Below are 114,373 nucleotides of genomic sequence, written 5' to 3'. Positions count from 1 at the left end.
CAAGCCGGTCTGGAATCCGGATCTTCCGGTGACCGAGCCGTTCCGTGATCAATGGCTGGAAGTGCCCGCGAACGCGGATCTGGACAACGGATTCAAATTGCAGTGGGAGGAGTTCCTCGCCGATGTGGTGCACGAACGGCCGCACCGCTACGGCCTGCTCTCCGCCGCACGCGGCGTGCAACTGGCCGAACTGGGACTGCGCAGCTCCGCCGAAGGCCGTCGGATCGAGATCCCGGTGGTGACGCTGTGACCGCGACGTCCACGGGCCTGTCGGTCGCGCTGCCCGTCGGCGACCGGCTCGAACCGTACGTCCTCGGTACGCCGGGCGCGTGGACGCGCCCGACGCGACCGATCACCTCGCGGGTGGCTTTCGCTGCCGCGCACGTGATTCCGCGGGTGACGGCGGACAACACGCCGGGTGCGCCCGCGGCGGTCGACTGGGACACGACGCTGGCCTACCGGCGCGAACTGTGGTCCTACGGGCTCGGCGTGGCCGATGCCATGGACACTGCACAGCGCGGAATGGGCCTCGACTGGCCGGCGACCGCGGAACTGATCCGGCGATCCGGCGCCGAGGCCGCATCGGTCGGCGGCAGGCTCGCCTGCGGGGCCGGAACCGATCAGCTCGACCTCGCCGGACTCCCCGCCGGATCGGCCGGACTCGACCGGATCGTCGACGCCTATCGCGCGCAGATCGACGTGGTGACCGACGCCGGAGCACAGGTGATTCTGATGGCCTCGCGGGCACTGGTACAGGTCGCGCAGTCGGCCGCCGACTACCTGTACGTCTACGAGAAATTGCTGGCCGGGGTGGATCGGCCGGTGATCCTGCACTGGCTCGGCACCATGTTCGATCCCGCACTGCACGGATATTGGGGCAGCACCGCCATCGATACCGCCACCGAGACCTTCCGCGCGCTCATCGAGGACAACAGGTCGAAGATCGACGGAGTCAAGGTCTCACTGCTCGACGCAGCGCACGAGATCGCACTGCGACGCGCGCTGCCCGACGGGGTACGGCTGTACACCGGCGACGATTTCAACTACCCCGAGCTGATCATCGGTGACGCGCAAGGGCATTCGGACGCACTGCTGGGCATCTTCGCGGCGATCTACCCGGCCGCCTCCACCGCGCTACAGGAACTCGACAACGGCAATACGACGCGCGCATCGGAGATCCTCAGCGCCACACAGGCTCTCGGACGCCACATCTTCGCCGCGCCGACGTATTACTACAAGACGGGCATCGCGTTCTTGTCGTGGCTCAACGGTAGACAACCGGGCTTCTCGATGGTGGCGGGGCTGTCCACCGGCCGATCCGTACCCCATCTGGCCGAATTGTTCCGGCTCGCGGACAAGGCCGGACTACTGTCGGACCCGGACCTGGCCGCACACCGCATGCGGGTCTACCTCGAACTGAACGGATCGGCATCATGACATCGGTTGCGGCACAGCATATTCCATTCGACCTGACCGATCCGTACCGATCCCTGTCGCTGAATACCGCGACGACGAAGCGGTGGACTCTCGCCGAGGCGGTGGACGGCGCTGCCCGCGCGGGGCTCGGCGCGATCGGACTGTGGCGGGATCGGGTCGACGAGATCGGCGCCGCTGCCGCGGCGAAGATCGTCGCCGATGCGGGGTTGCGTGTCTCCAGTCTGTGCCGGGGCGGCTTCCTGACCGAGCCGGGCGACGGGCAGCCGGCACTCGACGACAACCGCCGTGCCATCGACGACGCGGCGACACTGGGCACGCGAGAACTGGTGATGGTGGTCGGCGGCATGCCGGACCCGAATCTCGTCGCCGCGCGGGCGCGAGTGGAGGAGCGGCTGGCACTGCTGGTCCCGTATGCGGCCGAGCGGGGTATCCGCCTCGCTCTGGAACCGCTGCATCCGATGTTCTGCGCCGACCGCGCGGTGATCTCCACACTGGCACAGGCGTTGTCGATGGCGCAGCCGCATCCGGCGGAGACCGTGGGCGTCGTGGTCGACACGTTCCATATCTGGTGGGATCCGACCCTGGCGGAACAGATCGCCCGGGCCGGTGCCTCCGGACGGATCAGCTCGTATCAAGTGTGCGATTGGTTGAACCCGATGACCGCCGATCCACTGCTGTCCCGCGGCATGATGGGCGACGGCGTCATCGACTTCGCGACTATCGGCCGGTGGGTTCGCAACGCCGGTTACCGCGGCGACGTCGAGGTCGAGATTTTCAATGCCGCGGTATGGGCCGGCGACGGCCGGGAAGTGATCGAGACGATGAAACAGCGCTACCGAGATCTGGTCCTTCCGTCCCTCGTGGGCTGAACCCGGACACGCGGCAGCCCGGATGGCCCGCGTCGGTGCCGCACCAGCGGCGCGACGCGGGCCATAGTGGTCGGATGGGTAACAAGGCCACGATCGCTGCCGCGTTCGGACCTCTGCTGCACGCCGCCTTCGGCCCGCACCCTGCGGTGGGGTTCGAATTCTGGGACGGCAGCGCGATCCACCCCGACGGCGAAAGCCCCGGCACGATGCGCGTGCGATCCGAGGATGCGCTGCGCCACCTGGTCTGGGCGCCCGGCGAACTCGGCATGGCGCGGGCATTCGTCTCCGGCACAGTGGATCTCGACGGCGACATCTTCACGATGCTTCGAGCACTCCAGTCGACCGCGCCGGACGACACCCGCCTCGGTCTCGGGGCAGCCTGGCAGGCCGTCGCCACGGCGCGGCGACTCGGGGCGCTCGGCCGTCGCCCGCGGCGCCCGCCGGAGGAGGCACGCCCGCGTCGCGGACCATTGCACACCAAACGTCGCGATGCGGCGGCGATCAGTCACCACTACGACGTCGGCAACGACTTCTACCGGCTGATCCTCGGACCGAGCATGACCTACTCCTGCGCGCGGTTCGTGCCCGACGACGACGGCTCACTGGAGAACGCCCAGCGCGCCAAGCACGACCTGATCTGCCGCAAATTGGGCGCGGCCGAACAGTCGGGTATGCGCCTGCTCGACGTGGGTTGCGGCTGGGGGTCCATGGCGATGCACGCGGCGTCGACCTATGGGGCGCAGGTCGTCGGCGTCACCATCAGCAGCGCTCAGGTCGAGCTCGCCCGGCGGCGAGTCGCCGACGCGGGACTGTCGGGCAGTGTAGAGATCAGGCTCGCCGATTATCGGGACCTGCGCGGCGAAGAGTTCGACGCCATCTCCTCGATCGGGATGTTCGAACATGTCGGCTCCAAGCGCGCTGACGAATACTTCGGCACCCTGCGCGCACTGCTGCGCCCGCGCGGCCGGCTGCTCAACCACGCCATCTCTTCGCCGGGCGGCTCCGTCATGCAGAGTCGATCCTTCGTCGGGCGCTATGTCTTCCCGGACGGCGAACTCGTGGACGTGGGCGAAGTCGTCCTGGCCATGGAACGCGCCGGATTCGAGGTTCGCGATGTCGAGGCCCTGCGCGAGCATTACGCGCGCACTCTTCGCAATTGGGTCGCGAATCTGGAAAACGCCTGGGAACAGGCGGCCGCACTCGTCGGCGAAGGGCGAGCACGAATCTGGCGACTCTATATGGCGGCCTCCGCGCTGGGCTTCGAGGACTGCGGCCTCGGGATCCACCAGGTACTCGGTGTGGTTCCGGAGGCAACGGGGCATGCCGATATGCCCGCGACGCGACGAGTCTGGGGATAGACCGCGCGGATCAGCGCACGGTTGTCTCCGGACACCTGTTCCGGTGTCGCTCGGTGCCTTGTCGACTTCAGCCGGTGAGTACCGCGCGCGCGGATTCGGCCAGGCGGGCGGGTCGCTCCGACAGCTCCGTCACGTCGATGTCCTGTTCCCCCATTACTCCGGCGCGGAAACGCGCCGCCACCCCCTCCGCAATGGCGGCCAGCCGCCACAGCGCGAATGCCTGGTAGTAGGACAGATCGTCGAGGGCCCGGCCGGTGGCGTCGGCGTAGCGTGCGAGCACCGTGTCGATATCGAGGTAACCCGCGGCGGGGTCGGGAGCCCAGCCGAACGGTTCGGCCGATGTCCAAGCGGCGGCGAGCCAGCCGATATCGGCCATGACATCGCCGACCGTCCACAGCTCCCAGTCCAGAACTGCCCGGACGGTTCCGTCGACCCCGATCAGCAGGTTGCCCGGGCGGAAGTCACCGTGGGTGATCCCGGTCCAGCGCTCGTCCGGCATCCGCCGGGTGAGGAGGTCATGGACCTCCCAGAGAGGTCCGGGTCCGAGACCGCCGAGGGTGAGCTGGCGGTGCCAGCGGCGCAGCTGGCGTTCCAGGTAGCTGCCGGATCTGCGCATCTCGGCCAGCGGCCCGGTGGTGGTGTCGACAGCGTGGACTGCCGCGAGCGTATCGACGATATTGCGCGAGGCGACGGCGCGGCTCGCCTCGGGGATCGCGGCGGCGGATGCGGCGTCGGCGGCGACGATCCCGTCCACGTACTCCATGACGTAGAAATCGGCGCCGGTCACGGCGTGGTCGGCGCAGCAACCCAGGACCGGGGGGACGGGAACCGGACCGCCGGCGAGCAGGTCGAGGATCCGGAACTCGCGGACGACATCGTGTGCGGAGGCCAGCACGTGTCCGGTGGGCGGTCGGCGCAGCACCCAGCGGGATCCGGACTCGTCCTGGACGCGGTAGGTGAGGTTGGACCGGCCGCCGGTGATCAGATCGAACCGCAGGGGTGGCGCGGCCGCGGGGATGTGTTCGGCGAACCAACCGGTGACCCGCTCGATATCGATACCGGCCGCGACGCGCCGGGGCGCCGGTAGGTCACTGTCGTCTCGGGTCATCGATTCGCCATCTCCTCGGGTTCTGCCACCGGTGCCGTACTGCTGGGCGCCGGTGTAACCCAGCCTGCTTCGTATGAGACGTTTTCCGCTAGTGCCCCATATTGACGCCCTGGTCAGCGTTGAAATCGAACACCGCCGATGCGCTCCGCCGGGTGGCATGGCCCGAGCTGCCGCGGGACCCGCGGGAGCGGATCGTGGCGGGCTGATACCCCACCTGACGGGTACGGCCCGGCCGCTGTCCGGATTATGGACTGCGCCGGGCCGTACAGGCCGGTTCATCAAGGCAGGTGATGCGCTCTGTGCCGCCACGGCGAGACGGTCTCGGCGCGGGACCCGATCCGGCCGCCACTGTCGTTCGGCATCGTGCCGGTCGGCGAGCCGGCGACCCCGCATGTCGAGTTGCGAGAACGTCGGCCGCTCAGCACTCGCTAGGCGCGGGTTCGCCGCGCAAGCGCGCATCTATCCAACCGCCGAGTTCGGGATAGCCGCTGACATAACCGAGCAGGTGCTCGCCGCCCACGATGCGGAAAACGGCCGGAACGCCACGGCTGCACTGTTGCTGGTACATGCGCTGGGCGTCGTCGAGCGGAATCCACGGATCGTGCAGGCCGTGGTAGATGTACAGCGGTACGGTCGACGTTCGCCCGGTCAGGTCCAACTGCTCGAACATCTTCGCGGCGAACGGAGTGTCCAGCGCGTTCGCGGTGTTCGCCGCGACGTCGATCGGAATGCCGACCACGCCGAGCGGCCCGGAGGCGTCGCCACAGATGTCACGCAGCGGCGAGCTCGCCACCCATTGACCGAGATGATTCATGTAGCGAAGGATCTCGGGGTGTTCGCGCGAGACCGCCAGCGCGACCGTCAACAGGATCCCGGAGGAGATGTTGCCGTTGAACTGGTGGGCCACACTCGAGTTGTCGGTGACCAGGCCGCCCGCTGCCGCGCCGATCAGCACACCCGCCAGGTCCGGTGCGTACTCGTCGAGCAGCATGGCCGCCGCATAGGAGGCGATCGCGCCACCGGAATAGCCGATGGCCACATATCGGCTGGCACCGAATTCACCCGGCACATGGGCGCGGACCGCACGGATGGCGTCGAGCATCACATGTGCCGCGACATTGGGTTCGGCGTACGCCATCAGCGGACCCTCATGGTCCGGCATGAGGACCGCGTGTCCCTTGCTCAGCGCCCACCAGACCGACGGCAGGAAGACCGGAAGATCGGTGTTGGGCCGATCCAAGAGGTCGTGCGAGAACTGATATCCGGGGGTGCAGTGCGACCCGAGTGAATTGATCGGCATCGCGTTCACCTCCACCGGCCGGGGTCCGGGTCCGGGCCACGCCGTCGCCGGGACGATCAGCGTCGCGGTCCCGAAGGACGGAGCGCCCGAGGCGGAGGTGGACCGGAACTTCAGCAGGGTCGCCCGCGAGATGGGCGTCGCCATTCTCGCCGCGGTCGTCGCCGTGATATCGCGCGTTTCGATGATCTGTCCCGGCGACAGGGTCGCGAGGTCGGCGGGCCAGGCGTCGAACATCGGGTCCTCTGTCGCCGACGGCAACACCCCGCGCCACAGCGACTGGTCGGGCTCACCACCCGCGAACTGCACGGGAGCGGGGATCGTGCCGTCGATCCATTGCTGCAGTGGTGACGGGTTCGCGGCCGCCGGCGCTGCCGGGCCCTCCGGTGCATCCGCGTACGCACGGGACGGGAAACCGCCCAACGACGTACAACCGACCAGAACAGTCACCACGATTGCCAGAAGCGGCTTCACGAACCTCACCCTCACTGCAAAAAATTTCCATCAGTATCGACAGTCGCTGAGCTCGATCCGCCGCCATTGATGATATTGAGGGCCACTCACAGCACACCGTCGTTTCCACTGTGGTTTCCGCCATACCGAGGGATGGTCGCGACACCGGCTGAGCAACGGCAGGTGACGCCTTAAGTCGCAGGGCCCGAAGGTATCCGGTGCCTTTGTGGCGAATTCACACGGCATCCCGGGACCGCGGTGAGAAGTACGGACCCGGCGCGACGATGAGCGGACAACCGCTCAGAACAATTACTGTTGCATCAGCCGACCAGCGCGCATCCCAACGCATTTCGCCGAGACCGAACGGCGGACGCGCGGTGGCTTCTATATGCCTTCGAAGAGTATCGGCCCGAAGGCATATTCACTGATCTCGAGAGGTAGCTCTATGAATTGGGTCCGTGCGCGAGCAGGCCTCGTGCGGGCGCTGACAGGTGTGATCACGGCATGTTGCCTGATCCTGGTGGGACTGCCGTCGGCGGTCGCCGAGGATGTCCCGGCTCCTCCGCCCCCTTCCGGCCTGCAGCGCGGTATCGATGATGCCCTCCCCCCGCCACCACTGCCTGCCGCACCCGCACCGCCCATCGGCGAGCTACCGCCGCAACTGGCCGCCCTGTGGCACGCGGTGCAGTCCCCGCCGACGGGTGACCCGATTTTCGACACCTGGCCGGCCGGAGTGGACCGGATGGCCCCCGGTGAGGTGATCGAACAGCGTGACATCACCGCGGTCGCCGCGCCGGGGATCGCCGCACCGCTCGGCCGTGCGGTGTTGCTGAAGTTTCGATCGACGGCCGCGGCGGGGGCGCCCTCCTTCGGCACGGCCACCCTGGTAGTTCCGGCGGCGGCCTGGACAGGTCCCGGCAGCCGGCCGGTCCTGGTGGACAATAAACCGATCAACTCCCTCGGGCTGCGTTGTACGCCCGGCTACGCGATGGCGCACGGACAGGACGGCACCAGCAGCAGTGCCATCGACGCGTTGACACCGACGACCGAGTCGGCGATGAACCGCGGGTACGCAGTGCTGATTCCCGATCACGAGGGCCCGTTCATGGCCTACGCGGAGCCGAACGTCGCCGCACACGTCATCCTCGACGGCATTCGCGCCGTGCGCTCGCTGCCCGGTTCCGAGTTCGGTGCCAGCCGCTTCGCGCTGACCGGATACTCCGGGGGCGCGATCGCCTCCTATGCGGCGGCCATGCTGCTCGGCGACTACGCGCCCGAACTGGCCGATGTGGTCGTGGGCGCTGCGATGGGCGGACTGGTCACCGACAACAGGGTCGTCGCGAACAGCTTCGACGGCAAATTCGCCTCCGGAGTACTGCTGGCGGTCGTGCTCGCCTACGCCCGCGAACACCCCGAAATCCTGGACAACATGAACCATCTGGCGCAGTGGGTGGCGACGTCGCCGATCAACAACGCGTGCGGCGAGGCGCTCGGCCCGCTGGGTGTGGTCGGCATACCGCTCGAAGTCGCCGCCGATATTCCCCACCCGCTCGACAGCGCTGTCGCCGACGAGATCTTCGCCCGCACCGATCTCAGTGACCGGACCTCGGCGGTGCCGCTGTACATCTACCACGCCGCCCACGATCTCTGGATTCCGCTCGCGGGGGCACAGCAGCTCTATCGCACGCAGTGTGCCCGCGGTGTCCCCGCGGTCTTCCGCAGCGAGCCGGGTGAACACGTGACCGGTCTGGGCACCGGATTCCCCGGTGCGTTCGCCTGGCTCGATGCGCGTCTGCAAGGCGAGTCCGCGCCGAACGAGTGCTCCTAGACCCTAGGTACCACAATGCCTTTCGCGCCGAGAGGCAGCCGGTCGGGACCTCGTTGCCGGCTCGCCGCCGGACGCCCTGCCGCAGCTGAGCGGGGTTCCGGTGTGGCGGCCACCCGCGCCTGATTGGTTCGTAGTCCGAACTATTGTCGGCTAGACTTCGCGTGGGAGGTGTGATGGTCACGACGGCGGACGGGTCTGCACAACTGGGGGTTGCCGCGTCTCTGGTGCGGTTGTCGCATGTCGTGCAGCATGTGTTCGCGGACGTCGGTCGTCGGCATGAGCTGACTCCGCAACAGCTACACGTGTTGTGCATGCTGCTCGATGGTCCGGTCGGAATGTCCGAGCTGAGTCGGATGATGCATCTGGAACGGTCGAGCATGACCGGCTCGGTGGACCGTGTCGTCAAGCGTGGCCTGGTTTCCCGGATGCCCGACGCCAACGATCGTCGTGCGTGCGTCGTCACGCTCAGCGACGAGGGCAGGCGGCTTGCCGTCGCGGCGCACGATGACGTGACCGCTCGACTGGAGGCTTTGACGGCGGACATCGATAGCGAGGACCGCGAGCGGTGGCCGCGGGTTGCCGAGCGGATACTGGCCGCGCACGACCCGGCATGGGTGTCGCGGCGCTGACGGGCTCTCGGGCCCGGTCAGGCCGTGCCGAGGCCGAAACGTGCGAGCGGCTCGACGAGCACGCTCTCCTCGTACGCCAAATGGTCGAGCAGGGTTGCGGCGAGAAGGTCGAACGCGGCGCGTACCGCGGTGATGTCGTCCGGGGTCGCGATGAACGCCAGCAGCGCGCGGTCGAGATGTTCGATGGTCTCGTGGACAGTCCGGTGCTCTGTCACGAGGCGGTCGATTTTCGGTGCCAACGTCGGATCGGCCCGCCGTAGATGCGGAAAGATCACCCTGTCCTCCCTGGTGTGATGGCCGGCGAGCATCCGGCAATAGGCCGCACAGTGAGCGCCGACCACTCGACTGGATTGCTGCCGGGTCAAAGTCGCGAGGCGTGAGCGGACGGCGCCGGCGTTCACCACGCTCATCTCGACCAATGCGATGAGTTCCCCCAACTCGGCGAGCTCGCGACGCAGGTAGTCGTGCGCCTTGACCAGCTGTCGGCCCGCGTCCAGTGGTGGGCCGCTGGACACGGGCTCGTCGTGATCGGCCTCAACCATGGGGCCGCGACCGGTTCGGGGACAGTGGGAGAGACTCCGCCCGAGGCATGCTGTCCGGTCCTGCCGTCGCCGGGCGCCCGAGCCCGCGCGGCTCGTGCTGGAGGTCGGCGAGTGCGGCCGCGCGGAAGATGTTCACGAGGCGACCCGGGCCACCGGCTGCTCGGCACGGGACGTCGCCGGTTCGTGCCGCGCCGTGAAGAGCGCGGCCACGACACCCGCGGCCGCCGCGCCTGCCGCGAGCCAGAACAAGGTGCTGAAGGTGGCGTCGGACGTCAGACCGCTGCCGATCACCGCGGCGGCGAGCGCGGTACCCACGGCGCTGCCCACGGTGCGGGCGATGTTGTTGATGCCGTTGGCAGTTCCGGTCCGTGCCAAGGGCACGTTCTCGGCGATCAGCTTGGGCAGCGAGCCCATGACCAAGCCGGCACCGGCGCCGACGATCGTGTAGAAGACCGCGTGCTGCCACATCCGGTCGTGAACGAGGACGAACAGCAGCGAACCCGACACGAACAACGCCCAGCCGCCGGCCAGCGGCCAGCGCGGCCCCAACATCGTGGCGATTCGGCCGACCGCCATGCTCGTCGGCACCACCGCGAGCATTCCGGGCAACATGAGCAGGCCGGCCACGGTGATCGTGGACCCGAAGCCGACACCTGTGGCATCCGGTTCGAGTTGCGCGTACAGCGGCAGGGCCAGATAGAAGAAGTACGAACCGGCCCCGAAGAGAAAAGCGGCGGCGTGTGTCAACAGCATCGGCCGGTCGCTGAGCTCACCGATATCGAGAAGGGCGTCGCTCCTGGGCCGTTCCACGGCGATCAGGGCGACACCCAGAATCACCCCGACCGCGAAAAGGCCGAGCACCGAAGCCGAGGACCATCCCCACGACGGCCCCTTTGCCAGACCCAGCAGGATCGCGACCAGGCTGCCTGCGAGCAGCACGGCCCCCGGCCAGTCGAGCCCGCCTCGCGCCGTGTGCTGGTCGGCGGGCACCCACAACGCCGCGAGCAGCAGACTCACCAGCGCGAGCACCGCACCGAGGACGAACAGGTACCGCCACGAGAAGTGGTCGGCCAGCAGACCTCCGACGATCAGACCCGCGCCGCCGCCGGCCCCCACCACGCCCGACACCAGGCCCATGGCGAAGGGCAACCGCCGCACCGGCAGCGCCTCCCGCAGGATTCCCATCGCCAACGGCACCAACGCCAGTGCGCACCCTTGGACAGCGCGTGCGGCGATGAGCTGGCCGATGTTCTGCGCAGCCGCGGCACCGGCCATTCCGATCGCGTAGACGGCGAGCACCGCGAGCGTGACCTTGCGCCTGCCGAACTGGTCGCCGAGCCGCCCGAGCAGCGGCGTCGCCACTGCACTGGACAGCAGGAACGCTGTGAGGATCCAGGCCGACGTCGTCGGGGTCGCGTGCAACCGGGTCTCGAGCAGCTTCAACGCCGGAACGACCACGGTCTGCATGAGCGCATACCCGAAAACCGCCACGACCAGCGCGATGAGGGCCTTGGTCCCGGAAGTGTCCGAACGCTGCTCCGCCGTATTCACACCACACCTACCCGGGCCGCGAGGAGAGCCATGATCGAATACCCTTCGTAGTACGAACTATTCGCAATACGAAGCACATTAAGGGAACCGGGTGTCAATGGTCAACCGGCACAAGCTTCACCGAGAGATGGAGCCGGTCCGGCTCTGCATCATTCAGTCGGGCCGCGGCAGGAAACCGTAGAGGAACGTGCGCACCCCGGTCCGCGCGATCTTGTCGATCTCCGATTCCATTGCCGCCGCACTGAACTCGGCCTTATTGGTGGCCGTATCGGTGATCAGCGCCATGAAGTGCTGAGCCGTCGTCTCCGGGTCGTCGGTTCGCAGCCGACATCGCCCGGCCAGTTCCGCCATCCTCGCGGCCAGGGCCCGGCGTGCCCGCAACGGCCCGGCCTCCCGCCACGCATCGCGCAACTCCCGGGGGAACTGCTCGGACTCGACCTTGAGTTGCCGAACCATGTTGAAGTGGTCGGTGAACTCCGGCGCCGGCCGAAGCCACTCCGTGGCCAGACCGATCAGCGCCTCCTCCAGATCGGTGACGTCGGTGAGCCATCGGTCGATGAGCGCCTCACGCGCAGAAGCGACCTGAGTGGAGCTCTCCATCAACACCGTCGAGAACAGCTGCTCCTTGTTGTCGAAGTGGTTGTAGATAGTGCGCGTGGAAACTCCTGCCTCCGCGGCAATCGCGTCGATGCTCGCACCCAGGTAACCCACCCGGCCGAAGACCCGCCGCGCGGCCCGCAGGATTGCCTCGCGTTTTTCGGTCGAGCCGCGCGGCCGATCTTCCGTTGTCGCCTGTCCAGCCATTACAGCTCCCATTCCGCGAGAAGTACAGTGATCGTTTTACACATTGCCATACACGTTGTACTGTACCTCTCGGAGGGTCTGCAGCGATGCCCGCCGGGCCGCTCCCTCACTCCTCGTTTGCTTCCCGCCGACGGAAGGCTTTCCCGATGTCCCCAGCCAGAGTCAGGTTGCCGAGACGGATCCTGCTCGCCACCGCGCTGATGGCCGTAGCCGCCGCGTGCGCGCCCGGTCCGACCACCACGTCCGGCGCCGGCGGCCCGCTACGGATCGCACTTCCCGCCGATCCCACCTGTCTGGACCCACAGCAGACCGGCCAGCTCGCGGCGATGGACATCTCCCGCTCGATCGTGGACACCCTCACAGATCAGGACCCGGAGACCGGCCGGATCGTGCCGTGGCTGGCGGAGTCCTGGACGATCTCACCGGACGCCCGCTCGTTCACCTTCGTCCTGCGCCCCGGCGTCACCTTCAGTGACGGCACCACGGTCGACTCCACCGCTGTGAAGTCCACTTTCGACAGCCTGAGCAGATTGCCCGCCAACGGCGCCCCGGCCTACATCCGCGGATACACCGGCACGACCGTGGTCGACCCGCGCACGTTCACCGTGTCCTTCGCCATGGCCAACGCCCAGTTCCTGCAGGCGACCTCCGGCGCCGGTCTCGGCATCCTGTCGGCAGCCACCGCTGCCACCCCGCTGGAGCAGCGCTGCCGGGGACAGTTCGTCGGCTCGGGTCCGTATGTGCTGGACCACTACACGGCCAATCAGGAGGTCGTGCTGCGGAAGCGGTCCGATTACACCTGGCCGTCCTCGATCGCCACGAACAAGGGCGCGGCCCATATCGACGAAGTCCGATTCGTGTTCGTGCCCGAGGCCGGAGCCCGCACCGGTGCACTCAGTTCGGGCCAGGTGCAGATCGCCGAGAACATCCAGGCAACCGACCAGAACCTGTTCGACGGCAACGGGTTCCGACTACTCGTGACGTCCGCGCCCGGCGTGGCGCCACCGTTGTCGCTCAACCACGCCGGAATTCTGTCCGACCAGCGTGTGCGGCAGGCCCTCTCGCTGGCCATCGACCGTCGAGACCTGGTGGACTCGGTGGTCGGCACACGCGCCGAACCCGCGACGAGCGTGCTGTCCTCGACGACGCCGTTCTACACGCCGACCGACAACCTCCGCTACGACCCCGTCGAGGCCGGGCGACTGCTGGACGAGGCAGCGTGGGTGCCCGGACCCGACGGCATCCGGGTCAAGGACGGCCGAAGACTCACGCTGAACTGGCTCATCCCAGCCCCGATGCCGGCCCACAACGAATACGTGCAGCAGCGGTTGCGCCGCATCGGCGTGGACGTGCAATTGAACGTGGCCCCACCGGCCAAGTACACCGAACAGCAGGCGGCGGGCAACTTCGACATCACCGCCGTCGCGGTGACGCGCGCCGATCCGGACGTGCTGCGCAACCTCTTCTACAGCAAGGGGCAGAACCTCTGGCACCTGCCGCCGACCGAGCTCGATACCTACTTGGAGCAGCAGGCGGCCGCGGTCGACGACGCGACGCGGCAGGAGGCCGTCACCAAGGCCGTGAGCTGGATCCTCGCCCACGCGGACACCGTCCCGCTGTACGAGAACGCCCAGGTACACGGGGTGGCCCAGCAGGTCGGCGATCTGGAGACCGACGCCTCGACGCGGCTCGACCTGCACGACGCACACCTGGGAGAGAGCCGTCCGTGATCCGCTACCTCGCGGGCCGCGCTGCCCAGGCGGTGTTCGTGATCTGGGCGGCGTTCACGATCACCTTCGTCGCGCTGAGCCTGCTGCCCGGTGATCCGGTGGCGCTCATGTTGAACGGCCGGGGCGGCGGCGAGACCGCTACGCCCGCGGAGATCGCCGCGGCCAGAACGGAGTTGGGATTCGACCGCCCGGTGTGGGAGCAGTACGTTTCCGCGCTGGGCGGCGCCGTCCACGGCGACTTCGGCCGGTCCATCCAGACCGGGCAGCCGGTCTCGGAGATGATCGCGGCATCGCTGCCGGCGACACTGCAGCTCGGCGCGACGGCGCTCACCTTAGCGCTGCTCGCCGGGACCACGCTGGGCGTGCTGGGCGTGCTGGCCGGGTCGTCGTTCGGCCGCCAGGTGGCGCGGTCGGTGCCGGCATTCGGGATCTCACTGCCCTCGTTTTGGGTCGGGTTCGTGCTGATCCAGCTCTTCTCGTTGCGGTGGCACCTGTTCCCGTCATTGGCCGGCACCGGGTTCACCGGGCTGGTGCTGCCTGCCTGCACGCTGGCGATTCCCGGCGGCGCGCTGGTGGGGCAAGTACTCGGCAAGAGCCTGCACACCACGCTGCAAGAGCCCTATGTGGAGACGATCCGCGCCACGGGAGCGAGCCGGCTGCGGGTGCTGCTCGGGCACGGACTGCGCAACGCAGCCATTCCGACCGTCACGGTGACAGGGCTGCTGGTCGGCAACCTTCTCGGTGGCGCCGTGGTCGTGGAGACGGTCTTCTCCCGGCCCGGCATGGGCCGCGATATCTACTTCGCGGTGTCCACCCAGGACCTCCCGGTGGTGCAGGGTGTCGTGGTGCTCGCCTCTGCCGCGTTTGTGCTGGTGAACCTGGCGATCGACCTGCTGTACCCGGTCCTGGACCCGCGTATCCGCTCGACGGGAAGACTACCGGTGGCGGCATGAGATCACTACGTTTCGCGGTCACCCGGCCCGGGCTGGTCCTGTCCGTCCTGGTGCTGACAGTCGTCCTCGGCTGGGCGGTGTCGCCCGGGCTGTTCACCGATCGGAGCCCCACCGAGGGCACCTCCGCCGACCGGTTCCGGGCACCCGGCTGGGCGCATCCGTTCGGCACCGACCAGCTGGGGCGGGACGTGTACGCCCGCGTCGTACACGGCACGGAGCTGTCGCTGCGCGCAGCGGTCGCGGCGATCGTCATCGCGTTCCTGGCCGGCGCGGCAATCGGGCTGGTGGCCGGATTCTTCGGCGGCTGGTTCGACGCGACGGTCATGCGGATCGTCGAGGTGGCGCTGTCGATCCCGCCGGTGCTGCTCTCCCTGGTGGTGATCAGCGCGCTCGGGTTCGGCACACTCAATGTCGGTATCGCCGTGGGTATCACCAGTATCGCCGGGTTCGCCCGGCTCATGCGCGGCGAGGTGCTGCGCGTCCGCACCGCCGCGTACGTCGAGGCCGCCGTCCTGACCGGATCGCGATGGTGGCGCCTGCTGCCCCGCTATATCCTGCCTGCGGCCATCGGGCCGGTGCTGGCGCTGGCCGCACTCGATTTCGGCCTGGTCGTGCTGGCCGTATCGTCACTGAGCTTTCTCGGTTACGGCCAGCCGCCACCCGCGCCGGAGTGGGGCTCGCTGGTCGCCGACGGCCGGAACTATCTGGCCATCGCGTGGTGGCTGACCACCTTGCCCGGACTCACCGTCACGGCTGTCGTGCTCGCCGCGAACCGCTTGTCCCGGGTCCTGGAACGAGAACGGAGCCTGTCGTGACGACAGTGGCGACCGAGACCGAGACCGTACTGCGCGTCGAGGGACTCCGGGTGAGTTACCGGACCGAAGCGGGACGGCACCTCGCGGTCGACGGTGTGGACCTGGCGGTACCGGCCGGGCAGATCACCGCGGTGGTCGGCGAGTCCGGGTCCGGCAAGAGCACCACTGCCCACGCGATCCTCGGCCTGCTGCCGGGCACCGGACGTATCGAAGCCGGGCAGATCGCGTTCGCCGACCGCGACCTGACCAGCCTGTCCGAAAAGGACTGGCGAGCGGTACGCGGCAGGCAGATCGGGCTCATCCCACAGGACCCGGCCGTCGCACTCGACCCGGTGAAACCGGCCGGACAGCAGGTCGCCGAGGTGCTGCGCGTGCACGGCCTGGCCCGCGGCGCGCCGGCCCGGGCGCGCGCGGTCGAACTGCTCACCGAGGCAGGCCTACCCGAGGCCGCCGCACGAGCCCGGCAGTACCCCCACGAACTGTCCGGCGGGATGCGGCAGCGGGTGCTGATCGCCATGGCCATGGCCGCCCGACCACGGTTGCTCGTCGCCGATGAGCCGACCTCTGCCCTGGATGTCACGGTGCAACGGCAGATCCTCGACCATCTCGAGGAACTCGTGGCACGCACGGGCACCGCGATCCTGTTGGTGACGCACGACCTGTCGATGGCCGCCGACCGCGCTCAGCAGGTCGTGGTGATGCGGCAGGGTACGGTGGCCGAGGCTGGGCCGGTGTCCGAGATTCTGCGCTCGCCCCGGCACGCCTATACGCGGCAGTTGCTCGCGGACGCACCGGCGTTGGGTGCGCGGGCGCGGGCGCGGCCGGCGCCGGCACAGACCGGCGAGGCGCTGCTGAGCGTGGTCGCCCTCGGCAAGTCGTTCCCCGTCCGCGGCACCGGAACACTGCGCCGGCAGCGGCGCACAGCCGTCGACGACGTGAGTTTCGACATCCCGCGCGGTACGACGCTGGGGCTGGTCGGTGAGTCCGGCTCCGGCAAGACGACCACAGCACGGATGGTGTTGGGTCTGGAGCGACCGACCACCGGCACGGTGCGACTCGGCGAGCAGGACATCACCGGCGTCCGCGGCGCGGCCCTGCGGCAGGTCCACCGGCGCGTGCAGCTGATCTACCAGAACCCCTATGCCTCGCTGAACCCCCGGTTCACCGTCGCGGAGATCCTTACCGAACCGTTGCGCAACTTCGGAATCGGCGATCGCGCCGGGCGGGTGGCCCGACTGCTCGATGACGTGGCCTTGCCGGCAGACGTCGGCGGCCGCAAGGCCACCGAGTTGTCCGGCGGGCAGCGGCAGCGTGTCGCGATCGCCCGCGCGCTGGCATTGGAACCCGAGCTGCTGGTGTGCGACGAGCCGGTGTCCGCCCTCGACGTCACCGTGCAATCCCAGATCCTCGACCTCCTCGTCGCGCTGCAGGCGGAGCGAGGACTGTCGTACTTGTTCATCTCGCACGACCTCGCGGTAGTCCGCCGGATCAGCGACCGGGTCATGGTGATGCGCCGCGGTCGGGTGGTCGAGTCCGGGCCCTGCGAGGAGGTTTTCACCCGGCCCCGGCACCCGTACACCGAGGAACTGCTGGCCGCCGTTCCCGGCCTCGGACGCACTACCGTTACGAAAGGATCACCATGGACCTAGGGCTCATCACGTTCGGCAGCCTGCTGCCCGATCCACTCACCGGCACCACGCTGTCCCAGCAGCAGCGGCTGGCCGACGTGGTCCGCGCCGCCAAGGTGGCCGAGGACGCCGGCTATTCCTGGTACACCGTGGGCGAGCACCACTTCCGTGACCGGGACGTCATCCCGAACCCGGCGCTGGTGCTGGCCGCCATCGCGCAGGAGACCTCGACGATCCGGCTGGCCACCGGCACCACTCTGGTGGCCAACCGCGACCCGGTGCTGCTGGCCGAGGACTACGCGCTGCTCGACCTGCTCTCCGACGGTCGGCTCGAGCTCATCGCCGGCGCCTCGTTCTTTCCCGAACCGTACGAGGTTTTCGACCAGGCGCCGGACAGCAGGGCCGCACGCAAGCGGGAGAACGTCGAGTTGCTGATCCGGCTGTGGACCGAGGAACGGGTCACTTGGCACGGACAGTTCCGGCCGTCGCTGGAGGATGTGCTGGTGCAGCCGCGACTGCTGCAGAACGCCCCGCCGTTGTGGATCAGCGGTGGCGCCAACCTGGAGTCCGTCGCGCTCGCGGTGGAACACGGGCTGCCCATGGTGTTCGGCACGACTGCCCGCGAGCCGGCGAGTTTCGTGCCCGCGTTCGAGTCCTACCGGACCCAGTGGGGCGAGCGGCACGCGAGCCCCTCACCACGCCTCGGCGCCGCCAGCCATGTGTTCGCCGCCCCGACATCGCAGGAAGCCCGGTCGCAGTGGGCGGACTATATCGAGAGCTATCTCAGCGCGCGGCACACCGGGCCGCTGGACTTCGACGACTACATCGGCGAGAACGGTCCCGCGCTGTGCGGGAGCCCCGCCGAGATCGTGGACAAGCTGGGTCGGCTGCAGGAACTCTGGGGTCACGACCTGCATCTGCTGGCCATCGATATCGGCGGGATCCCGTGGGCCGCGGTCCAGGCCGCGAGCGAGTTGATCGCGTCGGAGGTGCTGCCGCACGTCCGCGAAAGCAGGGTGGTCACGGATGCTCGACGATGATGTCCGGGAGCTCGCCGCGGCACGCAGCCTGGGTATCTTCACCACCCTGATGCCGGGCGGCACGCCGCAGACCAGCGTCGTGTGGCCGCACGCCGACGACCACCACGTCCTGATCGGCACCAACACCTCCCGGCAGAAGTACCGCAATGTCGTCGTCGATCCGCGGGTGAACATCCTGCTGCTCGACCAGGCGAACCGGCGCCGCTACATCGAGGTGCGCGGCCGGGTGGTCGGCATCGAAGAAGGTGCGGCCGCGCTGGCGCTGGCGCGTACCACGTTCACGAAATGGACGGGCAAGCCGGAGATCCGGGCCGCGGAGGGCGAGCGCGTGCTGCTACGGGTCGAACCCGACCACATCCACCGGAAGGAGTGAACTATGGGCCTGACCATACCGCCGGTGGTCGATCTCGAATGGGTCCGCGAGCACCGGGACGGGCTGGTATTCGCCGACGTCCGCTGGTATCTCGACGGCCGCAGCGGGTACGACGCCTATCGCGCCGGGCACCTGCCCGGCGCGATCTGGGTCGACGTCGACACCGACCTGTCCGCCCCGTCGACCTTCGAGGGAGGCCGGCATCCACTGCTCGCGCCTGCCGAGTTCGCCGCCGCGCTCGGCGAACTCGGCATCGCGGAGACCGACACAGTCATCGCCTACGACGACAACTGTGGTGCTTACGCGGCCCGCCTGGTATGGCTGCTACGGCGCCTGGGCCAGGACGCGGCACTGCTCGACGGTGGTCTCGCCGGATGGCCGCACCCGCTGGAGACCGACCCGGTGACACGCACACCGGTGCACAGGCGGGTGGTTCCCTGGCCCGATGTGTTCCGGACGGCCGATGAGGTCGCCGTGGCCGCAGCCACCGGCAAGGCGGTCGTCCTCGACGCCCGGGCACCGCAGCGCTATTCCGGGGAGAGCGTTCTGCCGACCGACCGCGCGTCCGGTCACATTCCGGGTGCGGTCAATGCACCATGGGCGGAGAACCTGGACGAGAGCGGACGGTTCGCGCCGGACCTGCGCGCGCGGTACGCCGCTCGCGGGGTGACCGGGGGCCTGGACGTGATCGTCTACTGCGGCAGCGGCGTGACGGCCTGCCACGACCTGCTGGCACTGGAACTTTTCGGCGTCACCTCGGCGGCGTTGTATCCCGGGTCGTGGTCCGCCTGGTCGGCGGATCCGTCCCGGCCCATAGCAACTGGAGAGGGAACATGAGCAAGATCTGGGGCAAGCGGCTGGGTTTCGGGGCCGGCGGCGTGGTGCGTGACGTGAGCGTGAACCAGCTGCGGGATCTAGCACAGAGCGCCGACGAGCTCGGGTTCGACCTGTTCACCCTGAGCGACCACCTGCACAGCGAGCGGCCCACGGACGAGCCGTGGACGGTCCTGAGCTGGCTGGCCGGGCAGACCCAGTCGATCGAGCTGGGCACGAATGTGCTCGGCCTGCCGTACCGGGATCCGCCCGTTCTGGCGAAGATGGCCGAAACGCTCGACCGGGTGTCCGACGGGCGATTCGTACTGGGCCTGGGCGCGGGCGGGTACGACCACGAGTTCCACGCGTTCGGGCTGTCGGTACGCCGTCCCGGGGCGAAGATCACCGCCCAGCGCGAGGCGATCGCAATCCTGCGTGGGCTGTGGTCCCGCTCGCCGTTCTCGTTCCAGGGCACGGAGTTCTCGGTCGAGGAGGCGCGGATCGATCCGCTACCCGAGCGTCCCATCCCGATCTGGCTCGGTTCGTACGGCCCCCGCGCGCTGGAGCTCACCGGGCAGATCGCCGATGGCTGGCTGCCCTCGTTCGGCCGTATCGACCTCGCGCAGGCCGAAACCATGCGCGAGGTGGTACGAAACGCCGCCGAGGCGGCCGGGCGGGACCCGGACTCCATTACCTGCGCGTGCAACATCGTCACCCATGTGGACCCGGGGCAGGTCTCCCGGCCGGGACTGATCACGGGCGGGGTGGCGACCGTGGTCGAGCAGTTGGTGGCGGTGGTGGAGGCGGGTTTCACGTTCCTGCTCCTCGGCCCGGCAACGGTCGAACAGCAGGAGCTGCTGGCGCGCGAGGTGATTCCCGCCGTGCGCGCCGAAGTCGCCGAGCGCGGCCTGCTGCCTGCTGATCGGCAGCGGTCGGGATAGCGGCAACTCGCTCAGACCGAACTACGTGCGTCGACGACTTCGCCGATCCACGGCAGAACCGCGGCGCGGACATCGACTGTTCGCGGCAGCAGACCGTTGGTGTGCAGCAGATCTGCGGACCGCTGCTGTTCCTCGAGAAATTCCTCGGTGACCGAGCCGATCCCGAAGGGCCGGCCACGCAATGCCGCCTCCCAGCGATCGAGATCAGCGGTGCCGCCGCGGCGTTCGGCGTCGGCGACGAAGAAACGTGCTGCCGCACGCGGGTCGGCGACGATCCACGCATCCGATTCCTGCAGGGCCGTGACGATCGCTTCGAGCTCCGGGCGGTGATTCTCGGCGAAGTCGCGCCGGACGAACCACAACGACGGGTGGCTGAAGAGCCCGTCGGTGTCGACGAGCGTGTGTACCTGCGCGGTAGCCTCGACCTCGGCCAACCCCGGGTACGCACCGACCCACGCGTCGATATCGCCGCGCACCAGCGCGGCACCGCCGTCGTTCACGTCGATATCGACCGGCACGATATCGGACCAGCGCTGCCCCACCCGGTCGAGCGCGAGCAGGGCCAGCGTGGTCTGCCACGACCCGTGCGCGATCCCGACCCGCTTGCCGCGCAGGTCGGCGACGGTCCGGATACCGGAGTCCGCGAGGCTCACCAACCGCCCGTTCTCGACGCGAGGACCGGAGATCCCGACGTACACCAGGTCACGTCTCTGCCCCAGGCCGGTGATCGGCGGGGTGAACCCGGTGCCGATGAAGTCGTACCCGCCTTCCTCGAACAACCAGTCCGAGTGCAGTGTCGGCAGCCCGGTCCGGGGATCGGCCCGAGGCGGAGCGGGTAGCTCGCGCAGGTCCACCCACTCGACGTCACTGAGGTGGCGTTCGAGCAGGCCGTTGTGGCGCAGCACGAACAAGGAGTTGTTGTTCGGGAAGTAGCCGATACGGACGGTCATGGAAAAGCTCCTCTTCTGCTGTATATCAGACGAGACCGCGGCGGCGAGCCTCGTCGAGCAATCCGCTCCGACCCCACTGCGCCACCAGGTTCGTGGGGTCGAAGTCGACAGAGCCGCCGACGAGTTCACCGAGCGCCTGGTACTGGGCGCCCTCTTCGAGCAGGACCACGAATTTGGCGAGATCGAGCAGACCCGACCGGCCGATGACGTTGACGCCGCCGTTGGCCTCGAAGATCGCGACGAGGTCCGGGTCGTCGACGAGGCGGTCGAGGATGAAATCGCCGGGCGCCCGGCTGCGGTCGATATGGGCGGGGATGTCGCGGGAAAGGGTCAGCCGCTGCGAGGCCGCGTACTTGATGCGCAGTGTCCGGTGGGTCTGTGCCCATCCGCCCAGCCACGGCGTGTGCACGTGCACGATCGAGGTGATCTCGGGGTGCTTGCGGAACACCTTGGCATAACCGGTGACGAATCCGGCCGGACCGTCACCGGCCAGTACTTCTCCGTCGAAGGTCGCGAGGATCGGCTTCGCGCTCCGGTCCTGCGCCCACGGGCCGGGCTCGTTGAGCGCGACGGCCAGCTCTTCGCCGGGCACTCGCTCGACGAAGTTCACGGTGCCGTTGGCAGAAACGGTCCCGGTTTCCCGGAACACACGGAAAGCGGTGTCGGCGGCGCGGCGCGCGTCGTCGACGAAGGCCTCGACCGTGGGGGTGACGCGGGCTTCGGTGCTGGTCATGATTCTCCTATCGGGTGGAACGGGTGCGAACCCGGGTGGGCGTGGTGCGCCGGAGGAGCGGCAGCACTTCTTCGCCCACGCGGTAGGCCTCTTCGAGGTGGGGGTTGCCGGCGAGGATGAAGGCGTCCACGCCGAGGTCGATCAGTTGGTCGAGGCGTTCGGCGATCTGTTCGTAGCTGCCCACGAGCCCGAACGCCGGCCCGCCGCGGATGAGGCTGAATCCGCACCACACGTTGGGTTGAACTTCGAGGTCGCGGTAACCGGTGATGTGCTCCGGCACCCAGCCTTTGATCCGGGCGGCGCCGACGGAGTCGCCCTGGGCGGCCCGGTCGGCCGCCGCACGGTCGACGGACGCCCAGCCCTTCTCGAGCTCCGCCCACGCGGCCTCTTCGGTGTGCCTGGCGACGATGTCGATCCGGACCGCGAACTTCGGTGTGCGGCCCGACTTCTCGGAACGCGCCCGGACCCCGTCGAACTTCGCCCGCAGGTCGTCGAACGGTTCGAGCCAGGACAAGTAGTAGTCGGAGTGCCTGCCCGCGGCGTCCACGGCGGCACCGGACGAGCCGGAGAAGTACACCTCCGGGAAGGGCTGGCCCGTGAGCAACGGCGGCAGTGCCGCACCCTCGGCCTTGAAGAACCGCCCGTCGTAGTCGAACGGCCTGCCGTCCCATACTCCACGCAGCACATCGAGGAACTCCGAGGTGCGCGCATAGCGGTCGTCGTGGGCCACCTTGTCGCCCCACCACAACTGCGGTGCGCCACCGCCGCCACTGATGATGTTGTAGACCAGGCGTCCCCCGGTGGCACGCTGCAGGCTCGCCGACATCCGGGCAGCCTGCAGCGGGTGCAGGAACCCGGGCTGGAACGCCACCATGAAGCGGTAGGTGTCGCTCTCCCGGGCCAGCGCGGACGCGGTGGCCCACGGATCCTCGGTGACCGGGAAGGAGGGCAGGAGCCCACCGACGAATCCCGCGGACTCCGACGCCTTCACCACCGCGGCCATATGGTCGATGTAGCTGTATCCGTCCAACCTGCCGCCGCGAATCGCAGGGGCGATATTGCCCGGCCCGTGGCCGCCGGCGTGCCCGCGGTTGTAGCGACGGGGGGTGCGTAGCGACGCATGGTCGCCCTCCATACCGATGCGCCAGTAGAAGTCCGTGCTCACGCCTGGTTCTCCTGTCCGACGAGGGTGCGGCCGGCCGGGTCGACGAGATGCAGCAGGTGCTCTCCGGCCCGGTGCAATTCCTCGATGTGCGGATGCCCGGTCAGTTCGAATATCTCGATACCGCGCGTCCGGTAGTCCGACAGTGCGTGCGCCACCTGTTCATAACTGCCGACCAGGCCGATCGAACGGGTGTAACCGATGCGCCCGAAGCCCGACCATCGGGAGCCGTCGAGGGCGAGCGCCCGGACCTCGGCGTCGGCCGCCCCCGGATACACCTCGCGCCACTGGCGCAGGACGCGCGCCCACGCCTCGGCCTCGGTCTCCCGGGCGATGACCGGCAGGGCGAGTCCCGCGCGCACGGTGCGCCCGGACCTGCTCGCCGCATCCCGCAAGGACGCCACCGCGTCATCCGCGCCGTCGGCGGTCTCGTCGAACACGTGGACATCGCCGTGCCCGGCCGACAGCTCGATTGCCTCGCGCGAATTGCCCGCCAGGTGCACGATGGGAAACGGCAGACCCGACAGGATGCCACGGAATCCGCCGTCGACGACGTCGTAGTATTCGCCGGCGAACTCGAACCCGGTGCCCCCGAACCGTCCGGGCAGCACCTGCTCCTCGTTCCACACACCACGTGCGACGGTGAGGAATTCGGCGGCCCGCCGGTAACGATCGGCGCCGCTGACCCGGTCACCGCGAGCCGCGGCGTCGGCGGCGTCGGTCTCCACGCGCAACCGCCAGTCGAGGCGGCCGTTCGAGAGTCGTTGCAGGGTTGCCGACAGCTTGGCCGCGTATACGGGTGTCCCGAACGCCGGATGGAATTCGACGCCGACTCGCAGGTGCCGAGTCTGCCGCAGGGCCGAGCCGGCGACTACCCACGACTCCTCTCCCTCGGGATCGTAGGGGGCGACGACACCGTCGAGTCCGGACAGTTCGGCGGCGAGGACGACCTGATCGAGGAAATCGAATCCGTTGCGGTGGGCGGAGACCGAGCCGATATGGCGCCCGTCCCCGCGCACCGGAAGTTCCCAGCGGAACTCGGTCACGACGACGCCTTTCGTTCGGCGGCGAGTTGCGCACTCGCCTGTCGCAGCGGCTCCGGGGCGACCCACGAGGCGAGATCGAAGTCGGTGGCGAGGAATCCGTGGGTGTAGAGGAACCGCTTCTGCACGTCGAGCAGTTCGATCCGCTCTTCGGACAGCGTCGGGTGCAGGCCACGGTGGAACGTGCCGCCGTACGCGGCCTCGACTCCCGCCGCGCCGGAGAAGGTTTCCCGGGCCAGTACGGTGCGGACCTCGTCGAGGTTGCCGGCGGCCCAGTCCGCGGCCCGCAGCGTCTGGGTGAGGAACCCGACGACCAGATCGGGCCGGGACTCCAGCAGGTCCGCGTGCACGGTGATCGGGCGCGGGGTGCCGTTGTTGACCCGCGAGCGCTTCGATTCGGTGGCATCGAGATCCACCGCGGTACGCAGGCCGTGCTCGCGGGCGACCTCCTGAGCGCGGGCGCCCTTGACGTAGATCGCGTCGACGTCACCGGCGAGCAGTGCCTCCACACCCCAGGTGGTGATCCGGCGACCCGCAGTGTTCTCGCCCCGTACCTGAGGGTTGCGCTCGACCGCGACCTCGACGGGCCGGACATCGGCGAAGGTCAGCCCGCCGAGCGCGAGCGCCGCGGCGAACCCGTGCAGAGCCATCGCCCGGGGGAAGCTGCGGGCCCGGTCCTGCGCCCAGGCGGGGACCGCGATCCGCAGCCCGGCCAGGTCCCTCGGCCCGGAAACGGCTGAATCGGGCGCCACCAGGATCGCTTGCGCTTCATCGATCCAGGTCAGACCGATCAATCTGGTGGGTGAACCCTCGGCCCGTGCGGCGAGTGCGGGGACGTTGCCACCTTCGCGGATCAGCCCCAGCAGCTGATGGTCGAAGTGCCGCGGCGCCAGTTCGGGACCGGCATCCTGCAACACTCCGAGACCGACCCCGGCCGCGGCGGCGGTCTCGCCCAGCCAGCCGAGACTGTGCGCCAAACCGCTCGCGGTGGGTACGGGGCACCGTGTGTACCAGAGAGTGTCGAGGACAGTGTCGGATGCGGCGGTCATCGCGTGCTCCTTCAGATGGTCGTGGGGGAAGGTGTGCGGCCGACACCCAGCTCGGCCAGGAAATTCGCGCGGTAGCGCAGGGACTCCGGATCGGTGCGGTCCCGGGGGCGGGCGAGGTCGATATCGGTGTCGACGGCGAACCGGCCCTCGTTGAGGATCAGCACCCGGTCGGCCAGCCGGACCGCTTCGTCTACGTCGTGGGTCACCAGTAGCACCGCCGGCCGGTGCCGCGCGACGAGGTCGCCGACCAGATCCTGCATCTGCAGGCGGGTCAGCGCGTCGAGAGCCGCGAACGGCTCGTCGAGCAGCAGCAGTTCCGGTTCGCGGACCAGCGCCCGGGCCAGCGCCACCCGCTGCGCCTCGCCACCCGACAGCGTCGCGGGCCACTGGCGCGCCTTGCCCTCGAGGTTGACCTCGGCCAGGGCGCGGGTGGCGTGCTCCTTCGTCGCCGCGGTGCGGCGCTGCCCGATGGTGACATTGCCGAGGACCCGCTTCGACGGGATCAACCGCGGCTCCTGGTAGACGGTTGTCCGGCGGGACGGTACGAGAATCGTTCCCCCGTCCGGCTTCTCGAGACCCGTCAGCAGCCGCAGCAGGGTGGTCTTTCCGGTTCCGGACGGCCCGAGGAGGACGACGAACTCGCCACGGCGGATCTCCAGGTCGATCCCGTCGAGAACGGTCTTCTCACCGAACTTCTTGTGCAGGCCGGTGATCGACACCGCGATCGGTTCGCCTTCTCGGCGGGCGGTGGCCGACGCAGGGCTCTGGGTGCGCGAGGACAGCGGAGGTAGCGGAGCTTCGGGGCTCATCGGGCAGCCACCTGTGCGCGCCACGGCATCGCGAACCGTTCGATGATGCGGACCACTCCGTCGAAGATCAGGCCCAGTCCCGCGTACAGCACTACGCAGAGCACCATGTAATCGGTGCGGTTGTACTCCTGTGCGAGGGTCACCAGATATCCGATGCCTTCCCTGGTGCCCACCTGCTCTGCCGCGATCAGGCCGGTGATCGCGATGGAGAGGCATATCCGCAGTGCCATCAGCACTCCGGGAAGTGCCGAGGGAAGGATCACCTCGAACACCAGGCGCGGGCCCCGCGATCCGAAACTCCGCGCCGCCTCGACCATCTTGCGATCCACATTGCGGACGCCGAGATAGGTGTAGGCGTACATGGGCCCGACCGTGGCGAACGCGATCAGCAGCACCTTGAACGTCTCGTCGATACCGAACCAGGCGATGAAGAGGGGAACCAACGCGAGGAACGGAACGGCCCGGTTGATCTGCATCGTGGAGTCCACGAGTTCCTCACCGAGACTGGACAACCCGGAGACAACGCCGAGGACCAGCCCGGTCACGACCCCGAACAACACTCCGAGAGCGGCTCGATCGAACGAGGCGATCGAGAAGTCCACGAGCTGACCGGTCTGGTACAGCTCCGCGAAAGCTGTCCACACCTTCGGTGGTCCCGCGAGGATCTCCTCGGGAATCACACCCGTCGCCGAGCCGATCCACCACACCGCAACGAGCAGGGCGGGCACGAGAAAGCGCAGCGGAATCGACACCCACCGGGGCCGGCGACGGCCGGCCCGGTATCGCGGCGCCTCCAGGTCGGGTTCCCCGAGGCGCTGCCCGGGGCCGCCCTTCGCGCGCGGCGTCGTCACGGTGGCCATCTCATCTCCCCGTGGTCGGTGCGGGCGGCGGGTTTCCGGCGGCGGCGAGTTTTTGCTCGAGCGGATAGAAGACGTCCGCCGCGGTGAGGGCCCGGGTGATGACACCGTTCTTGTGGAACAGATCCGCCACTCCCTGCAGGTCGGCCGCGTCCTCGGCGGTCGGGTAGTGCGGTACCGACGCCCGGCGCCCGAGGTCGATCGCGCGCTGGAGCCGGTCACCGGACAGCGCTCGCGGCCCGGCCTTCTCGAACACGTTCTCGAAGTCCGCGGGGTCGACCCGCTGACGCTCGATCAGGTGCTGCAGCGTCTCCAGATACTTCGCGGCGACGTCGGGCCGCTCTTCGAGCACCTCGGTGCGGAACGCGACGATCGTGTTGTCCGTCGAGCCGACGGTGGCCTCGGTCGCGATCTCGACGGCCCCGCGGGACTTGGCTTCCGCGTACGGATCGTTGAACGATGCCCATGCGTCGACCTGCCCGGTGGAGAAGGCGGAGGCGGCGTCCGATATCTGCAGCGGAACCCGCTCGACCCGGTCGGCCGGAATCCCGGCCTGTTCCAGCGCCTTCAGCGTGATGTACTCGCCCTTACCGGCCGGATTGACGGCGATCCGCTTGCCGACGAGGTCCTTGACCTCCCGGATACCCGAGTCCGGCGAGGCGATGATGCCGGCCTGATCCTGATCCACCGGGTCGGCGACGGCGATGATCCGAACCCCGACATCCTTCGACAGCGCTCCGACCACCGGGCTGTAGGCGCCACCGGAGACGTCGAGTTCACCGGCGTTGAACAACTTGAGGTTTGCGCTGAACGAAGGCGGCGCATTGACCCACTCGACCTTCGCGCCCAGCGGAGCGAGCGCTTCGTCGAAAGTACCGTCTCGCTTGGCAACTGCGAGCGGGCCGGAGTTGCCTTCGTCGGTGACTTTGAGGACGAAGGTGGGCCCGCCGCCCGCTGCGGATTCGTCCGCGCCTTCTCCGCCGGAGCCGCACGCGGCGGCAACCAACGCAACGACGGGGAGGATCGCGAGGGCGGCGCGCACTCGAGGTAGTCGGCGGTGGGGACGCATCGGTGTCGGCTCCTGATCGAGGGATTACGGGTGATTAAGGAAGTTAGGCGGCATCCATGAAGGTGCCCACCCTTACCTTTCCTTTGACCGGAAAGCTTGACGCGAGAGCGGGATGTGTGTTTGTTCGCCACAGGAGGCAGAAGGAGCGAAATTCCCCAGATAGAGGTCGTAGCGGAAAGTCTCGGTAGGACACCCGAACGAACCCAGGCTTTCCATAATACGGAAAACCTGATGACCGAACCCACCACGTCCCGTGCTAGCGTCGGCACGTGGAGCCCACTTCCTCAGCCCATGGTCAACTCCAGTCCGTGACGCGCGCGCTGTCCGTTCTCGCCTGCTTCCGCAACGGCGAAGATCTCGGGGTCTCCGCGATCGCCCGGCAGCTGGACCTGCCGGTGAGCACTACTCACCGCCTGCTCTCCGCCCTCGTCGAGGCAGGCTTCCTGGACAAGGTGGACTCGCCCAGCCGGTACCGGCTGGGAACCGCGCTGGCCGAATACGGTCAGCTCGCCTATCGACAACACCGCATCCACCTCGCCGAACCACACCTCGAAGAGCTGGCGACGATCACGGGCGCAAAAGCTTCCATCGCGACACGGCACGGCAACGATGCCGTTCTCCTGGGAACCAGCAGCTGGCGCGAAGCGGATGGGCACGAACTGCAGGGCCTCCGGCTTCCCCTGCATGCGAGCGCACTCGGAAAAGCACTCTTGGCCTGGGCGCAGACCAGCGCGGCGGAATTGACCAGGTTGCCGTACGACAGTGGCACCGCGCGTTCGATTTCCGGGCCGGTGGAGCTCGGCAAGGAACTCGCCCATACCCGGGAACGTGGTTACGCGTTCAACGACGAAGAGCTCGTGCACGGATTCCGGACCATCGGCGTACCGATCGGTGACGAGTCGGGACAGGTCCGGTTCGCCCTCGGCCTGCGCGGACCTATCGAGCTGATGATCGATGAACGGGTTCCGTTCTTCGTCGACCTCGCGAAGGTCACCGCCCGCAAGATCGCGGACCTCCTCCGATGAGCACCTGATCTTCCCGACCTGCGGATATGACGGCTGTTCTCATCCCGGCTCGTCCACCGGCCGACCGACCTCGCCGAGCGGGCCCACCGGACCGTCGAACTCTGCCGTACCCATCGGGCGATCGATGGCGGTCAGATCAGATTCCAGTAGTACCCCGGGGTACTGAGCGGAGTTTCGGTGTTCTGCAGCACCAACGCTATGCCGTTGTCGCGCAGATACATCTGATGGTTGGAGCGTGGAGCGAACGCCCAGTTCGGCGGATCGATGGTACCGCCGGCGATCCAGTCGGCCCGAGGGTCGTCACAGGAGCCGACGACGACCACACCCGGGTTGGTGGACGTGTCGCCGATCAGGCATTTACCGAAATGATCGGTGAGTTCGAGACGCAGATAGCTCTCGTCGGTCAGAAGTCTGGTGAAGACGTGCGATTCATCGGAGCGACAGGTGGAGCCGTCTACGGCATCCCCGCGACCTGCGGCAACTTCGTTGTAGTAGATACATGCGGGACGTTCCGGGTCACCCCGCTGCATGAAGCTGAACTCTTGCGGCATCCCGGCGGCCCCGGCGTTCGGCGCGGCGGGATCGGCACCGGCTGGCGACGATGTCGCACACAACATCGCGAGCGCGGCGGCGACGAGCGCGGTCTTTTTCCTCTGCACAGCTGCTCCTCGAGCGAATTCGAGACAAAGCGAATGCAGCTCGGCGCTGCCGAGAATCGCACGGCCGCATCGGCATTGGGCCCCGCAACACTACCAATGAACTCTGTTCCGCGGGCTCGTCTACGACGACTCCGCGGCACGGCCGCAGATGTGCGGTGTCCTCACCGGTTGCGAGAATCCAGCAGCCCTTCGATTCCGAGCAGGAACGTCTCACAGATGGGGGCCGGGTCGGTGAGGCAACCGGCCGCCATCGCGCCGTCGCGCAGCATCACGAAGTGGCGGGCGGCAGGTCCCGGATCGATATCGTCGACATCAGCGAGGATCTCGGTGATCGTGGCCAGAAACCACTGCCGGTGCGCGAGCACGGTCCGATGGACCGGATGGTCGGGGTCGGGATACTCGGCCGCCGCATTGAGGAACGCGCATCCTCGAAAACCCGGACCCCGGATGCTGTCGGCGATGGCCCGCCCGACGGCTCGAACAACGTCGACGGCAGCAGCGCTCCCGCTGCGCGCGGTGTCGACCTGCGCGCGGATCGCCTCATCGGCCTGCACCAGGTAGGCGACCACAAGGTCGTCCTTGCCCGGAAAATGCCGGTACAGGGTCGCCCGTGTCACCTGGGCGGCGGCAAGGATGCGCTCGACGCCGACGGCATGAAGCCCTTCGGCGTAGAACAGTCCACTCGCCGTGTCGAGCAGTCGTGTGCGTGCTTCCGACACCCGGCTTCCTCCGATCTCTCGGGTTCCTGCTCCGAGGTTAGCAGAAAGAACGATCGGTCTTGACAAATGCGGTCGGCGCCCATCAGACTCCAGGTATACCGATCGTTCTTTCTCCCTGAGTCTCGTAACCCGACCGCCTCGATCATCGAAGGAGAGCATGATGTCCAGCTCGATCGACACCGGTGTAGCCGGCACCGTCGCGGATACCACCGGCAGCACCACGGAGCTGCGGAACCTGTACTACGCCCGCTTCGGATTCGCCGTCGTCTGGGCACTTCTGCTGATGCTGACCGGAGCGACGCTCACCCCGGTCAGCATTTCCCTACTGGTGATCTATCCATTGTTCGACGTGGCCGCGGCCGTGATCGACTTCCGCACCTCGGGCGCCGCACGTCCACGGGCGCCGCTGTATCTCAACATGGCATTGAGCCTGCTCACCGCAGTCGGGTTGGCGGTGGCCGTCAGTTCCGGCATTCCCGATGTCCTCCGGGTGTGGGGCGTCTGGGCGATCACCGCGGGCATTGTGCAGTTGATCGTCGCAATCCTGCGCTATCGGCTCGGTGGCCAGTGGGCGATGATTCTCAGCGGCGCGATCTCCACTTTCGCCGGCGCTGGGTTCATCGCGGGCGCCGGTGCACCGAACGCGGCGCTCACCACGGTGGCCGGCTACGCGACGCTGGGCGGCATCTTCTTCCTGATCTCGGCGATCCGTCTGCATCTCCGGGCGGCACAGACGCAGTGAGATTGCCACCGGCGTCATCCTCGACGAGAGCTGAATGATCGCCGTCCCGCACGCACCCAACCCCCGAAGGAGAACACCGTCATGTCCGATTCCGTCTACACCGCCATCGCGACCTCGACCGGGGACGGCCGCGCCGGAGGCCGAGCCGCCAGCAACGACGGCCTGATCGACGTCACCCTCGCCATCCCGCGTGAAATGGGCGGACCGGGTGGCGCGACGAACCCCGAGCAGCTCTTCGCCGCCGGCTGGGCCTCCTGCTTCCACTCGGCCCTGAAGGCAGTCGCGGCCGGCCAGAAGATCAGTTTCACCGAATCGGCCGTCGTCGCCGAGATCGGTGTGCACCGCACCGGGCAGGGCGGTTTCAGCCTCTCCGCCGCGCTGCACGTGGAATTGGGCGGCATCGACCAGGACAGCGCCGACTCGCTCGTCACGGCCGCACACGCGGTGTGCCCCTACTCCAACGCCACTCGCGGCAACATCCCCGTCTCCGTCGACGTCACCGTCGCCTGAACCGTTCCACCAGTGGAGGTCGACGCCCTCGGAATACCGTCGACATCCCGCCGGTCCGTCCCAGGACCCGCCTGATCGAGTCCACGGCCCGGCAGTCCGATAACCCACCGCACCATCAGGGTTGTCCGACTGCCGGGCCGAGCCTTCGACCTCGCGGTCTACTTCGCCATCAGGTCTCGAGAACGACAGGCAGCCCACGCAAGCCGTGCAGCGCGCGGGATGGCAGGAGGGCAGCCTTTCCCGCGATGTGGGCGTTCGGAAACCTTTCGAAGAAACGCTGGACGGCGATAGCGGCTTCCGCACGGGCCAGCGCAGCGCCGATACAGAAGTGGATCCCGGCACCGAAGGTGAGGTGGCGATGAGGTTCCCGGCGTCGGGGATCGAATACGTGTGGGTCGGTGAAGATTTCCGGGTCGCGGTTCGCGGCAGCGAGCAGCAGCACGATCGGCGTTCTCGCGGTGACGACCCGACCGGCCAGCCGAGTATCGGTCGCGGCGACCCGGACGACGTACTGAACGGGGGTGTCGTAGCGCAGGGATTCTTCGATCACCGCCGAGTAGTCGCCGTCGGCCGGCCGGAGGTGGGGCTGCCGCAGCAGCGTGTGCAGGGTGTTTCCGAGAAGGTGGGTGGTGGTACCGAAACCGCCGACCAGCAGCATGCTGCACGTGGCGATGGCCTCGCGCAGGGTCAACCGGGCCGGGCATTGCCGCGCCAAACCGGCTGTGAGCCCGGCGCCCTGCGGGTCGACGTCGTTCAGGCGATCTCGGAAATACGACGTCATCTCGGTGACGAGATCGCGGGAACGCTGTCGCTCCTGTGCTGTCCGGGCGCCGTCCAGCAATGAGGCGAGCACGTGTCCCCACGCGGCGAAGCGCGGGGAGTCCGACTGCGGCAGGCCCAGAATGTGCGAGATCATCGCCGTGGGTACAGCTTCGGCATAGCTCGTGATCAGGTCGATGACCTGGCCACGTGGGAGCTCGTTCAGGCGATCCTCGACGATCTTTTCGATCCGGGGCCCGAGGTCGGCGAGTTCGCGCCGGTGGAACGTGGGAGCGACGAGGGATCGCAGCTCCGTGTGCCGGGGTGGTTGCAGCTTCAGAAAGGAGTCGTCGACGGGATGGACGAGTGTGACGTCGCCGGTCTCGTTGCGGCGGCGGGCCGACGCCCCGATGGGCGCCGGACCGAAGTCGCTGCTGGTGAGCACCTGGTGGCTCAGGGTGTGGGAGGCAGTGAACAGCAGGCCGCGGCGGCTGGCTGCCAGCACCCCTCGAGCGCGGACCTTCTCGTACTGCCGATGCCGGTCGGCCCCGGGCGGCGCCCAGAGGATCCGCGCGCCCGGGTCGCCACGAAGGACATCAGAGAAGAGCCGCGCCTTCTCCAGAGACATCGCGGCCATGGCCGGGCGCCGACCGAGGCTAGGCACCGACCGCCGATTCGGCGGGCGCCTGCCGGGCGGGATGGTAGCTGGACCAGTAGTACTGGCGATAGAAGTTCTCGGCCAACGTCACCCAGGTGTCCAGCTGGTCGCGATCGCCCAGGAAACGATGCAGATTGACCAGCAACCAGCTCCATACCGCCTGACTGTCCCGGCAGTTGTCGCAGTCTCCGGTGGTAGCGCAGTACTGAACGCTGTGATCGGTCCGGTACGCGTTGAAGCGGCCGACGATCGGATGCCCTTCGGTCAGGCGCTGGGCATGCGCCGGGTGATCGTTGCTGATGCTGGGGCAGGTCTCCGCGCCGAAGGTACCCCAATGCGTGCGGCCGGTGACCAGCGTGCGGAAGTAATAGGGGTGCCCGATGACGGTATCGGGATAGTTCTCGCGCATACGGCTCATCTCCGCGATTGCCCGTTCTTCGTTGCGAAGTCGCGCAGTGGGATCGGTGCCGTTGTCGCTGTAGTAGCCGAAGTTGATCTGGTTGCCGTTGCCGGCGATGGCCTCGACGGTTCGTTCGAGGTACGGCATTCCGGCCTCGCTGAGCGTGTAGACCCAGGTGGCCCGCGGGTCGTCGGCATAGGTGCGCAGCGCCTTATCGAACAGACCGCCGATCCGCCGGCCGTTGGGTCCGTGACCACGCAACTCGTCGTCGACCGGTCCGCCTCCCCACAACGACACCGCAATGGCGAGATCTTCCAGCCCGTCATAGGGAATGGGCCGCGTCCCGTTGGTCACCACCGTGACATTGCGAATCGTCTCCGCGAACACGCGGACTCGATCCAGGACCAGCGCTGGTTCACCGCCGATCAGCAGTGTGCTGGTGATCTTCTTGGTATCGCGCAGGTCTTCGGCGAACGCCCGGATCGTGTCCAGATCACGAATCTCGACGCTCTGCTTGTCCATATCGTGCTCGAAGAACCAGCACCCCTTGCACCGCAGATTACACGCGTCGGTAACCCAGACCTCCACCGTTCGAATGCCCCGGGCTACTTCGTTCACCCGCATCAAACGTGCGGCCAGCGCCGGATCCTCTTGCGCGAGTTCTATTGCTCGGGTTAAAATGCGTTCCTTGCTTGGCCTGACGTCCAGAAAAACAGGTTGAGCCATGACATCCTCCTCGGTGCGATGCGACAGAGTTGCGCGCTGCTAGATGTCACCGGCGAATCGAGCATGCCGAGAACCGGACATGTCTACCGATGCGTTGCCGAATCAGCGGATCGGCGGGTGAGTGGTGAGAATGCGGATACGGAGCGGTCGTATGGTAATGGCCTCGTTAGCGCTACGAACAATTCTAGGATAGACCCGCCCACGGCGCGATCTTCCTGCGTCAGACCGGACGCATTTTCCGATCGATCCGGACCTTGCCGGATTTGTTCCGGCACAACGTCATTCGATGCGGATAATCTACACAGCCCTACGGTGGGCGCGGCGGCTCAGCGTGCTCGCGATATCCCGAATCACCCACGCTGCAGCCGCATCTGGCTACCTCACCGCGACATCGACATCAGAGACCGAGTGGCGGAGAGGGCGGGAACATCACCGGCATCGCCGAGAGTGCGCGATGGAAAGGCCCTGGCCGCCAATGCAGTTGCTCGATCGGACAGGCAAGCCGCATTTCGGGGAGCGCGTCGAGCAACTGATCGATCGCATTCTGGGCGACCATATAGGCAATCGACTTGGCGGGGCAGGCATGCGGGCCGGCACCCCAGGCCAGATGCGCGTTGTTGTCGGTGTACTGACCCGAGTGGATCGCCGGATCGTTGTTGCAGGCCGACATGCCAATGATCACCGGCTGGTCGGCGGGCAACCAGACGCCGTCGAGCATGATCGGCTGCCTCGGGTAGCTCAGGCAGTAGTTCGCCATCGGCGGATCGGTGTACAGCAGCTCGTTGAGCGCATCCCGCGTCGTCGGCGCCGCACCGGGTGACGATGTGCCGGTGAACCGGGGGTCGGTGATCATGAGCAGCAGGGTGTTCACCGTCAGATTCGTCAGCGGCTCGATCCCCGCCCCGTAGAGCACGGCCAACTGGTGCACCATCTCCGAGTCCTGGAGCTGCGCCGGATGGGCCAGCAGACGAGAGGTGATGTCGCGGCCGGGTTCGGCTCGTTTGAGCGCGACCAGCTCCAAGAGTGCTTCGTTGATCCTGGCGTCCGCGTCGGTGGCTGCCGCGCCGCCTTCGAACATGGCGGCCATGCCGGCAGCGATGTGCTGCCCGAGATCCGGGGGGCAACCCAGCATGGCGTTGAGCACCTGGAAGGTCAGCGGGAAGGCGTACTGGCCGATGATTTCGGCTTCACCGTCCAGGCAGAAGTCGTTGATCAGTGGGGCGGCAACCGTTTCCACAGTCTGGTGCATGGAGAACAGATCGACCCCGTCGAGGGCAGCCGTGATCGCCTGCCGGTACCGGGCATGTTCCCGTCCGGTACTGCGCATCACATTGGGTCGCCATCCCATCATCGGCATGAGCGGGTGGTCGGCCGGAACGGTCTTCTCCCACGAACGCGCATCGGCCGGAAAGTGTTCGGGGTCATTGAAGATCCGAATCGCGGTGTGATACCCGATCACCAAGGTGGCCGGAATCCCAGGGGCCAGCTCCACCGGCGCGAGAGCTGGGTGCCGACGACGCATCTGAGCGAAGACACGATGCGGATCGGCGGCATATTCCTCGGTGTACAGAGCATCACGAAGGGGAGCGCCGGTCCGGCCGGGCGCGGAGTACGGGCATCCGGCGGTATCGGTTTCGGACGACGGGAGGGACTTGGTCAATGCCGGGGACTCCAATGAAAGCAACAGCGATATTTCCGAGATGTTGTCCGATTTGGGACATCTTCTGTGCCGGAACAGTATTGGTGTAACGGACCGGCCGCAAGCGAGAGAGGAGTGCGATCGACCACTGTGGACCGCACCGCCGGGCGGCTGGTGGAAAAGACTCCCGCCAGAAGCGCAGGCCGGGGCCGGTGCGGAACAGTGCGATTCCAATTTCACTTTTCTGCAAGAGATTTCGTGATCCCGGGAACCGCGACGACGGAGAGGTACGCCGTCCCGCCGCCGGTACGAACGGTTTCACCGCGGTGGCCGAAATCGTAATCCCTTGATCACGTTTTTGTATGTCACATTTCCGCCAAAATAGCAGCGGGAGTTTCGGACCGCTTCCCTCGCGCGCCGACATGGCGAGCGGAAGTGCCTCAGGAGCGATCAACCTACTCCCCCACTTCGGGTAGCGATCACCGCCGCGGAACAATCCACCCATGACGTCGGCGACCGCCTCCTCCCTAGATCAGGGAACGCAGACCCGACGATGACCGACAGGGCGGCGACAGCCCCTGGAACGCACGGGTCCCGCGGCTGCTGACTGTCCGGTTCCGAAAGTCCAGAAATTCCCGCGCCGTGACTGTCGAGAACGTTCGGGCGGCTCCGTCCCAGGGATGTGAACGGCAGCTACGAAACGACCCCGGCAACACGTCGAGTGTCAGCGTGCCTGTACCGATCGACCCCGGCCAGAATGGGCCGTACCGAACCCAAGGAGCACATCATGACGATCCACCGGATGGATCACGCAGGCATTGTGGTCGAGGACCTCGCGGCCGCTGTCGCGTTCTTCGTCGAACTGGGCCTGGAACTGGAGGGCGAAGCAACAGTCGGTGGCCAATGGGCCGACGACCTCCTCGGACTGGACGGCGTCCGCGCGGATATCGCCGTCGTACGGACTCCGGACGGCCATGTCCGGGTCGAGCTCTCGACCTTCCACTCGCCGACGACCACCAACACTGCGCCGAAGGCGCCGGTGAATACCCCGGGCATCCTTCGCCTGACGTTCGTCGTCGACGACGTCGACGACGTCCTCGACCGCCTGCGCGCCCACGGCGCCGAACTCGTGGGCACGGTAGCCCGGTACGAAGACATCTACCGGTACTGCTACGTCCGCGGACCCGACGGCATCATCATCGGCCTGGTCGAGGAACTCCAGTGAACGACACTGCTCGCCGCAAAGCTCCCGATCGAGCAACGACAGCGACTCGACCAGCCCGAATATCAACTGGCCGAGCTGATTTCCGCCGTTGATCAGACGGGAACATACCGCTGATCGAGCGGCTTCTGCCGGTCACGATCGGTGGTGGCCGGGCTGGGTGTTCACTCGTCGAGCCGCACGAGGCCTTCGCGGTTCAGGTCGTCGCGTTTCCCGAGGGGCGTTGATGCCGCCGGCGGCGAACTACCCGGCCCGTTTCGCACCGGCATTGCGAACTTCGGCATCGGGGGACTGCCCCGAGTCCGGTCGACTCAGTACAGTCAACGGCCCTTCGCCGCCCGGTTGGTCGCCGCCCGGCGTTCGGCCTCCTTGGCCTGGACCCGTTCGTCCTCGGCGCGCACGGCGGCATAGTTTTCGCGTTCGCGGATGAGCCACTCCGGCGTATCCGCGAGGAAAGCGGCGACCTCGTCGACGGTGAGCGCGTCGGACACTCCGGCTCGGGCCAGGCCACTGTTGGAGACGCCGAGCTTGCGGGCCACGACGTCGCGCGGGAACGGTCCGGTGCGGTGCAGCTCGGTGAGCCACTGCGGCGGGTTCGTGCGGAGCTCGTCCAGCTCGGTTCGGGAAATCGGGTTGTTCCGGAACTCTTCGGGAGCCGCCGGCAGATAGATGCCGAGCTTGTTCGCCGCCGTCAGCGGCTTCATCATCTGCGGTTTCTTGTCCGGGCTCACTGGAACAGCGTAACGGGCCGCCGGGCCGGTCCGGACTCCGCGGTGCCATACGCTTGCTCGTATGAGCCGGTTCCCCTCGATCGATGTGCAGCGCCTGCGCTGGTTTGCCGCAGTCGCGGAGGAGCTGCACTTCGCACGCGCCGCGAAGGCATTGCACATCTCCCGCCAGAAGCTCAGCCACACGGTCATCGACCTGGAGACCGAGCTCGGCACGAAGCTGTTCGTGCCGGGAGCGCAGCCGACCCAGCTGACCGACGCGGGACAGGAGTTGCTGCGGGAGGCACGCGACATCATTGCGCGGACCGAGAACGAGGCAGGCACCGCGGCGGGCGCTGCCCCCGCCGCGCTGCGGGTCGGGTTCGTGCCCGGCGTCACCGTCACCAAGTGGGAGCGGATCTGGGGCCAGCGGTTCCCGGATATCCCGCTCGAGCTGGTCGCCGTCGCCCAAGCCGACCAGGAGTCGGCGCTGCGCGAGGGCCGGGTCGACATGTGTTTCGTCCGCCTGCCGATCGACCGCGACGGCATGAACGCGATCCCGCTCTACCGTGAGCTGCCCGTCGTGGTGGTACCCAAGGACCACGAGATCTCACTGTTCAACGAGGTCAGCTTGGCCGATCTCGCGGACGAGCGCCTTCAGGACACCGCCGATATCGACACCGTGGAAGCCGCCATCGAACTCGTCGCCGCCGGAGTCGGCGTCGCCATCGTGCCTCATTCGATCGCCCGCCTGCACCACCGGCGCGACCTCGTCTACCGCACGGTGACCGACACCGACGACACCGAAGTCGCCCTGGCCTGGCCGCCGACCCAGACCACCGCCTCGGCTGAGGAGTTCATCGGCGTAGTGCGCGGCCGCTCGGAGAACAGCTCCCGATCCCCCGCCGGAAAGGGCGCCGAACCGGAACCGCGAAAGCCGCACCCCGCAGAGAAGCGACCGCGCCCCGCGCGGAAACCGATCGCCGCCAAGAAGAAGCCGGCACGGGGCCGCAAACGCTAGAGGGTCCCCCGTGCCGAATCCGGATGCTCAGCGTGCGGTGGTGGGTCCGGCTGGTGTCTGCGCGCGGCGTAGCAGGGTCGGGTCGTGCGCGTTGACCAGGAGCAGGTGAGGCGATGCCCAGTGCACCGATCATGACCGCGGCCCGGAATCCGAGATGCGCGGACAGACGCGCGGCACTCAGGCTGCCGACACTGGAACCGACACAATCGCGGACAACAGCATTCCGGGGCAGGCCGTGACCTTTCAAGAAGTCAAGGCGCCGACGGCGCACGGCACAAGTCGCGCACCCAGAGGTGGTGACAGCCGCACTAGGGTCGGTCGGGGAGTTCGTCCAGTGCGACAGATCGACGTTTCGCGGCACGAATCACCAGTACGGCAGCGGCGACGGTGATCAGCGCCGGCACGGCGAACATACCGAGAGTCACGGCGTCGGGGTCGACCAGAGACTGTCCCCGACGGGCCTGCCAGGCAGTGGCGACCAGCAGTCCGGAATAGCCGAATGCTGCGATTGTCACCAGCTGCGCACGCGTACTCGTGTGCATCCACCGAAAACGAACAGCGAGCGCAACGAGGAGAGCGGCTATCAGCAGCAGCGCGTGGATGCCGTGCATGCCGATGAAATGGGGAACTCGGAGATCACCTCCAGTGGTGCTCCAGTTCGTGAACGGCATTCCGGTGCCGTCGGGGTCTCCGATCCCGTGTCCCCCGAGTAACCGGACTTCCGCGCCCGCGGCATTACGGGCTGTGCGCTCGGGGGCATCGACACCGATGCCCAACCACAGGGGAATCGTAGTGCCGATCGTGGATATCACGATTCCCGTGCGCATCGCCCTCGACAGCGCCTTATCGCAAGTGCGCTGTATCAGCACGACGATCGCGATAGCCAGATTCGAGAAGAAGATCGCCGGTACACCGTTCTGAAACAACGTGACGAGCACCCGGTTCAGCGGATCGGGATCACCGATATTGAAATGACTGAAAGAGCCACGTCCGGCGATGATCGCGATGAGCCCGACCTCGATTGCCGCGAAGAGCGCGAACACCGAGCCCATCCACCAGCCCACTCGCGCAGCCTTGACCAGATTCGTCAGCAACCATGCCAGGGTCACGGTGTAGAGACCGAAAGCGACACTGAATTTCAGCGGCTTCGTCCAGATCGATTCACCGAGCAGTACGCGGTCGTCGACGATCATGCCGATCCCCGACAAGATCATGAGCCCCGCCAGCATGATCGAACTCAGTACCAGCGGGCGGTGCCAATTACGCCAAATAGCTCGAGCCGTCCCGAGTCGCATGGCCGGCGCGCTCACGTCGCGGGCGAGCCGAGCGGCTCATTGATCACCATGAAGTACTGGATCGCCGCGGCTACCGCGATGGGGGCGGTGACGAACAACTGGCCGGCCACGGCGACCGGCAGGGCCCTCGGCTGATAGACAGCCTGTCGCGGGTCCAGGCGCGGGGTGAGCGTGGCGGTACGGTCGTGGATCATGGCTATCTTGTCGATCCTCATCGGCGATCAGCCGACCCTGGGAGTAGCGCGCATGCTGACATAGACACACGGGGTGCCGTCGGCCAGCGACCCGAAGACGACAGGTGTGTAATCCTCGCCGGAGGGGCCGCCCGTAGCAGCGAAAACCGACGGAGACACTGCGGTCAGATCTGTTTCGATGGGTGGCGAGAAATGCTTCATCCCATCGATGAACTCGTAACGGATTCGCGCATGGCCGTCCCGTTCGCTGACGGTGATCTCGACGCCACCACGGCGGTACGTACCCACCAGAGCCGCCATATCCACCGCAGGCGGGCTCGCGGGAGGCGCAAACGGCGGCGGCATCCGCACCCCGGCGGTCTCGGCCAGGAGTTCGCCCACCAGATCGGCGTACAGCTTGCCGAATTCACCACCGTTGCACAACAGTACAACCACCACACCGGCGCTCGGGACGACCCGCAAGTAGGAGTGCTGGGTGACGGCACTGCCGTCGTGACCGAAACCGGTAACGCCGTCCCAATCGTAAAGAGCCGGCCCCAGACCCCAGCTGTCGGCAGACATCGTCCATTTGTCCGGGCTTGCGACCTGCGGCCGTTGCATGGCGGCCACCGCTTCCTCCGACAACAGGCGGACACCATCGGGTCCGACACCACCGTCCAGCAGCATGGTCGCCAGCCTGGCTACATCTCCCGCAGAGGTGATGACGCGGCCGTAGGGCCCTGCCGAGCGGGGCATCACATCCCACACCGGCGCCGGTTCGGGATCACTACCGGCGGTATGGCCCATGGCGACTCGGAAGCGCAGGGCTTGTTCCGGCAGAGTCATGGAGTGCCCGAGCCCGAGCGGCTGAAAGACCATCTCGTCGAGAGCCTGGTCCCAGGTCATTCCGGTAAGCATTTCGACGATGCGCCCGAGAACGACGTAACCCAGGCTTCCGTAGGAATAGCAGGTGCCGGGCTTGCAGTCCAGCGGCACGCTGCGGGCGGCTTCGACATACCGGGCGAGACAATCGTCACCGCGACCCGAATCGTAGTTGAAATCGTTGGTGACGCCACCGGTATGACTGAGCAGGTGACGAACGGTGATCCGCCGAGTCGCTTCCGGGTCGGGGGTGGCGAATTCGGGTAGTACATCCACCACTGGGGCGTCGAGCCCCAGTTTTCCGGCATCGACCAGCTGCATGATCAGAACCGCCGTGTAGATCTTCGCAGTCGAACCGGAAAGAAATACCGAATCCGGCGTGACCTCCACACCTGTCGCCGTGTTCAGCACTCCGCTGGCCAGTTCGTGCAGGGTGCCGTCGGCCAGCACGGCCAGAGAGGCTCCGGGCACGTGATATTCGGCACGCAGTTCGTCGAGCCGACGCTTCCAGAACTCGGTGGGAAAACTCATGAGATTGATCCTCGATTCGGTGATTGATCTGAGCGACAGGCGACCGATTCCGGGCAGGAGTGATCGCGCACCCGCTGTACGGGCACGTTGGAAGCAATGAAGATATGGGTGGCCTGAGTCCGGCCGTTCCTACGTTGTCGACCTATTCGCCTGATGTCCCGAGTTCGGTACGGCGAGCGCGCCATTCAGCGGCGATGACAGGCATCCGCTCGGCGAGGAAATCGGCAAAGTCCGCGGCCTCGCTCAGACGAGACCGGCGGGTGTCCGGTGCATCTTCGAGTAGTTCGAGTCCGCGCTGGGCGAGCGTGCGCAGGGAGGTGTACTCCTCGGTTTTGTCCAGAAGCCGAACCCAGATCGCCGGATCGAGTTCTACTCGGTCGACTCGTTCCCCGGCTGCCCGGGTGCGCTGAATCCACCCCCAACCCTCGAGTTGCGCAACGGCACCGGCAATAGCACTACGGCTGGCGCGTAGCCCCTGACCGACCTCGGCGATGGTTTGCTGCGCCGGATCGCAGACCAGCAACCACCCGACTACCCGGCCGGTAACCGGCGGCAGGCCGTTCTGACGCGCGAAGTGCCGGCCTACCGCGTCGGCGAAGCCCTGTTCCACATCGTCTGAGCTCATAAGACGAACAATACACACAGATAGCTGAGATGTCAGATATTCCTGTCATTTGAGTCGGTGGGCGGTCCACTCGGGTCGGCAAGACGATCCACCAGCGCTTCGACCGCGGCCGGTCGGCACTCATCGCACAGGACAACATCCGCAGAACCATCCTGCGCGAACCGGACACCCCCGGCGCGTTCAACATCGAAATGATCGATGGACCCATGCCACAACAACGGCACGGATACTGCGCGAACTACGCATTCCTACGTCCGGACCCAACCCACCACACAAGAAGCTCGACCGAAATAAAGAACCTCATCGCCCGCCTCCTGTGCGGCCACAGAACGCCGCGCAAACCCGCCGACCGGATTCGAGCAAAAGCACACAAGATCACAGGCCACGTACCCGGGACCGCCCGTGCCCGATTGCGCCGGGATATCGGAGTGCGTCCGGATATCGTCGAGCAGTTTCAGCAGATCCGCCGCGGCCCGGGACAGACGACGGTTACCGCACGATGCTGGATTTGCGGCATTTGGCGTATTTGCGATGCTTTCTGAATACTGCGCGCTGCGAGGCCCTATTCCGTCAAGTGTGCAATGGGATACTTTTCCTTATGCTGTCTACCGGGTCCGGCGATGCAGGGCACGGGCCGGACTGCCGGCCCGCCACCTTCGCCGCAAAAGACGAATTGGAGGCCCGGTGGAAAACCGAGCGGAAACCGTGACGCGCCGTCTGCGCCGGCGAGTGCGAGAAACACTGGATCGGGTGGGACCGCAGCACTCCGAGCAGCAGGTGATTGCGGAGGCGGCAGCATACTGGGGTGATCCGGACCAGCGAGCCTGGGAGAACAATTCCCATTGGTCCGATGGGATTCCCGGCCAGTGGGAAGAGGTCGGCGCCGCACACTTGGCGTTGTTCGACAAGCTGGCGCGCGTCCTCGACCGGACTCCGTCGATGTCGACCGTGGTGGAGTGGGGCTCGGGCGGCGGCGCGAACGCCGTGGCCTTCGCACCACGGGCCGACCGATTCGTCGCCGTGGATGTCGTGGCTGCCAGCCTGGACGAATGTGCACGTCACACCAAAGCTGTGTGCGAGACGGCCTTCGAGCAGGTGCTGATAGAAGTCGAGAACCCCGAGGCGGCGGTCGAGCGTATCGGGGCCGGATCGTGCGAGCTCTTCCTGTGCCTCTACGTGATGGAAGTGCTCCCCTCGCAGGATTACACGAGGCGTCTCCTGGCCATCGCGCGCGAGCTGCTCGCGCCGTCGGGTGTGATGTTCGTGCAGATCAAGTATCGCGACAGCGATGACCGCACACCCCACAAGCGAAACTACGCGCGGAACCTCGCCTCGCAGAACATCCTTCCGATCGACCAGTTCTGGTGCATTGCCGTCGAATCGGGTTTCGAACCGCAAGTGGTCTCGCTGGTGCCGGAGAACGACCTCGATCGAAACTACGCCTACTTCCTGCTGACGCCCTCGGCGTCCTGAACTTGCGGCGGCCCGGCTATCTGTACGCCGACCCCGACCCCGACCCCGGCCACGAGCACGATTGCCGGCCGCCGACGATCGGAGCCGGCGATCACCGATCGCGCCGAGGAGACAAGCGGCTGCGCAAGCAGGTCGCCGAGTCGGAGCGGTTCAAAATACGTGGTCCGGTTCAACTGGTTGCGGGTCGAAGGCATGGGCGACGGCGAGACTGTCCTCGTAGACGTGGTGGCGGATGATCAGGCCGTTCTCGACAGTGAGATGCAACGCGAAACGGGAACGGTAGGCACGTCGGGTAGCCCGGGCCGTTTGGCGAATCTCACCCAGAACCACTGCATCCGGGCCATCGACCACTATTCGCTCGATCACGGTGCCGACGGCTTCGGGCACGTGGTGACGGCCGATCTCCCGGAAATGCTCGGCCGCGTCGGACCGCGAGGCGCGGCGCCGAATCCACGGAGTCATGGGGCGTCCGTGCTCATACTCCGGCCAATTCAGTTTCCAGTCGCTGACCGGGGCATACAGTTCAGCGATGGAGTCAGGAGCGCCCGCAGCGATTCGGTGAAGCAACTCCTCGACTACAGCGCGTGTATTCGTCCCGAAACCGTTCATGCAGTAGATCCTGGCCCCGACAATCCGTCTGGTCCATTACCTCCGAGGTAATTCGCGCTGTGCTCGCCTGACACCGGTAGACCCCGCTGCCCTCGTCGCCGCTGAGGTCGAAGCCGTCGGCCTGACCTGACCATAGTCCTGACCGATATCGGCCGCGGTGACAGCCAGTCCCCTCTCCCACCTCGTCGGCCGGGCATCGCGGCCGTCTCCGACGACTCCTGTTCCGGCCCCCGAGTGCCGGTCCGTGCGTCCCTGACAACCACTTCACAACAGCGGCACCGGCGAGGCTGCGCCGGAACCGGAACCAGCCGTCGACCTGGTCCGGATCCGGCAGCCCGACATCGGAGTCCGCGCCGAACCCGTCGACCGGAGCGCCCAGCGCGATGCCGTAGTCGCGGCGGGTGCTGGAGGGCCGCGTAACGGGTCAGCGGAGACTGTTGCGGTCCAGCCAGTCGGAGATGGCGGCGGCGAGCAGGTCGGGCTGGTCCTCGGGCGTGTGGTGGCCGGCGACCTCGTCGTATTGTCGAATGTCGAGGGCGGAGATCGTTTTCGCGCACCAGTCGATGACGGCGGGCTCGGTCATCGTGCCGTACGCCGGCGCGAAGTTCACCATGAGTTTCGGTACGTCCGAGCTGGACGCCAGCCACTGGTCGTACTCTTCGGCGCGCGCGACGACGTCACTCGGTGTCGCGTCCAGCGGCATCGAACGCGCCCAGCGCAGCAGCGGAAGCCGACTCTCCCGCGTCGGGTACGGCCGCCGGTAGACCTCCAGGTCGGCGGGGCCGAGTCGGTCCGAGATCGTGCGCAGGCCGTCCTGGACGAACGAGTCGTCCAGGAACATGGACTCGCCGACTCCGATGGTCCGGATGGCCCGCCACAGGTCCCGGCCGGCCTCGGGGAACTCGTCCCAGCTCATCGGCTTGACGATGGTCTCGGTGAACGCGACCCCGCGTACTCGGCCGGGATGGCGGGCCGCGCAGTCGAACGCGAGCGCACCGCCCCAATCGTGTCCGACGAGCACGACCTCGCCGAGCCCGAGCGCGTCGAACCAGGCGTCCAGGTACCGCGCGTGGTCGGCGAACGTGTAGTCGATCGGCGGCTTGCCCGAATCACCCATGCCGATCAGGTCCGGGGCGAGTAGCCGGCCGGGGCCGACGATGGGCAGGATGTTGCGCCACAGGTACGACGAGGTCGGGTTGCCGTGCAGGAACACGATCGGTGCGCCGGTGCCGATTTCGCGGTGGTGCATGGTCGAGTCGAGTACGTGGGTGTCGGGCATGGTCCTTCAGAGGTTGAGGGTGAGGATGCGATCGACCGCGATCTCGATGACGACGCGACCGGCGGGGTCGGGCGGGGCAGCGCGATAGCGTCGGTGGTACCGGCGGGCGGCGCCCGCCACCCGGTCCGGATCGGCGGACAGGGTGGCAGTGCCTTCGAGCGTCACCCAGCGGAAGCCATCCGGCTGGCAGATCGCAACGCGCCCGCCGGTCACCACGTTCCGTGCCTTGCGGGATGTGGCGACTGTCAGAACGCGGGCCGTGCTCGCCGTGTCGTCCCAGGTGAACCGGACCGGTGCGACGTGCGGCGTGCCGTCCGAACGGATCGTGGTGAGGGTCGCGATCCGCGGCTCGGTGAGGAACGCCCGGACCGTGGGTTTCATCGGAAGGCGGCGGCGGTGCGGGTGGCCCAATCGGCGAAGGTGCGCGGGGCGCGACCGAGGACGTGTGCCACGTCGGGGCTGATGCGCTGTTCGGCGGGCAGCGGGTCGCCGAGGATGGCGAGGGTGCCGTCGACGACCGGTTCGGGCATGAATGTGAGCATCTGGGCACGCGCCTCGTCGCGGGTCTGTTCGACGTAGCGCACCGGGGTGCCGAGCGCGGCGCCGATGGCGGCGGCCCTGTCACGTGGGGTGACCAGCTCCGGGCCGGTCAGCTCGTAGGTCCGGCCCGCATGTCCGTCCTCGCGCAGCGTCGCCGCGGCGACCGCGGCGACGTCGGCCGGGTCGACGGTCGGCAGCCCGACGCTGCCGAACGGTGCGGCGGCGGTGCGGTCGGCGCGGATGGACTCGGCCCACGCGAAGGCGTTGGAGTCGAGGCCGCCGGAGCGCAGGATCGTCCAGTCCAGCCCGGAGTCGCGCACCGCGGCTTCGAACGCCGCCGCATGGCCGTACGCCGCCGGCCGGGTGCCGACGCCCTGGGACGACACCAAAACGACTCGCCGGACACCCTTCTCCTTGGCGACACCGAGGATCGCCGCCGGATCATCGCCGGCGACGAGAAGGAACAAGGCGGTGGCCCCCTCGAACGCGGTCCGCAGACCGTCCGGGTCGCCCAGGTCGGCCGACCGGTGCGGTACACCGTCCGGCAGCGGCACGGGGCGGCGGGATACGCCGACTACGTCCTCGCCGGCAGCCGTGAGGATCCGGACCAGCTCGCCGCCGACATTCCCGGTCGCGCCCGTTACCACAATCATCGTTACTCCTCGCATGCAGTTAGTTAGTTGGCTGACTTACTGAGCGGAACGTTAGCCGACCCGCGGTGGTTTGTCTACACTTAGTCAGGTGACTCACTCAACAACGTGGAAGCCGGGCAAGCGGGAACGGCTCACCGCCGCAGCGGCCACTGTCCTGCACGAGCAGGGGGTCGAGAAGACGACGCTCGCCGATATCGCGCGCGCCGCCGACGTACCGATCGGGAACGTCTACTACTACTTCAAGACCAAGGACGAACTGGTCGAGGCCGCCATCGGCACCCACGGCGAGGCGCTGCGCGCACTGCTCGCCGAACTCGACACCCTGGCCACCCCCCGCGCCCGACTGAAGGCGCTCGTCGGCGGCTGGGTCGACCAGCGCGACCTCGCGGCACGGTACGGGTGCCCCACCGGCACGCTGGCCTCGGAGCTGGACAAGCGCGCCGACGGCCTGGACCGCAAACTGGCCGAGCACATGCGCAGCCTGGTCGACTGGGCCGAACGGCAGTTCCGCGAGATGGACCACGGACAGGACGCGCGCGAGCTGGCCGTCGCGCTGGTCGCGGCATACCAGGGGATCTCGTTGCTGACCAACACCTTCCGTGAGCCCGAGCTGATGGCCACCGAGGGCCGCCGCCTGCAACGCTGGATCGACTCCCTCTGACCCGCCCTTGTCGCCCCACACGCGGTACCCGCCCGGCACACCGCGTGCCACGCGTAGCGTCGTCGAGCCGTACCCGGATTCCAATGGCGCACCACAACCCTTGGAATCACTCCGCTAGGGCCGGTCTCTTCAGCCGGTCGAAGAAACCGACCCCGGCTCGGTCGCCAAGGGGTCGATGAGTGCGTCGAGGGCCTGCCGGGCTACCTGGAGCCGGGTGATCGTGTGATCGATCCGAGCATGTTCGCTGCGCAACTGGGCGATCATTCCCGGGCACGGCAAGGGCGCGGGTTTCTCATCGTCGCCGTGTACGCAATGCAGAATCTTGGCGATCACGGCGGTGGACAGGCCCGCAGCGAGTAACGACCGGATATGGGCCACCGTGGTGATGTCCGCCTCGGTGTAGTAGCGGTAGCCGTTGGCGCGACGGGTCGGCCGGAGCAGTCCTCGGTCCTCGTAGTACCGCAGCAGCCGCTCGTTCACTCCGGTCGCATGTGCCAGGGCGCCGATACGCACAGTGGGCCTCCCTCGTCAGGCTTGACCTTCGCACTGATGTGAGACTTTATCCTTCCTTCGTTCATTGCAGAAAACCGAAGGAGTAAGTGATGGCAGGAGTGGTAATCGTGGGCGCCGGGCCGGGAATCGGTCTGGCCGTCGCCCGGCGATTCGCGCGCGAGGGAATGCCGATCGCCGTGGTCGCTCGATCGGATTCCACGCTGAAGACCATCGCCGCCGAACCTCTCGGGGCGCCCACTGCTGCTTTCGCGGCGGACAGCACCGATGAAACGGCACTTCGCGACGCACTCAACTCCGCGAACGAGATGTTCGGGGTGCCGGATGTGGTGGTCTACAACGCGGCGGTCATCCAGCCCGACCTACCGGGGGAATTATCGGTACTCGCGCATCAGGAGGCGTGGGCGGTGAACGTGGTGGGGGCGATCAACACCGCGGCGCTCGTCGCGCCCGCAATGGTGCGACGCGGTAGTGGGTCGTTCATCGTCACCGGCGGCATGCCGGAGCCGAAACCGGAATACGTCAGTCTCTCCCTGGGCAAAGCCGGCCTGCGCGCGCTCGTGACCCTGCTCGACAAGCAGTACGGACCGTCGGGTATCCACGTCGCGACAGTCACCGTCGACGGCCCGGTCGCCCCGGGCACCGCATTCGATCCGGACGACATCGCCGAGCACTACTGGCGTCTGCACACCCAGGCGCCGTACCAGTGGGAGCGTGAAATCATCCACACGGGGCACGGCTTCGGCGGGGTGGCGGATTCCGGCGTCCAGGAGCGCGCGAGCGGGATCGTCGCCGAAGTACTCGGCGCTTGGCAGCAGGCGTTCAACGATCGTGGAACGACGGATATCGCTTCGTTGTTCACCGAGGACGCGCACTTCCAGGGGATCGACCCCGATCTGCGAGTCGGGCCCACCGAGATCTCCGCGTACTACGACAACGTCGCGGACGGTACGACGGTCACCGCGCGAGTAGAGCGTGCCATCCGGCTGGGCGAGGACACGGTGAGCGGTTTCGCGGCGGCCGAATTCACCTCGTCCACAGGCGAGCTCCGTCAGCTCCGCCTGTCTCTGGTCATCCAGCATGTCGAGGACGGCTGGCGAATCCGCCAGTATCATGCGGCACCCGCCCCGGAGCGGCTTCAGCCCTGACCCACTCTTCGGTGGAAGCGGAACGGCCACTGATGCACCGAGCGGGTGAGAAATATCCGGCGGTGGGTCGGGCAACCCGGCGCAGGGATGTCGGGCGGATCGGATGCGGTCGGCTCGGTCGATGTCATGGAAGCCGGATCCCTTCGTCGTCCGGCGGCCGCGGCCCCAACAGCTGCGGCTGACCAGTGGCGGGATGGTCGGTACTTCATCGCGTTGTCGATGTCTGCCTCGGTCAGCTCGAAGCTGTCGAGGTAGGCGTCGCGGCGGGAGGACCGGGCAGGCTCTGTGGTGCGCCAGGTGTAGAGGCAGCGGCCGCACTGAAGCACGACCCACACGCCGGGAACGGGCGAGGTGCAGAGCTTGCCGGATGTTTCGTGGGCACAACGAGGGCATTCACTGGGTGTAGCGGACAGCGGCGCGATCGGTTCGCAACGCATAGCCTTCAGGACATGAACCGTGGCAACTGGTTCCGTGTCCTGTTGTGCCTGACCGTGCTCAGCAGCACCAGCGGATGTATCGGCGCGGTGGACCGCGCGGACTTCGAGGACCGGATTCGTACCCGCGGCGGCGGCTTGGTGAGCGCCCTGCCGCAGGCCGCGATCGCCGCACTGGCCCAGCGCATCGGCGCCGACGACCCGGAGGTGAACGTCATCCTTCTCACGGCACCGAACTCCACCCAGTTCCGGCTCGTCGTGAACAACCAGCCCGCCCAGGTGACCGACTTCCTCGCCGGAAGTGATTTCACCGCCCGCGAACCGACTGTCCGCCTGCGCGTCCGGCCGCCCGGTCTGCCCCGCGTGCTGGACGACTACTCCTTCACCCTCGGCGACCTGAGTGCCCCACGCCCCGCGCGGGTTTCCTCCTTCGACGACCTGGACGGCGAGAACTTCACGATAAGCGAGGTGCCCGGCCTCTCGCGCATCGAAGACATAGCCGCTACCGCCCGCACGCGCAGCGAAATCGCCGACGGTCAGGTCACCGCCATCCTGGTGAGCCGCTTCGGCCGCGATATCCGCATCGTCGCCAACGTGGCCTCCGCCCGCTCCGAGGCGGTCGCCGAATTCGACCGCACCGGCGCCTTCCTCCGAGCCCAGCAGGTCTAGCCGATGCCCCGTGTAGTGACCAGCCTCTGGATCGGCCTCCTCGTCGGCGCGTTCAGCATCGTCGTGCCCGTCGCCATCTGGCCCGGTGAAGCGAAACTCACCGCGCCCCTGTTCTGTTCATCCCCGGCCACCGAACCCATGGTCGTCTCCGACACCTTCCACGACTCCGAAGGCACCTCCACCAACTACACCCTCTATTGCGTAGGAGACCACGGCATTCTCACGAACGAGGGCTTCGCCCTCCCCATGCTGGTGATGCTCACTGCACACATCGTGATCGCGACGACCCTGGCACTGCTCGCCACATCGTTCAACCCCAGAACAAGGCCTGCGCGCGACGGGCCCGATCGAGAGGCCCTTCGATCAGAACCGAATCAGCACGTGAACACCGAAGACCACTTCGAACACTGACCCTCCGGCCGCTGCTCGGCGGCGGGCATGCTTGCGCGGAAGGCTTCGACATCGACGCCGGGCACGGTGGGATCATCGCCGTGGTCGAGAACTTCCTCCTGAAGTCGAAGGCGAGCGGCAGACGGACCGAGCCGGCCCGGACGCTCACCGAGGTCCACTGGAACAGCACGCTGATCAGCGCGAACGCGGTCGAGGAGGTCCGCGGGCCCAAGGCCGGAGGCGATGGCGTCATCGAGGTCGGTGGCGTCGGCCTCGCGGCCTCGCTGATGCCCCACGGGCTCATCGACGAGTCCCAGCTCTTCCTCTCCCCCGTGATACTCGGCGGCGGCACACCGATGTTCCCAGCACTGGACACCCGCATCCGGCTCCGATTGGCCGAGACCAGACACTTCGACACCCTGGTGATGCTGCGCTACCTCGCCGACTGAGGCGAGGTAGCGATCTGCCGACGTTCGGTGACCGGTTTGCCGGGGGACAGCGTCGTTGCACGGAACGCGCCTGTGCAGCTTGCCGATTCGAGCGTGATTCCACGGAAACGAACTGGACTCTAGCAACGCTAGACACAGTAGCGGGCGAATGTTATCTTTGCTCTAGTTCCTAGCATCGCTAGCCCTCTTGATCGCCGGGGCAACCCTGACATCGAGTTCGCCGAGGAGAAATCGACATGACCTTCACCATCAATGAACAGCAGTTCCTCGCGGAGGCCGGGATCGGCCGGCTGGCCACGGTGTCGCCCGACGGCGTTGTGCAGAACAACCCGACCAGCTATCGAGTGAACTCCGACGGCACGATCGACATCGGGGGCATGCGGATGCGTACCAGCCGGAAATACCGCAATGTCGAGGCGGGCAGCCGAGTATCGTTCGTCGTCGACCAGCAGGTCTCGTTGGAGCCCTACGTGATTCGAGGCATCGAGGTACGGGGCACGGCCGAGGCGCTCGATGACGAGGAGCCCCCGTTCCAACCCCAGGAACGCGCGGTTGTCCGAATTCACCCCGAACGGATCATCTCCTGGGGCATCGACGGCGGATCGTTCGACTTCACCGGTCGCAGCGCCGAGTAGTCAGGAATCATGGCCGATCCGCAAGGTCGGCGGTGCCGCTCGCGACATCCGGGCCGGTGGGGTTCGGGCATATCGTATTCGTCCGTCCGCGATCACCACCGCACCGCCCCCGACCGTGCCGATAGCCGGATTTATGCGAGCGTGTACCCGGTGGACGTCGGTGTCCGGCCGAATACCTGCAGCGTAGCGTGACCCACGTGGCGGCAGAAAAGGAATTCGGGCAGGTACTGAGCTCGTCGGAACTCGCCGCGGCGTGCCGGAGCGCGATTCCCGAACTCACGCAGCGGTTGATGGCGGCCATCTTCACCGACAACCCCGAATGGACCGACTACTCAGCGGTGACCCGCACGGATCTGATCGACGGCTGCCAGCGGTTCCTGACGCGAGCCCTGGACTTGTTGGGCGCCGGGACGGAGTGCGCCGACCAAGACGATGTCGCCGCGACCATCGGCAGGCAGCGCGCCGAGCAGGGGGTGCCGCTGGAGGCCATGCTGCGCACGTTCAGGCTGGGTGGACGCATCGTCTGGGAGGCGCTGCTCGACAGGGCCGGTGAGGTGCCGCCGGCCGAATTCAGGGAGACCGGCACGGCGATGTGGGCGGTCATCGACGGGATGTCGTCGGCACTGGTCACCTCGTACCGCGGCACCGAGATGGACCGGGTACGGCGTGACGAACGCCGTCGGCACAGCCTGATCGAGGACATGCTCGCGGGGCAGGGACGAGACTCGCTGTTCGCCTCCCGTGCCGCCCGCGAATTGCACCTGCCCGTCCACGGCGACTACCTGGTGGTAGTAGCCCGGGGGGATTCGCATCCTTTGCATACGGGGTCGGAAACGGCGCTGCATTCGCTCGGAGTCCGCTCGGCCTGGCACGAACGAGCGGACTCCACAGTCGGCCTGGTAGCGCTCGACGGTCGCGCCGCCGAGCCCGTGCTGCAACAGCTTCGGCCGAAGGTGCGTGGCCGGGCGGCCGTCTCCCCCGCGGTCGCCGGAATGGCCGCGATCGGCACCGCTCACGGTTTGGCGGTGCTCGCACTCGACACCCTCCCTGATGACGCTGCGGGGGTATTGATTTCGCTCGACGATCGCTATCCCGAAGCCCTGTTGCTGCGTTCACCCGATCTGACCGAGTTGCTGATCGCTCGCACCCTCGGCCCGGTGCTCGAATTGCCTGCCAAGGAACGGGAGATTCTGTTGCGCACCCTATCCGTCTGGCTGGCCGAGAGCTGCTCCGCCGCCAATGCCGCGCCACGGTTGCACTGCCATCGCAACACGGTGATCAACCGCCTGCAGCGCATCGCCACGCTGCTCGGCCGCCCGCTGGATGGTCAGCGCGCCTACCTGGAGTTCTCCCTCGCGTTGACCGCGCTCGATCTCGGTGCGACGGCCCACGACACAGGACCGACCCGCTAATCGAATTGGGCGGCGCGCCCAATCTGAACCGCATATTCCTGGACATCGAGGTAATTGTCTGTGCATCTGGTGCCCACAAGACTCGAATATACGACCCGCACCCCAACCGGGACCGGTCGACTGTTCGAGGATGAGGAGCACCACAAGTGCCGGATTTCGATCTGCTCGTGGTCGGTGGCGGCCCCGGCGGGTACGTGGCGGCCATCCGCGCCGCCCAACGGGGCCTACGCGTCGGCCTGGTAGAGAAGGAACGCCCGGGTGGTGTGTGCCTGAACTGGGGGTGCATCCCCACCAAGGCCATGCTGCGGTCCGCCGAGGTCCTCCAGACGATTCGTGCCGCAGCCGATTTCGGTGTGCACACCGATGGCGTCCGCGTCGACTTCGCCGCCGTGCGCGCGCGCAAAGACGCCATCGTCGAGGAACTCACCGATGGGGTGGCAGGACTGCTGAAGGCGAACGGGGTCACCGTCATCGAGGGCCACGCGCGGCTCACCGGACCGACCACCGTCGAGTTGTTCGAGGTCGGCGGGTCACCGGTTTTCCCCGGCGGGCCCCGCTATGCCGCCGACGCGGCCGCCGCCCCGACAGGCACGATCAACGCGACCGATGTGCTCATCGCGACCGGCTCGGTCCCGGCGCGGCTACCCGTTCCCGGCGCGGATCTACCCGGCGTCATCACCTCCGACGGCGCATTCGGGTTGACCGAGATCCCCGATCGGCTGGTCGTCATCGGCGGCAGCGCGGTGGGTGCGGAATGGGCGAGCCTGTTCGCGACCTTCGGCAGCGAAGTCACCGTGGTGGAGATGCAAGATCGCCTGGTTCCCTTGGAGGACAAGGAGATCGGCGTCGCACTGGGCCGGTCGTTCAGCAAACGCGGCATCACCGTGCTGACCGGGTCGACCGTTGCGGCCGTCACGCAGGCCGGGGAACGGCTACAGGTGCGCGTCACCGGACCGAAGAAGCGTGACCTCGATGCCGACGTGGTGTTGGTAGGCGTGGGCCGTCGCCCGAACACCAGCCAACTCGGACTGGACGTCGCGGGCATCGAGACGGACGCGCGCGGTTTCATCCGAGTCGACGACCGGCTGCGAACGAACGTCGAGCATGTCTGGGCGATCGGGGATGTCACCGGTCAGGCGCTGCTCGCGCATGTAGCCTCCCATCAGGGCCTGGTCGCGGCCGATGTGATCGCCGGGCACGATGCGCACATCGACTACACCGTGATCCCGGCTGCGACCTTCACCCATCCCGAGATCGCCGGCGTCGGCCTCACCGAAGACGCCGCGCGCGCCGCCGGCCACGACGTGATCACCGCCAAGTTCCCGTTCGCGGCCCTGGGCCGGGCCAAAACCCTCGGCGAAACCGAGGGCTTCGTGAAGATCGTCGCCGGAGCACGGCACCAGGAAGTTCTCGGAGTACACATCATCGGCCCGTCGGCCGGCGATCTCATTGCCGAGGGCGCACTGGCGATTTCGCTGGAAGCGACCCTCGACGAGCTCGCCGACACCATCCACGCCCACCCCACCCTCGGCGAGATCGGCATGGAGGCAGCCCTCACCGGGCTCGGCCTGCCGGTACACGTCGCACCCACCCGGAAGCGTTGAGGAGACCAGGTGACGACCAGCACCACGCCGCACGACACCGGGTCGCCGGCCACCGAACCCGGAGCGATCGACGCCATCGCGACCCGGATCGCCGCAGCGGACCGGGATACCCTGCGCGGCCTGTTCCGAGAAATATTGTTCGTGCGCCGCTTCGAAGAGCGCACCGCGCAGAGCTACCAGCAGGCCAAGATCGGCGGGTACTGCCACCTCAATCTGGGTGAGGAAGCCACCGTTGTGGGCCTGGGCGCGGCGATGCGCCCCACCGACTACCTGTTCACCAATTACCGGGAGCACGGCTATGCCCTGGCCAAGGGCATCGAGCCGGGCCGCGTCATGGCCGAACTCTACGGCCGTTCCACCGGCACCTCGAAGGGCTGGGGCGGTTCGATGCACATGTACGACACCGCGACCCGCTTGCTCGGCGGTTATGCCATCGTCGGCGGCCAGATCCCGCTGGCCGTCGGCGCCGCGCTCGCCATCGACTACCGTGGCGACGACGACGTCGTCGTGTGCCAGATGGGCGAGGGCACCACGAATATCGGCGCCTTCCACGAGTCACTGAATATCGCCGCGCTGTGGCACCTGCCGATCGTTTTCCTGGTGGTCAACAACCAGACGGGCATGGGCACCACGGTCGAGAACTCCTCCGCCGAGCCCGATCTGTGGAAGCGCGCCGCGGCTTACCGGATGCGTGGCGAACGGGTCGACGGTACCGATGTGCTGGCCGTCCGAGACGTGGCGAGCGAATTGATCGAAACGGCTCGGCGCGAAGGTCGGCCGGCGCTGCTGGAGACGGTCAGCCACCGGCTCAAGGGACACTCCGTGGTCGATCCCGCGAAGTACCGCACCGACGAGGATGTCTCGATCGCGCGCGACCACGACCCCGTCACACTGTGGCGGACCCGGTTGCTCGACGCCGGCGTGCTCACCGAGCAGTCGGTCTCCGATATCGAAGACGAGGTGACCGAACGGGTCGCCGCCGCCGTGGAATTCGCGGATTCCAGTCCACATCCGGAGCCGTCGAGCCTCTTCGACTACACCTATGCGACGCCGGTGGCCGGAGACTCCCGCCGGCTGCCGGCCGACCCACTCTTCGCTGGATAAGGACGTCCCTGTGGCCCTCATGACCTACCGTGAAGCGCTGCGCGAAACCCTCCGTGAGGAGATGCGGCGCGACGAAGACGTCTTCCTCATCGGCGAGGAGATCGGCGTCTTCGAAGGCTCTTACAAGATCACTGCCGGCCTGTTGGCCGAGTTCGGCGCGAAACGGGTTCGCGATACTCCGATCGCCGAGGAGGGGTTCGTCGGCGCGGCCATCGGGGCGGCGATGCTCGGCCTGCGCCCGGTGGTGGAGATCATGACGATCAACTTCTCACTGCTGGCGCTGGACCAGATCGTCAATCACGCCGCCAAGATCTATGGCATGTTCGGCGGGCAGACCAGCGTACCCATGGTCATCCGCACCCCGGGCGGGGGCGGCCAGCAGCTGGGCGCGACACACTCGCAGAACATCGAGCTGTACTACGCGTTCGTCCCGGGCCTGAAGGTCGTCGCGCCGAGCACGCCGGCCGACGCGCGGGCACTGCTCAAGGCCGCCATCGACGACGACGATCCCGTGCTCTTCCTGGAGAACCTCTCGCTGTACAACACCAAGGGCGAAGTACCGGAGAACCTTCCAGCAGCTGAGATCGGCAAGGCCGCCATCACACGTCCGGGCAGCGATATCACACTGATCGGCTACTCGAGGATGGCGACGGTCTGCACCCAGGTCGCCGAACGGCTGGCCGGCGAGGGAATTTCGGCCGAAGTGATCGACCTGCGCAGCCTCCGCCCACTGGACCGCGCCACCCTGATCACCTCTGTGCGCAAGACCGGCTGCGCCGTGATCGGCGAAGACGACTGGCTCACCTACGGTATCGGCGCCGAGGTGGCGGCCTCCCTCTCCGACGGCGCCTTCGACTACCTCGACGCGCCCGTACGCCGCGTGGCCATGGCCGAGGTTCCGCTGCCGTACGCCAAGCCACTGGAACGGCTCGCCCTGCCGTCCGCCGATTCGCTGTACACCGCCGCGCTGGAAACTCTCGCGGCCGTCGGCACCCGACGCTGAAACCGGAGGAACAACGTTGCCCGAAATCACCATGCCGCGGCTCTCGGACACCATGGAGGACGGCGTCATCTCCGCTTGGCTCAAGAAGGTCGGCGACCAGGTGACGCGCGGCGAGGTGCTCGCCGAGATCGAGACCGACAAAGCCCTCATGGAACTCGAAGCCTATGACGACGGCGTGCTCGAACAGATCATCGCCGAGGCAGGCGCACGCGTGCCCATCGGAGAGCCGATCGCCGTTGTCGGCGACGGAAGCTCACCGACGGCGACCACACCGACCCCACCTCGAGCCGCCGCCTCCGTCGCTTCCCCACCGCAGCCCGTGGCTCGGGACGCGCGGCCCGCCGAGTGGCGTACGAACTCCGATGTCGACGCATCCTCCAGCGAATCCGGGGCACGGACGAAGTCCTCGCCGCTGGCCCGCAAGGTCGCTCGTGAGCTCGGCGTCGACCTCACCGCTGTGGCCGGGACCGGACCCGCCGGACGCGTGACCCGCCGAGACGTCGAAGCCGCGCACCGGACCGGTCATTCCGCGGCCGCCGTCGTACCCGCCGCATCTGCCGAGCCGGGGGTTGCCGCCACGCCGGCGGCCGCGACTGCCGCCGACTACGAGGAGGTGCCGCTCACCACCATCCAGCGGATCTCGGCCCAGCGCCTCACCGAAAGCAAGCAGCAGGCGCCACATATCTACCTGACCAGCGCCATCGATGTGACCGGCCTGCTGGATTTCCGCGCGCGGATCAACACGACCCTCGCGGAAGCGGAAGCGGGAAAGATCAGCGTCAACGACCTGCTGGTCAAGGCTGTGGCCGTGACGCTACGGGCGAACCCGACCGTCAACGTCTCCTTCGCCGGGGACAAGCTCTTGCGCCACCACGGCGTGCACCTCGGTGTCGCGGTGTCGACTCCAGCGGGCCTCGTGGTTCCGGTGATCCGGGATGCCGATCGCAAGGGCGTCTCCGAGATCGCCGCGGAGTGCCGCGACAAGGCGGCACGCGCGCGCGACCGCAAGCTGCGACCCGAAGAAATGGAGGGCTCTACCTTCACCGTCTCCAACCTGGGCATGTTCGGCATCGAACACTTCACCGCCGTGATCAACCCGCCCGAGGCCGCGATCCTCGCCATCGGCGGGGCCACCGACGAACTGCACTTGGACGGCGGACAGGTTGTCAGCCGGAAAACCCTGCGCATCACCATGTCCGCAGATCATCGCGCTATCGACGGGGCCGTCGCGGCAACCTTCCTCGCGGACCTGAAGTCGTTGCTCGAGCACCCTTTACGGATCGTGATCTAGCCTGGGGCACTCCACGGTCTTGATCGTCATGGTCACGAGATGCAGTGACCTGACGATCCTGTTCCGCCGTTCACGGGATCGGGTGTCTCGCGCTGTTCGGGCGGCGCGACGACACCCGCCCACACGAAACAGGCGACCATGATCGCCAGGGGCACCATCAAGGTCACGGTCAGCGGGATCAGCGCGGTGAGCCAGCCGATCATTGCGGGTCCGGCGAGCAGGCCGAGATAGCCGATTCCGACCACCCTGGAGATATCGGTGGCCGCGGTCCCGGAGCCGAGATTTCCGGCCGCAGTGAAGATTTGCGGGATGCCGCCGGACAGGCCCAGCCCGCACAGTGCCCAAGCGAACAGCGTCGCCGGCACCCACGGCGAGACCAGGATCAGCAGGAAACCGACGACTGCGAGCAGCGCACCGTAGCGGACCACCGCCACCCGGCCCAACGCGCCGGCCACCCTGTCGGCCGTGAATCGTCCAGCGGTCATGGTCACCGAGAACGCGCCGAATGCCAGCGCGGCGGTCGACTCGTCGGTATCCAGATGCTCGCGCAACTGCAGAGCGCTCCAGTCGCCGGCCACGCCCTCCGCCAGCAGCAGCCCGAAAGCGAGTGCGGCCAGCGCGAACACCCGTCGCGGGGCGCGTGCGGCCGGCCGGGCGGTTTCGTGTTCCGGCGCCGAGTGCGGCAACAGGCGCGGAACGCAGGCGGCTGTGATCGACAAGCCCGCGATCGTCGCCAGAGTAAGTGTCAGCCGCGGGTCCATACCGATGCGCAGCGTCAGCACACCCACCAGCGAACCCATCATTGCGCCGCCGGAGAACAGTGCGTGAAATGCCGACATGATCGGTCGCCGAAACTCCCGCTCCACGTGCACAGCCTGAGCGTTCATCGAGAGATCGAGCGCGCCGTTGCCGAAACCGAAAGCGACCAGAGCCGACGCCAGCGAGACCGGCCCGACGGCGAGGCCCGGCCCGAGCACACATACCGACGCCGCCACCGCCGCCGCGGCAACCAGCGCTCGACTACCGAAACGATCCGCCAGCGGCCCGGCCACCCGCATCCCGATGATCCCACCACCGGACATCAACAGGATGAACATGCCGAGCATGGAATGCGAGACACCGGTCCGATCGGTGACGGCCGGAATATGCACCACCCACATCGCAAACAAGAATCCGTTGAGCCCGAAGATCGCGAATACCGCCGCGCGAGCGATCCGGACGCTCGGCTCGATCATGGTGGTGGCCACCGATTCGACGGTACCGACGCCCGGACCGCCGCGGGCGAGATCGCAGATGAGGACCATCGCCATGGTCGGCAGGAAGCCATCGCCGGCGAGGCGAGCCGCTCGCAGCGCAGTAGGCCCCGCACAGACCGGCCTCGCCCAGTGGACGGCGCTACTCGCCCCCGACCACAGTCGCTGATGAAGAGGGAACCGCGGCCGAGGTCAGTGGCGCGCCTCCGGGGGCGTGCCGGTGGACACTGGTTCGGCCGGGCGGCGATGAGCGTTCGGTCCCTCGGCCGGACTTCACGCCCACCTCGGAGTCGTCGATCTAACTACAGTCGCCGACCGGGAGATTCTCCGCTGCCCAGGTGGTGAGCGCTTCGAGTGCTCGACGCGGACTTCTTCCCCGACCGACGCTGGAAGTCGATCCTCGTAGTCAACATCGGACACCCCGGGACCGATCCGTGGTTCGATCGACTCCCCCGGCTCGGCCACGACAACGCAGTGGAATGGATCTGATCATGTTCATCGCCACCCTCATCGTCACGCTCGTACTGGCCGGGATCCTGCTCGCCTCCGCGGCCGCCAAACTCACCCGCAACGCCGGAGTCCTGGCCTCCATGGAGAAGGTCGGAGTACCCGCCGAAAAGATCCCCTGGCTCGCCTACCTCGAGATCGCCGGCGCGGTCGGTCTCATCGCCGGCCTGTTCTGGTGGCCGATCGGCGTCGCCGCCGCAATCGGTGTCGTCCTGTATTTCGCCGGTGCGGTCGGAGCGCATATACGGGTAAAGGACAAAGAGCTGGCGCCGGCCGCGGGACTCGCGCTGGTAGCCGCCGCCGCCTTGGTGCTGCGCATACTGCCTGCGTAGTGACGCCGGCCGGGCCGTGCTACCGACGGGGCCGGACGATGATCGCGGCGCGAGTCGCCGGCCTGCGCTGCGAGGAGGTCGCGCTGCTGGCCGGGATGAGACGTTCGGTACGCACTCTCTGTTGACGTCGGTCGGGTTGGCGCAACATGGCGGGTGGAACAATTGTTACTGTTCTCTCACAACAGATTTCGACTTTCAGGGATGTGTCGAAGCCAATATTGGCGACGGCGAGTGACGTGGTTGAGATGTGTTCGGTGCGTCAGGCTATGCGTGCGGTGCTCGGCGAGTTCTTGAATCACCTGAGCAGTGTCGTGTTCCGTGGCAGGCGCAAGCCGCTGCCGCACATGCGGCGGGTTGGAAACCCCCTTCGCCACAGCGAACTCACGACTTGGCGTGAGTTCGCTGTCACCCGATCGTGCAGCAGTCCCTGGTGATCAGGCTCCCTGCCGGGGGAAGTAATGACCGTTGTCCAAATCGGCGAGCAGGCCGGGCTGAATGGGTTCCCAGCCGAGGGTTCGGCGGGTGATGTGGTTGGACGCCGGGTAGCTCTGCGTGACTATGTTCGCGAGGAACCCGAAGTATCCCGGCACCATCAGTACGTCCGCGGGAATGCTTACGACAGGCAGGCCCAGACGGCTGCCGATGGCCTCGGCGATCTTGCGGAGTGGGATGGCCCCGTCCCCTACCGCGTGCCAGTATTTGCCGGCCGGCCCCTTCTCGAGCGCCAAACGGAACACGGGGGCGATATCGCGGACGTGCACGGCGTTCCACAGGTTCGCGCCGTCTCCGGGGTAGCCGACGAAACCCTTCTCCTTCGCGAGCGCGATCAGCTGCACGAGGAACCCGCCACGAGCGGTCGTGCTGTGCGCGATGTTGGCAAACCGCACGACCGAAGACCGCACTCCCTGCTCGGCGAGGTCGACTACGGCGGTTTCCACGACGTTGCGAACCCGCAGGGTGCCCTTGTACTCATCACCGCTCGCTAGGGCCGGGTCCTCCTCGGTGGCCGGCCGTCCCAGGTTCCCGGCTGAGCCGATGCTCCCCGCCGCGACCAGCGGCTTTCCGGTTCCCGCGAGTGCCTCGCCGTAGGCGAGGATGATCGGGCGTTCCGCGGCGGCCACGGCGTCGAGCCCACCGGAGGGAAGCAGGTCTTGCCTGTGCGCGACGTGAATGACGCCATCGGAATCCGCGGCCGCGTCTTTGAGCCCGTCGAGATCCTCGAGGTCGCCGCGACGCACCTTCGCGCCGAGCGCGGACAAGGCCGCCGCGGCCGTGTCCGACCGGGCCAGGCCGGTGACCTCGTGCCCAGCGGTGACGAGTTCGGGGATGATGTACGAACCGGAATGGCCGGTCCCGCCAGTGACGAAGACGCGCATGTTACTGCTCCTTGTAGGTGACGCGACGGAAGAAATGGCGGTGCGAGCCCACTCAGTCGGCGATGTCGACGCTGAGGGCCACGTCGAAGCTCCCCACGCCGTGGCGGGCCAGGCCCATCAGCAGCGGACCGACCCCTTCCAGCCAACGCGCCATCTCGAGCCCGCCGACATCGAGGGGACGCAGACCCAGGCTCTCGACGAACGCCGACACACTGGCCTTGGCCCGCGCGTCATCTCCGGCGAAGAACACGTCCAACGGACGGCCCTGGGCGATGACGTGACCGAAGACGGTGTTGAACGCCTTCACGACGTGCGCGCTCGCGGGGGCGGCATTGGCGATCTCTTGCGCACCGGACGTACCGTCCGGGGTGACAAGCCCGGTGGCGTCGGCGTCGAACGTATTGGTGATGTCGATGATGACCTTGCCGGCCAGTGCGTCCCCGTACCGGGCGACGACCGACACCGCGCTGGTGTACGGCACGGCGAGGACGACGATGTCGCCGGCAGGGACGGTGCCGAATGTCCCGGCCGTGGCACCGCCGCCGAGCGCGGCAGCCAGGCCCTCGGCCTTGGCGGAATCGCGGCCGAGGACCTCCACAGTGTTGCCGCCGGCGACCGCGCGAGTGGCGATGGCGTGGACCATGGTTCCCAGACCGATGAAACTGATGCTGCTCATGGATGTGTCCGTCCTTCTCTGGTCTGAATCGAACTGCTCGGACCGGGGGCTCAGCCGGTGAATTCGTCGATGCCGAGGGCGAAGTCCCGGTGGCCGACCCCGTTGCCTGCGAGGCCCACCGTCTGAGCCGACGGCATCGCTGGTGTTCGGTTCAGATGGCGGTGGTGCCGCCATCTGAGACAAGTTCCAGACCGTTGACATAGCTGGAGTCGTCGGAGGCGAGAAACAGGGCGACGGTGGCGATTTCTTCTGGGCGGCCCATTTTTCCGCGGGGAATAAGGGACTCGAATTCTGCCCTGGTGGCCTCGTCGAACAATTCTTCTTGTTTGGCGGTGGCGACCTGGCCGTGCGCCCCTTCCTCGACGAACAATTTGGCGCCGGCCAGTGCCATGCCGGTGGATCCGCCGGTGATTACCGCTACCTTGCCATCGAGCTTTCCCACGATAACTCCCTTGATTGATGGGTATCCGAATACAGTTCGGCTTCTTTGTTGTGCTCGTCAATTCCGTCGAATGACGCGATGGATGGGCCCATTACTGACGTGCTAATACTGGTTCTATTCCGAATTCGCTTGCGCCCCATGAACGATGCCACTGGGTCGAGTCGGCGTCCAAGACCCATTTCAGCCGTGGTGATACCTTGGAGGCATCACCGGACCAGGAGGCTCCATGGATCTGGATCTGCGCAAGTTGCGCTACTTCGCGACTGTGGCCGACCGGCTGCACTTCGGCCGCGCCGCCGATGAGCTGCATATCGCGCAGCCGGCGCTCAGCCGGCAGATCCGCTCACTGGAGCACGATCTCGGCGCCGCGCTGTTCACCAGAGATCGCCACGGCGTAGCGCTGACCGACGCGGGCCGACAACTGCTGGCCGACGCCGGTCCGCTGCTCGCCTCCGCGCACGCGGTCCGGCGCCGGGTGGCCGTCGCCGCCCGCGGCAGCCAGCGGCTGGTGGTCGGCTTTCGGGCCGGCATCCCGGTCATCCCAGCGGCGCGGGCGTTCGAGGCTCAGCATCCGGACGTGGTCGTGGACGTGCAGCGAATGGAATGGGACGACCAGGCCCCGATGCTGCTCGACGGCCGCGTCGACGTCGGCTATGTGCGGCTGCCCATCGACGAGACCGGCCTACGCTTGACTCCGCTCTATACCGAGCCGCTCATGGTGGTGCTGCCCGCCGGTCACCGGTTGGCAGGCAAGGAGGAGGTCTCCGAGGCTGACCTGGCAGGTGAGCCGCTGATCTGGCATGCCGACGCGAGCACGCAGCCCACCACGCGCCCGCTCCCTGACGCCGGGCTCCGGGTGCGCGGCGTGGAGGAGAAGCTCGAGCACGTCGCGGCCGGCCGTGGAATCTCGTTCGTGGGGCGTTCGGAGACCGTGTTCTACTCACGTCCGGACATCAGCTACGTGACCGTCCCGGATCTGGCGCCCGACCAGGTGTTTCTCGCGATGGCGGCGTCGCGCACCTCGCCGCTGGCCGACGACTTCTTCACCGCAGCTCAGGCGACGGCTGAGATCACGGCGGAATGCGGGAACTATGAAATGTGGCAGCTTCAAAGCGATGCGGTTTCAAATTCGGCGACGATGGGGCGATGAGCGACGTGGTCGACACACGCTCGGTGCACACCGAGCGCCGAGCCCAACTCAGTGCATTCCTGAAATCGCGTCACGCCAAGATCACCCGGGTGATGTGGGCCTACCACCGGGCTCGCGTCGGCGCACGCCCGGTCTGCGCCGCGAAGAAGTGGCGCACCCGTCGGGGGTGAGGTGCCGGTTACACACTCCTCAAATGCCCGCATACGGGGAGGAAGATGAGGGTGGCACCTCTCCCTACTCTCTACAGCGGCACCAAGATTCGGCGCGGGAGAGCGCGGATCGTGGTTGATCGGTAAGGCAGCGGCGGAACCGCCACCACCGGTCCGCAGACCCGGGACACGGGTTCCGGCGCGGACGGATGCCCCCAGATCGGTCTTCGACCATACTGCTACCGCCAATTCGGCATAAGCATCCTGAAATGCCGATGATCGGTCCCGTGTGCAGGTCGGTCCGATATTCCCCCACGATCGTTACGGTGTTGTCGTGAACCCGCTTTCGTGCATCGATCGGTTCAACGAGCGGCATCCGCGGAGTCACAACGACTTCTACGGCGGGTGGGTTGTCCGTCAGGTGAGGTCCAGCGAAGCCGGGGACGTGCTCGATATAGGCTGTGGCACAGAGACTCTGGTCGATCGGCTACGGGGCACGTGTCGATCGGGTGACTGGGATCGAGCCCGACTCTGCGACCGCGCACGTTGCGGCCGCGCGTTTCACCGGGGCCGATTCTGTCGTGATCGAGCAGGTTCGGTTCGATCAGCTGCGGTCGCCTCTCGCCAATTCGGGATCCCGAACACCCGGCCTCGGGGATCTGCGAGCGGTCCGCCGGAACTGATCGTCTTCGGTATCGCCCTCGCCATCATCGTGATCACCGCTTACCTGGATTCGGGGGTGTGCTGATCGGCGGACCGCAACGGGTGCCGACGATGATCAGGCGGGGGCACCATCGTCAGCGGAACGTCGGGAATCGACGACTTCTACCGGCGAACCCTCGATACGGCGACCGTGACCAGCAGCCTCGCCGTGCGAGGGAGGAAGTCGGTGCGGCCGGAGACGCCGTCGACTCCTGGCTCCGCGAATACCACCTCGTCACCGGCTGAGCGCGGGCCGAACTGTCAGAGTCGCTGGTCAGCGCCCTCGGTCCCCCGGTCAGGCCGGCCGCGGTGCGTACATGACGACCGCGACACCGATCAGGCAGATGACAGCACCGGTGAGGTCCCACCGGTCGGGCCGGAAACCATCGAGAGCCATACCCCACAACAGCGATCCGGCAACGAACACGCCACCGTAAGCCGCCAGGATGCGCCCGAAGTTCGCGTCGGGCTGCAGAGTGGCGACGAAACCGTAGATCCCCAGCGCAACCACACCCGCACCGATCCACGCCCAGCCGCGGTGTTCACGCACCCCCTGCCACACCAGCCACGCCCCACCGATCTCCGCCACGGCGGCCAGAACGAACAGCAAGATCGAGCGCAGCACAGTCATGTGCAGAGCCTAAGCGCGGATCGAACGGCGGTCTCGCTGCCTCCCAACCCTCGTCGCGCGGCCGACCGCTACGGCTCAGACCGACCCCAGTGGGATGACGTGTGGTCGCCCCTGGGCCGGTTCGGTCACCACCTGCGCGGCGAGTCCGAAGACATCGCGCAGCACGTCCGGGCGCACCACCTGGTCGGGCGCGCCCTGAATCACGATGGCGCCGTTCTTCATGGCGACGAGGTGGTCGCTGTATCGGGCGGCCAGCGAGATGTCGTGGAGCACCATGACGATGGTCCGGTTGCTCTCGGAATTGAGTCGGACGATCAGTTCCAGCAGTTCCACTTGATGCGCCAGGTCCAGGTAGGTGGTCGGCTCGTCCAGCAGCATGATGTCGGTTTCCTGGGCGAGCGTCATGGATATCCAGGCGCGTTGGCGCTGTCCACCGGACAGTTCTTCGAGTCGGGCGCCGGCCAGGTCGAGTATGCCGGTGGCGCTCAGCGAATGCCGCAGCGAGGCTTCGTCGAGGACGGAGAACTGCTCATACCACCGTTGCCGGGGGTGGCGCCCGCGCGAGACCAGGTCGGCGACCGTGAGTCCGGGCGGAGCGACGGGCGATTGGGGCAGAATGCTGATGCGCCGGGCGACTTTCCGGGTGGGCTGAGCGCTGATGGGTACGCCGTCGAGCAGCACACGACCGGACTTGGGAGCGAGCAATCGGCCCAGGCCGCGCAGCAGTGTCGACTTCCCGCACCCATTGGGGCCGATGATGGAGGTCACCGATCCGCTGGGGACGTCGAAGGTCATATCGGTGACGACATCGGCCGAACCGTAGCCGAGGGTGAGATTCTCCGCGCGTAGCACGGACGCCGTGGCCGGTCGGTTCACGTGAGCCTCCTCTGGTTCCGCAGGACGAGAAAGATCAGATACGGCCCGCCCAGTACGGCGGTGGCCACACCGACCGGCAGCGATACCGGCAGCACATTCGCAGCGACGGTATCGGCGACCAAGACGAAAAACGCACCCACCAACCCCGAGATGAAGATCGGTGGCACCGCCGATCCGATGAGCAGCCTGGCGATTTGCGGGCTCGCCAGAGCGACGAAAACGAGCGGACCCGCGACGACGACGCCGGCGGAGGCCAGCAGTGTCGCCAGCGCCAGCGCGTACAGGCGGAGGCGGCCGATCCGTACACCGAGCCCGGTCGCCACATCGTCGTCCAGGGTGAACAGCACCAGTCGCTGCCCGAGCAGCAGCGCCCCCGCCGACAAGGCCAGGGCCAGCAGTCCCATCGGCGCGACCAGCTTCCAGTCTTTGCCGTTGAGCGAACCCGACATCCAGGTCAGCGCCTGGGCGGCATTGCTGACGTCACCGAGGGTCAGCATCCAGGTCGTCAAGCTGACCGCGAGCCCGTTGATGCCCAGGCCCACGAGCACCAGGCGATAACTGTCGAGGGTCCCGGACACGGCCAGGAGATACACCAGGATCCCGGCGGACACCCCTCCGGCGAACGCGGCCACCGGCAGGCCGACCTCGCCGGCGAAACCACTCAGACCGGCCGCGCCACCGCCTGCCAGCACGAGCACCGAGACGGCGCCGAGCGACGCTCCCGCCGTCACTCCCAGAATGTCGGGGCTGGCAAGGGGATTGCGTGCGACAGTCTGGGTGAACGCCCCCGCCATTGCCAGACAGGCTCCCGCGACCACGGCCCCGGCGGTGCGCGGTGCTCGGAACTCCGTCACCGCGAGATGCACACGGGCATTGGAATCATCACCGAACAGGGCACGCACGACGGCGTCGAGCGGTAGCGCGGAACCGCCGTTCGCCAGGTGGACCGCGGCGGCCGCCAGGGCCAACAGGAGCAGCACGAGCCCGACCGACAGCGCGCGAGGCGCGATGCGCACAGAGATCGGCCCGCACCGCACAATCCGGGTGGGGGCGAGCAGATTCGGCTCCGGGCCGTTCATACGGTCACCAGCCGGCGGCGGCGGGCGAGGAGCACGAAGAACGGCGCGCCGATGACCGCGAGCACCACCCCGACCGACAGCTCGCCGGGCCGGGCGACGACCCGTCCCACGGTATCGGCGACGAGCACCAGGCAGATACCGAACGCGGCGGACGCCGGTACCGTGCGACGATAATCGGCAGCGACCAGGGCCCTGGCGATATGGGGAACAAGTAGCCCGGCAAAAGCGATCGGACCGGCCATGGTCACAGCCGATCCGGCGAGCAGGGTGATCGCGGCGATACCCACACACCGCGCCACCGGTATCGAGGTGCCCAGCGATCGAGCCGTGTCCTCACCCAGCGCCAACGTATTGAGCGCGCCGATATTGAGCAGGGCGAGCAGCAGGCCGACGGCGACGAAGGGCCATATCGCCCCCAGTGTGTACGGCCGCGCTGCCAAGGAGCCGACTTGCCAGAATCGCAGGGTGTCCAAGGACGCGCTGTCGAGCAGCACCAGTCCGGTGACCAGGCCGCCGCAGAGCGCGGTGACCGCCGCGCCGGACAGCACCAGGGTCACCGGCGTCGCTCCGTTGCGGGCGGCGGTCCCGACCGCGAAAACCAGCACGCTGGCCGCCAGGGCACCGGCGAAAGCCAGACCTGCCTGGGTATGAACCGACAGGCCGCCGAAGAGAAACGTCGCGGTGACGATCGCGAGCGCGGCACCTTGGTTGATGCCGAGCAGACCCGGTTCGGCGACAGCGTTACGCGTATGGCCCTGGGTGAGAATTCCGGCCACACCCAGACACGCTCCGGCGGCGATGCCGACGAGGGTGCGGGGCCAGCGGAGCTCGCGGATCGTCACATCCATATCGGTCCCGGAAGGCGTGGAGATCGCATGCCACACCTCGGCCAAGGTCGAGGGACTGCTGCCGACGCAGATACTCACCAGGACCGCCGCCAGCACAGCGGCGACCGGCACGGCGGCCATGACCAATGGTGAGCGTCCCGCGCGAATCGTGGCATTTCGGGGCGTGGCCGGAGCGTCGATCGAGGAGGCCTGCGGATCGGGGGTGGTACCGCTGATCACCGATTCGCTCGCACTGGTGTCGCCATCTCGGTTCTCCTTGCTAAGGTCAGCCCCATGTTGGGCAGCCTATCCTTATCGTCCTGATGGTTCACGGCGGCCCGGCCCGGAGAAAGGCCACATGATGAGGGGAACGTCCACCCGATCGATCGCGCGCCGATCACTGATTCCGCTCATGGCATGCGGGCTGGCGTTCGTCAGCGCCTGTGGCGGTTCCGGTGAGGTGAGCCCGGACGCCGCCGCAGGCAGCGGTGGCTCCCCGATCACGATCGAGCACGCCATGGGCGTCACCACGATCGAGGCCCCACCGCAAAGCGTTGTCGCACTGGATCCCAGCTTCACCGACGCCGCGCTACTGCTCGGCGCCCACCTCGCCGGCTATATCCAGTACCGCGCCGACCCTGAGCACCCGTTCCCGGACTATCTCGGTGAAATCGACGACGCGGTCGCCGGTTCCGTCAACGTCGGCACAACGGCCGAGCCCGACCTGGAGAAGATCCTGGAGCTCGAGCCCGACCTGATCATCTCGGCCAAGGTGCGGCACGAACCGCTCTACGATCAGCTGTCCAAGATCGCGCCGACCGTGTTCTCGGAGACCACGGGACCGACCTGGAAGCAGAACATCGTTCTTCTGGGCGAAGCACTGGGCAAGAAGACCAGAGCCCAGGAGCTGATCACTTCCTACGAGGAACGCGCGGCCGCGGTGGGCGAGCAGATAAAGATCAAGAATCCCGGCCTGACGTACTCGCTGGTCCGCTTCGCCGGCGAGGACACCGCCCGGCTGTACTCCAGCCACTCCTTCATCGGCGACATCATGACCGATATGGGCATCCCCCGCCCCGCGAACGCCCCCGACAACAACGACGGCATCTTCACCCCGTTGTCCGTGGAACAGATCCTGCGAGCCGACGCGGGCCTCATCATGGTCTCGGCCTACACCCCGCCGGGCGCCGAAGGCGACTCCAGCCGCGATCAGAAGAAGTCTTTCGAAGCCAATCCGCTGTGGCAGCGCCTGGCCGGTGACGTGATCCAGGTCGACGACGAGCCCTTCGTCCTGTCGGTGAGCATCCAGGGCGCACATGCCTCGATCACCACGCTGGCCGAGCACTTCGGAGTCGACCCGAGGAAGGATCTGATTCCCGCATGAACCGGCACGGGTGCGTTCGTCGCGCCTCACTCGGTCGATAGTTAGGTTTTGCTACCCTAAGCCTCATGGCGACGCGCACCAAGCACCGCAAGCCGCAGGAGCGACGGGTCTGCACCGCTGAAACTCTCGCCACCGAGCGAATCGGTCCCAGCTTCATCCGGGTGACGATCGGCGGACCCGACCTGCACGATTTCGCTCCGATGGGCTACGACCAGTGGTTTCGCCTCTTCCTGCCCAGGGAGCGGCAGCCCGGCCTGCGCCTGCCGACCGCGGCTGAGGACGATCGCTGGTACGCCCAGTATTCGGAAATGAGCAGCGATACCCGGCCGTTCATCCGCAACTACACCGTCCGCGCTTTCCGACCGGCAGGCGACGGGAGATTCGGCGCGCACGCCGAAATCGACATCGATATCGTTGCGCACGCGGATAGCGGCCCCGCCTCCACCTGGGCAGACCGAGCGCTTCCCGGCACCCAGATCGGGTTACTCGACGAGGGAACCATGTATCAGGCTCCGCCGCATACGAATTGGTCGCTGCTGGCCGGAGACGAAAGCGCACTTCCCGCGATTGCCGGTGTACTCCGCTCCGCACCGAGAGATCTGCGGGGCGCGGCGTTCATCGAAGTGCCCCACAGCGAAGATATCCGGGAGCTGGGCGAACCGACCGGGGTCCGGGTGCACTGGTTACCCCGCAACACCCCCGCCCGCCGCATCGGCACACTGGCCGCCGAAGCGGTACGCGGCGCCCAGCTCCCCGGCGAGAACGTCTACGCCTTCGTCGCGGGCGAACAGCAACTCGCCGCCGGAATACGCCGGCATCTGGTGCGCGACCGGGGATTCAGCAAGTCCGATATCACGTTCACCGGCTACTGGCGGGTCGGCCGAGCCGCGTCGAGTTGAGCGGGCACCGACCGGTCGATCGCGGCACAACCCGGCGCCTGGCGAACAACAGCGGCTATCGTGAGCCTATGGCCGCTATCCCGCCTACGGGGAACCACGCAGTATCTGGAGCAGAACTTCCCTGGTGGGCACTGATCGGGCCCGGAATCGCCACGATCACAAGTTGTTTCACGGTAACCTCTGTTTACGAGGCCGGTCGGCTGTCCCGAATGATGATGAACACCGGTTTGCTGCCTCAAGAATTCCTGCTGGTGGGCGTCATCCCGTATCTGCTCGCCGCCGCGATCACGTTCGCGCTGGGTCTGCTGCTGGGCGGGCGTTTGCCGACGGCGCTGTTGATCCCCGCGCTCGCGATCATGATCATCGGTGTCCTCCTCACCTCATTTGCCAGTGGCAGCGCAATGCTGCTGGCGGGCCGCGCGATCAGCGGACTCGGCGCCGGCGTCGCGGTCGGAGTCGCCGTGGCGGTACTGCGACGGGTCAAGGCTCCGCGGTCTGTCGCGGCCACCGCGGTAGCCGCTCTCGGTGTCCTGGCCGCCGTGGCCGCACCGTTTGTCAATCGGGCGCTGTCGGAGGCGGCCGGTTTCCGGATCGTGTACCTGGCGACGGTCCTTTTCCTGTTCGTCGCACTGGTCGCCAGTGCGGTCAGCGGAATCGTTCGGGCTGCGACAGCCGGTCGTCCCGCCCAGCCGGGGCCGTACGGGATGCCCTACCCGGCACCGTATCCCGCTCCGCAGCACCCTGCACCGTATTACCCCGCGGCACCATATCCACCGCAGACCCCGGGTCGCTGAACTGCGACCGGACCTGACCGAGCCGTGTGATCGCCTCCGCCACCCGCCGCGGCAGCCGCGAACACCCACTCATGGCCGCCGGCCTGCACGCCGTCACCACGATCGCAGACGAACTGACACCCACCGGACCGCCGAGAATGCCGCGCGGAGCGGCCTGAAACGGCGACCGGCGCTTCGCGTCGAGCGCGCCGTGTCCTCGGCGGCGTGCCCTCGGCCGCACAACTCGTCAGGTCGGCAGAAACCGCTTGCTTGTTCGCGTGGAGTCGCTCACTGGTCCGGATCCGGCCGCAGGACCACCGGGCCGTACCAGTGGCACACCAGCAGGGCGAGCTCGACGTCGAGCCTGTCGGCTTCGATCGCCCGCCCCCGTCGCGCCACTGCACGGCCGACCCGGTATTTCACGGAGTTGAAATGCAGGTTCAGCTCGGCGGCGGCCGCTTTGTAGCTGGATCCGGTGCGTAGGAACACCCGCAGAGTGTCGCGTAGACGCTCGTCGTTCTCGTTGTCACCGGCCAGGTCGCCGAGCACCTCACTCACCCAGTCGTGCGCCTCCTCGACGATGCCGCCCAGCAGCGCGGCGGTCATCAGCCCCGGATCGTCGGCGGCCACGATGCTCGGTGCGGGCCATTCGTGCGCCGAGGCGACCGAATATGCACGGTGTGCGCTGCGGTGGGAGTAGCGAAAACCGTCGATACCCGCAGCGGGGGTCCCGATCGCGATATCCGGGGCCGCACGACGCGCGGACACGAACTTCCGTATCTCGGCCACCAGGTCCCCCGGCGCGGACCGGTAGGGCAGCCAAGCCCAGACGATGGCCCGGTCCGCGGCCAGGACCAGCGGGTTCGATGCGGCCCCGAGGCTATCGGCCAGGTCGCGGACAAAGCGCTGCAGGCTCGGTATCGCGTCGCTGTCGACCTCCTCGGCGGAGTACCACAGCACGAGCGCGACGTGGTGCCAGCGCAGCGGGTAACGGATCGCCTCGGTCGCCGCGTCGACGTCCACGGGCGCGCGGCTGCTCAGCACCTCATGTGCCCGCACCGCGCGGGCGTTGTTCTGGCTTTCCAGCCATTGTTCCCGCTCGTCGTCGTAGATCGCCAATACCTGTTCGGTGATGTGGTCGATGTAGTCGAACAGCGTGGGGGTGATGCGTTCGACCACGTCGATCCGCCCGGTCGGGGAAATCGCCATCGCGTGGAGCTCGGCGAACATCAACTCGGTCAAGCGTCGCTCCCCGAGTCGATAGGCGCGGGCCAAGGCGTTGGCCGGTACTCCCTGCTGAGCCAGGCGCCGGGCGTAGTCCACCACGGCAGGCGCGGCCTGGATATCGGCGACGGAGACGTTGTAGCGCAGCGCGTGCAGGATGGTGGCGACATTGGCTTCGACGCTGGCCGCGAGCAGATCGCCGGTATGCGGATCACGCCGCAGATCGGCGACATCGTCTTCGATGTAGGTGCGGATTGCCGCGCTCACCTCGCCCACCCGCTCGTTCATCCGGGCGGCTATCGCCGCTGTACAGCGGTTGGCATACGCATCGTCGTGACCCGCGATCACCACGTTCCGAACGTACCCTGCCGCCCACCGCTCGTCGAAGATCTCCGTTTGTTCTCCGGCGACAAAGTTCGGCACGCGATTCATCACCGCACGACGGCGACCCGGCGGCCGCACCTTCCTACGGTAGAGACACGACAGCCGCACCAGCGCTTCGAGAGGCCCGTCGACGACCATCGCCGCACCTGCCCGTCAGCCCATACGACCCGCGCTGACGGGCGACGACACCGACCGAACAACGTACGTTCTGCCCCTCCGGCCGCTGGGCTCGCCCAGCGACCTGGATCCCCGACACCCCTCCGCAGGACCGACCATGAACCTTGCGATACTCCCGGACTGCCGTGCCGAGACCGCTCCACACGCCGCAGCCGTCGCCGACGACAACATCGACCTGGACAACACCGGATTCCTGGCCGCCGTGCGACGGGCGACCACGTCGCTGCGTGCCGCGGGCGTCTCGACGGGCGATGTGGTCGCGATCATGCTGCCCAACACAGCCAGCTTCGTCGTAGCCGTTTTCGCCACGTGGCGCCTGGGTGCCACCGTCACCGCCATCGACCCGGCGCTGTCCGCTGAAGACGCCGGCTACCGGATGGCCCGCACGGACACCGAGGTGCTGATATCCCGGTACGAACCTCCCGGCGGCTTTCCGGTCCGATCCGTGGTAGCCGCGGACAGTCTGACCTCGGCCGAGCCCGATGCCGCCGCGCCGGCCCGGGCCGACGACGACACACCGGCGCTGGTCCTCCACACCGGCGGCGCGGCGGGCACATCGGAAGTCGTGACGCTCGACCACATGCACCTCAACGCCGTGTGCCGATTGGCGATCGAGATCTTCGACCTCACCGCCACCGACCACAGCCTGTCGATCCTGCCGCTGTTCCATGTCAACGGCATCGCGCTGGGCACGGTGTCACCGCTTCTCGCCGGTGGTCGTGCCACTCTCGGCCCCTTTGTTCCGGCCACGTTCTTCGACCGGGTCGAGCGCAGCCGCGCCACCTATTTCTCCGCGGTACCGGACATGTACACACAGCTGTCCGATCTCCCTGCCGAGGCACAGCCCAACACCTCATCGGTGCGAATCACCATCTGCGGCGCGGCGCAACCCAGCGTGCAACTGCGCACCGAATTCGAACGCCGATACGACATTCCGATCATCCACGACCACGGACTGACGGAGTTCCCAGCGCGCACCCGTTCGATCCGCCCGCCGGCGTCCCCGCGACAAGCACCCTCGAAGCACTCGCGCCCAGCCGCTGATTCGGGGCCGGCGTTTCGAAGGACGGCGCCGAACAAGCAGGTGTAGCAGCCCACAGACCGACCTGACCGGGCACCGCTCGAGCCACCTCGTCACACTCTCGCCGCCGAAGACTCCCGGGTTCCGGCCCGACCGACGGAAATCGGCGATCGCCGCGGGAGCCCCGGTGTCGGCGAGTGTCCGCAAAGCCGATGCAGTCGGGTTGCCGGATGACCAGACACCCCTATCCACCCGGCCCAGGAGCCACCCGGCGTCAGGTGGCCGGGCCCCGCCGCGATACAGCGGGCACGATGGTCGCGAGTTCACGCCACGCGGACAACGGCAGGCTCCCCGGGTCGGTGCCGACGACCTGGAGGCAGACATGATCGGCTCCGGCCTCGAGATGTCGACGCACGCGCTGCTCGATCGCGGGTAGATCACCGTAGGCCATGATGGCGTCGACCAGCCGACCGCTGGGACCGGCGAGGTCGTCGTCATCGAATCCCAGCCTGCGCAGGTTGGCGGCTTGATGCGGCGCGCCGGAGGCGTACGCCGAAACATAGGCGGTGGCCGCCTCGCGAGCACGGTCGACGTCGGTGTCGAGCACGACCGGCTGCTCCACTCCGAGAAATACCCCGGGCCCCAGAATTCTCCTGGCCTGTGCGGTATGCGCGACCGGGACGAAGTACGGGTGGGCGCCCCAGGTCCGCTGCGCGGCCAGCTCCAACATCCTCGGGCCCAGCGCGCCGATCACTCGCCGCGGCACAGGATCCGGAATCGGCCCGTGCAACGGCACCGCGTCCATCGCATCCAGATAACCGCTCATCAAAGCTCGAGGTTTTCCCCCGGCGGGAATCGTCTGCCCATCCGCGACTATCGGACGGCCACCGACCCGATGCCCCCCTAACCCCAGTAGATACCGTCCCGGGAAGGCTTCGCCGAGCGCACGCTCCGCGGTCACCATAGCGATGGGATCCCGCAACGCGACATTGGCGATACCGGCCGCCACGACGATCCGGTCGGTGGCTGTCAACAACAGCCAGGCCTGTCCGATGCTGTCCCGCCCGAACCCCTCGCCGAACCACAGTGCACCGAAACCCAGCTCTTCGATCTCGGCGGCAGCCTCCCGAACCAGGGACGCCGGCTGTCGATCGAAGGCCCACGTCCAGATTCCCACCGTGCCCAAGTCCTGTTGCGCCACTGGATACTCCACTCCCCGATCTCGAACCGGAGAGGCTCTCCGATTTTCTTCCGCTAGAATATGGAGAGCTTCTCCGGTTCCGCAAGGGGGTATGGATGAGATCGCATGCGGAACGCAACTACCGCCGGATACTCGCCGCGGCAACGGCCGCGTTCGCCGAGTCGGGCCCCGACGCATCGCTCAACGAGATCGCCAAACGAGCCGGCGTGGGCCCGGGCACGCTCTACCGCCATTTCGCCAATCGGCAGACACTGCAGCTCGCGGTGTTGCGGGAACGCGTCGAAGCCCTGTGCGAACGCGGCGAGGAACTACTCTCCGAGCCGGACGCGGACACAGCTCTCGAGCAATGGCTACGCGCACTCCTACAACACACTCACGCGGACAAAGGACTCGGCGCCGCCGCGCTCACCGGCCCACTCGGGCACGACTTCGAGTGCCGTGCGGCTATCGGCAGAACAGCCACGCAACTCTTGACCCGCGCACAAACGCAGGGCACCGCACGAGGCGACACATCAGCTGATGATCTGATTCAACTGGTCGCCGGAATAGGGTTGGCCGCCGCGGACAGCGCCGATTCCGACCGGTCCGGCCGGCTGCTCCGGATCGTCGTCGACGGACTCTTCGCCCGGTGAACGATGAAAGGCGGTTCAACTGCACGGCATACCGACACAACAGCATTTTCCGGATCGATCACGGACCCCACTCCGGGTCCGCTGATGTTCGCGGTACTGGTGTTGATCGTGACGGTGGTGTTCGGGTTGTCCACCGACTACAAGGTTTTCCTCCATATCGGAGCGAGTGTTGCAGGCGCAGCTGTTACGGGGCGCGCAGAACGTAGCACTTCAGGGCTCGGGGAGGTATCTTGCCTGCGCTCCGGGATATTGCGCACCTGATCTGGGGTACAGGCCGGTTTCGGGGTGGCCGGCCCGGAAATCCGATAGCGCCGCGGTGGTCACCCGGGTGCCGACGAGGTCGAGGCGGTCGAACCTGTAGCGCTCGAGATTCGGCAGGACAACATCGGTGACCGGCGTGCCACGCAGACTCAGTGAGGTGATCTCGGTGGGTCCGTCCAGCAGCGTCGCGATGTCCTCATCGGTGCCGTGGGCGAGGTGGACACCGAGATGGCCGATACGGTGCGGCAGTTGGACCGGGCCGATGATGTGAGCCGCGGTCAGGCTCAGCCGCTGTAACGACTGCGGTAAGCGGCCGTCCAACCAGAGGGCGTTGCTCGCCTCGAGGTCCAGACCGGTGAGGCAAGGAAGACTGTCGGGCCAGGCTCGGCGGCCCCATGGGCGGTTCGGCAGATTGCTTATCCGGAGATGTGTCAGCGCACCGAGACGGCTATCGGGGCCGATATCGAAAGTGCCGAATTCCGAGAGTCGCAGGCGCAAGATCCGCAATTTCGGAAAGCGGGCGAACGCCGCCAGGCCATCGGCGCTCTCGATGGAGCATGCATCATGCTCGATGATCTCCACATTCGGCAGATCCGGAACCGCGGCCAACGCTTGTCCGTCGAACTCACCGGTCATGATGTTCAGCGCCCATACCCGATCCGATGCGCCGGTCACTATGTCGAGATCGTCGCGATCCCAGCATTCGGCCCGGGTGTGAATACTGAATCGAGTGCCGTCGTACTGCACGGGCAGCGTCGGTCCGAGCACATGGAACGGCGGCCTGCCCTCATCGAGGTGATACAGCCGGTCCTCATCGGCGGTCGAGCGTCCGCAATACACGACTTCAACGATCGTCGACGAGCCGGTCCTGCCGACGACTGCCAGGTTCACCCATTCGGGTACGCGGCCGTCACACCACAATTCGCCGACAACGGTCTCGAAGTCACATCGCTGCAACGCTGCAGCGCGGCGGCGGGAGATGTCCTCGGAAATTCCGACCCCACCTGATCCCGCCGGATCCCCGTCGTAGGACTGGTCGAGCCGAACCCGGAACAGCAACGGTGCGGGTAGGTCCTCGACCACGTATCTCCGGGCGATTTCCCAGGAGGCCACGGCGGCCGTCACAAGTCGCTCGGCGAAAAGATCACGATCCACCTGCCGAGCCTATTGCTCATGAAGGAAGTTCACCCGGGACATCGTGTCGGCGCGCAGCCGAACGCCGCCGTTCAGCGCTTCCAGGCAGCTCAGGGAGCCCACCACAGCGGATCACGACACCGAGTCGGTCGGATCGAAATCGGCGAAATCGAAGCCCGGCGAGACGACACAGCTGACCAGGGCCTCGTCCGCGTCTCCCGACAGCGGTTCGGCGCTCTGCCACGAACCCGCGGGGACGAGCACTTGCGGCCACTCGCCGGCGAGCACATCACCGCCGAGAACGTGCCGCGCGCCGGGGTCCGGCCGAGGACCGTCACCGCCGAGAGTCAGGGCGAGCGGGAGACCGGTATGCCACAGCCACAGCTCGTCGGAGCGCACCCGATGCCACACGGACCGCTCGCCGCGACCCAGCACGTAGTAGATCGCCGTGCCCGCGGCCCGTGTCCCGGAATAGCCGGCGGGGGTGAACGAGTGTGCGCTGCGCCAGGTTTCGCGGAACCATCCGCCTTCGACATGCGGCAGCAGATCGAGAGATTCGACCAGCGGTGAACGGCGGTCGAGGCTGACATACGCGCCGGTGGCATCCCGACGCGCATAGCGTATTTCAGCGATCGCGGCGCGGTCGATAGGCCCGTAGACGTGCGGGAACAGCAGATTCTCGGTGTCGGGTGCCGCCGATCTCGCACTCTCGAAACGGACCGGTGCGCCGACCTTGGCCGGATCGAGCAGCAACGCCGCCATGGGTTCGCCCTCATCCCGATAGGATGTGTTCGCCATCCGCAGCATTGTCGCCTCGTCCACGGCGCACTGCACGAAACCTTCGGTTTCCAGCGACGCACCGGAAATCGCTCCGCCGGATGCCCGTAGGTCCGATAAGCGCAACATATGGACGATCAGATCGGTTGGCACCGCCCCAATCTACCGAACACGACTCCGGTGACCAGCTGCGCAACGTCGACAACGAGCACGACCTGCGTGTCCCGGATCCTGCTGGATATCGGCCCGAGGTTCCCGCTAATACTCCAGGCCGAAGTAGCCGTCGAACAGGATTTCACTGATCTCGGTTGTGGTCTCCATGCCGACCTTGTCACCGCCTTCGACCACCCCGGTGTTGTTCATGATCGCCACTGTGTACCGCTCGTCCGGGCCGACGAATCCCACTGAATTCATCAGCCAGGAACCGTCGTCGTTATCGTCGGACCAACCGTTCTTGTTCCCCGGCCGCGCCTTCGCACCCGCACCCCAGACCCCCCACTGCTGGTTGACATCGACCGATCGCATCTCCCCGACGATGTAGTTCCGATGCCGCGCCGGCAACTCCTCCAGCACGTAGCTCATCAGACGGTCGAGATCGTTCGAGGTGGACAGGATCCAACCCCAATGATGCTCGTGCTGGTCGGTGAACTTCATATCGGTCATCCCGTACGACGGAAACCGCTTCGCATACTCCGCCTCCCCGCCGTAGCGGTACCACAACGTCGTTGCCGCCGCGTCGTCGCTCGAGTTCAGCATCCGGTGGATCAACTCACGGTCTTGCGCGGTCAGCGTGAGCGCGCCCGAGTCGTTGCGGAGCAGCAGATCCACCACCATGGCCAACTTCGGCGTAGAACAAGCCCAGACGAGCGTGCCCGCGTCCGCGCTCCGCCATACCGCACCGGTCATCCGGTCGCGGACCACGATTCCGGCAAACCCGGGACGGGTTCTTACGTAGGCTTCGGCCCGCGCGATGCGGACCAGCAGCCCCGCATCGAAACCCCTGCCGTCCTGCGGCGACCGGGCGTCGTCGGTTGCGGTGCGTGCCCTGATCGTCATCGCGGTCACGGTCAGCAACACCGCCGCCAACACACCGGACAACACCATGAGGAAAAGCCGTCTCCCCCGGTGCTCGAAGATCGCAATGGTTCGCACGGGCTTCCTTCCGTCGTGAACTCGCTCAGCGGTTTGCCACCCATCCGGAGCGGGTCGCCCCGAGAAACGGGCGTCGAATCGCAAGGTCGGTTCAGCGGGCGGGTCGAGCCAGCGGGGTGGTGTGCAGGAACGGCTGCCGTGCGATCCGGTTCGATCAGACGGTCCGGACCGACGTCAAGCGGACCGAAGCGTTATCACCGTGATTTCACTGGGCGCGAAGATACGGAACGGCGGACCCCAGAAACCCGAGCCCCTGCTGGTGTACAGCTGTGTCCGTGCACCGTGGCGGCTCAACCCGTGCACGGTGGGTTGGTCGAGACGGACCAGGAAGTTGAACGGCCAGATCTGTCCACCGTGCGTATGGCCGGCGATCTGCAGGTCGACACCGGCCGCCGCGGACTCGACAACCTGCTTCGGTTGATGCGCGAGCATGAGCACCGGAAGCCCTGGATCGACCCCCGCCAGGGCATCGTCGAAGTTCGCGCCGTGACCACTCAGTTTCGCCGACTTCGCAGTGGCGTCGTCGACGCCCGCGAGTACGAGGCGGTCGCCGCCGCGCTCGACGACGATGTGTTCGTTGTGCAGAGTTTTCCAGCCGATCGAATCCATGTAGTCGAGCCAGCCCTGCGCCTCGCCGAGGTACTCGTGATTACCGGTGACATAGACCCTGGCGAGCCCGGCGTCCATGGTGGCGAGCGGAGCCGCCTGCACACGTCGTTGCGCCACGGAGCCATCAGCGATATCACCGACATGGGCCACGATGTCCGGACGTAGTTCGTTCACAGTCGCAGCGACTCCGAGCGACCACTTCGTCCGGTTGATCGGACCGAAATGGGTATCGGTCACAGCGACGACTCGGATGCCGTCCAGGCCCCGGCCGAGTCGCGGCAGGGTGACCTCCACATGCGCGACCCGAGGAATTCGCATGGCCTCCCGATTGCCCCAGATCAGGAGAACCGCGGTCACGAGAACGACGGCGGTGGCCACCGAACGTGAGCGAACCGGATCCTCCACGCCCACGAAGGCGAGTACGAGCCGCGCGATCGTGCCGATCACCGACCAGGCGAAGAGCACCCAGACGATCCCCAGGATGGAGTCGCCGATCACGCCCGCCCAGTCGAGATGGCGACGGCCGTGGCTCAATACCAGCGTCACGGGTAGAACCACGAGAGTGATCGCGAAGGCCGCTGTTCCCAATGCGACCACGGGTGCCGGCCACTGAGTTCCGGACATCACCAAGGTCCACCACGGGACGACGAAGAGGACCAGCAGCACGGAGACGATCGTCGTAGCGATCGCAAGTACCCGCAGAGGTCTGGGTAAGGGACGCGAATCCGATCGGATCGTCGTATCTGGCAACGGAGTGCTCACCACCTCGATCCTAATTCAGTGCTCGAGGCGCTCCGACGATCCCGGCAGATCATCGGCTGCGGGAACCCCGATAAGTACGCACACCCGCAGACGCCGCCGCAGCCTTATCGGCGGCATCCCCTCCCTGTTCGCGACCAACGCTATAGCTCCCCCGGGGCTACCACTCCGATGAGACCAGCGAGCCGGCCCGGTAGGTCTCGATGCCCCTGACCGCGCGGCTGCGGGCACCTCAGCGCGTCGGTCGTTCGTGGTGACGATGGCGCGGGTGATGGGGTATCCGGAGACTGGACCACACCGTTGGTCGTCGCCGGCCCGACCGGCGCAGCAGTCAGGACCCATCGAACGCGCATACTGCTACCCGAGCGACAAGCGACAGTGCTGGTTTCGCTGAAGATGTTGCACTGGAACCCTTTCCGGTAGGGTCCCGCGACGTGCCCACACAACGAGTACCAGGCCGTCCCGCAGTAGGCAGAAAGGGACACCACTCGTCACCGCGCGCGAGGGTGACGCGTTGAGCAATACAGATCCGGGTTTGCAGGGCGAATCCCCGATCGTGTCCGGGTCCCCGGTATCCGCCGATTCACATGTTCGGCTGGATGCCCCCTCGTTCGCGGCCGACCCGCACCGTGTCTACGAAGACATGCGACCGCACGGCCCGCTTGTACGGGTCGAGCTTTCGCCGGGCGTGCCGGCGACGCTCGTGATCGGCTATCAGGTGGCCGTGCAAATCCTCAACGACGAGGTCCATTTCCCCGCCGATTCCCGCCGATGGGAGGAGAACGCGTCCCCGGGCTGTCCGCTGGTGCCGATGTTGGGCTATCGCCCGAATGCGCTGCGCACCGCGGGCGCCGAACACGACCGGTACCGGCGCACCATCATCGCGGCGTTGCAGACCGTCGACCTGCACAAGGTGCACGACGCGGTCGCGCGGGCCGCCGAGGCACTGGTCAATGCCTTCTGCGGCCGCGGTACCGCCGACCTGCGGATGGACTACGCGTATCCGCTGACCTTCCGGGTCCTGAGTGAACTGCTGGGCTTTCCCGAAGACGCCGCGGCCGCGGCGTACGAGGGGATGGCCGCGATGCTGGAGGGAGTGGGCGCCGAGGAGGGGCAGCAGCGTTTCGTCGAGGCTCTGATCGGAGTCGTCCAGCAGAAGCAGGCCGCGCCGGGCGACGATCTGACCTCGGAGCTGCTGAAGCATCCGGACGGGCTCGATCTCATGGAGATGGTGAATCAGGCGGCGCTGCTGTTCTCGATGGGTACGGAGCCGACCTGCAATCTCATCCTCAACGCGTTGCTGCTGTTGATGACCGACGAGCAATACGGCGGCGGGGTCCTCAGCGGCGCCGTGGCTACCCGGGACGCCATCGATGCCGTGCTGTTCGAGGACCCGCCGCTGGCGAACTGGTGCGTGAGCTACCCCAGACAGCCACAGCTCATCGGCGATGCGTGGCTGCCTGCTGATCAACCGGTGGTCATCAGCTTGGCCGCATGCAATAACGATCCTGTCGTGGGCGGTGACCGCGGAGGCAACCGGTCGCACCTCGCGTGGGGGGCCGGTCCGCATGCCTGCCCGGCTCAGTCCCTCGCCCTGACGATCGCCGCGCAGGGCATCGACCTGCTGCTCGACGCACTGCCGGATATCCGTGCGCAAGCACCTGTGCAGCAACTGGATTGGCGGCCGGGGCAGTTCCACCGCGCGTTGGCGACACTACCGGTTCAGTTTCCAGCGTGCCCGCCGATGCGCCTGGCTTGATGGTCGAGGCGAAGGCGTCCGACCCGAACTCGGAAGGTGCGGTCCGATGGTGTCCGCCCACAGCTCCGTTGCAGCACCACGGTGTGAGCTGCGGCTCGCGGCGGGCTGCGAGGTTCATCCGACGACGCGGAACCACGAACGCGCGCAAGGGGTTTCCACTAATCTGCAGACTGTGCCGGTCTGGAGAACTGAAGCTCGGTGAGTCGATCCGCGCACCGATGAGCTCGTGACATGGACCGAGCAGCAACAACATGAGGGAGGGGCATGAACTTCTGCGGCGTCACCGTCTTCCACGTCCGACCAGCACAGCACGCCCAGCTCTTTCCTCGACCAGGTAACTGCCGGCTCGGCACGTAGTCGAACCGAACCGCTGTTGGACGTCCCACGGCGACTCATTTGAAAGGCAGGTCCCACGATGACAACGACCGCGGAGCACTCCGCTTTCTCGGCCGGGCAGCAAGCTCGCGAGATCGACGCAGTCGTCGTCGGAGCCGGATTCGCCGGCCTCCACATGTTGCACAAGTTGCGCGAACTCGGACTCTCGGTGCAGGTGTACGAAGCGGGTGACGGACTCGGCGGCACCTGGTTTTGGAACCGCTATCCGGGCGCACGCGTCGACGTGAAGAGCATGTACTACAACTACTCCTTCGACCCGGAGCTCGAGCAGGAGTGGGAGTGGACGGAGAAGTTGCCGCCGCAGCCGGAGTTGCTCCGTTACATCAACCACGTCGCGGATCGTTTCGATCTGCGTAAGGACGTGCGGTTGCGGACCCGGGTCACCGCAGCGGTCTTCGACGAGTCCGCCGCGCGGTGGCGGATCACGACCGATCAGGGCGAGGTCGTCTCGGCGCGGTTCGCGATCATGGCGACAGGCTGCCTATCGGCGCCGAAGCGGGTGGAGAGTCCGGGCATCGAGAAGTTCCAGGGGCGCAGCTTCCACACCGGCGACTGGCCCGAACAGGAGGTGGACTTCACCGGCCGGCGGGTCGCGGTGATCGGCACCGGTTCCTCCGGCGTACAGGTTATTCCGCTCGTCGCCGAAGCGGCCGACGAGCTCACCGTGTTCCAGCGGACCGCGAACTATGTTCTTCCCGCCGGCAATCACGCGATCGACCCCGAATTCCAGCGCGGAATCAAGTCGCGCTACCGCGAGGTACGCAAGGCCAACCGGGAATCGTCGTTCGGCATCGCACGGCCCGAAGCCACCAAGGGGGCGCTCGAGGTGAGCGAGGAAGAGCGAAATGCCTTCTATCGCAGCGTATGGGAGGACAAGGACAGCGAACTGGTCAGCATGCTGACCGGATTCACGGACACACTCTCCGACGGGGCCGCCAACGAGACCGCCGCCCAGTTCATCCGCGATCGCATCGCCGAGATCGTGACGGACCCGGCCGTCGCCCGGCTGCTTCAGCCCTCCGGCTACTTCGGCGTCAAGCGCCCGGTCCTGGGTACGGACTATTACGAGACCTTCAATCGCCCCGATGTCCGGCTCGTGGACGTCTCCGCAACTCCGCTCACCGAGGTCACCGAGTCCGGACTCGAGACGACGCAGGAGAGTTTCGAGTTCGACGACATCATCTACGCCACCGGGTACGACGCCATGACCGGTGCGCTGGACGCGGTCGACATTCGCGGCCGGGGTGGTGCGTCGCTGCGGGAGAAATGGGCCGACGGGCCCGTGACCTACCTCGGTCTCGCCGTGGCGGGCTTTCCGAACCTCTTCACGATCACGGGCCCGGGTAGCCCGTCGGTCCTGTCGAACATGACGGTGTCCATCGAGCAACACGTCGACTGGGTGGCGGACGCGATCGATGTGATGCGGTCCGAGGGCGTCACGACCATGGAGGCCGAGGGCGCCGCGGAGCGGGAATGGACTCGGCATGTAGGCGAAGTCGGCGATATGACGCTCTATCCGAAGGTGGACTCCTGGTACGTGGGATCGAATGTGCCCGGCAAGCCGCGGGTGATGTACGCCTACATCGGCGGCGTCGGGGCATACCGCGAAAAATGCGACCAGGTCGCCGCCGACGATTACGACGGTTTCACTCTGACGTAGTGACCGAGGCGCTGCCGGCGCCGGGGCGCCACACGACGTGCGCCCCGCCCGGGACCGAACTCCCTGTGCCCGTTGCCACCGCCACTACTCCGAGTCACCCTCGGAAGAAGTTCCAGATCACCTGTGAAGCGTCGAGTTCGGCACTTGTCCTACCCAGATATTCGTGGGAAGCGATAGCGCTCCTTGGGGACAACATGTCCGCCGCCTTCGATGGTGGCCCCGTGCGGAAACGGGCGGCGCACCGTGCCACTCGGCGATCACACGTAACCGCTCGACGCAGCGCCGAGGCCGCATCGTTCGGCGCGGACGATCAAGGCGGTGAGTGCGGCACGTTCCACCCGGAACGGACCCGCCGACACCGGGGCCGGACTGCGCCCCGCTACGGGGATCGACAGCAATAACAGCGATAGCAACCGAGCCCGGATCCCGCCACTGCGGCTGCTCCACTGGACCAGTTACCGGCCGAACTACCGCACCGCCCGAAACCGGGACAGGCGATCAGTGCGCCGTCGGGGCCGGCCACGAATCGGATCCCCGAGAGGCGCGATCCGCCCCGCGCCGACTGCAGCCTTGCCACCGCCGCGGCTATCGGTGCCGACCGGACGGATGCCGCACACGGCGGTCGGCCACACTGATTGCTGATCAGTAGCCATTCCGAAGGCGCAACTCGCCACCCGAGCCGCCCGAACGCCGCGCCCGGGGCCGATACCGATGGAGGGAACCACCGAGCCGCCGGCGACCGGGTCGGCGAATCTCGGACAACGGACCTGGTACAGCGGTTGACCAACTGAATATGCGACTGCCCGAGTATTCCATTGAACGGAACTAAAATCTGCTGACCGGAACCCACCCCTGTGCGCTGGGGCACATCGAGCTACCCATTGAGCCAGTCGGACACATTTGCGCTCCGCGTCACCCAGGATCTACACTCGCCAAAGATGGAATCGGATTCCGCTCATCGGAATTACCCATCCGGCGCGTTCACCGCGCCCCGACACTCCTCGCCCACATTGGAGGCAATCCGTGGCGTCACCGACGACGACCGACGTATCAGCAGCACCCCGCGCTAGATGGTGGCGAGTCGGTGTCCTGCTCTTCCTGATCTATCTGGTCTGTTATGCGGATCGCTCGAACATCAGCGTGGCCGTCCCGGATATGGTCGAGCACCTTCGGCTGTCGGGAACCATCACCGGCGTCGTACTGTCGGCGTTCTTCTGGGGATATGTGATCACCCAGGTCCCGGGCGGATTCATCGCCGCGAAGGTCGGCCCCAAACAGGTCATCATCGTGTCGCTGGTGGTCGTGGGGGTCGCTGCCTGTGTCACCGGGTTCGCGCCGAACCTGCCCGCGCTGCTGACGGTCCGGTTCGTGATGGGGCTGGCCGAGGGAGCGGTGTTCCCCTCGTTCGCCGTGATGTTCGTCCGCTGGTTCCCGGGCCGGGAACGCGGCCGGGCCGTCAGCCTCACCCAGTACGCCTTGCCGCTGTCGTCCGCGCTGATGGCGCCGATCGCCGGCTGGATGATCGACACCTGGCACTTCCAGACAATGTTCGTCCTGCAGGGCATCCCCGCACTGATCCTCGCCGTCGTGTTCTACCTGCTCGTCCCCAACGACCCCACCGAGGACCGGCGCCTGCACCCCGCCGAACTGCGGCTCATCCTCGCCGAACGCGACGCGGAGACCAAGCCCGAATCCGGTCTGCTCAAGGCCCTGGCCCGGCCGATCGTCGTAGGACTGTGCCTCACGTACTTCCTGTGGATCACCGGTATGTACGCGTTCGGGCTCTGGCTGCCGACCCTGATCAAGGAGATCTCCTCGAACGGGATCGAAGCAGTCGGCTGGCTCACCGCGATCCCGTACGCGTGCGCCACCGTGGCGATGTACTTCAACTCGCGACTGTCGGATAGGGCGTCGTTCTCCCGCGGCTGGATCATCGCGTCGTCGCTGACCATCGCCGGACTCGCCATCCTGGCCCAGCATTACATCAGCGGCGGGGTCCTGTGGCAGATGATCCTCCTGTGCGTCGCCGCGGTGGGTCTGTACTCCTCGTTCGGTACCTGGTGGACGTGGGTGCTGAGCCAGGTCCCCCGGAACCAGGCCGGACCGTCGGTCGGGCTGGTGAACTTCGTCGGGAACTTCGGCGGAATCGTCGGGCCGATCGTCGTGGGCTGGGCTGCGGGTGGAGCGTCGCTGGCCGGCGGGTTCTACGTTCTCGGATTCGCCCTGCTCGCCAGTGCCGCCGTCGCGGGCACCCTCGCCGCCCGCGGCTACGACCGGACTTCCGAACCAGCGGACTCCGCTGATCAGCAGTCGGTCGTCTCCAGGAACTAGCACTGTTGCCGGACGAAAGCAGGATGCCGATGAACTCTCCCGATACGGTCCGCGATACCGGCCCGGCGGACGGGGCCGCCGTGGTGATGCTCCATTCGCTGTTCTTCGACGGATCGATGTTCGACGATCTCATCGCCGAACTGCCGCCCGAGTACCGCTACCTCAGGCCGGACTTGCGGGGCCAGGGTTCGTTCACCGGCACCGGACGGCGGCCGACGATGGATGTCCTCTTCGCCGACGCCGTGGCACTCATCGAAGCGCGCTGCACCGGTCCGGTCCACCTGGTGGGTAGTTCCATGGGCGCTTATGTGGCGCTACGCGTGGCGGCCCGGCGCCCGGACCTGTTGCTTTCGTGCACGCTGCTCGGCGCCACCGCGGAGGCCGAGGTACGGCCCGAGGTGTTCCGAGCGCTCGAAGACGCTGTGCGCGGCAATGATCCGGAGATCGTGACCAGGATCGAGCGCACCATGTTCGGTGACGCGTTCCTGCGTGACGAGGCCCGGAACGCGACCCGCCGCCATTGGGCGCAGATGTTCGCCTCGCATGTTCCGCAGGTCGCGGATGCGCTGAACGGCGTCTACACCCGACCGGCCATGACCGAGGAGTTGGCGGCCGTACCTTTTCCCTTGCTCCTGGTCGCGGGGGAACTGGATCGCGCGAAGCGGCCCGCCGATATGGCGGCCATCGCGGACCGCGTACCGGGTAGCCGGCTGGTCGTCCTCGAGACCTCGGGCCACACCCCCGTCGTCGAGGAACCCGCCGCGATCGCGCGAGAACTCCTGTCGTGGTGGACCACCCAAGATTCACACTATCCAGACAACGGAGGCCGGAAGTCATGACCCTGCTCGAGCCGCTGCCCGATCTCGAGGAGATCCGGGCGCTCAACCCCGACGGTACCGAACTGCTGGGCAGCCGCTGCGACAGCTGTGGCTCCGGATTCTTTCCCCGGCGGCAGCTGTGCTTCGAATGTGGTGCCGACGCACTGCGCGACGTCGAACTCGGGCACCGCGGCGTCCTCTACTCCTATTCGCGAGTCGAGCTCTCCTCCGCGCGGCCGACGCCGTACACGCTCGGCTATGTCGACCTCGACAACGGGGTACGGGTGCTCGCGGATATCTCGGTACCCGAGGACCTGCTGGTCCCGGACCTACCGGTGGCGCTGACGACCGATCCGGCCGGCAAGTGGAGCTTCGCCCCGGCCGTGAACCCCGCAGAAGAAACGGATGAGAACTGATCATGGTCGACGCATTCGTGGTTTCGGCAGCGATGCTGCCTATGGGTAAACATCGGAGTTCCGGCTACGCGGGCCTGGCCGCACCGCCGGCGCGGCAGGCTCTGCTCGACGCCGGGGTGGAACGCGGCGATATCGACGCGGTGTTCTGCGGTCATTCCTTCGGCGGCATGCTGACCGGCCAGCGCATCGCCAAAGAACTCGGCCTCGGCGGCATCCCGATCGTCAACACCGACAACGCCTGCTCCGGTGGCGCCACCGCATTGCATCTGGCACAGAAGTCCGTTGCCGCCGGCGAGCACGACATCGTCCTGGTCGTCGGTGTGGACAAGCTGACCCAGTTCGGCGGCGGCACTCTGCCGCTGGTGGCCGAGGATCCCGAAGTCCGGCAGGGCATGGTGATGCCCGCGCTGTACGCGATGCGCGCCCGGCGCTACCTCTACGAGCGCAAGGCGGAGCCCGCGGATCTGGCACTGGTCAGTGTCAAGGCGCGCCGGCACGGCGCGATGAACCCCTTTGCGCAGTATCAGAAGGAAGTCGACGTCGATCAGGTGCTGTCCTCGCGCGTGATCGCCGATCCGCTCACCCTCTTGCAGTGCTGCCCCACCGGTGACGGCGCCGCCGCCGTCGTCGTCGTCTCCGAGAAGGTGTTCGCCGCAATGGGCCGGCCGGGTATGCGTATCGGCGCGTCGGTGCTGCACTCGGGCACTGCCACCAGCGGTACCCGCAATATGTTGCGCCCCGAGATCTCCTACCACTCGGCGCGCGAGGCCTACGCCCAGGCCGGGATCACCGCCGCCGATCTCGACACTGTCGAACTGCACGACGCGTTCAGCATCGCCGAACTGGTCTACTACGAGGCTCTCGGCCTGTGCGAGGAAGGCGGTTCACTCGAATTCCTGCGCTCGGGAGAGACCACATTCGGCGGCTCCGTCGTCGTGAACCCCAGTGGCGGCCTGCTCTCCAAAGGACATCCCGTGGGCGCCAGTGGTGTCGCGCAGGTCGTGGAGATGTTCTGGCAGCTCACCGGGGTCGCCGGCGATCGGCAGGTGCCGGACGCGAAAATCGCTCTGACACACGTCACCGGCGGAGGTATCTCCGGCTTCGATCACGGGGCCTGCGCCGTACACATTTTCGAGCGAGCGGACTGATATGGCGACCAGCGACGCGGCCAAGGGCAACGACACGCAGAAGCAGGACAATTCGGCGGCGGGGACGGTGAAACGCACGGTCCGGCTGCTGGCGGCACTCGCCGATCTCGGCAAGGAGGCCGGTGTCGGCAAGATCGCCGAACATCTGGGCCTGCCCGCGTCGACCGTGCACCGACTGCTGAAGATCCTCACCGAGGAAGGAGTTGTGGTCCGCGACCCGGATACGCACAACTATTCCATCGGCGCCGAGCTGTACCGGATCTCGTCCCGGGTCACCGCGCAGGTGGACATCAGCACCATCGTGCGGCCCCATCTCGAGGACCTCGCGAATACATTCGATGAGACGGTCATCTTCGGTCTGTACATGCCGGCGAACAAGGCGCTGTCCTTCACCGCCCGGGCGGACGGCGCGCAGCTGCTGCGCTACCGCATCGAATTGCACCGGCCGCTGTCACTGGTGTGGGGTGCGTCGGGAAAAGCCGTGCTGGCTCAGCTCGATCACGCCACCATCGCCGATATCCTCGAACACGAACGCGGGCTCGCCGACGACGGACGCGCGCCGGGATCGACTGCCGCGCTGCCGACACTCGACGAACTCGAGCATGATCTGCAGGCCGTACGTGAGGCCGGTTACGCCATCAGCGAGGGCGAGAAGTTGCCGCAGGCACGTGGTATCGGGACGCCGGTGTTCGACGCTCGCGGTGTCGTCGGCTCCATCACCCTCACCTCGCCCAAAGACCGGCTTCCACACGGGGAGATCAGCAGCATCGCCGCGTCGCTGATCGCTGCCGCCCGATCGATCTCACGCGAACTCGGTTCCACCGCAGAGAACTTCAGTCCAGGAGTTGTTTCACTATGACAGCATCGCGCGCACCGCTGGAAGGGCTCGTGGTCCTCGACCTCACGACATTCCTGTCGGGTCCGTTCTGCACCCAGATCCTGGCCGATTTGGGCGCGGACGTCATCAAGGTCGAGGCACCCGCCGGGGATTCGAGCCGATCCATCCCCCCGCATTTCATCGACGGCGACAGTGCCTACTACCTGGGGAACAACAGGAACAAGAAGAGCATCGTCATCGACCTCAAGTCCGGCACCGGGCTGTCGGTTCTGCACGACCTCATCGCGAAATCCGATGTGGTGGTGGAGAATTACCGTCCCGGCGTCTGTGCCCGTCTCGGATTCGATCCGGCCGAGATGCGCCGGCGGCATCCCGCGTTGATCTGGGCGTCCATCAGCGGATTCGGTCAGACCGGGCCGTGGAAGGATCGCCCGGCCTACGACATGATCGTCCAGGCGCTCTCCGGCGCGATGAGCCTGACCGGTGAGCCGGATCGGCCCGCTGTCCGGCTGGGCATTCCGGCGGGCGATGTCGTGGCCGGTATGTACACCGCGATCGGCATCTGCGCGGCAGCGGCTTCCCGAGCCGTCGACGGACGCGGCGATCATATCGATGTCTCCATGCTGGATTCGCTGATCTCGCTGCTGTCCTACCAGGGCGTGTACTCGATGATCACCGGCGAGGCTCCCGCGCCACAGGCGGCGCGACACGATTCCATTCCGACCTATCGCTCGTTCGTCGGCGGCGACGGCCGCGAACTCGTCGTCACGGCCAACACCGACCGGATGTGGCGCTCTCTGTGCGAGGTGCTGGCATTGCCCCAGCTGACCGGTGATCCGCGGTTCGCCGATCAGGGCACACGCCTGGCGAACAAGACCGAGCTGTGGGAGCTCCTGGAAGAGGCGTTCACCACCCGCAGCGCGCTGGAATGGGTGGAGTCGCTGCAGGACGCCGGTGTACCGGCGGCCCTGATCGCCAATGTCCCGGAAGCGCTCGCCGAGGCCCGCGCGGCGGGGCGCGATATGGTGCTCGACCTCGACGACGGGCACGGCAACACGGTGTCGGTTCTCGGCAATCCGATCAAGTTCCTCGATTCCCCGACTGTCGAGCCGGTCTTCCCCCCACGTCTGGGCGCGGATTCAGCCGAGGTACTCGCCGAAATCGGCTGGTCGGTTGCTGATATCGAAGCGTTGGCGGCCTCGGACGCCAGCGCCGCGGGACAGCGGTGAGGTCGCCGGTAACCGTCGTCGCCCTGCACTCGCTGGGTCTGGATGCCGGATCGTTCGATGCGTGGGGCCGGGCGGTGGAGTCACGATACCGCTGGCACGCGCCGGACCTCGACGGCCACGGATCTCGCTCCGGCGAACCGACCGTCGACTTGGCCACGATGGCGCGGACGGTGGGCGCCCAACTCCCCGGACTCGGCGGGGTTCACTTGGTCGGGCACTCACTCGGTGGTGCGGTCGCCGCCCTCGTGGCCGCGGCCGCACCGCGAGGGGTGGTGCGGTCGTTGACCCTTGTCGCGACGCCGCCACACGGTTTCGCGTCGTTCGCCGAACGAGCGAAGCCGGTGGCCGAATCGGGTTCCATGGCATCGATGGTCGAACCCACCCTCGAGCGCTGGTTCGATCCCGCGCAGTTGGCGGCCGACACTCCGGCGGTGCGGTACTGCCGCGACCGGCTGACACACCTGTCACCTGCCACCTGGGTCTCGGCCTGGCGTTCGTTCGCGCGGTTCGACGGCTATACCGCTATCGGCGCGTCCTTGCCGCCGACGTTGTTGCTCTCCGGTGGAGCGGACAGATCGACACCGCCGGAATCGGTCGAATCCATTCTCGCGCATGTTCCGAAGACTTTCGGCCACCGCGTCGTTCCCGACGCGGGCCACATGTTGATCTTCGATCGAGCGGACGAACTCGCCACCATCTCGGGAAAGTTCTGGCAGACAGTGGAGGAGCAGCAGTGACCACCAACCACACCGGCCGCGTCGTCGTAGTAACCGGAGGAGGCGCCGGCATCGGCCGCGCCTGTGTCGAGGCCTTCATCGCCGCAGGAGCACTGGTGGCAGTACTCGATCGGGACGAGGCAACCGATCTGCCCGCCGGTGTCACGGTCCATCGCGTGGACGTCACCGACGATGCCGCGGTCGAAGCCGCGATCCGAGCTGTCGGCGAAGAGCACGGTCGTATCGATGCTCTCGTCAACAATGCCGGCGTCAGTGGTGTCGGCACCATCGAGGACGGCACCCTCGACGACTGGAGCAGGCTGTGGGACATCAATGTCCTGGGATACGTCCGGGTGACCCGGGCAGCCCTGCCCTACCTTCGTGAATCGACCGCGGCATCCATCATCAACATGTCCTCGTGCACCGCGACATCGGGATTCCGGCAGCGCAGCGCCTATTCGGCCACCAAGGGCGCCATCGAGGCACTCACCCGGTCCGCGGCGGCCGACCTCGTCGCCGAGAACATCAATGTCAACGCCGTGAACCCGGGCACAGTCGACACCCCGTTCATGGCCGAACTCGCCGCCCGCGCCGACGATCCCGTCCAGCGGCGTCGCGAATACGAGAGCCGTCAACCCACCGGCCGGATGGTCGCGCCCGCCGAGGTCGCCGCCGCGGTCCTCTACCTGGCCGATCCGGTCAACCGTTCGTCCGTCGGAACTGTCGTCACGATCGACGGCGGCATCGCGAGCCTGCACATCACACAGGCCTGACACCTCACCCCCCCAGAAAGGACCCAGATCATGTCGGAGCAGCGCACGGTGATCATCACCGGAGCCGGCCAGGGCATCGGCCGGCAATACGCCCTCGAATTCGCCGCGGCCGGCGACGCCGTCGTCATCGCCGATCTCAACGGAGAGAAGGCGGCGTCGGTGCAGGCCGAGGTCGAAGCGGCCGGCGGCAGTGCACTCGCCGTCACCACTGATGTCGCCGACAAGGCCAGTGTCGACGCCATGGTCGCCGCCGCCGTGGCGAAGTTCGGCACCGTCGACGTGCTGATCAACAACGCCGCCATCTTCTCCACCCTGGTGATGAAGCCGTTCGATGAAATCGATGTCGACGAATGGGAGAAGGTCTTCGCCGTGAACTCCCGCGGCACATTCCTGTGCGTCCAGGCTGTAGCCCCGCATATGAAGGCACAGAAATCCGGGCGCATCATCAATATCTCGTCATCCGTGGTCACCACGGGTCGCGCGAACTACGCGCACTACGTCGCCTCGAAGGGCGCGGTCTCGGCGCTGAGCAAATCGCTGGCCACCGAGCTGGGCGAATACAACGTGACCGTCAATGTCGTCAGCCCCCACGGCATCGTCACCGAGATCCCTCGTGGCACGATCACCGACGATCAGTGGGCCGGAATCCTCGCCGAGCAGGCCATCAAGCGCAAGGGCTCGGCCGAGGACGTCGTCGGCGCGGTGAAGTTCCTGGCCTCCCCGGGGGCAGGCTACATCACCGGCCAGACGCTGCTGGTCGACGCCGGCCTCCGCTACACGTAGGAAGGACCACCATGTCCCATTCGATCAATCGCGTCACCGATAAGCGTCATCGAATCGCCGTGATCGACGGCCCCAATATGTCGAACCTGGGCGCCCGTAGCAAGAAGGTCTACGGTGCGATCGGCAGCCTGGACGAACTGAAGGCCTTCGTCGTCGGCTTCGGCAGCGATCTCGGAGTCGAGGTTTCGACCTTCTCATCGAACTACGAGGGCGCCATCCTCGAGTTCATCCACGAATCCGCCGAGCGCATCGACGGGTACATCATCAACCCTGCCGGGCTGACGACGGTCGGGGAAGCGGTCCGCCACGCACTCGAGGAGACCACCAAACCGGTGGTAGAGGTGCACTTTTCCAACATCACCTCCGGTGCGGGCGGCGCGCGTGGACTCGGCGGCGGAGCGATCCAGTCCACCCTGACCCATACCGCCACCGGCCTGTGCATGGGAATGCGGCAGTACTCCTACATCGGCGCGCTGACCGCATTGGTTTTCTCTCTCGACGACCAGGGCTTCCTCGGCGCGCAGCAGTAGTTCTCCGCGCCCGGACGACCACGTCCGTCTACCAGATGAACCGGCCCCTACCTCGGTTGCGTCGCCGTCACGGCAACCGGGTAGGGGCGCCCTCGTCATGCCACCGTCCGTCCCCCGAGCCGCCGAATGCACTACGCCAACCGAACTCGGCCGATCCGATGGTGGGATCTTCGCCGAATGGGTGGGCCCTGATGTCATCGACGCGACCGCAGTCGGCTCACGTCCTGGTCAGTCCGGGAAATAGCTGGAGTCGGGTCGGCAGGTGACATCGGTGGCGGGGAGAGTGCCGGCGCTCAGGTAGGTATTGACGATATCGTTCAGGCAGGGGCTCAGACCGTTGCGGAAGGTGCCGTGGATCCGGGTATCGGCCAAGGTGACCAATCGTGATCCGCTCAGCGCCCGGTGCATGGCGACGCCTTCCGAATAGGCCGTGCGGGTGTCACCGGTTGCCTGCAGGATCAGCGCCGGCGTCGAGTTGCGCACTTCGGTGGCAGGCTCGACCGGGTCCGGCCAGAAGGCACAGGCAGTGATGTTGTTGGCGAAGGCACCGAACACCGGCTGGGTGTCCCGGACACGTTCGATGTTGCGGTAGTACCAGGCGGGATCTCGCGGCGCCGCTTCATCACCGCACAGGACAGCGGCCATTCCCGAGGTCTCCACCGGAACGGCACCGGTGATCTTGGCCTTCAGCCCTTGTGTGTCGATGGGCAGACCGGACACTCCGTCGGCGACGAGACGTACGACTTCGGCGAGGTCGGCGTTCAGTTTCGGGTTCGACAAGAACGCCAGCAGCATCAGTGGCACGACGTGTTCATCCAGGATTTCGCCGTCCGCGAAGATCGGGTGAGCCGCGACGCGGCGGATCAGATCCTCGACGAATGCGCGGACCTGCGGCCCGGTACTGCCGAACCGATAGTCGGCATCGTGACGGGCGGCCCAGTTCGCCCAGTCGTCCAGTCCGGCCTCGTTGGTGGCGCCCATGTCCTGGTAGATCCCGATCCAGTAGCGGTCCGGATCGATCGCGCTGTCCAGCACGATCCGGTCACTGTGCCGAGGGAACATCTGCGTATACACCGCGCCCAGGTAGGTACCGTAGGAGCCGCCGAAATAGTTGAGCGCGCGTTCGCCGAATACGCCGCGGATGACATCCATATCCCGGGCCGTGTTGCGGGTGGTGATGTACCGGGCCTTCTCGGGATCAGAGGCCAGACATGAGGCGGCCAAGGCGGCAGCCAGGGTCACATCCCGCGCGTAGCCGAAAACATCGAAGCCCGCCGAGAACAACATGGTGGGTAGCGGCAGCCCACAGTGCACCCGGTCCGATCGGCCGACTCCCCGTGGATCCATACCGATCAGGTCGTAGCGGGCACGCACTTCCGGTGTGAAGGGCTGCCGGGCGCCGGCCATCAGACCCAGGCCCGGACCGCCGGGGCCGCCGGGATTGGACAGCATGATTCCGCGCCGACGGGCCGGATCCGTAGCCTGGATGCGGGAAATCATGACCGTCAGCGTCCGGTAGTCCGGACGGCTGTAGTCGAGCGGTACGACGACACCCGCGCACTGCGCCCCTGAACCATCCAGAACCGGATCATCGCACGACTTCCATTCCAACTGCTGGTGATAGAACCGCGCCAACCCACCACCGATGTCCTCGACCGGATCGGCGCTCACCGGCCCCGCGGGAAATACGACTGCCGGTGCGATCACCAGCGCAAGCAACCTGGCCCACCCTGTCGGCATCAAATCTTGCGGCCCCTTCAGTCACATGTCCCGACTCCGACGGCACTGACTTTTCCGAGGGCTCCGGAAGAACAGCCCTCATGGGAAGAGCTCGAGATTCACATATCCGCAACCCTACCCACGCCGCGTTCGGTCTCGCGTCAACTCACCCCACTGTGCCGCTCAGCCGCAATGCACCTTGAAAGTCTGCCACTTGTCGTCGCCGATGAGACCGCCCCAGTCGATGCACTCGCCCTTCGCTTCGACTTTCACCGGGCCGGCGAACTCGGTGTAGTCGGCATCATCGATGATCACATTGCTGTGATCCTTCGACGTCCGCAGTCCGGCGCCCATCCGCACGGGTTTCCCCGGCCGGTCCCGCACGGTGACGACGCAGTTCTTCGTACCGTTGTAAGTGAGGTAAACGGTGCCGCCCCTGAGTTCGCGCGAATCGATCACGTCATATCCCTGACCGCACTGACCGCCGTACGTTGCCGCGGACGCAGTGGCGGGGAGGAATACCGCCACTCCGGCGGCAATTCCGATTGCGCTCGCGCCCACCGCGATTTTCTTCCTTGCATTCATCACCTAGAAATCTCCTTCGAACGGCGTTCGTTCAGCGACCACCATTCTTCGGCTTCGGACCTGACAGGTCTGTACGCGCACCGACACCCACTGTGTGTCCGAGCCGACACGTCTCCGCGCAACGCGGCCGGCTCTCCGCGTTCGCTACTGGTCGGACCGGCAAGTCGTCGTGACTGCTTCGACGACGCAGAGACTCACCGACCGCGGGCCGTTTTCACGAGCGGAAGATCGCCGAGTCGGGTAGGGCGGCGGGTTCTACTCCCGTAGACCTTGCAGCGCTATCCGACGGAGATTGTCGGCGAGGACGTTCGCCGACGGGCTCAGCGTTCGTGTCGTCGCGATGGTTATTCCGACGCTGTGACCGATCGAGTCGAGCGATATCGGCAGTGCACACAGGCGATCGTCGTCCCGGCCGATCAGACTGGGCAGTACCGCGACGAGATCGGTTTCGAGCAGCAGCTGTCGGACCGTCAGAAATGACGTCGCCTCGACTCGGTTCTCCGGCAGTGGCATGCCATTGCGCGCGAAGAGTTCTTCCAACTCCGCACGCAGCACCGTCTCGGTGCCCGGCAGGATCCATGGATAGGCCGCGAGGTCGCTCAACGCCAGGTCGGTGCGGGCGGTGAGGGGGTGGTGCACTCGCGCGAAGATTTCGACCGACTCGTCGTACAGGGGCTGGCGGACCGCTGTCTCGGTGGTCGGCGCGGTGAGCCGACCGACGATCATGTCGATGCGGCCGGCCTCCAGTTCGACGAGCAATGCTTCTGGCGAAGCCTCCCGGACGATCACGGTCAGTAACGGACGATCCCTCTTCAATCGGGCGATAGCTTTCGGCAGCAGAACATTCGACCCCGCCAGGTGGGTTCCGACGACCACGGTGCCGCGCTCGGCGTCGGCGAGTTCGGCGACATGTCGTCCGGCCTGGCTCAGCTGAGCGAGCACCGCGCGCGCGTGCGCGGTGAACGCTTCGCCGAAGATCGTCGGTGTGATCCCGCGCGGGCCGCGGTCGTACAGCGAGACACCCAGGATCGTCTCGAGATCGTGCAGACTGCGAGTCGCCACCGGTTGGGTGATATGCAGCGTCGCAGCCGCGCCGATCACGCTGCCCTGTCGCGTCAACGCATCCACCAGGGTCAGGTGACGCAGCTTCAGCCTGCCGTCCAGCAACCGCGGGAGGTCCACCGCAATCTCCCTACACTCACTTCGGCCATGCTCACCTACGTATATTAGACCAAAGAAGGCATCTGACCAGGTGTGGTCGGCTGATGAATTCTTTCACGGCAGATATCCGGCCCATCCGATGCGCGCAGACGGACACGGCGCCGGCCCGGTCGATAGAGGCCCGGGTCGGCACGGCTATGATCCAGCGATCTCGCCGGGCACCAGTGTCGCGCATGAACAGCCCCGGTGGCGAGCCGCTCGGCTACAACCCCAGAAAGCGCTCGGCGTTCTGATGGGTGATGAGTTTCTTGGTCGCGGCATCGAGGTGATCGCTCTTGCCCACGACCGCCGCGACCGGTCGTTCGCCGAGTGGGTAGGGGTAGTCGCTGCCCACCATCACCCGTTCGGGTCCGACCGTGTCGACGAGCAGACGCAGCGCCCGGTCGTCGAAGACCACCGAGTCGACGTAGAACCGGCCGAGGTAGTGCGACGGCGGGTATTCGGAGGTGCCGATGACGTCGTTGCGGCGATGCCAGGCGTTCTCCATGCGGCCCAGCCAGAACGCGAACGATCCACCGCCGTGTGCGAACCCGATCTTCAGCCGCTCGTCGACCCGGTCGAACACGCCGCCGAGAATGAGTGCCAGGATCGAAAGATGCGTCTCCGCAGGCATGGCGGTCAGCCATTGCCCCATCCACCGGTCCAGGCGCGGCGAACTCGCCATGTCCCACGGATGCACGAAAACCGGAACGTCGCGGTCGGCGCAGTGCTGTAGAAAAGTGACGACGCCCGCACTGTCGAGGTCGCGGTCGCCCACGTGGTTGCCGATTTCGACGCCGCGGTGCCCATTGGCGAGGCAGCGGTCGAGCTCCTGGCAGGCAAGATCGGTGTCCTGCAGGGGGACCTGGCAGAACGGGATCAGTCGGTCCGGTGCAGGCGCGATGATGTCGAGGGCCAGGTCGTTGAAGATCCGAGCGATCTGTGCGCCCTGCTCACCGGTGCGTCCATAGTTGAAGAATGCCGGCGTGGGCGAAACAACCTGAGTGTGTACGCCATCGGCATCCATATCGCGCAGCCGGGTCTCGGCGTCCCAGCAATCGGACTGGATGCGCCGGAATTCCCTGCTGCCCATCATGATCATTGCATCGTGCTCGGATTCGATCCGCAGCCATGGCGCGTCCGGGCCGCCCGCGGCGCTGACGTCGGGCCAGCCCTTGGGCACGTAATGGGTGTGGATGTCGATGATATCGGACATCGTCACCCTTTTCCCGGATGTAGCGCACCGCACTTACCGCACTGTCTGGCCTGCAGATCGTCGTAGAACTCGGCGAACACCGGTGGCAGGTCTTCGACGATGTTGCGGACCTGTAGTTCGATCTCGTGGATCAACCTCCCGCAATCGAGGCAGTACCACTGGAACTTCTCGAGAGTGCCTTCCTCCCGGACTCGTTCGATGACGAGCCCGATCGACTCCGGATCGGGGCGTTGCGGGGAATGCGGCACATCGCCGGGCAACAACCACACCTGCCCCTCGCGAATATCCACCCGCCGGGGCCCCGAGTCGGTCATCAGGTTCACATGGATATCACCGCGGACCTGGTAGAACCACTCTTCGTACGGGTCGAGGTGAAAGTCGGTCCGCTGATTCGGACCGCCGACGATCTGAATGATGAAATCATTGCCGAGCGCCATGGTCCGGTTGTTGACCGGCGGTTTCAGCAAGTGCTCGTGCTCGTCGATCCAGCCTTGGAAATCGATCGGCTCCGGAATCTCGGTCATGGCCGTTCCTTGATGTCGTAGTTGTCGATGACGTCCGTGTGTCCCGGTCGCCGGTGTGCAATCGCCTGTATCTCGATGAGCAGATGCGGATGCGGCAGTTGATGCACCGCAACCGTGGTTCGAGTGGGCCCGTGCTCGTCGAAGTACTCGCCGTAGACCTCGTTGTATCCGCCGAAATCGTTCATCGATACTAGAAATGTGGTGATCTGTGCGATATCGGACAGATCGGCGCCGACCTCTTGCAGGATTGCCCGAATATTCTCGATCACGGCGCGGGTCTGCGCCCGGATATCGAGATTCGTCGTTCCCATCTCATCGACTTCGACGCCCACGAATGTGTTGTCGGGTCTGCGCGAGCTCGTACCGGAGACGAAAATGAGGTCGCCGACAACCTTCACATGCGGGAACCGCCCGCGCGGCGTGGCGCGACCGGTGATCACCCTCGACGTGTGGGACTGCGCTGCGGTCATCGTGTCACCTCGACCGTCACACGCCCCAGTCCCGCTATATCGCATTCGGCGGCGCCCGGGCCGAGCGGCAGCGCGGCGGTCGCCGCGCCCGCGAGTATCACCTGTCCGGCTCGCAGGGGAATTCTTCGTCGAACACAGATCCCGGCAAGGGCGTGCAACGCCCGAACCGGGTTGCCGAGGATCGCCGCGGTAGAACCGACCACCTCTACGCCGGCGACCCGCATTCTCACCGCCCGGTCGGCCACCGGATGCACGGGCTGCCACGGCCCGATCACGAATGCGGCGGCCGAGGTATTGTCGGCTACCACGTCGGTGTAGGTGAAGCGGAAGTCCCGGTAGCGGGAATCGATGATCTCCATCGCCGGTGCGATCGCGTCGACGCAGGATTCGATACTGGTCCCGGCGTCGTCGAGATCGACGTCGCGCCCGAGCCGGTAGGCGACCTCGGGTTCGATCCTGGGGTGGATAAAGGGGCCGAGTTCGAGTTTTCCGCCGTCGGCGACGGCCATCACGTCGGTCAATCGGCCGACGATCACCTCGGAAACACCCATTTGTGCCATCTTCGCCTTGCTGGTGAACCCGAGTTTGACACCGACTACCGTCTCGCCGCGGTGCTCACGGCGTGTGATCAGCGCCGATTGGACGGCGTATGCGTTGTCGACGGTGAGTTCGTGGTCGTCGCTCAGGCTCGGCGTGTCTGTGACGCCGGTTTGCGCCTCGTCGAGGCGACGGGCGAGGGCGTCGATGTCGAGCGGACAGCGCGGATCGGAAGTCATTGTGCGGTAGCTGCTTTCTCCGGCTCGCGCTGAGCGATCGGGCCGAGTGTCGGGGTCACAGCGCGACACACACGTTTGTCGGCTGGGTGTAGAAATGCCGCGACGATTCGCCGCCCTCGCGGCCGATGCCGGACAGGCCCATCCCGCCGAAAGGCGACCGCAGATCCCGCAGGTACCAGGTGTTCACCCAGGACATTCCGACGTTCATCGCTTGTGCGACGCGATGTCCGCGCCGCAAGTCGTTGGTCCACACCGCCGACGCGAGCCCATAGTCGGTGTCGTTCGCGAGCTCGATTGCTTCGATCTCGGTGTCGAACGGGATCAACGCGGCGACAGGGCCGAATATCTCCTCCCGCACCACGCGATCGGAATTGGTCAGTCCGGTCCACAGGGTCGGTTCGATCCACGATCCGCCGTCGAGGCCGCTGCCCAGCGTAGGCACGCCGCCGCCGGTGAGGATCTTCGCGCCCTCCCGCTCGGCCAGCTCGAAGTAGGACAGCACCTTGTCGCGATGCTTCTGCGAGATGAGTGGCCCGGTCGTAGTCTGCGCATGTCTCGGATCGCCCAACCGCAGATCGCGGGCGCGTTCCGTCAGACCTGCGGAAATATCTTCGAAAATACTGCGCTGCAGGTAGATTCGTTCGGTACACAGGCACACTTGCCCGGTGTTGGTGAACACCGACCTGCTCAGTCCGCTCAGGACCTCGTCCAGGTCGACATCGTCGAACACGATGGCGGCGTTCTTGCCCCCGAGTTCGAACGACACCGGGCGCACGCGGGGCGCCACCGTCCGCATCACCTGTGAACCGGTAGCCGACGAGCCGGTGAACGTCACCCCGTCGATCCCCGGGTGCGAGGTCAGGAACTCACCGGCCGAGTCGCCACCGAAACCGTGCACCACGTTGTAGACGCCGGCAGGCAGTCCGACCTCGGCGAACACCTCCGCCAGCAGCGTCGCCGTGGCGGGGGTGTCCTCACTCGGCTTGACCACAACCGCATTACCGCACGCAAGCGCGGGCGCCACCTTCCAGGTCAGCAGGAGCAGCGGCAGGTTCCACGGCACGATCACCGCGACCACACCCAACGGCTTGTGCACCGCGTAGTTCAACGCCTTTCTACTGTCCGGCATCTCGGTGATGAACGACTCTTGACCAGCGGCCGCGAGCACATCGGCGAAGGTGCGGAAGTTGGTCAGCGCGCGGGCGACATCGAGTTCCCTGGCCTGGGAGACGGGCTTGCCCGTATCCGCGACTTCGGCAGCGACGAATTCCTCGAACCGTTCTTCGATCCGGTCGGCGGCGCGCCGGAGGAGCGCGGTGCGCTCGTGGACCGAGGTCCGGCCCCAGACGCTGTCGAGTGCGTGACGAGCCGAGGTCACCGCACGGTCTACCAGTGGCCGGTCGGCCTCGTGCACGCGGGCGAATACCGCACCGGTCGCGGGGTCGGTCTTCTCGAAGCTGTGGTGAGGGTCCGGTTCGACGAATCGTCCGTCGATGAAATTGCGGATCCACCGTGGTGCCTGTGGCGTCATAGCACCACTGTGGCGGGAGAATGCATACCGAACAAATACGTATTTCAACTTTCGCTATACCTGATAGGCATAGCTTCCCGTCGCGACCCGAATCCCGCTTGCTATGCCGACCGGGTATAGGTCAGGACCGGATGGGCATTCGACACCTATGGGCTCCCGAGTGGACCATTGGGTCCGTTCGAAGGAGAGCTACCGTGCCCGACCCCTGCATCGACGCCGACTACAACGTCAGAAATACCGTGGCTCCGGCCGTGTTCGACCATGTAATCGGTGAATACCGCCGGGCTTCGGTGGAAGCCGTGCAGGGCTTGCGTGGATACCCCGATATTCGCTACGACCCACACAGCGACCAGCGGCTCGATATCTGGGGCGTCACCGAAAAGCCCGCGCCCGCTTTTCTCGTCGTACACGGCGGGTACTGGCGAATGCTCTCCCGCCACGACACCAGTTTCATGGCGCGCACACTCCACCGGCACGGGATAGTCACGGTCAGCGTCGATTACGGGCTCGCGCCCGACACGACACTCGAAGAAATCATTCGCCAGGTGCGGTCCGCAGTGGCTTGGCTGTACCGAAACGGTCACACACACGGCATAGACCCGAGCCGAATCGTTGTGGGCGGCAGCTCGGCGGGTGGCCACCTCACCGGCGCGTTGATGGTCGGCGGTTGGCAGGACGAGCTCGACCTCCCACCCGATGTAGTGCGGGCAGCGCTACCGATCAGCGGGCTGTTCGACCTGCGCCCTCTGGTGGATTCTTTTGCCAACGAGTGGCTCGCCCTGACCTCCGAACGCGCGGCGGCCGCGAGTCCCGCCCTGCACGTAGGCCCGCCCGGTCCGAGCTGCGTGATCGCCGTCGCCGAGCACGATGGCCGAGGATTCCTCGACCAGAGCCGTCGATTCCACCAGCTGTGGTCACCGCATGCGCCGAGTCGGCTGCTCGTCGTTCCCGATCGCAATCACTACGACGTCTTCCTCGATCTGGCGGAGCCGGATTCCCTCCTGACGCGCGCGCTCCTGGACTTGGTCGCAGGCACGAGCACGAACGCCGACCGACCATCCGCGCCGCACGGCGCCGGCCACGGCGAGTGAATACCCGCGGCCCTGCGCGTGATCCCCGCCTTCCACCCGGTGTGGGAGCACGCCGAACCGCAGATCGTCGCTTTCGCCGACGAACACGCCGGCCACGGCAACTTCCGCGCCTGGGCCAAGATCACTTCCCACACGGTGCGAGCACTGGCGCGGATGCAGCGTAAGCAGGTCGACCAGGAAGTGATGGGCTGGGTGTTCTCGAAACTGTCCGGCCTGTCCGGATGAGCCGACCCCACAACCACTGGCACGGCGATCTCGCCGAGGAAGCAGCCGCGAGCCCGGAAACCAGGCCGATCATCGTGCTACGAGACCCGGGCGACACGGTGGCCGTCACCCACACCCTGCTGGATGCGCACGATCCGGCACGTGGGGTGGTCACGGTGCATCCCACCCCGACCACCGTGTCCGGGCTCGCGCTGGCAGCAGACACGCTGGTGGCGCTGGGCCGCTCACCGACGCGGGCGTCATCGGAGCAGGTGTCGAGCATCGAGGCGGCGTCGCGGGCGGTGCTGGCCTGGACCCGCGCCGACCGCATCCGGTACCTGGTGGTGTTGCGCGCGCACAGCTTCACCGCCGACCAGCTCGCATGGCCGCTACGCCTGCGCCGGGTCACGGGCCTGCGCGTGATTCTGGTCTGGCACTCGACGCGCCCAATCCATTGGGGACCAGTCGAATTGGCGCAACTGCCGCACAGTCTCACCGATGACCTCGCCGCCATCATCGGGTTACTGACCACCGCCGGATCCACGGTGCCGACGGCCACGGCCGTCGGTGAGGACCTCCCACGAGTTCCCCACAGCGACGTGCGCACCTTCCTCGCGGACGCGCAGGCCGAACTGCCACACATACAGTTCGCGCGAGTGGAAGCCGTCCATGCCGGGGCCGTTGAGGCCACCTGCCGATGGATCGGTGAGCATACGGGTCACCGCTGTGATCACCGGCGCGTTGGACATGGGCCAGGGGACTGGTTCGGTGCAGAAGACGCTGAGCTGGCCGACCGGATGCTCGGTTCTTTGAGCGGCCCCAAGGCCCTGGACGGCGTGTTCGACCAGCGCCGCGACGACTACATTGCGAATTGGCGCCAGCTTCTTACCCTCTATCGGCTGCTCGGGGACGTCATTGCCGACAGCGCCGGGCAAAACATCACCGTGACCCGACTGCGGGGTGTGCAAGTCGCTTTCCAACTCCACGGCCTCGCACTGCCATTACCACCGAACCTGGCCTACTGTGTCGGTCTCGGACTGACCACCACCCCGGTCACACAGGAAATCGTCGATCGAATCCGCGCCCGCACCGCTAATCCTGCCCACGCCGCCGCGGTCGCAGTGCAACTGTTCACCGGCGCGACGGTGGACGAACTCAAGGCGATTCCGTGCGAGTCATATGTCGGCGACGCCCTGATCTTCGACAACCCCGTCGTCTGCGGGCATTCCCTGTGCGTGTGGGTGATCCCGCCGGCGGCACGGCCGCTGATCGACGCCGCTCGCGTGTTCCAGGAGACCCGCGCCAAACCGGCCACCAAGCTGCTCGTCGGTGGGCTCGGCAGTGGCCGTCGGGCCGACTGGGTGGCCATTGATGCGGGCCTATTGCATCAGTTGGACGTGGGGGTGATCGGGTGACGTTGGGCAGACGCGAAGGACCATGTTGTAACCGCGAGCAATTGTGACGTCGGGGCCTACTGTCGTGCTGTAATCATCTGCAAGGGACTGATCTTCGTAGGGTATCCAGCTGTGTGTTCCGGCGTCCCATTCGCACGAGGCGACGGTGAGCAGCGGTTCGGTCTCAGCACCACAGGTGGGGCATGGCTGTGGAAAGGGGTCGGTGGTGCCCCACCGGACATGGCCGCCGACCTTCCACCCTGGCGCAACGCATACATTGCTGATGAACCAGCCCTCGATGCCGCCGCAGTCAGCGACCGCCCCCAATTCCGAATCGATCCCGGTGTGCTGCTGGCTCGCCCACTGTCGCATTTGCTCCAGCGGCTCGCTGCCGAGTTGTTCGAAATCGCTCGGGTATTCGATGATGCGTTCCGGTTCCACCGTGCATGGCAAGGGTATGTAGTCGTAGCCGTATTCCACCGCCGCCGGTATCGGTGGGGTATTCAGGATGTCGGTGACGTCGGCGGCGGTGCGCCACACCAGCGCGGTCTCGGGCAGGGCGTCGGCGTTGTCCAACGGGCACCAGAGTATCTGCAGCAGATCCTTGCCCGGCGGCGGACGTAACCCGGGGACGTCACGCGTATACAGTTGCGCTACCGGCAACATGGCATTCGGGACATGGGCTGTCGGCTTCCACCGACCCTCCAACGGCTGAGACGGAGGGAGGTTGAGGTTGTCGAGATCAAACCCGCTGGCTTCGAATTCCCAGATGTCACGCGGCACTGCCGACAACATGGCACTCGGGACATCGGCCACAGACGGCCACGGCTCGGGATCGTGTCGCGTCAGCTTCGCATCCACCAACGACTGTAACGGGTTGAGCTGGTGGGGATTCCATGCGTTGACCAACGAGTCCCAGTTGTGCGGCCCGTGACAGTGCGGCCACGGTTCATCGGCCGGCCACAGCAACGGCCCGCCGATCGAACTGTCGTAGACCGACGGTGTGCCGCTGCGCGGGTGTAGCCGGGTCGCGGGACGAGCCAGCGGCGCCAGCGCGGGACACACGGCTGCGACATCGACGGCGCGGGGTGGTGTGGTGCGGGTCATCGACAAACCTCTCCGGATTCGGGGCATTCGAACTGTAGTTCGGAGTGCGCCGAGTCCCACGATTGGGAGCAATTGTCAATACCTGTGGATGGCTGGCTGGTGGGCGGCTATGCGGTTGCGTATAGTTCGTCGAGCCACCGGCTGCAGAGTTCGCGGGTGATCGGCTCGAAGAGTTCGGGTGTCGACATCTCGAACAGGAACTGGGTCAGCAGGTCCTCCTGTCCTGGCTCGATGTCGATGTCCTCGCGCATGTGCAACTCTTCGGTCCATGCGGTGAGGTCACCAGGGAGTGCTTCCCCGGCGAGCACCTTGCGTAGAGCGGCCTGGGCACTCGCGCGGTCCAGCACCACTGCGGAAAACTCGCCCTCCGGGATCCTGCGGGCCGCTGCGATCAGGTCGTCGATCCGACCGTTCCACCGGACGAGGTCGAGCAGGACTTGTTGGCTGTGTACTGCCATCACGGATCCTTTCCTTCCCCGTCATGCCGCCCACGCAGGGCGCTCGACGAGCTTACCGCCCTCGAAACGGGCTCCGGCCCGGACGAGGGCGACGAGGTGGGGCGCGGTGATCGCCCGCCAGCGGGCCTGGGCGGACTCGGCGAGCTTGAAGACCATCGCCAGGGCGGCAGCCGGGCTGCCCGCGCCGCGGGTGACCTTGGTCCGCAGTTTCACCGTGGAGAAGGTCGATTCGATCGGATTTGTGGTGCGCAGGTGGATCCAGTGTTCGGCGGGGAAGTCGTAGAACGCCAGCAGTTCCTCGCTGTCGTCGGTGATCTTCTTGACGGCCTTGGGCCACTTCGCCCCGTAAGCCTTCGCGAAGTCCTTCACAGCCTTCTCGGCGTGAGTGCGGTCCTCAGCGTTGTAGATCTCCTGCAGAGCCTTCCTCGCTCCGGGCTGCGCGGACTTCGGCAACGCGTTCATGACATTTCGGACCTTGTGCACCCAGCACCTCTGATGCCGGGCCTCGGGAAACACCTCCGCGAGGGCGTTCCACAGGCCCATCGCGCCGTCACCGGCCACGAGCGCGGGGTCGCGCATGCCGCGCCGGTGGCAGTCGCGCAGCAGGTCGGCCCAGGACTCGGTCGACTCCCGCAGTCCCTCGGCGAGCGCGATCAACTCCTTGCGGCCATCCCCACGGACGCCCATGAGAACCAGGACGCAGGAGTGGGCCTGGCCGAGCCTGACCTTGGGGTGGACGCCGTCGGCCCATACGTACACGGTCGTCGGATCCCGACAGGTCGCGGACCTGGAAAGCGGTGTGATCGTCGGTCCACTGCTTGGTGAGCCGGTTCACGGTCGGCCCGGACAGTCCTGCCGCCGAGCCGAGGAACTGCTCCAGCGCGGGTACGAAGTCCCCGCCCGACAAGCCGTGCAGGTAGAGCAGCGGCAGCACCTCGGTGACCTTCGGGGACTTGCGGCACCACGGGGCCAGGATCTTGGAGGAGAATCGCTTGCGCTCCCCGGTGCTCTCGTCGACGCGCTTGTCGTTCACACGCGGCGCGCTGACCTCGATCTCTCCGGCGGCCGTGGTGACCCGCCGGGCACGGTGGCGGCCGTTGCGGACCACCAGCCGACGCCCCTGCTCGTCCCGCTCGCCGACGAGCTCGGCTATGTACTGGTCGACTTCCGCCTCCAGGGCGGCTGCCAGCATCCGGCGGGCGCCCTCGCGGACAATGTCGTCCAGCAGAGATCCAGCTCGGTGGAGCCGTCTTCGGTGACTATCCTGAGCACAGGCGTGCCTTCCCCGACCCGCGCAGCAACGCGGGCCTACTCGGTGACCATCAATCGATCACTCGGGAAGGTACGCCCTTCACGTTCAACCCGAGACCGATCCACAGGTCTTGAGCATTGCTCCACGATTGGGAATATCTGGCCGGACGTCTCTCCGCCACGAAACCGGCGACCTGGAACTGCATCCGAGCCGCGGTCGGTTCCTGGCTGACCTGGTGCTCCGACAGACAGCGTTGGACCGCACCAGAATTGCCCGCCTCCACCGAGCGGCGGCGGGAGAACAACGACGACACCAAGGCCGTGCCGCGATCCCGCATCGACCGGCTGTGCCGCCGCCGCGACGTTCCGCTGCGGGAGAAGACGCTGTGGCGCATGCTCTACGAATCGGCCAGCCGCGCCTCCGCGGTGCTCGCGCTCAACGTCGAGTATCTGGACCTGCCCAACAAACAGGCCAAGATCATCGCCAAAGGCGGGGACATTATGTGGATCACCTGGGGCACCGACACCGCCCATCTGCTGCCGCGACTGATCGCCGGCCGTGAACGCGGGCCACTGTTTCTGTCGGCGCGCCCGCCCGGACCGCATCGCAACGCCACCACCGATTCTCGGGACATCTGCCCCGACACCGGTCGTATCCGCCTCGGATACGACCGCGCTCGCGTCCTGCTCGCCCACTACGGTGACGGCCTGCGTCTGCATCAACTGCGCCACAGCTCGGCCACCCACCTCGGCGAAGCCAACGTCTCGGCCAACGTCATCATGGTCAAAACCGGCCACAAGAGCCTGCGATCGGTGCAGCGCTACGTCAAACCCGGCCTGGCTGCAGTCCACCAGGCCACCGAGGCATTGTCCGCACCTCGCCGTAGAGGGTGAGTCCTACGGGAATCTCACCGGAGGACGTTCATCGGCTTCGCCAGGTGAAGTAAAGCCCCAGCTCAGCGCACCCCGGACATCGCCCCGGCTACTGACATTCGGTGGGAAGAACTACTGACATCCGTGGGAAAACGGCAGGTCAAGCGCTGACATTCCTGCGGGAACTCGCGGCTGGGAACGCACGGTGGTCAGCACCGGGGAGGCGGCTGAGCAACGCAAGGTGACAACGAACCAGGAGCGGATCTATCCCCCGCTCGGCGACGCCGCGGAGCTCTTGCGCATCGCCGATCATCAGGTCGGAGTCCGGCCCTCCACCGCCGGCATCTGATTCCGTCGGACGAAACCTGCGAACCGCCGTCCGGCCCACGGAAGTCGGTAGCCGCGAAACGAACACGTCCATTGCGGGCGGCACACCGATCGGTGTGCCGCCCGCAATGGTCCCCGGATTCCGCACACCCCTGGAGAAGCAGGGCGTCCTGCGTGGAAAACGCGATCTCACCAGTCCTGGACTTCTACGTCTGCTGGTCGCGACGTGCGGCTGGAGACGGAACTCCAGGGAGCAGGGCTGTCGCACTGCATGCACGGAGTACCGCTGTCCCGCCGGTCACTTGGGAAGCAGGCAGTGACTTCGAACTGTGTGGCGTACACACCTTGAATACGACACCACATAAGGTCTGTCTCGGTCCGCCCATCAGGGGCAGCTGAGTGGAGGGGTTCGAAGAATGAAGTTCGAGAAATTGTCTGCTGCCGTTTTAATGACCATCTCGGCCGTGGGTATCACTGCGGCAACCGCCCATGCGGGGCCGGCCGTGACGGAGCAGCCGATCGCAGTGACTGCGGGGGATACGACTTCCGGTGTGGATCACGGAATCAACTACCGGATCACCGTTTCGCCGGTCGACAGCGTCGTTGTCACCACCGTCGAGAACGGCAGGTTCGAGTTCGCGCAGAACGGCGCGGTGGTGCTCGAGACCGGCGACGGAACGGCGGTGGCCGAAGTGCCGCACAGCTACGCTGCCGACGGGCGCTCGATCGCGGTTGCCCGGCACATCGATGCCGACGGCCACACCCTGACGCTGACAACGACCCCGACGGCGGCAGAGAATGCGCCACTGAAGGACATCAGCTCCTACAGCCGGCTCGCGGAGCAGATCAACAAGAATCTGCCCGGCGTCGTCGGCGGCGCCATCGTGGGCGGCATCCTCGGGGCATGTCTGTTCCTGATCTGGGGGATCAGCATTCCCGTGGGTGTGCTGGTCGGTGGGACCGTCGGGGGTTATCTCCTGGGTGGCCCGGAGTTCCTCGGCGCTGTACAGGCGTTCGCCACCGGTCAGCCCTGATCACGGGCAGCTGACGAACAGCCGACCGGCTCCGACCCGGTCGACACCGAGGACTCAGACAGGGGAAGTCAGCCCGTTCATCGTGCGTGCGGACGCGTAGACGTAACGGCCGTTGTTCCGCACGGTGAACTCACCCTCGCCGGTGATGCCGACCGAGTCGGCCGCAGCAGCGTCGAACGGGGCGGCCCACACGATCTCGCCGGTACCCGGATCGATCGCACACAGACCGATGGAATCGGAGAAGACCGCGATATCGCCGTCCCACGCGAGAGCAGAACCGAAGTAGGGGATCGATTTCCGCCACAGTTCCCGGCCGGTACGGAGATCCAGCCCGGTCAGGGCACCAGTTGCGGAATCGTGGAGCAGAGCTGTATCGCCGAGAACCGCGGTCGCTGTCCCCGAGGCCCCGACTCCGCCGTTCCCGTCGGGCAGGCGGCGGACGAGATCCGGGTTCGTCCAGCGCACGGTTCCGTCACGCCGGTCGTAGGCGGTGTCGCCGAGCAGGACGGGGATCGTCTCGTCCGCCGCGCGGTCGAGCATCAAGTCGTGCACGATCCCGTCGTCGGTGGTGGCGAGGATCCGCCCGGCACCGTCCAGGATGTCGGCGGCGGCGGTCCCCGGTGGACCGCCGCATTCGGCGTGTAATCGCACGACGAGGGCGCCGGAAGTCCCCGTGAGGCTGGAGCATCCGGTCAATTCGGTGGTCCAGGTCGGCTCGCCGGTGGCGAGGTCGAAACCTGCGACATCGGCACCGAGCGTCAGCACACCCTGACCGTGCGCGACGTCGAGGATCTCGCCGGAGAGGTCTTCCCAGGCGGTGCCCATGGCGAACATCCGGGTCCAGTGGGCGTCCGGGTCCCCGAGCGTTCCCGCGTGCACGCGCACATCGTCGGATTCGACGTCGCCCTCCGCGACATAGACCTGCTCCTCGTCGGCCGCGAGGGCGAAGACGGGCCAGTCGACCGGCGTCCGGGTGACCGTCCCGTCAGCGATGTCATAACCGATCAGGGCAGGCGTCTCGGCCCAGGACGAAGTGAAGCAGACGAGCACACCGTGGACCGGTATGGACGCACAACCACCGAGTTCGGCGGCTGGAGCGTGCCAGCGGGTCACGCCGGTATCGGCATCGATGCCGTACATCACCGGGTCGCGCAACGACATGCCGTCGTCGGCGATCCCGAGCACTGTCACCATGGTGGCCCCCGCGTCGATGAAACCCGCGCTACCGAAGTCGTATTCGGTGCCGCCGACAGGAGATCGGAATTCGGCGCCGGGCTGCCCGTACGTGGTGGACGCGTCGAGCGACCACACGAGCTCCGGTACGGCGTCACCGGCGATCCTGCGTGGGCCCTCGTCGTGATGCACCACTACCACCACCGCCCCCACGCTGGTGAGCACGGCGGCGACGGCCGCGAGTACCAGAGTGCGCATACCCGACGGCAATGCCATCACCGCACCTCCAAGCCGGGGGCCAGCGCGATCGCCGCGAGCTGGGTGTGCGGAAGCAGCGCGGAGGCACTGTCGGCCGTGGAATCCACCTGTATCCGGGTCCCCGACAGACGGGTCACCACGACACTGCGGTTCGACTGTGATGACGCGGGTCCCGGTTCACCGAGCACATATTCCGCTTCCCGATTCTCGACGACGGTCCCGTCCGGAAGCCGCTGCGCAGTGGTTGCTCCGCCCACTTCGACCGCCGGCATCGCGGGTTCCGACTCCGGCCCCGCCGTGATCGAAATGCTCAACTGCGACTGCTGTCCGGCGGTGGTGACACGGACCGCCTGGCATACCCCGCCCGTGCCGAATCCGCCGGGTCGGAGCTCTCCCAGCGGGCGGTCGAGAGTGAGACCGTCCAATGGGATCTGCGCGAGCACCGCGTCCAGCCGAGCGGCCGTGGCCACGTCTATCGTGGCGGAATTCTCGTCCTGGGCATGACAGGGCGCAGGCGCGTCCGGGGTCCCGGGCGCGACCGGCTCCGTGATGCGCGTCGCGGGTGTGGTCACCAGGTCGACCAACTCGTCGACCGTGACCGGCACCGCTCCGGTGGGATCGGCTCCGGCGGGAGCGTCGGTGGCGTAGGCCGCCACCACGCTGCCATCCGGCACGTACGCGGTGGCGGCGCGGGAAAGGGTCCGCACACCATCGGTTTCCGACCAGGTGTCGAGCGTGTCGACGGTCGTGCCGTCGGCCAGCAGCCGACGCTCGTCCAGTTCGCCGGCCACACAGGGTGGAACCGGCGCGGTCGATTGCCGGACCGACACCGAAAGCCACCCGACCGCTCGGTCGCCGCGCCGCAGTGTTGCGTGCGCGGTGGTGGAACCGCCGACCGGGCCGGGCGAGCCGCCCGGATCACCGAGAATCGGCTGGAAGAACAGCGATTCGTCGGCAGGCGCGAAATCGAGGGCGACGCCGTCGGGCAACGCGTCGCGCAACGCCGTCGACATCGCGACCGCCTTGGGACCGGAGAACCACGGGTAAGCCGGGTTGTCGTAACCGAACCGGTTCCCGCCGACCCAGGTCACCGTCGCTCCCCCACCGGGTGGATCGACGGTCGCGCAGCCGGGAATCCGCGTGGGATAGGCAACGGGCGGCGTCACATAGGGGTAGGGCTCGGGCGAAGGGGGTTCGGACGCGGTCGTCGTGGACAGCGGCGCGGCCCTCGATTCCGGTTCCGGTTCGTACAGAAGGCCGTTGGCGATCACTCCTGCGGCCACGACGGCCACACAGAGCAGCCCTTGCGTCCACGCGGTGACCGTCCGCGACGGCGTGGATGATTCGTTGTCCCTCGCACTGCCCGGCACCGGGCCTCCCTCCGACACCGTTCATTAGAGCAGGCGGCACCGGCCCGAGCCCCGACGCCTTCGAGTGTTCGGCGCCGACCTGCACGACGCGCGGACCGCCGAACGCTACGGCTGGGTGAGCGGCCTCGTCGCCGAACTCGGCTCATCGGTGTGGGCCGCGACCGCCGAGGCGGCCCGCGTTGTGACGATTGCGGACGCGGCGCACCGGTCGCGGTTCCTCCGGGCTGTCAGCTGAGCCGGGCCGCGAGCCCGTCGAGAACGACGCCCAACTGCCGTTCGAACCTCCGGTCGCCGTCGTCGCGGAGATGCCCGGCAGCTTTGACCAGTTCGGCGCCCTCGCCGAGCCACACATCACGCCCGGCGAGCGAGTACCGCGCGGGGTCGGCGCCGGTCGACTGGCCGCGTTCCTGTTCCTCGATGACGAACCCGACCACGAAGGCGGTGACCAGGTCGATGGCGTCGTCCGCCGCCGCCAGTGAGAACCCGGTCGCGGTCAACCGCTCGAGCCAGGGTTCTTTCGCTCTCACCACTTCGGGGTCGACGATGCGCGTGCCGCTGAAGATGCGCGCCCCGTCCCGGTGCCGCAGGTATTCCGACCGCAGCACGCGGGCGTAGGCAGCTAAATCGTCACGCCAGCTGCCGCCGGACGGGACCGCCGCGAGGGCGTCGGTGACGCGGCGCATGACGAACGTGCTCATCTCGTCGAGCAGCTCCTGCTTGTTGCGGACGTGCCAGTACAGGGCGGGGGCCTTCACGTCGAGCCGGGACGCGAGCGCGCGGACGGTGAGGGCATCCATGCCCTGGTCGTTGAGCAGTTCCAGCGCCACCGCCACGATCCGCTCCCGCGTGATGCCCTTCGCCACGGTTGACACCTTAACAAAGTTCAGGCACAGTTCCGGTATCGGAATTTAACTTAGTTAAGGAGCGTGGCATGCGCGCTGCAGTCGTCAACACCCCAGAAGCAACACCCGTGTGCGCGGATTTCCCGGATCCCGAACAGCGGCCGGGCCGGGCGCCGCTGCGACTCGTGGGCGCGGGTTTGCACCACGTCGTCCGCGGGCTGGCCGCCGGCCGCCACTACGGCAGCGACCGGAGATATCCCCTCGTGCCGGGCGTCGACGCCGTGGCACGGACCGGCGACGGGCGGCTGGTTTACACGGGCTTCGCCCGGTCGCCATGGGGGACCATGGCGGAATGGCTGGTCACGCCGTTCGAGGTGGAGCTGCCCGACGGGGCGGATCCGCTCGCGGTCGCCGCCGGCATCAATCCCGCCCTGTCGGGCTGGATGCCCCTGACCGCGCGGCGCGCGGAAGCGGGCGAGCTCGGCACCGTGCTGGTACTCGGCGCGACCGGCATATCGGGCGGCCTGGCAGTGCGGGCGGCCCTGTCCCTCGGCGCGAAACAAGTCGTCGCGGCCGGGCGCGACCGCGAAGCGCTGGAACGGCTGCAGGGCCCAGGCGTAGTCACCGTGGCGCTCGCACAGGAAGCACCCGACGCCTGGGCGGGCGCCCTCGGCGCGGCAGTCGCCGCGGCACCGCCCGCCCTCGTCCTCGACTACGTGTGGGGACCCGTCGCCGAGGCCGCCTTCGCGGCATTGGGAAGGTCCGGCGCGGACGACGACAGTGTGGCGGTCGACTACGTGCAGATCGGCTCGCTCGCCGGAACCGAGGCGGTGCTGCCCGCGGCGTTGCTGCGCAGCCGGCGGATCCGGGTCAGCGGCAGTGGCACGGGGTCGGTCTCGAAGGATCAGATGATCGCCGAGCTTCCTGCCGTCCTCGCCCGGTTCGCCGCAGGCACCTTCGACGCGCCCTACACCGCGTACCCGCTCAGCCGCGTCGGCGAAGCCTGGTCGCACCAGGGGCGCAGCCGGGCCGTCGTCGTCCCGGACTGAACGGGATCGATCCAGCGCAGGAGGAATGTGGCGAACGCCGAGAGCGTCGCCGACCTGCACGCGGCGCTGCGCGTCTACCGGGCCGGCTGGAGTTTCTGTCCGCGGCCGAACCGCCGTTCAACCTCGTCGGTCACACCTC

Annotated in this window: 114 protein-coding genes and 2 pseudogenes (2 of these 116 cut by a window edge); 58 read left to right on the top strand and 58 right to left on the bottom strand. The window is 66.9% G+C overall.

The window, feature by feature from the left end:
• The 4 genes from OG804_RS04000 to OG804_RS03985 form a co-directional block, all read left to right on the top strand.
• A protein-coding gene (locus OG804_RS04000) for a Gfo/Idh/MocA family protein (RefSeq protein WP_328393974.1) crosses the window boundary here: on the top strand, nt 1-250 show its final stretch. Its footprint begins 914 nt before the window's first position; 250 of the gene's 1,164 nt are visible here — the last part of the coding sequence; the start codon falls outside the window, past its left edge; the stop codon is at nt 248-250.
• A complete protein-coding gene (locus OG804_RS03995) occupies nt 247-1,437 on the top strand; it encodes a dihydrodipicolinate synthase family protein (RefSeq protein WP_328393972.1) in 1,191 nt (396 codons plus the stop codon). The genes OG804_RS04000 and OG804_RS03995 overlap by 4 nt, the downstream gene beginning before the upstream one ends.
• Nucleotides 1,434-2,306 carry a sugar phosphate isomerase/epimerase family protein gene (locus OG804_RS03990; protein WP_328393970.1) on the top strand — a complete coding sequence of 291 codons (873 nt, stop codon included), beginning with the start codon at nt 1,434-1,436 and terminating at the stop codon, nt 2,304-2,306. The genes OG804_RS03995 and OG804_RS03990 overlap by 4 nt, the downstream gene beginning before the upstream one ends.
• Before the next feature lie 74 nt (nt 2,307-2,380).
• Entirely contained in the window at nt 2,381-3,664 is a 1,284-nt protein-coding gene (locus OG804_RS03985; RefSeq protein ID WP_328393968.1) for a cyclopropane-fatty-acyl-phospholipid synthase family protein, read from the top strand.
• Between the two features lie 67 nt (nt 3,665-3,731).
• Here the strand turns inward: OG804_RS03985 and OG804_RS03980 are convergent, their stop codons facing one another.
• The gene (locus OG804_RS03980) at nt 3,732-4,772 is read right to left on the bottom strand and encodes a phosphotransferase family protein (protein WP_328393966.1); all 1,041 of its coding nucleotides are present in this window, start codon (nt 4,770-4,772) and stop codon (nt 3,732-3,734) included.
• A gap of 418 nt (nt 4,773-5,190) precedes the next feature.
• Nucleotides 5,191-6,543: a lipase family protein gene (locus tag OG804_RS03975; RefSeq protein ID WP_328393964.1), complete on the bottom strand. Its 1,353-nt coding sequence runs from the start codon at nt 6,541-6,543 to the stop codon at nt 5,191-5,193.
• A gap of 424 nt (nt 6,544-6,967) precedes the next feature.
• Between OG804_RS03975 and OG804_RS03970 the strand changes: the two genes are divergently transcribed.
• Both OG804_RS03970 and OG804_RS03965 read left to right on the top strand, forming a co-directional pair.
• A complete protein-coding gene (locus OG804_RS03970) occupies nt 6,968-8,350 on the top strand; it encodes a lipase family protein (protein ID WP_328393962.1) in 1,383 nt (460 codons plus the stop codon).
• A 173-nt stretch (nt 8,351-8,523) separates the two neighbouring features.
• A complete protein-coding gene (locus OG804_RS03965) occupies nt 8,524-8,979 on the top strand; it encodes a MarR family winged helix-turn-helix transcriptional regulator (RefSeq protein ID WP_328393960.1) in 456 nt (151 codons plus the stop codon).
• Between the two features lie 17 nt (nt 8,980-8,996).
• Here OG804_RS03965 and OG804_RS03960 read toward each other — a convergent pair whose 3' ends face one another.
• From OG804_RS03960 to OG804_RS03950, 3 genes are all read right to left on the bottom strand, one after another.
• Nucleotides 8,997-9,521, bottom strand: coding sequence for a hemerythrin domain-containing protein (locus OG804_RS03960; RefSeq protein ID WP_328393958.1), 525 nt, complete (start codon nt 9,519-9,521; stop codon nt 8,997-8,999).
• A gap of 132 nt (nt 9,522-9,653) precedes the next feature.
• Nucleotides 9,654-11,072, bottom strand: a complete 1,419-nt coding sequence (locus OG804_RS03955; protein ID WP_328393956.1) for an MFS transporter — start codon at nt 11,070-11,072, stop codon at nt 9,654-9,656.
• 153 nt (nt 11,073-11,225) lie between these two features.
• Entirely contained in the window at nt 11,226-11,876 is a 651-nt protein-coding gene (locus tag OG804_RS03950) for a TetR/AcrR family transcriptional regulator (protein WP_328393954.1), read from the bottom strand.
• A gap of 146 nt (nt 11,877-12,022) precedes the next feature.
• On the opposite strand from OG804_RS03950, the gene OG804_RS03945 reads away from it, so the two are divergent.
• The 8 genes from OG804_RS03945 to OG804_RS03910 are packed head-to-tail and all read left to right on the top strand — an operon-like array spanning nt 12,023 to nt 20,169.
• Nucleotides 12,023-13,606: an ABC transporter substrate-binding protein gene (locus OG804_RS03945; protein WP_328393952.1), complete on the top strand. Its 1,584-nt coding sequence runs from the start codon at nt 12,023-12,025 to the stop codon at nt 13,604-13,606.
• The gene (locus OG804_RS03940) at nt 13,603-14,559 is read left to right on the top strand and encodes an ABC transporter permease (RefSeq protein WP_328393950.1); all 957 of its coding nucleotides are present in this window, start codon (nt 13,603-13,605) and stop codon (nt 14,557-14,559) included. The genes OG804_RS03945 and OG804_RS03940 overlap by 4 nt, the downstream gene beginning before the upstream one ends.
• On the top strand, nt 14,556-15,374 hold the full coding sequence (locus OG804_RS03935; RefSeq protein WP_328393948.1) for an ABC transporter permease: 819 nt from the start codon (nt 14,556-14,558) through the stop codon (nt 15,372-15,374). The genes OG804_RS03940 and OG804_RS03935 overlap by 4 nt, the downstream gene beginning before the upstream one ends.
• On the top strand, nt 15,371-17,023 hold the full coding sequence (locus OG804_RS03930) for an ABC transporter ATP-binding protein (protein ID WP_328393946.1): 1,653 nt from the start codon (nt 15,371-15,373) through the stop codon (nt 17,021-17,023). Before OG804_RS03935 ends, OG804_RS03930 begins: the two co-directional genes overlap by 4 nt.
• Complete coding sequence (locus OG804_RS03925) at nt 17,014-18,042, top strand: LLM class flavin-dependent oxidoreductase (protein WP_328393944.1); 1,029 nt, start codon at nt 17,014-17,016, stop codon at nt 18,040-18,042. The genes OG804_RS03930 and OG804_RS03925 overlap by 10 nt, the downstream gene beginning before the upstream one ends.
• Entirely contained in the window at nt 18,029-18,415 is a 387-nt protein-coding gene (locus OG804_RS03920) for a TIGR03618 family F420-dependent PPOX class oxidoreductase (RefSeq protein WP_328393942.1), read from the top strand. Before OG804_RS03925 ends, OG804_RS03920 begins: the two co-directional genes overlap by 14 nt.
• 3 nt (nt 18,416-18,418) lie before the next feature.
• Nucleotides 18,419-19,252 (top strand): sulfurtransferase, encoded by an 834-nt coding sequence (locus tag OG804_RS03915; RefSeq protein ID WP_328393940.1) that lies wholly within the window; start codon nt 18,419-18,421, stop codon nt 19,250-19,252.
• Entirely contained in the window at nt 19,249-20,169 is a 921-nt protein-coding gene (locus tag OG804_RS03910) for an LLM class flavin-dependent oxidoreductase (RefSeq protein WP_328393938.1), read from the top strand. Before OG804_RS03915 ends, OG804_RS03910 begins: the two co-directional genes overlap by 4 nt.
• Before the next feature lie 11 nt (nt 20,170-20,180).
• Here the strand turns inward: OG804_RS03910 and OG804_RS03905 are convergent, their stop codons facing one another.
• The 8 genes from OG804_RS03905 to OG804_RS03870 are packed head-to-tail and all read right to left on the bottom strand — an operon-like array spanning nt 20,181 to nt 27,841.
• Nucleotides 20,181-21,119, bottom strand: coding sequence for an ABC transporter substrate-binding protein (locus tag OG804_RS03905; protein ID WP_328393936.1), 939 nt, complete (start codon nt 21,117-21,119; stop codon nt 20,181-20,183).
• 25 nt (nt 21,120-21,144) lie between these two features.
• Nucleotides 21,145-21,852, bottom strand: a complete 708-nt coding sequence (locus OG804_RS03900; RefSeq protein ID WP_328393934.1) for a class II aldolase/adducin family protein — start codon at nt 21,850-21,852, stop codon at nt 21,145-21,147.
• A gap of 7 nt (nt 21,853-21,859) precedes the next feature.
• Nucleotides 21,860-23,017, bottom strand: coding sequence for an LLM class flavin-dependent oxidoreductase (locus OG804_RS03895; RefSeq protein WP_328393932.1), 1,158 nt, complete (start codon nt 23,015-23,017; stop codon nt 21,860-21,862).
• Complete coding sequence (locus OG804_RS03890; RefSeq protein WP_328393929.1) at nt 23,014-24,060, bottom strand: LLM class flavin-dependent oxidoreductase; 1,047 nt, start codon at nt 24,058-24,060, stop codon at nt 23,014-23,016. Before OG804_RS03890 ends, OG804_RS03895 begins: the two co-directional genes overlap by 4 nt.
• Nucleotides 24,057-25,106 (bottom strand): ABC transporter substrate-binding protein, encoded by a 1,050-nt coding sequence (locus tag OG804_RS03885; protein WP_328393927.1) that lies wholly within the window; start codon nt 25,104-25,106, stop codon nt 24,057-24,059. Before OG804_RS03885 ends, OG804_RS03890 begins: the two co-directional genes overlap by 4 nt.
• Nucleotides 25,107-25,117: 11 nt before the next feature.
• A complete protein-coding gene (locus OG804_RS03880) occupies nt 25,118-25,915 on the bottom strand; it encodes an ABC transporter ATP-binding protein (protein WP_328393925.1) in 798 nt (265 codons plus the stop codon).
• The gene (locus OG804_RS03875; protein ID WP_328393923.1) at nt 25,912-26,775 is read right to left on the bottom strand and encodes an ABC transporter permease; all 864 of its coding nucleotides are present in this window, start codon (nt 26,773-26,775) and stop codon (nt 25,912-25,914) included. The genes OG804_RS03880 and OG804_RS03875 overlap by 4 nt, the downstream gene beginning before the upstream one ends.
• Before the next feature lies 1 nt (nt 26,776).
• Nucleotides 26,777-27,841 (bottom strand): NrtA/SsuA/CpmA family ABC transporter substrate-binding protein, encoded by a 1,065-nt coding sequence (locus tag OG804_RS03870; RefSeq protein WP_328393922.1) that lies wholly within the window; start codon nt 27,839-27,841, stop codon nt 26,777-26,779.
• Nucleotides 27,842-28,149: 308 nt separating this feature from the next.
• On the opposite strand from OG804_RS03870, the gene OG804_RS03865 reads away from it, so the two are divergent.
• Nucleotides 28,150-28,866: an IclR family transcriptional regulator gene (locus OG804_RS03865; protein ID WP_328393920.1), complete on the top strand. Its 717-nt coding sequence runs from the start codon at nt 28,150-28,152 to the stop codon at nt 28,864-28,866.
• Nucleotides 28,867-28,997: 131 nt separating this feature from the next.
• On the opposite strand, the gene OG804_RS03860 is transcribed toward OG804_RS03865, so the two are convergent.
• Nucleotides 28,998-29,525 carry a hypothetical protein gene (locus OG804_RS03860; protein ID WP_328393918.1) on the bottom strand — a complete coding sequence of 176 codons (528 nt, stop codon included), beginning with the start codon at nt 29,523-29,525 and terminating at the stop codon, nt 28,998-29,000.
• A gap of 161 nt (nt 29,526-29,686) precedes the next feature.
• The gene (locus OG804_RS03855) at nt 29,687-30,244 is read right to left on the bottom strand and encodes a TetR/AcrR family transcriptional regulator (RefSeq protein WP_328393916.1); all 558 of its coding nucleotides are present in this window, start codon (nt 30,242-30,244) and stop codon (nt 29,687-29,689) included.
• Between the two features lie 157 nt (nt 30,245-30,401).
• Between OG804_RS03855 and OG804_RS03850 the strand changes: the two genes are divergently transcribed.
• Together OG804_RS03850 and OG804_RS03845 are read left to right on the top strand one after the other, a co-directional pair.
• Entirely contained in the window at nt 30,402-30,986 is a 585-nt protein-coding gene (locus OG804_RS03850) for a hypothetical protein (protein WP_328393914.1), read from the top strand.
• 81 nt (nt 30,987-31,067) lie between these two features.
• Nucleotides 31,068-31,496 carry an organic hydroperoxide resistance protein gene (locus OG804_RS03845; RefSeq protein WP_328393912.1) on the top strand — a complete coding sequence of 143 codons (429 nt, stop codon included), beginning with the start codon at nt 31,068-31,070 and terminating at the stop codon, nt 31,494-31,496.
• Nucleotides 31,497-31,665: 169 nt separating this feature from the next.
• On the opposite strand, the gene OG804_RS03840 is transcribed toward OG804_RS03845, so the two are convergent.
• The 3 genes from OG804_RS03840 to OG804_RS03830 all read right to left on the bottom strand — a co-directional run bounded on the left by OG804_RS03840 (nt 31,666) and on the right by OG804_RS03830 (nt 35,699).
• Nucleotides 31,666-32,883, bottom strand: a complete 1,218-nt coding sequence (locus OG804_RS03840) for a cytochrome P450 (protein ID WP_328393910.1) — start codon at nt 32,881-32,883, stop codon at nt 31,666-31,668.
• A 28-nt stretch (nt 32,884-32,911) separates the two neighbouring features.
• Nucleotides 32,912-34,039, bottom strand: coding sequence for a radical SAM protein (locus OG804_RS03835; protein ID WP_328393908.1), 1,128 nt, complete (start codon nt 34,037-34,039; stop codon nt 32,912-32,914).
• A 397-nt stretch (nt 34,040-34,436) separates the two neighbouring features.
• Nucleotides 34,437-35,699 (bottom strand): cytochrome P450, encoded by a 1,263-nt coding sequence (locus tag OG804_RS03830; RefSeq protein WP_328393906.1) that lies wholly within the window; start codon nt 35,697-35,699, stop codon nt 34,437-34,439.
• 766 nt (nt 35,700-36,465) lie between these two features.
• Here OG804_RS03830 and OG804_RS03825 point away from each other — a divergent pair.
• Complete coding sequence (locus tag OG804_RS03825; protein WP_328393904.1) at nt 36,466-36,903, top strand: VOC family protein; 438 nt, start codon at nt 36,466-36,468, stop codon at nt 36,901-36,903.
• A 317-nt stretch (nt 36,904-37,220) separates the two neighbouring features.
• On the opposite strand, the gene OG804_RS03820 is transcribed toward OG804_RS03825, so the two are convergent.
• Entirely contained in the window at nt 37,221-37,631 is a 411-nt protein-coding gene (locus OG804_RS03820) for a DUF5997 family protein (protein WP_328393902.1), read from the bottom strand.
• A 61-nt stretch (nt 37,632-37,692) separates the two neighbouring features.
• Here OG804_RS03820 and OG804_RS03815 point away from each other — a divergent pair, with 61 nt between their 5' ends.
• Complete coding sequence (locus tag OG804_RS03815; RefSeq protein WP_328393900.1) at nt 37,693-38,628, top strand: LysR family transcriptional regulator; 936 nt, start codon at nt 37,693-37,695, stop codon at nt 38,626-38,628.
• A 308-nt stretch (nt 38,629-38,936) separates the two neighbouring features.
• On the opposite strand, the gene OG804_RS03810 is transcribed toward OG804_RS03815, so the two are convergent.
• The 4 genes from OG804_RS03810 to OG804_RS03795 form a co-directional block, all read right to left on the bottom strand.
• Entirely contained in the window at nt 38,937-39,857 is a 921-nt protein-coding gene (locus OG804_RS03810) for a hypothetical protein (RefSeq protein WP_328393898.1), read from the bottom strand.
• Between the two features lie 77 nt (nt 39,858-39,934).
• A complete protein-coding gene (locus OG804_RS03805; protein ID WP_328393896.1) occupies nt 39,935-40,138 on the bottom strand; it encodes a hypothetical protein in 204 nt (67 codons plus the stop codon).
• A 6-nt stretch (nt 40,139-40,144) separates the two neighbouring features.
• A complete protein-coding gene (locus OG804_RS03800) occupies nt 40,145-41,509 on the bottom strand; it encodes a serine hydrolase domain-containing protein (RefSeq protein ID WP_328393894.1) in 1,365 nt (454 codons plus the stop codon).
• 142 nt (nt 41,510-41,651) lie between these two features.
• Nucleotides 41,652-42,134, bottom strand: coding sequence for a GbsR/MarR family transcriptional regulator (locus OG804_RS03795; protein WP_328393892.1), 483 nt, complete (start codon nt 42,132-42,134; stop codon nt 41,652-41,654).
• A 531-nt stretch (nt 42,135-42,665) separates the two neighbouring features.
• Between OG804_RS03795 and OG804_RS03790 the strand changes: the two genes are divergently transcribed.
• The gene (locus tag OG804_RS03790) at nt 42,666-43,607 is read left to right on the top strand and encodes a class I SAM-dependent methyltransferase (protein ID WP_328393890.1); all 942 of its coding nucleotides are present in this window, start codon (nt 42,666-42,668) and stop codon (nt 43,605-43,607) included.
• 150 nt (nt 43,608-43,757) lie between these two features.
• On the opposite strand, the gene OG804_RS03785 is transcribed toward OG804_RS03790, so the two are convergent.
• The 4 genes from OG804_RS03785 to OG804_RS03770 all read right to left on the bottom strand — a co-directional run bounded on the left by OG804_RS03785 (nt 43,758) and on the right by OG804_RS03770 (nt 46,688).
• Nucleotides 43,758-44,216, bottom strand: coding sequence for a nuclear transport factor 2 family protein (locus tag OG804_RS03785; RefSeq protein WP_328393888.1), 459 nt, complete (start codon nt 44,214-44,216; stop codon nt 43,758-43,760).
• Between the two features lie 424 nt (nt 44,217-44,640).
• Nucleotides 44,641-45,495 carry a haloalkane dehalogenase gene (locus tag OG804_RS03780; protein ID WP_328393886.1) on the bottom strand — a complete coding sequence of 285 codons (855 nt, stop codon included), beginning with the start codon at nt 45,493-45,495 and terminating at the stop codon, nt 44,641-44,643.
• A gap of 6 nt (nt 45,496-45,501) precedes the next feature.
• Nucleotides 45,502-45,876 carry a pyridoxamine 5'-phosphate oxidase family protein gene (locus tag OG804_RS03775; RefSeq protein WP_328393885.1) on the bottom strand — a complete coding sequence of 125 codons (375 nt, stop codon included), beginning with the start codon at nt 45,874-45,876 and terminating at the stop codon, nt 45,502-45,504.
• Complete coding sequence (locus tag OG804_RS03770; protein ID WP_328393883.1) at nt 45,873-46,688, bottom strand: NAD(P)H-binding protein; 816 nt, start codon at nt 46,686-46,688, stop codon at nt 45,873-45,875. Before OG804_RS03770 ends, OG804_RS03775 begins: the two co-directional genes overlap by 4 nt.
• 88 nt (nt 46,689-46,776) lie before the next feature.
• On the opposite strand from OG804_RS03770, the gene OG804_RS03765 reads away from it, so the two are divergent.
• Complete coding sequence (locus OG804_RS03765; RefSeq protein ID WP_328393881.1) at nt 46,777-47,349, top strand: TetR/AcrR family transcriptional regulator; 573 nt, start codon at nt 46,777-46,779, stop codon at nt 47,347-47,349.
• 129 nt (nt 47,350-47,478) lie between these two features.
• Here the strand turns inward: OG804_RS03765 and OG804_RS03760 are convergent, their stop codons facing one another.
• The gene (locus OG804_RS03760) at nt 47,479-47,862 is read right to left on the bottom strand and encodes a MerR family transcriptional regulator (RefSeq protein WP_328393879.1); all 384 of its coding nucleotides are present in this window, start codon (nt 47,860-47,862) and stop codon (nt 47,479-47,481) included.
• An 89-nt stretch (nt 47,863-47,951) separates the two neighbouring features.
• Here OG804_RS03760 and OG804_RS03755 point away from each other — a divergent pair, with 89 nt between their 5' ends.
• Nucleotides 47,952-49,007, top strand: coding sequence for an SDR family NAD(P)-dependent oxidoreductase (locus tag OG804_RS03755; protein ID WP_328393877.1), 1,056 nt, complete (start codon nt 47,952-47,954; stop codon nt 49,005-49,007).
• On the opposite strand, the gene OG804_RS32285 is transcribed toward OG804_RS03755, so the two are convergent.
• Nucleotides 48,998-49,444, bottom strand: a complete 447-nt coding sequence (locus OG804_RS32285; RefSeq protein ID WP_442941734.1) for a non-oxidative hydroxyarylic acid decarboxylases subunit D — start codon at nt 49,442-49,444, stop codon at nt 48,998-49,000. The two genes, OG804_RS03755 and OG804_RS32285, sit on opposite strands and share 10 nt — an antisense overlap.
• A gap of 12 nt (nt 49,445-49,456) precedes the next feature.
• Here OG804_RS32285 and OG804_RS03750 point away from each other — a divergent pair, with 12 nt between their 5' ends.
• The 9 genes and pseudogenes from OG804_RS03750 (at nt 49,457) to OG804_RS03710 (ending at nt 57,998) form a co-directional block, all read left to right on the top strand.
• Entirely contained in the window at nt 49,457-50,110 is a 654-nt protein-coding gene (locus tag OG804_RS03750; RefSeq protein WP_328393875.1) for a hypothetical protein, read from the top strand.
• Nucleotides 50,111-50,113: 3 nt separating this feature from the next.
• Entirely contained in the window at nt 50,114-50,521 is a 408-nt protein-coding gene (locus OG804_RS03745; RefSeq protein ID WP_328393873.1) for a hypothetical protein, read from the top strand.
• Between the two features lie 134 nt (nt 50,522-50,655).
• Nucleotides 50,656-50,949, top strand: a pseudogene (locus OG804_RS03740) (dihydrofolate reductase family protein); the annotation flags it as partial.
• Between the two features lie 236 nt (nt 50,950-51,185).
• On the top strand, nt 51,186-51,584 hold the full coding sequence (locus OG804_RS03735; RefSeq protein ID WP_328393871.1) for a PPOX class F420-dependent oxidoreductase: 399 nt from the start codon (nt 51,186-51,188) through the stop codon (nt 51,582-51,584).
• 197 nt (nt 51,585-51,781) lie between these two features.
• Nucleotides 51,782-52,996, top strand: a complete 1,215-nt coding sequence (locus OG804_RS03730) for a PucR family transcriptional regulator (RefSeq protein ID WP_328393869.1) — start codon at nt 51,782-51,784, stop codon at nt 52,994-52,996.
• A 146-nt stretch (nt 52,997-53,142) separates the two neighbouring features.
• The gene (gene lpdA / locus OG804_RS03725) at nt 53,143-54,600 is read left to right on the top strand and encodes a dihydrolipoyl dehydrogenase (RefSeq protein WP_328393867.1); all 1,458 of its coding nucleotides are present in this window, start codon (nt 53,143-53,145) and stop codon (nt 54,598-54,600) included.
• 9 nt (nt 54,601-54,609) lie between these two features.
• A complete protein-coding gene (pdhA, locus tag OG804_RS03720; protein WP_328393865.1) occupies nt 54,610-55,704 on the top strand; it encodes a pyruvate dehydrogenase (acetyl-transferring) E1 component subunit alpha in 1,095 nt (364 codons plus the stop codon).
• Nucleotides 55,705-55,723: 19 nt separating this feature from the next.
• Entirely contained in the window at nt 55,724-56,707 is a 984-nt protein-coding gene (locus OG804_RS03715; RefSeq protein ID WP_328393863.1) for an alpha-ketoacid dehydrogenase subunit beta, read from the top strand.
• Nucleotides 56,708-56,723: 16 nt separating this feature from the next.
• Complete coding sequence (locus OG804_RS03710) at nt 56,724-57,998, top strand: dihydrolipoamide acetyltransferase family protein (protein WP_328393861.1); 1,275 nt, start codon at nt 56,724-56,726, stop codon at nt 57,996-57,998.
• Nucleotides 57,999-58,030: 32 nt separating this feature from the next.
• Here the strand turns inward: OG804_RS03710 and OG804_RS03705 are convergent, their stop codons facing one another.
• Nucleotides 58,031-59,233, bottom strand: coding sequence for an MFS transporter (locus tag OG804_RS03705; protein WP_328398219.1), 1,203 nt, complete (start codon nt 59,231-59,233; stop codon nt 58,031-58,033).
• A 509-nt stretch (nt 59,234-59,742) separates the two neighbouring features.
• Between OG804_RS03705 and OG804_RS03695 the strand changes: the two genes are divergently transcribed.
• Entirely contained in the window at nt 59,743-60,090 is a 348-nt protein-coding gene (locus OG804_RS03695; protein WP_328393859.1) for a DoxX family protein, read from the top strand.
• Nucleotides 60,091-60,524: 434 nt separating this feature from the next.
• Here OG804_RS03695 and OG804_RS03690 read toward each other — a convergent pair whose 3' ends face one another.
• The 3 genes from OG804_RS03690 to OG804_RS03680 form a co-directional block, all read right to left on the bottom strand.
• Complete coding sequence (locus OG804_RS03690; RefSeq protein ID WP_328393857.1) at nt 60,525-61,466, bottom strand: SDR family oxidoreductase; 942 nt, start codon at nt 61,464-61,466, stop codon at nt 60,525-60,527.
• 52 nt (nt 61,467-61,518) lie between these two features.
• Nucleotides 61,519-62,142, bottom strand: a complete 624-nt coding sequence (locus OG804_RS03685; protein ID WP_328393855.1) for an NADPH-dependent F420 reductase — start codon at nt 62,140-62,142, stop codon at nt 61,519-61,521.
• 151 nt (nt 62,143-62,293) lie between these two features.
• On the bottom strand, nt 62,294-62,584 hold the full coding sequence (locus OG804_RS03680; protein WP_328393853.1) for an SDR family oxidoreductase: 291 nt from the start codon (nt 62,582-62,584) through the stop codon (nt 62,294-62,296).
• 226 nt (nt 62,585-62,810) lie between these two features.
• Here OG804_RS03680 and OG804_RS03675 point away from each other — a divergent pair, with 226 nt between their 5' ends.
• Nucleotides 62,811-63,734 carry a LysR family transcriptional regulator gene (locus OG804_RS03675; RefSeq protein WP_328393851.1) on the top strand — a complete coding sequence of 308 codons (924 nt, stop codon included), beginning with the start codon at nt 62,811-62,813 and terminating at the stop codon, nt 63,732-63,734.
• A complete protein-coding gene (locus tag OG804_RS03670) occupies nt 63,731-63,904 on the top strand; it encodes a hypothetical protein (RefSeq protein WP_328393849.1) in 174 nt (57 codons plus the stop codon). The genes OG804_RS03675 and OG804_RS03670 overlap by 4 nt, the downstream gene beginning before the upstream one ends.
• Nucleotides 63,905-64,880: 976 nt before the next feature.
• Here OG804_RS03670 and OG804_RS03665 read toward each other — a convergent pair.
• The 4 genes from OG804_RS03665 to OG804_RS03650 all read right to left on the bottom strand — a co-directional run bounded on the left by OG804_RS03665 (nt 64,881) and on the right by OG804_RS03650 (nt 68,238).
• Nucleotides 64,881-65,216 carry a YnfA family protein gene (locus tag OG804_RS03665; protein ID WP_328393847.1) on the bottom strand — a complete coding sequence of 112 codons (336 nt, stop codon included), beginning with the start codon at nt 65,214-65,216 and terminating at the stop codon, nt 64,881-64,883.
• Nucleotides 65,217-65,291: 75 nt separating this feature from the next.
• Nucleotides 65,292-66,092: an ABC transporter ATP-binding protein gene (locus OG804_RS03660; RefSeq protein WP_328393845.1), complete on the bottom strand. Its 801-nt coding sequence runs from the start codon at nt 66,090-66,092 to the stop codon at nt 65,292-65,294.
• Nucleotides 66,089-67,171 carry a FecCD family ABC transporter permease gene (locus OG804_RS03655; RefSeq protein ID WP_328393843.1) on the bottom strand — a complete coding sequence of 361 codons (1,083 nt, stop codon included), beginning with the start codon at nt 67,169-67,171 and terminating at the stop codon, nt 66,089-66,091. Before OG804_RS03655 ends, OG804_RS03660 begins: the two co-directional genes overlap by 4 nt.
• Entirely contained in the window at nt 67,168-68,238 is a 1,071-nt protein-coding gene (locus OG804_RS03650; RefSeq protein WP_328393841.1) for a FecCD family ABC transporter permease, read from the bottom strand. Before OG804_RS03650 ends, OG804_RS03655 begins: the two co-directional genes overlap by 4 nt.
• A gap of 118 nt (nt 68,239-68,356) precedes the next feature.
• Here OG804_RS03650 and OG804_RS03645 point away from each other — a divergent pair, with 118 nt between their 5' ends.
• From OG804_RS03645 to OG804_RS03635, 3 genes are all read left to right on the top strand, one after another.
• A complete protein-coding gene (locus OG804_RS03645; protein WP_328393838.1) occupies nt 68,357-69,382 on the top strand; it encodes an ABC transporter substrate-binding protein in 1,026 nt (341 codons plus the stop codon).
• A 65-nt stretch (nt 69,383-69,447) separates the two neighbouring features.
• On the top strand, nt 69,448-70,281 hold the full coding sequence (locus tag OG804_RS03640) for a siderophore-interacting protein (RefSeq protein ID WP_328393836.1): 834 nt from the start codon (nt 69,448-69,450) through the stop codon (nt 70,279-70,281).
• A 209-nt stretch (nt 70,282-70,490) separates the two neighbouring features.
• Nucleotides 70,491-71,075, top strand: coding sequence for a hypothetical protein (locus tag OG804_RS03635; RefSeq protein ID WP_328393834.1), 585 nt, complete (start codon nt 70,491-70,493; stop codon nt 71,073-71,075).
• Between the two features lie 267 nt (nt 71,076-71,342).
• On the opposite strand, the gene OG804_RS03630 is transcribed toward OG804_RS03635, so the two are convergent.
• Nucleotides 71,343-72,701 carry a PucR family transcriptional regulator gene (locus OG804_RS03630; protein ID WP_328393832.1) on the bottom strand — a complete coding sequence of 453 codons (1,359 nt, stop codon included), beginning with the start codon at nt 72,699-72,701 and terminating at the stop codon, nt 71,343-71,345.
• A 235-nt stretch (nt 72,702-72,936) separates the two neighbouring features.
• On the opposite strand from OG804_RS03630, the gene OG804_RS03625 reads away from it, so the two are divergent.
• Nucleotides 72,937-73,929: a class I adenylate-forming enzyme family protein gene (locus tag OG804_RS03625; protein ID WP_328393830.1), complete on the top strand. Its 993-nt coding sequence runs from the start codon at nt 72,937-72,939 to the stop codon at nt 73,927-73,929.
• A 205-nt stretch (nt 73,930-74,134) separates the two neighbouring features.
• Here the strand turns inward: OG804_RS03625 and OG804_RS03620 are convergent, their stop codons facing one another.
• Nucleotides 74,135-75,061, bottom strand: coding sequence for a TIGR03620 family F420-dependent LLM class oxidoreductase (locus OG804_RS03620; RefSeq protein WP_328393828.1), 927 nt, complete (start codon nt 75,059-75,061; stop codon nt 74,135-74,137).
• A 95-nt stretch (nt 75,062-75,156) separates the two neighbouring features.
• On the opposite strand from OG804_RS03620, the gene OG804_RS03615 reads away from it, so the two are divergent.
• The gene (locus tag OG804_RS03615) at nt 75,157-75,693 is read left to right on the top strand and encodes a TetR/AcrR family transcriptional regulator (RefSeq protein ID WP_328393826.1); all 537 of its coding nucleotides are present in this window, start codon (nt 75,157-75,159) and stop codon (nt 75,691-75,693) included.
• Nucleotides 75,694-75,903: 210 nt separating this feature from the next.
• Here OG804_RS03615 and OG804_RS03610 read toward each other — a convergent pair whose 3' ends face one another.
• The 4 genes from OG804_RS03610 to OG804_RS03590 form a co-directional block, all read right to left on the bottom strand.
• Nucleotides 75,904-77,109 (bottom strand): hypothetical protein, encoded by a 1,206-nt coding sequence (locus OG804_RS03610; RefSeq protein ID WP_328393824.1) that lies wholly within the window; start codon nt 77,107-77,109, stop codon nt 75,904-75,906.
• A 111-nt stretch (nt 77,110-77,220) separates the two neighbouring features.
• Nucleotides 77,221-78,018 (bottom strand): cupin domain-containing protein, encoded by a 798-nt coding sequence (locus tag OG804_RS32280; protein WP_442941733.1) that lies wholly within the window; start codon nt 78,016-78,018, stop codon nt 77,221-77,223.
• A gap of 105 nt (nt 78,019-78,123) precedes the next feature.
• A complete protein-coding gene (locus OG804_RS03595) occupies nt 78,124-79,017 on the bottom strand; it encodes a serine hydrolase (protein ID WP_328393822.1) in 894 nt (297 codons plus the stop codon).
• A gap of 174 nt (nt 79,018-79,191) precedes the next feature.
• A complete protein-coding gene (locus OG804_RS03590) occupies nt 79,192-80,301 on the bottom strand; it encodes a metallophosphoesterase (RefSeq protein ID WP_442941849.1) in 1,110 nt (369 codons plus the stop codon).
• Nucleotides 80,302-80,899: 598 nt separating this feature from the next.
• Between OG804_RS03590 and OG804_RS03585 the strand changes: the two genes are divergently transcribed.
• The 12 genes from OG804_RS03585 (at nt 80,900) to OG804_RS03530 (ending at nt 93,782) form a co-directional block, all read left to right on the top strand.
• Nucleotides 80,900-82,144: a cytochrome P450 gene (locus OG804_RS03585; RefSeq protein ID WP_328393820.1), complete on the top strand. Its 1,245-nt coding sequence runs from the start codon at nt 80,900-80,902 to the stop codon at nt 82,142-82,144.
• Between the two features lie 415 nt (nt 82,145-82,559).
• Entirely contained in the window at nt 82,560-84,200 is a 1,641-nt protein-coding gene (locus OG804_RS03580) for a flavin-containing monooxygenase (protein ID WP_328393818.1), read from the top strand.
• A 1,023-nt stretch (nt 84,201-85,223) separates the two neighbouring features.
• Nucleotides 85,224-86,531 (top strand): MFS transporter, encoded by a 1,308-nt coding sequence (locus tag OG804_RS03575; protein WP_328393816.1) that lies wholly within the window; start codon nt 85,224-85,226, stop codon nt 86,529-86,531.
• A gap of 29 nt (nt 86,532-86,560) precedes the next feature.
• Nucleotides 86,561-87,370: an alpha/beta fold hydrolase gene (locus tag OG804_RS03570; protein ID WP_328393814.1), complete on the top strand. Its 810-nt coding sequence runs from the start codon at nt 86,561-86,563 to the stop codon at nt 87,368-87,370.
• Nucleotides 87,367-87,765 (top strand): Zn-ribbon domain-containing OB-fold protein, encoded by a 399-nt coding sequence (locus OG804_RS03565; RefSeq protein ID WP_328393812.1) that lies wholly within the window; start codon nt 87,367-87,369, stop codon nt 87,763-87,765. Before OG804_RS03570 ends, OG804_RS03565 begins: the two co-directional genes overlap by 4 nt.
• A 2-nt stretch (nt 87,766-87,767) precedes the next feature.
• On the top strand, nt 87,768-88,913 hold the full coding sequence (locus OG804_RS03560) for a thiolase family protein (protein WP_328393810.1): 1,146 nt from the start codon (nt 87,768-87,770) through the stop codon (nt 88,911-88,913).
• Nucleotide 88,914: 1 nt separating this feature from the next.
• Nucleotides 88,915-89,772, top strand: coding sequence for an IclR family transcriptional regulator (locus tag OG804_RS03555; RefSeq protein WP_328393808.1), 858 nt, complete (start codon nt 88,915-88,917; stop codon nt 89,770-89,772).
• Nucleotides 89,769-90,980 carry a CaiB/BaiF CoA transferase family protein gene (locus tag OG804_RS03550; RefSeq protein WP_328393806.1) on the top strand — a complete coding sequence of 404 codons (1,212 nt, stop codon included), beginning with the start codon at nt 89,769-89,771 and terminating at the stop codon, nt 90,978-90,980. The genes OG804_RS03555 and OG804_RS03550 overlap by 4 nt, the downstream gene beginning before the upstream one ends.
• Nucleotides 90,977-91,717, top strand: a complete 741-nt coding sequence (locus OG804_RS03545) for an alpha/beta fold hydrolase (RefSeq protein ID WP_328393804.1) — start codon at nt 90,977-90,979, stop codon at nt 91,715-91,717. The genes OG804_RS03550 and OG804_RS03545 overlap by 4 nt, the downstream gene beginning before the upstream one ends.
• The gene (locus tag OG804_RS03540; protein WP_328393802.1) at nt 91,714-92,469 is read left to right on the top strand and encodes an SDR family NAD(P)-dependent oxidoreductase; all 756 of its coding nucleotides are present in this window, start codon (nt 91,714-91,716) and stop codon (nt 92,467-92,469) included. The genes OG804_RS03545 and OG804_RS03540 overlap by 4 nt, the downstream gene beginning before the upstream one ends.
• A gap of 30 nt (nt 92,470-92,499) precedes the next feature.
• Nucleotides 92,500-93,252 (top strand): SDR family NAD(P)-dependent oxidoreductase, encoded by a 753-nt coding sequence (locus tag OG804_RS03535; protein ID WP_328393800.1) that lies wholly within the window; start codon nt 92,500-92,502, stop codon nt 93,250-93,252.
• 11 nt (nt 93,253-93,263) lie between these two features.
• Entirely contained in the window at nt 93,264-93,782 is a 519-nt protein-coding gene (locus OG804_RS03530) for a type II 3-dehydroquinate dehydratase (protein WP_328393798.1), read from the top strand.
• A 228-nt stretch (nt 93,783-94,010) separates the two neighbouring features.
• On the opposite strand, the gene OG804_RS03525 is transcribed toward OG804_RS03530, so the two are convergent.
• The 8 genes from OG804_RS03525 to OG804_RS03490 form a co-directional block, all read right to left on the bottom strand.
• Nucleotides 94,011-95,489 (bottom strand): alpha/beta hydrolase, encoded by a 1,479-nt coding sequence (locus OG804_RS03525; RefSeq protein ID WP_328393796.1) that lies wholly within the window; start codon nt 95,487-95,489, stop codon nt 94,011-94,013.
• Nucleotides 95,490-95,684: 195 nt separating this feature from the next.
• On the bottom strand, nt 95,685-95,960 hold the full coding sequence (locus tag OG804_RS03520) for a hypothetical protein (protein WP_328393794.1): 276 nt from the start codon (nt 95,958-95,960) through the stop codon (nt 95,685-95,687).
• A gap of 381 nt (nt 95,961-96,341) precedes the next feature.
• Nucleotides 96,342-97,268 carry a LysR substrate-binding domain-containing protein gene (locus tag OG804_RS03515; protein ID WP_328393792.1) on the bottom strand — a complete coding sequence of 309 codons (927 nt, stop codon included), beginning with the start codon at nt 97,266-97,268 and terminating at the stop codon, nt 96,342-96,344.
• A gap of 241 nt (nt 97,269-97,509) precedes the next feature.
• Nucleotides 97,510-98,502: an amidohydrolase family protein gene (locus OG804_RS03510; protein ID WP_328393790.1), complete on the bottom strand. Its 993-nt coding sequence runs from the start codon at nt 98,500-98,502 to the stop codon at nt 97,510-97,512.
• A gap of 2 nt (nt 98,503-98,504) precedes the next feature.
• The gene (locus OG804_RS03505; RefSeq protein ID WP_328393788.1) at nt 98,505-99,026 is read right to left on the bottom strand and encodes a 3-hydroxyanthranilate 3,4-dioxygenase; all 522 of its coding nucleotides are present in this window, start codon (nt 99,024-99,026) and stop codon (nt 98,505-98,507) included.
• Complete coding sequence (locus OG804_RS03500; protein WP_328393786.1) at nt 99,023-99,496, bottom strand: RidA family protein; 474 nt, start codon at nt 99,494-99,496, stop codon at nt 99,023-99,025. The genes OG804_RS03505 and OG804_RS03500 overlap by 4 nt, the downstream gene beginning before the upstream one ends.
• Nucleotides 99,493-100,272: a 2-keto-4-pentenoate hydratase gene (locus OG804_RS03495; protein WP_328393784.1), complete on the bottom strand. Its 780-nt coding sequence runs from the start codon at nt 100,270-100,272 to the stop codon at nt 99,493-99,495. Before OG804_RS03495 ends, OG804_RS03500 begins: the two co-directional genes overlap by 4 nt.
• 55 nt (nt 100,273-100,327) lie before the next feature.
• Entirely contained in the window at nt 100,328-101,803 is a 1,476-nt protein-coding gene (locus OG804_RS03490) for a 2-hydroxymuconic semialdehyde dehydrogenase (RefSeq protein WP_328393781.1), read from the bottom strand.
• A 194-nt stretch (nt 101,804-101,997) separates the two neighbouring features.
• On the opposite strand from OG804_RS03490, the gene OG804_RS03485 reads away from it, so the two are divergent.
• The 3 genes from OG804_RS03485 to OG804_RS03475 are packed head-to-tail and all read left to right on the top strand — an operon-like array spanning nt 101,998 to nt 104,513.
• A complete protein-coding gene (locus OG804_RS03485) occupies nt 101,998-102,894 on the top strand; it encodes an alpha/beta hydrolase (protein ID WP_328393779.1) in 897 nt (298 codons plus the stop codon).
• 18 nt (nt 102,895-102,912) lie between these two features.
• Nucleotides 102,913-103,119, top strand: a complete 207-nt coding sequence (locus tag OG804_RS03480) for a hypothetical protein (RefSeq protein ID WP_328393777.1) — start codon at nt 102,913-102,915, stop codon at nt 103,117-103,119.
• Nucleotides 103,116-104,513 (top strand): hypothetical protein, encoded by a 1,398-nt coding sequence (locus OG804_RS03475; RefSeq protein ID WP_328393775.1) that lies wholly within the window; start codon nt 103,116-103,118, stop codon nt 104,511-104,513. The genes OG804_RS03480 and OG804_RS03475 overlap by 4 nt, the downstream gene beginning before the upstream one ends.
• On the opposite strand, the gene OG804_RS03470 is transcribed toward OG804_RS03475, so the two are convergent.
• The 3 genes and pseudogenes from OG804_RS03470 to OG804_RS03460 all read right to left on the bottom strand — a co-directional run bounded on the left by OG804_RS03470 (nt 104,478) and on the right by OG804_RS03460 (nt 107,285).
• The gene (locus OG804_RS03470) at nt 104,478-105,599 is read right to left on the bottom strand and encodes a hypothetical protein (RefSeq protein ID WP_328393773.1); all 1,122 of its coding nucleotides are present in this window, start codon (nt 105,597-105,599) and stop codon (nt 104,478-104,480) included. The genes OG804_RS03475 and OG804_RS03470 overlap by 36 nt on opposite strands.
• Nucleotides 105,600-105,706: 107 nt before the next feature.
• On the bottom strand, nt 105,707-106,057 hold the full coding sequence (locus tag OG804_RS03465; RefSeq protein WP_328393771.1) for a hypothetical protein: 351 nt from the start codon (nt 106,055-106,057) through the stop codon (nt 105,707-105,709).
• Between the two features lie 21 nt (nt 106,058-106,078).
• Nucleotides 106,079-107,285, bottom strand: a pseudogene (locus OG804_RS03460) (IS256 family transposase).
• Between the two features lie 161 nt (nt 107,286-107,446).
• Here OG804_RS03460 and OG804_RS03455 point away from each other — a divergent pair.
• Entirely contained in the window at nt 107,447-108,202 is a 756-nt protein-coding gene (locus OG804_RS03455) for a tyrosine-type recombinase/integrase (protein ID WP_328393769.1), read from the top strand.
• A gap of 722 nt (nt 108,203-108,924) precedes the next feature.
• The gene (locus tag OG804_RS03445) at nt 108,925-109,542 is read left to right on the top strand and encodes a hypothetical protein (RefSeq protein ID WP_328393767.1); all 618 of its coding nucleotides are present in this window, start codon (nt 108,925-108,927) and stop codon (nt 109,540-109,542) included.
• A 54-nt stretch (nt 109,543-109,596) separates the two neighbouring features.
• Here OG804_RS03445 and OG804_RS03440 read toward each other — a convergent pair whose 3' ends face one another.
• Together OG804_RS03440 and OG804_RS03435 are read right to left on the bottom strand one after the other, a co-directional pair.
• Nucleotides 109,597-110,991: an outer membrane protein assembly factor BamB family protein gene (locus tag OG804_RS03440; RefSeq protein ID WP_328393765.1), complete on the bottom strand. Its 1,395-nt coding sequence runs from the start codon at nt 110,989-110,991 to the stop codon at nt 109,597-109,599.
• The gene (locus OG804_RS03435; RefSeq protein WP_328393763.1) at nt 110,991-112,343 is read right to left on the bottom strand and encodes a hypothetical protein; all 1,353 of its coding nucleotides are present in this window, start codon (nt 112,341-112,343) and stop codon (nt 110,991-110,993) included. Before OG804_RS03435 ends, OG804_RS03440 begins: the two co-directional genes overlap by 1 nt.
• 64 nt (nt 112,344-112,407) lie before the next feature.
• On the opposite strand from OG804_RS03435, the gene OG804_RS03430 reads away from it, so the two are divergent.
• A complete protein-coding gene (locus tag OG804_RS03430) occupies nt 112,408-112,578 on the top strand; it encodes a hypothetical protein (protein WP_328393761.1) in 171 nt (56 codons plus the stop codon).
• Here the strand turns inward: OG804_RS03430 and OG804_RS03425 are convergent.
• Nucleotides 112,571-113,206, bottom strand: a complete 636-nt coding sequence (locus tag OG804_RS03425; RefSeq protein ID WP_328393759.1) for a TetR/AcrR family transcriptional regulator C-terminal domain-containing protein — start codon at nt 113,204-113,206, stop codon at nt 112,571-112,573. The two genes, OG804_RS03430 and OG804_RS03425, sit on opposite strands and share 8 nt — an antisense overlap.
• Before the next feature lie 68 nt (nt 113,207-113,274).
• Between OG804_RS03425 and OG804_RS03420 the strand changes: the two genes are divergently transcribed.
• Nucleotides 113,275-114,234 (top strand): zinc-binding alcohol dehydrogenase family protein, encoded by a 960-nt coding sequence (locus tag OG804_RS03420; RefSeq protein ID WP_328393757.1) that lies wholly within the window; start codon nt 113,275-113,277, stop codon nt 114,232-114,234.
• A 130-nt stretch (nt 114,235-114,364) separates the two neighbouring features.
• Here the strand turns inward: OG804_RS03420 and OG804_RS03415 are convergent, their stop codons facing one another.
• Nucleotides 114,365-114,373: the end of a potassium transporter Kup gene (locus OG804_RS03415; RefSeq protein ID WP_328393755.1), read on the bottom strand. It continues 1,929 nt past the right edge of the window; the window shows 9 of its 1,938 coding nt (coding positions 1,930-1,938); the start codon falls outside the window, past its right edge; the stop codon is at nt 114,365-114,367.

This window comes from Nocardia sp. NBC_00416 (assembly GCF_036032445.1).
Classification (GTDB): Bacteria; Actinomycetota; Actinomycetes; order Mycobacteriales; family Mycobacteriaceae; genus Nocardia.
This window is presented reverse-complemented; position numbering and strand designations above follow the sequence as displayed.

Bases quoted from the DNA above. Each gene is read 5' to 3' on its own strand.
- OG804_RS03495 (WP_328393784.1), bottom strand. From the start codon at position 100,272: ATGACTTCCGATCCGCGCTGTCCGCTCGACATCGACGCCCTCGCCCGT.
- OG804_RS03625 (WP_328393830.1), top strand. From the start codon at position 72,937: ATGAACCTTGCGATACTCCCGGACTGCCGTGCCGAGACCGCTCCACAC.
- OG804_RS03500 (WP_328393786.1), bottom strand. From the start codon at position 99,496: ATGACCGCAGCGCAGTCCCACACGTCGAGGGTGATCACCGGTCGCGCC.
- OG804_RS03750 (WP_328393875.1), top strand. From the start codon at position 49,457: ATGAACCGTGGCAACTGGTTCCGTGTCCTGTTGTGCCTGACCGTGCTC.
- OG804_RS03705 (WP_328398219.1), bottom strand. From the start codon at position 59,233: ATGATCGAGCCGAGCGTCCGGATCGCTCGCGCGGCGGTATTCGCGATC.
- OG804_RS03915 (WP_328393940.1), top strand. From the start codon at position 18,419: ATGGGCCTGACCATACCGCCGGTGGTCGATCTCGAATGGGTCCGCGAG.
- OG804_RS03935 (WP_328393948.1), top strand. From the start codon at position 14,556: ATGAGATCACTACGTTTCGCGGTCACCCGGCCCGGGCTGGTCCTGTCC.
- OG804_RS03875 (WP_328393923.1), bottom strand. From the start codon at position 26,775: ATGGCCACCGTGACGACGCCGCGCGCGAAGGGCGGCCCCGGGCAGCGC.
- OG804_RS03825 (WP_328393904.1), top strand. From the start codon at position 36,466: ATGACGATCCACCGGATGGATCACGCAGGCATTGTGGTCGAGGACCTC.
- OG804_RS03885 (WP_328393927.1), bottom strand. From the start codon at position 25,106: ATGACCGCCGCATCCGACACTGTCCTCGACACTCTCTGGTACACACGG.
- OG804_RS03645 (WP_328393838.1), top strand. From the start codon at position 68,357: ATGATGAGGGGAACGTCCACCCGATCGATCGCGCGCCGATCACTGATT.
- OG804_RS03465 (WP_328393771.1), bottom strand. From the start codon at position 106,057: ATGGCAGTACACAGCCAACAAGTCCTGCTCGACCTCGTCCGGTGGAAC.
- OG804_RS03950 (WP_328393954.1), bottom strand. From the start codon at position 11,876: ATGGCTGGACAGGCGACAACGGAAGATCGGCCGCGCGGCTCGACCGAA.
- OG804_RS03490 (WP_328393781.1), bottom strand. From the start codon at position 101,803: ATGACGCCACAGGCACCACGGTGGATCCGCAATTTCATCGACGGACGA.
- OG804_RS03835 (WP_328393908.1), bottom strand. From the start codon at position 34,039: ATGGCTCAACCTGTTTTTCTGGACGTCAGGCCAAGCAAGGAACGCATT.
- OG804_RS03735 (WP_328393871.1), top strand. From the start codon at position 51,186: ATGACCTTCACCATCAATGAACAGCAGTTCCTCGCGGAGGCCGGGATC.
- OG804_RS03695 (WP_328393859.1), top strand. From the start codon at position 59,743: ATGTTCATCGCCACCCTCATCGTCACGCTCGTACTGGCCGGGATCCTG.
- OG804_RS03715 (WP_328393863.1), top strand. From the start codon at position 55,724: ATGACCTACCGTGAAGCGCTGCGCGAAACCCTCCGTGAGGAGATGCGG.
- OG804_RS03570 (WP_328393814.1), top strand. From the start codon at position 86,561: ATGAACTCTCCCGATACGGTCCGCGATACCGGCCCGGCGGACGGGGCC.
- OG804_RS03440 (WP_328393765.1), bottom strand. From the start codon at position 110,991: ATGGCATTGCCGTCGGGTATGCGCACTCTGGTACTCGCGGCCGTCGCC.
- OG804_RS32285 (WP_442941734.1), bottom strand. From the start codon at position 49,444: ATGCGTTGCGAACCGATCGCGCCGCTGTCCGCTACACCCAGTGAATGC.
- OG804_RS03990 (WP_328393970.1), top strand. From the start codon at position 1,434: ATGACATCGGTTGCGGCACAGCATATTCCATTCGACCTGACCGATCCG.
- OG804_RS03920 (WP_328393942.1), top strand. From the start codon at position 18,029: ATGCTCGACGATGATGTCCGGGAGCTCGCCGCGGCACGCAGCCTGGGT.
- OG804_RS03505 (WP_328393788.1), bottom strand. From the start codon at position 99,026: ATGACCGAGATTCCGGAGCCGATCGATTTCCAAGGCTGGATCGACGAG.
- OG804_RS03845 (WP_328393912.1), top strand. From the start codon at position 31,068: ATGTCCGATTCCGTCTACACCGCCATCGCGACCTCGACCGGGGACGGC.
- OG804_RS03535 (WP_328393800.1), top strand. From the start codon at position 92,500: ATGTCGGAGCAGCGCACGGTGATCATCACCGGAGCCGGCCAGGGCATC.
- OG804_RS03805 (WP_328393896.1), bottom strand. From the start codon at position 40,138: ATGAGGATCGACAAGATAGCCATGATCCACGACCGTACCGCCACGCTC.
- OG804_RS03790 (WP_328393890.1), top strand. From the start codon at position 42,666: ATGCTTTCTGAATACTGCGCGCTGCGAGGCCCTATTCCGTCAAGTGTG.
- OG804_RS03580 (WP_328393818.1), top strand. From the start codon at position 82,560: ATGACAACGACCGCGGAGCACTCCGCTTTCTCGGCCGGGCAGCAAGCT.
- OG804_RS03690 (WP_328393857.1), bottom strand. From the start codon at position 61,466: ATGCGCGTCTTCGTCACTGGCGGGACCGGCCATTCCGGTTCGTACATC.
- OG804_RS03550 (WP_328393806.1), top strand. From the start codon at position 89,769: ATGACAGCATCGCGCGCACCGCTGGAAGGGCTCGTGGTCCTCGACCTC.
- OG804_RS03815 (WP_328393900.1), top strand. From the start codon at position 37,693: ATGAGCCGGTTCCCCTCGATCGATGTGCAGCGCCTGCGCTGGTTTGCC.
- OG804_RS03745 (WP_328393873.1), top strand. From the start codon at position 50,114: ATGCCCCGTGTAGTGACCAGCCTCTGGATCGGCCTCCTCGTCGGCGCG.
- OG804_RS03770 (WP_328393883.1), bottom strand. From the start codon at position 46,688: ATGATTGTGGTAACGGGCGCGACCGGGAATGTCGGCGGCGAGCTGGTC.
- OG804_RS03530 (WP_328393798.1), top strand. From the start codon at position 93,264: ATGTCCCATTCGATCAATCGCGTCACCGATAAGCGTCATCGAATCGCC.
- OG804_RS03635 (WP_328393834.1), top strand. From the start codon at position 70,491: ATGATGATGAACACCGGTTTGCTGCCTCAAGAATTCCTGCTGGTGGGC.
- OG804_RS03985 (WP_328393968.1), top strand. From the start codon at position 2,381: ATGGGTAACAAGGCCACGATCGCTGCCGCGTTCGGACCTCTGCTGCAC.
- OG804_RS03925 (WP_328393944.1), top strand. From the start codon at position 17,014: ATGGACCTAGGGCTCATCACGTTCGGCAGCCTGCTGCCCGATCCACTC.
- OG804_RS03970 (WP_328393962.1), top strand. From the start codon at position 6,968: ATGAATTGGGTCCGTGCGCGAGCAGGCCTCGTGCGGGCGCTGACAGGT.
- OG804_RS03870 (WP_328393922.1), bottom strand. From the start codon at position 27,841: ATGCGTCCCCACCGCCGACTACCTCGAGTGCGCGCCGCCCTCGCGATC.
- OG804_RS03775 (WP_328393885.1), bottom strand. From the start codon at position 45,876: ATGAAACCCACGGTCCGGGCGTTCCTCACCGAGCCGCGGATCGCGACC.
- OG804_RS03910 (WP_328393938.1), top strand. From the start codon at position 19,249: ATGAGCAAGATCTGGGGCAAGCGGCTGGGTTTCGGGGCCGGCGGCGTG.
- OG804_RS03795 (WP_328393892.1), bottom strand. From the start codon at position 42,134: ATGAGCTCAGACGATGTGGAACAGGGCTTCGCCGACGCGGTAGGCCGG.
- OG804_RS03675 (WP_328393851.1), top strand. From the start codon at position 62,811: ATGGATCTGGATCTGCGCAAGTTGCGCTACTTCGCGACTGTGGCCGAC.
- OG804_RS03640 (WP_328393836.1), top strand. From the start codon at position 69,448: ATGGCGACGCGCACCAAGCACCGCAAGCCGCAGGAGCGACGGGTCTGC.
- OG804_RS03510 (WP_328393790.1), bottom strand. From the start codon at position 98,502: ATGTCCGATATCATCGACATCCACACCCATTACGTGCCCAAGGGCTGG.
- OG804_RS03800 (WP_328393894.1), bottom strand. From the start codon at position 41,509: ATGAGTTTTCCCACCGAGTTCTGGAAGCGTCGGCTCGACGAACTGCGT.
- OG804_RS03755 (WP_328393877.1), top strand. From the start codon at position 47,952: ATGGCAGGAGTGGTAATCGTGGGCGCCGGGCCGGGAATCGGTCTGGCC.
- OG804_RS03475 (WP_328393775.1), top strand. From the start codon at position 103,116: ATGAGCCGACCCCACAACCACTGGCACGGCGATCTCGCCGAGGAAGCA.
- OG804_RS03665 (WP_328393847.1), bottom strand. From the start codon at position 65,216: ATGACTGTGCTGCGCTCGATCTTGCTGTTCGTTCTGGCCGCCGTGGCG.
- OG804_RS03560 (WP_328393810.1), top strand. From the start codon at position 87,768: ATGGTCGACGCATTCGTGGTTTCGGCAGCGATGCTGCCTATGGGTAAA.
- OG804_RS03840 (WP_328393910.1), bottom strand. From the start codon at position 32,883: ATGTCTCTGGAGAAGGCGCGGCTCTTCTCTGATGTCCTTCGTGGCGAC.
- OG804_RS03565 (WP_328393812.1), top strand. From the start codon at position 87,367: ATGACCCTGCTCGAGCCGCTGCCCGATCTCGAGGAGATCCGGGCGCTC.
- OG804_RS03470 (WP_328393773.1), bottom strand. From the start codon at position 105,599: ATGACCCGCACCACACCACCCCGCGCCGTCGATGTCGCAGCCGTGTGT.
- OG804_RS03445 (WP_328393767.1), top strand. From the start codon at position 108,925: ATGAAGTTCGAGAAATTGTCTGCTGCCGTTTTAATGACCATCTCGGCC.
- OG804_RS03900 (WP_328393934.1), bottom strand. From the start codon at position 21,852: ATGACCAGCACCGAAGCCCGCGTCACCCCCACGGTCGAGGCCTTCGTC.
- OG804_RS03945 (WP_328393952.1), top strand. From the start codon at position 12,023: ATGTCCCCAGCCAGAGTCAGGTTGCCGAGACGGATCCTGCTCGCCACC.
- OG804_RS03785 (WP_328393888.1), bottom strand. From the start codon at position 44,216: ATGAACGGTTTCGGGACGAATACACGCGCTGTAGTCGAGGAGTTGCTT.
- OG804_RS03655 (WP_328393843.1), bottom strand. From the start codon at position 67,171: ATGAACGGCCCGGAGCCGAATCTGCTCGCCCCCACCCGGATTGTGCGG.
- OG804_RS03980 (WP_328393966.1), bottom strand. From the start codon at position 4,772: ATGACCCGAGACGACAGTGACCTACCGGCGCCCCGGCGCGTCGCGGCC.
- OG804_RS03555 (WP_328393808.1), top strand. From the start codon at position 88,915: ATGGCGACCAGCGACGCGGCCAAGGGCAACGACACGCAGAAGCAGGAC.
- OG804_RS03905 (WP_328393936.1), bottom strand. From the start codon at position 21,119: ATGACCGTCCGTATCGGCTACTTCCCGAACAACAACTCCTTGTTCGTG.
- OG804_RS03965 (WP_328393960.1), top strand. From the start codon at position 8,524: ATGGTCACGACGGCGGACGGGTCTGCACAACTGGGGGTTGCCGCGTCT.
- OG804_RS03685 (WP_328393855.1), bottom strand. From the start codon at position 62,142: ATGAGCAGCATCAGTTTCATCGGTCTGGGAACCATGGTCCACGCCATC.
- OG804_RS03670 (WP_328393849.1), top strand. From the start codon at position 63,731: ATGAGCGACGTGGTCGACACACGCTCGGTGCACACCGAGCGCCGAGCC.
- OG804_RS03880 (WP_328393925.1), bottom strand. From the start codon at position 25,915: ATGAGCCCCGAAGCTCCGCTACCTCCGCTGTCCTCGCGCACCCAGAGC.
- OG804_RS03615 (WP_328393826.1), top strand. From the start codon at position 75,157: ATGAGATCGCATGCGGAACGCAACTACCGCCGGATACTCGCCGCGGCA.
- OG804_RS03780 (WP_328393886.1), bottom strand. From the start codon at position 45,495: ATGCCCGACACCCACGTACTCGACTCGACCATGCACCACCGCGAAATC.
- OG804_RS03960 (WP_328393958.1), bottom strand. From the start codon at position 9,521: ATGGTTGAGGCCGATCACGACGAGCCCGTGTCCAGCGGCCCACCACTG.
- OG804_RS03420 (WP_328393757.1), top strand. From the start codon at position 113,275: ATGCGCGCTGCAGTCGTCAACACCCCAGAAGCAACACCCGTGTGCGCG.
- OG804_RS03850 (WP_328393914.1), top strand. From the start codon at position 30,402: ATGATGTCCAGCTCGATCGACACCGGTGTAGCCGGCACCGTCGCGGAT.
- OG804_RS03810 (WP_328393898.1), bottom strand. From the start codon at position 39,857: ATGCTGGCGGGGCTCATGATCTTGTCGGGGATCGGCATGATCGTCGAC.